This is a genomic window from Shewanella sp. AC34-MNA-CIBAN-0136, assembly GCF_040309945.1.
Classification (GTDB): domain Bacteria; phylum Pseudomonadota; class Gammaproteobacteria; order Enterobacterales; family Shewanellaceae; genus Shewanella.
Genome location: NZ_JBEOPJ010000001.1, coordinates 57672 through 173014 on the forward strand (window position 1 = coordinate 57672; position 115343 = coordinate 173014).

Here is a 115343-nt window from a genome sequence, read left to right on the forward strand (position 1 = left end):
AACTTGTTGCTGTTGCTGCTGCCAAACTAATGCTTGTTGATATAACACAATTCCAGCTTCAGTTAGCTCAAAGCTTTTTCCTATTCGAATCAGTAAATCAACGCCCACTTGCAGCTCAAGCTTTTTAATGTGTTGACTCACGCCAGGTTGCGTCATAAAAAGCTGCTCTGCCGTGTGAGTAAAATGCCCTACTTCGACAAGTTTAATAAATGTGGTTAACCATTGTTGATTTAACATGCTGCGCCTCTATTATGCACTGAACACTTCATTGCATCGACAATGAACATCTCTTATACGACATCGATTATGGGGATACTAACGTCACCGCCGATAATGCCATAATGATAACAAAAAGTTATTGTTTTATGTGTTTTTAATAACCTTACCCACTAACGTTAGCTAAAAGGACAATATAACCAGAAAGGTGTGATTCCAGCTCAAACCCGTGGTTAATACGATTTACTTTTTGCCATCCTCATACACTCCCGTAGAACGGCCAGGTTAACATGCCGCATTGTAGAGTGACTTGACTCTACCTGATTCCTTACCATGATTAAATTGTACAAAAAACGAACAAAATAATTAATTATTAAAAAGGATAATAAAATGAAAAAATTATTAATTACATTAGCTTGCGTTGTATTTAGCTCCGCATTATTTGCCAAAGATAGATTGGAGATTTACCAAGATTACGATCTCGGTACTGAAATAATGGTAATGACTACCGTTAAAGTAGATCCTAATATGGCGGATATATATTTGGCAGGTTTGAGTAATAGCTGGGTTAAAGCGGTTAAAATTGAAAAGGAACTTGGTTATATCAAAGACTGGAAAATCTATGCAAGTGATTTACCAGTGAGTGGTGATTTTAACATGTTATTAGTCGTTACTATGGCTAATGGCGCAGACATGGAGCCTAACAAAAAGAAGTATGAAGCGTTCATGAAAAAGTGGAGCGAGGCTGATAAAAAAATGTCTAATGAAATTTCAGCCAAATACCCTGAAGTAAGGACATTAACGGGTGAATATCGCATGCGTGAGGTCATGATAAAATAATCAATAAAGCGCTTTTTACACAAATACTAAGGGGCGCTGAATTTAAAGCTTATTTAAAAGTATATGACTAAATGAACCAATTTCTACATCGGTTAAATAACGCCATTCACCTATTGCTACATCCAGTTTAACCGCACCAATACTTTCTCGATGCAGCGACACCACTTTATTACCTACGGCAGCAAACATGCGTTTAACTTGATGGAACTTACCTTCAGTTAAGGTCAGTAATACTTCTTGTGGTGTGATAATTTGCAACTGTGCCGGTAATGTCAGCTCTTGCTCCCCTTGCAAAGCAATGCCTTGTAAAAAAGACTCTCCGGCATCTGCTGCTATCGGCTTAGCTAATTTAACCCGGTAAACTTTATGGCATTGTCCAGACGGGGACGTGATAGCAAATGTCCAACGACCATCATCGGTAATAAGCACTAATCCGGTTGTGTCGGCATCTAATCGTCCGGCAATATGCAACTCAGATGGTCGTTCGGCGTCAATTAATGAGAATAGCGACGGATAGACACCATCGACATTCGAACAAAGGGTATTGGCAGGTTTATTGATTAACATATAACGAAACGCTCGAGCAGCAAGATTTTGACCGTTTAAGCTGATGTCATTATTTTCATGAACTTGAACAGCTTCATCCCTGACAACTACACCATTAACGAGCACAGCCCCGTTATGGATATGTTGAATAACCTCATACTTTAATAATTCAGTACTTTTACAAACAAATCGATCAAGACGCATAAATAACCTTAACTTGGGATAATCATTTATTATTGGCTACTTAAGCGGATATTATGCTTTGTCTCGTCAGATATGCAGTCAATGGTGGGGGATATTATGCCACAGACGTAAAGTGCAGTTTGTATTATTAGAGAGAATAGCAAACACATTACTCAAGCAAAAAAGAGCAAAAAAACGTAGCACCGACACTTAATGCAAACCCCACAAACATCATCGCAATAAAAATCCATTTGTGAGAAAAATTGCTTCCTTTAAACATCAAGTACGATTTACTGATGGTGTTACCGAGTAAAATTAACAACAATAAATTTATTAAATCAATATCCTGTGGATTCATAGACCATTCGCTCATCACCGATACAAGAATGGCATGAGCTTCAAAAAATGATACCAGCAAAGTACTGATCCCTCGCGATAAACCAAGTTCACTGCCGATAAAATGCATGGCATATACAAGTCCGAGGATAAAAATAGATAGCTTAGCAACATTTTTCCAATTTATCGGGTGATCAATTAATAGCTCAATATCAACTGTTGGTTGCCCTGACTGGTTACTTAAAAAAAGTAAATTGGATTGCATCTGCACATATATTATCGCCGTAATAAAAAACAATAATTGCGTGACAAAGGGGATATAAAAAATAAAGGCTAATTGGTCTGCCAAAAAAAAGATAATAAATAGACATTCCAGTAACATAGAACATAAAGCAAACAACAATGTCAGTAGCAAGTCACGTTCACTTGTTGATGCAAATTTTTTATCATTTAATATTTGTAAAAAAACTGCCGTACTGGAAATAAATCCTCCCAGAAAGCCCTGTAACTGGAATCGACTCCGTTTTGCTAGTAAGTGAAAACTAAAAAAGCTGAATAACTCTAGACAGGCAACTAAAGGCACAATTTTTAATAGAGGAACGTAGGCTGCAACAACAAACAATGCTGCAAGCATGGTCATGTCAAACCATATATGTTTGTCTTTAAAATGATATGAGAGTGGTGTTTTATGCTCCATCGACAATATTTGCCTCTACAACTATGTATCCTGGTGGACTAAATCATAAATTATTCAGAACTAACACTTTTCATCACAACATTAACTACTATATTAACCATTACATTTATCGTGGTCGGCACCGAGCACTTTTTAATATAGCTTAATTATACAGCAAGCCAACTTAAAACGATTTAGTGATTAGACAAATGCTTGTCCAATCTCGTAATCGACAGCTAAGGTGGCTTGATAAATTTTATAGCACGACTTGGCAGGGGGAAATAATATTAAATGTACCGCACTCATCATTGGTAATGAGCACTCACCCTGTGGTGCCGGCATTTAACCGTCCGCCAATAGGATGATCAGATAATTGTTCAGCATCCACTAATGAAAAAAATATAGGCCAATAAAGCTTGTCTCTATATTTTAACGTATTCATCTGCCTTAAACACAAATCCTTAATACACTAATCTAAACGCTGATAACTAACGTATTAGAGCGCAAACCCAATAAACATTATCAAACTCAATGCTATCACCGCACGATACCTCAAGGATCATTGAAATGGCATGGGAAGACCGCACGCCATTTGAAGCTATTGAACATCTTTATGGCTTAAACGAATCAAATGTGATTAAACTCATGCGCTCATCACTCAAACCCAATAGCTTTAAGTCTTGGCGAGCCCGTGTTAGTGGCCGTAAAACCAAGCACCTTAAATTGCGACCTGAAGGTACTGATAGAGCGTATTGTCCAACCCAATATAAAATGCGTCAAAAGTAATCACATCAGTGATCAACTAAGGTAAAAAGGCAACATAAAAAAGGGAGATGACAATGCATCTCCCTTAATATTTGTAAGTACTTTAGCCCTCTTTTAACATGTCACTGCACGACTTATTGAGTAACTGACGACAACGCCAAATCCCTAAGATTGCCACAATTAGCGCGCCTGCGATTGGAGTGATGCCCCACCATGGCCAATGCATGTATACCACTAACTCAAACACTTGAGTTTTTAACATGTATAAAGCAAACTCAGCCACTATCACCGCTAATAAACCAGCAATTGCACCAAGCAAAGCAAACTCAATTCCAGTAGAAGCACGAAGTAACCAACCGGATGCGCCAAAAGTTCGCAACACTGCGAGTTCTCGTTGTCGAGTCGCCATGCCAGCCTCAGTTTGCGCAATCAACACCAAGGCACTGGCCAACAACACTAATGCCAACACTAGTGATAGTGATAATGACACTTGATCGATTATTTGCCGTAGCTGCTCAACCATCGCCCCAACATCAATAATCGATATCGTTGGAAATTGTTGGATCAGTTGTAATACCACTTGATTGGCGCTCAGCAAGCTACCATCAGCCGCTAATTGCGCATCATTAAGGTGAAAACTGGCCATCGAGGTATAGGCAAATGGCGCCAACGCTTCAGGGGTAAAAATCATGAAAAAATTAGGTTGTAGGGTTTCCCACTGAACCTGTCTAATACTGGCAACCTTCACCGAAAAGGATTGATTATCGATGCTATAAGTGAGCTTGTCGCCAAGTATAACGCCTAGTCTATCTGCGACACCGGACTCAACCGAAACATCATCCGCAGCTTGATTAAACTTGCCCTCAAGCAGCTTATTATTTGGCGGTAAAGTATCTCGATAGGTTAAGTTTAGTTCGCGAGAAATCCCCACTCGTCCTTCAACTCCGTTTTCAGCTTGTTTGCCCGAAATCAACTCCTCGTCGTTAATATGAGTGAGTCGGCCACGCACCACAGGATAAATATCGGTAGCGTTAATATGATTTAGGCTTAAAAAGTCATTTAATGGCTTAGCATCCTCAGGGGCAATATTCACTAGAAAGTAGTTAGGTGCATTTTCAGGTAACTGCTTTTGCCATTCATTGAGTAAATCTTGACGCAAGGCCAAGATGGTGAGCAATAATACCAATGCACTGCTAAATCCAACCAATTGCACAGCATTTTGACGAGCACGACGGCGAAGCCCAGCTAATGCTAGTTGGAAAGGATTGGTGGTTTTCATGCCAATGCCATGACCGAAACGGATCATCACAAAGCCCAGCACACTGAGTAAAAAACCTAACAACAGTACTGCAAGTACCACTGTCATCGTCAATGCTAAACTTCTTGAATACAAATACCCCAACAAGGCCATTGCGGCCAAGCTTAATAGTAAATGGAGCCACATGCCCAGCTGCAGGCCTTCTAATTGGCGCTGCAATACTCTTAACGGCGGAATGGCTAACAGCCGCATTAACGGATAAGCAGAAAACATAAATGCACTGATTAGCCCCGTGCTTACACCTAATAAAATAGGCCGTAAATACGGTGGAGAATAAGCAGCTATCTCTGGTGGTAAAAATGCCGTAATGCCAATGTCGAGCAATAACCCGCCCAATAAACCCAGTGCAATACCCAATAAGGTCACTAATGACAAATGCAGTCCGAATAACACCCGAATTTGCTTGCCTGAAGCGCCAAAGGTTTTCAGCATGGCCACAACATCATAGTGGCGTTGACAGTAACGCTGCGCTGCAATACCAATCGCGGCGCACGCTAATGCAATACCGAGTAAACTGGCTAGCAGCAAAAAGCGCTCCGCACGTTGCACAGCTGAAGCGATAGGGGAATCTCCCGATTGCACATCTACCCAACGCTGGCTGTTATTGAGCAAAGGTTTAGCTTGCAGTTCAAAGGCCGTTAGCTGCTCTGCATCGCCAGTAAATTGGTATAAATACGTCACCCGACTACCTGGTTGAATAATACCTGTCGCCGCCACATCATCTAAACGTATGAGTAATACTGGTGAGGACGCAAACGGATTAAACCCTGCATCCGGTAAACGACTAATCTCTTCGGTTAGCGATAACTCACTATTGCCCAATTCAATGCTTTTTGGGTAGCCAAGCAAACCACCTAAACGATTTTCAAACCATGCTTGCCCCTTGCTTGGTAATGCTCGAGTGACACCGTTACTCAGTTCTATATCGCCTTTTAACGGATAACCATCACCTACCGCTTTAACGGTCACTAATTGAAATTTATCGCCCGAATACACCATCGAGTTAAATTGCATGTTAGTGACGTGGGCAAGGCCTAGCTCATTGGCAACAGTAAGGACTTGTGCATCAAGTTCAACCGGTGAGTCGATAATACGGTCGGCGGCAATAAAGTTAGAGGCTTCGCCATTAATGGCCACTTGTAAACGCTCACTAACCCGCGCTAGCCCGGTCACGGATAACACCGCTAACGTAATAGCCAACACAATAAGAATTAATTGTCCTTGAGCGAGTTCACGTTTAAACAATCTCCACGCAATTTGCCACTCCATTAATTAACCTCCGCAACAGGTTCCGCGCTCACATGGGCAGCCTTAAGATTATCTGCGTATGGTTCTGATAAATGGCCATTTTCCATCACTAATTGGCGTGCGCAACGTTTTGCTAAATGTAAATCATGCGTCACTAACACTAACGTGGTGTCACTTTCTTGGTTTAACTCAAACAACATATCAGCAATTTTATCACCATTCACACTGTCTAAGTTGCCTGTTGGTTCATCTGCAAACAGCACTTTGGGTTCACAAATAAAAGCTCTGGCAATAGCCACACGTTGCTGTTCACCACCCGATAATTGTTTAGGCAAATGATTTAATCGATGAGATAAACCAACGCGATTGAGCATGGTTTGGGCTTTCTGCTTGGCATCTTTGACCCCTGCAAGCTCTGCGGGTAGCATAACGTTTTCAAGCGCTGTTAAGGTATCAACCAGCATAAATGACTGAAAGATAAAACTGACTTTTTGCTTACGAAGCGCTGCTTTTTGCTCTTCATTTAATCCGGATAATGCCACCCCATCCAACACTATCTCACCAGAGGTAGGTGTATCTAATGCGGCAAGTAAACCCAATAGTGTCGACTTACCTGAACCTGATGGTCCCAAAATGGCGATACTGTCTCCTTGCTTGACTTCTATATTAATGCCGTTGAGGATAGTCAACTCTCCCTCTTGGGTCACGACAGTTTTATTGAGGTTAGTTACAGTAATGGCACTGGTATTTCGATCGATATTATTAGACATACAATCCTTCTTATATTCGTCACTTAAACGCGTGCTTACCAGCGTGTTTATACTGATAGTTATGAGTGTACCAACCTATGCTGCCACGATTTTGATATTAGGTGATAGCTTAAGTGCAGGCTATGGCATGCCAGAAGATCAGGGATGGGTACAATTATTACGTAACCAGTTGCCTCAGCATCAGATAATTAATGGTTCTGTTAGTGGTGAAACAACGGCAGGAGGATTACGTAGACTCCCGAGTTTACTGGCTTCAAGCCAGCCAGACCTGATTGTCATTGAGCTAGGTGGTAATGATGGGTTGAGAGGTTTTCCACCTAATAAACTGAAATCAAATCTTACAAAAATCATTACCCTATCGCAGCAACAAGGCGCCAAGGTGTTATTAACTGAGATTATGGTACCACCGAATTACGGCCCGAGGTATGCCAAATCTTTTACTCAGATTTATCATCAGTTAGCCGAACAATATACTATTAAGTTAATCCCTTTTTTCATGCAAGATATTGCCACCGACAAAACGCTTATGCAGCGCGATGGCATTCATCCGAATGAACAAGCTCAAGACATTATTACGCAGTTAATGTTACCTTGGATCACACAAGTTTTATCCGAGTAAACACTTAAATTTGAACAAGTTTTGTTCGACATGTTAAAAACATTTTAATAAAGTGATCGAAAGTCATTTTAATTTAAGCATCAATGTTTAAAATGGACACTCAGCAAGCGCATTAAATAAGCATAAACATATAACGATAAACTTTAGACAACAACTAAGGCAATAAGGAAATAATATGTCCGTCAGTCGTCAAAAAAAAGTATACTTGCCAACAGCAACACGTAAAAATCAATATATTACCATTGGTTTTCCGTTAACTGATGAATATCTTAATGCATACAGTGATTTAGAAACTTGTTACGATGAATTTAGCAAACTCGTCTATCAACTAGCCGAAAAGCAAGAATTGTACAACGTGCACGTTGTCACTACCGATAAATTGCCTATGGTACGCTTCCACAGTGAAGCTTATTGCTTAACCACAGATGAGCAATTACGTTTTTTCTATAACCCAGCCCACCATGAGGCTAACCGTTTACACAGCGTTGCAGGCTTTAGAGCTAGAAAACTTAGAATTGTATTTTTAGCCACTGGTAATGACCTTCGCAGTAATTCGGCTGAGTTTCACTCTCATGTGCAAAAATTTATAGCTGAACTAAAACCATTATTACCCGTTAAAAATGTGCCAATTAAAGTCCGTGACCACCAGCATATTTCTTATGATTTCTTTGCTAAAGCAAAAGGACTAAAAGAAACCTACGGTTATAAATTACGCGCTGTTGATAGTCGCTATCACCGACGTCATTGCGAGCTACCAGAAAATGTCAGCACGCTCAATTATGTCACCATAAACATTCCAGTTGACCGCCGCATCAAAAAGCAGTTACTCGCAAATGATACCACCGACTTTACCAGTGTTTATCAAAAGGTATGTGACAAGTTTATCGAAGCGACTAAAAGCAAACAGCTTAATCGTGTTGCGGTGGTTGCCAACGGCAAAATACCACTTGTACGTAACAGTAAGTATGAGCAATTAACCAGTACTAACGAATTTCAGATGGTTGGGTTTGATCCTCATGCAGAATCACCAGAGCCAATTTGCCACTGGGATGCGAACAAGCTTGTAGACGTTTTCCGATTTGTGATTGTCGCAGGTAAAAGCGATGAAACAGACGAAGGCTATGGTCGTTTTATGAATCAAGTTGAAGAAGCTATACGTGTATTTACCAATGAGTTCGACATTGATAAAGAACACGCCGATGTCATTTTACGTTTCCATCAACACATCAGTTACAAAGCTTAGTCACTCATAAGCTTTACAGTATAAAAAACGACAGCCTAGGCTGTCGTTTTTGTTTTTAATCAATTGCGTTGTGGTGATGTTGCTGTACTACACCGATTGATTACGCTCCGCAAAACGATTCATCATAGTGGTCACTGATAGTGAAACGCCATGAGCAATTTTATCCGCTAGCTTTTTCTTCATTTGATATTGAATTTTAATCACTTGATGGGTGTTAACCAAGTCTAAAATTACATCATCGCTGGTAGAAACCGCATCGATAAGCCCTAAGTCAATTGCTTGCTGGCCATACCAATGTTCGCCAGTGGCAACTTTAGCAATGTCCATATTAGGACGATAACGGCCGACAAACTCTTTAAAAAGCACGTGAGTTTCTTCTAATTCCTGTTGGAACTTAGCTCTGCCTTCATCAGTGTTTTCACCAAAAACGGTTAAAGTACGTTTAAAGTTACCTGCGGTGTGCTGTTCATAATCAATATCATGATTTTTTAACAAACGATTAAAATTTGGTATTTGCGCAATCACCCCAATTGAGCCCACTATCGCAAACGGTGCGGCGTAAACCTTATTAGCCACACACGCCATCATATAGCCACCACTTGCAGCCACTTTATCCACGCAAATCGATAATGGGATATTAGCTTGACGCAAACGATCTAACTGACTTGACGCTAGGCCATACCCATGAACCATACCGCCACCACTTTCAACATTGACCAATACTTGGTCATCTTTATCTGCAATGGTTATAATAGCGGTCACTTCTTCGCGTAATGACGCGACTTCATTGGCATCTATACTGCCTTTAAAATCAATAACGAATACTTTGCCTTTGGTTAAGTTTTGTTTCTCAGCCGCTTTTTCGGCTGCTTTTACTTGCTTTTCATAGGCTTTAAATTGCTTTTTAGGCAGTAACTCTTCTTTCAACTGATGCTTTAACTGCATAAGCTCATCTGAAATATCAGTCAGTCTTAGCTCACCTTTATCAGATTTTTTTTTCATGCTTGCTGCCAGCACAAATATTACTACCGCTAAAATAGCGACAACAATGGTTACCGCTTTTGCTAAAAACAGGCCGTATTCATATAAAAATTCCAAAACTCGCTCCATACAGGGATGACAATCTTGCGGTATTTTAACAGTAATAACCGACAAGTAGACAATAAAAAACCCAGCTAATTGCTGGGTTTCTTAAGATATTGCGTACTAAATAGTAAACATTAGTTACAGCTTTGGATCACATCGCTGTTACTCACAACAATCGTAGCTTGTCCTAAACCTGCTGCTTTTGCAAAACCAGCAACTTGAGACTGCATTTCAACAGTCGCAGCAAGAGCCATTCCGTCTGTTACACCATCTACTTCACCTGGGCTAACAATCGAACTGTGATGGCCTTTAGAGAAGCGTACAGCACCAGAACCTGGCGTTGTAGTATCAACACATCCTAGCGCTAGCGAGGTAATTAACGGTTCAGTACCCGATAATGGGAAACCTTCAACGCTGTTAGGTAATGTTTGGTCACCTAAGTTGCCTGCCCCATCGCCAACCACTTCAATTAAATGCACTGGTAAACCAGTAGCCGCTAATTTTTCGCCATGGTTAATTGGGTCAGCAGAATCGACAGCTGTTTGCACTGCAAAAGCAAATGTTGGTATAAACTCAGCATACACTGCTTGAACTAAAGCAGCATACTCGGCACTACCTTCCTCATAACCTGCAGTATTTGCAGCAGTAACGAGAGCGGCAAACGTACTAGACGCGGTGACATTGGCGAATAACTGTGGACCAAATGCAGCAGAACCCGCAAATGCACCAGCTAAACCACCAGCAGGCGCCACTAACGATGTTGCATTAATAGCATAAGCGTTAGGTAAAGCATCACCCGTCATAGGATTAACTAATCCAGTACTAGCATAAGTAGAGAATGTAGTGCCAACAATGCCACCTAAACTCAAACCTTGTGCACTGATTTTAGACACATCAAATACTTGAGGTTGATTTGCCGCAGCGAGTTGTTGCGCCATTCCAGTCAATAATAATCTTAACCCTAATTGGTCTAAGGTTGCTTGACGGAAATTGTCACGCACTGTCAATGTGCTGGCGATGTTAACAAACACTAATGGGTTACCATTGGTGAACGCATTAGGCTTACCGACTACAGGACCAAAAGCTGGGGCTGTTGCAGATATCTCATAAGTGCCGTCTTTGTCTAAATCAAATGAACGAGCACCGTGCAATGGCATATCAATCGCAATAGTGGCAACACCAGCTGCAGCGTATGTACCCGCATAAGCTAGTGCCATTTCTTTACCACCACCTAAACCATGCATTGCGATTGTGGTTGGCCAACCACTTGTTGGAGGCACAAAAGTTCCACCTTGCGCAGCGGTAAATGCTGCAAGCTTAGCCGCATTCGGTAAGGTAATTTGAACTGAAACAGTTTCATAACCTTTGATAGCCGGAATAGGGTTAAACTTGGTTAAATGTTTCGTTTTATCTGCAGCAGTACCGTCATCAAGTTTCCATTGTTTACCTGCAAGCAATGCAGGATTACCCAACGCTGCTTGAGGATCTACACCGTTATCAGATGCTTGTGCAAAAAAGTTAGCTTGGCTTAATGTACCCGCCTGTAAAGCTAGCAATACCGACACAGGACTGTCACCTTGAGCAAACCAACGGCCATTAGGTGCTGTTGGAGCACCATCGACGATTGGGATCACACAGCCAGCTGATGAACAATCACCGTAGATTGGCAGTTTAATTTTGGCTGTATAAAGATCAGCCATATCGGCGACTACATAGGCTGCACCCGATGCTGGCGTTAACCCAGCAGCCTGAGCAACTGTCAATCCTGTTGGTGTAGGTGCTTGCACAAATGAAGGTGTGTAAGCAGGATTAGAAGCCATCAGTAATTTAGTGGTTTCATACACATCAGCGACTGACTGAGTGGTAAATAAACCTGAAAAACTAATCGATTCAGGATCAACACCGTGTGTTTCAGCAACACCTTTTTCATAACTGTTGACCAGATACTGCAGCATTTTTTGTTGTTCTGTTTCAAGCTGCTGTGTTTCAAAATCTAACTTTAACAGACCATAAGTTGTTGACGGAGCAATAGCACGGCCTAGGGAGTCTTGAATAAGATCGGTAGTCACATAGATATAAGACTGACCAGCTTTTAATGGTTTAATCGGTACTATGGCAACTTTATTGCCTGATGCTTTTGATACAAAATCAACACCAAATTGAAGCTCTTCACCTACTTTACAAGCTGAAACTGAAGGTGCTGATTTACACTCAGCATCACTTGATAATGCTCCGCCCACCGTCGCTTCAAACATACGCACCGCACCAGGTTGAAACACAGAGGCTGCATCTAACGTTAATGCATTGCCCTGTAAATCATTAGCAAGTTCGACAGTAATTGAAATTGGTGAACTAGTTGACCATCCATCTAATGCACCTAATGCAATTTGAGGATCAGTATAGTTACCGCTGGCTTCGCCAGGGATAGATAATGTGCCATCAGTGGTTCCACTGAAGAGTAAGTCGTTTGGTAATGGTACTTTGCTATTAGCAGGATCAAACTGCATATGTGAAACAGGCACTAACGGCTCAGCATTATCTACTGCTTCGTTAAAACTGTCACCACCACATGCTGTCAAGCCAAGAGCAGATGTTATTGCAACACCCAAAATGAGTCTTTTCATCTTTTTTCCCCAAATCTTGTTTTAATAATTTTGTTTTCCCCAAGAATTGGTCACAATAGTCCTATCATGCGACCATAAGGACTTATGTTAGTCCTTAACTATTCTCAAGTTAACGTAAAATTATTGAGTTAGCTACAAGTTTGTTACATGCAAATGACCTATTCTCATACAATTATTAATCATTTGTTTCAAACGGTCGTTTATTTTTTATCCGGTACTAGATTTGACGGGCGATTGCGCTAAGAGGAAATAATCAATCATGTTGGAATATCAAGCTGCAAAAGATTTACTCAATAACAAAACAATCTTGGTTACGGGCGCTGGAGACGGTATTGGTCGTGCAGCATCAATCGAATTTGCCAAACACGGCGCAACGGTAATTTTGCTCGGTAAGACCGTTAAAAAACTCGAAAACGTATACGATGAAATTGTTAATGCCGGTTATCCAAAGCCAGCCATTGTACCGTTAGATATGAAAGGCGCGACCGAACAGAATTATATTGATATGGCAGACACCATTGCCGAGCAGTTTGGTCATTTAGATGGTTTATTGCATAACGCATCTCAGTTGGGGGCATTAGGTCCATTTGAGCATATCGATTTAACCTCACTTGAAACCATTTTAAAGGTCAATGTCACGGCTCAAGCCATCATGACCAAGTCATTATTGCCTATTATGCGTAAAGCCGAGCATGCTTCAATTGTGTTTACTTCTAGCGGTGTTGGACGTAAAGGTCGTGCTTATTGGGGACCTTATGCATTTTCTAAATTTGCCACCGAAGGCATGATGCAAGTGTTAGCTGATGAATGTGACAATACCTCTGTAAGGGTTAATAGTATTAACCCAGGCGCGACTCGTACAGAAATGCGTGCAAAAGCTTATCCTGCTGAAGATCCACAAACACTAAAAACAGCTGAACAAATTATGCCGACTTATTTATTCTTAATGGGTAATGAATCTATCGACACCAATGGCCAGGCACTTAATGCACAATAGTTTACCTGTATTAGTTAAGCTGCATTAGTTAACCTGCATTTGGGCTCGCTGATATAAAAAACGGAAGCAATTGCTTCCGTTTTTGTATAAACAGGCGTCTCATTTAGAAACTCATATTCTCAGTATTCTGGCTGACTAACTTTTCACCAATTCCTGTCACCATGGTTAACTGTTTCAGATCGGTAAATTTGCCGTTTTTGGTTCGATAGTCAACAATCGCTTTTGCTTTGGCTTGCCCAATACCTTTCAGCGCTTGTAATTCTTCAGCGCTGGCTTTATTGATATTGACCTTTTGCATAGCCGTTGACTTTTTCTCCATCGATTTTGTGGCTTGTTTTGTGGGCTCTGCCATTGTCTTTACCGTTTCAGCGGCGTAAGAATGACTACTTAACAAACAACATAAACCCATTAATAATGCAGTTAATGACAATGATTTCATTAGATTCTCCTTTCCTTCCTTAGTTTGCTGGTATGCGTCCTTCTCCATTACCAAGCTCGAACGATTCAGAACGCTATACGTTTCCGAATCGGAGGCTAACTGTAGTCAACAAAACTGAATTGTACAAAAAAAACACTAATTTATTCGCTATTATCAGCTGACTGAGTTTGTTTCTGTTTATTTTTAGACATCATTGACGAAGTAAACTGCTTTAATTCACCGAGTAAATGTTGATGAACGTGGGATAATTTAGGCTTGTTGTGTTTGTTAAATGCAATCGGCCGGCACAAGCTCATGGCTTGATAACCTAACCTTGCGGTAAGTAAACCACCACCAAGTCCTTGTGCAATCCGAGCAGACACCTTGCCGGTCATTTCTACTGATAATAATTGGGTACCTAAATCGGTAATCACCTCGGTACTGCCAGCATAAATAATATTCGTCACAATACTACGAATCAGTTTTATGCGGCTCCAGTAACCCAGCTCCAGGGCATAAATGGCAGCGACTTCATTAATCATTTTTTGATTTCGCCACAAGATAATAGCCATATCCAGCGCAGCTAAAGGGCTTGCGGCTAATAATAATGCCGACTCAGCAGCAAAGCGGTTAACGCGTTTCTTGGCCAGTAAATCGCGGTCGGATAACACGATATCTTCGAATAACAACACGATTTCTGCATCATTATGTTCATGGCTACAGGCTTGTAAATATTCTTGTTTAGCCTGATTATTTGGGTATTTGGCTAATATTGGTGCCAAAAACGTTTTGGCTTCGCCCATTTGCATGCTTTGGGATAATCGTTCAGCTGTGCTTTGATGATCACTGACTTGTTTAAGATTAACCAACTTACGCCATTCTTTAATCGTAATGACCGTGGCCCATAAGCTAACAATGGATAACACAGAAGCATAAAAACCAAATAACCACGGACTTTGTTGAAAAGAGTCAAGTAACCCCATCACGGTTTGTACGATAACCAATAACACCAAACCAATTACCGATAATATAGCCAATAACGACCAACGCTTAGCCTTTGCAGGTTTAATGCTGTCTTCCATTGCTGCTGGCAATTCTGTTAGCGATTGCTCACAAATAAAGTCAACTTCTTCAAATGATTTAGTCGGCTTAATTGCTTCTTCAGCCGATTGAATCTCATCTGTCACAATAAGATCTGACTCGGTAAATATTTGCGATTTTTTTATCGGCGAATTACGTGTAGGTTCATTCATAACTAATGCTCACATTTATTCTCAAAATAAAACCATTAAGACAATTTATCGCCTAATAGAAACTCCAAGAGATGGTCGAGACGAATGTGTTCGAATTGCGGATTATTATCGTGGATATGGCTCAAATTGGGCGGTAGAAAAGCACTAAAGCTAAACCCTTGTTGTTGCCAAAACTCTGCATCGGGTAATGATGTGGGCACATCTCCTGGGTATACGGTGACTTGCTTACCATCAAGCCCAGTGCCTTTTACCACTTCTTGTTGAACACCCTCTATATTAACCATCCCGTGTTGAGTAGCCTTAATAGCACTTATCGCCATGGTTTCAACTTCACTGCCTTCAAAGTTGGCATAATGCTGGCTTTGTTGCAGCATTGCGGTTAACAAACTAAGCACATGGCTTTGCTGATCACGGGTCACTCTGTCTACTTGGCTGGCAGCAAATAACACTTTGTCTATCCGCGGTGAAAATAAACGTTTAATTAAGCTCGACTGGCCAAACTGAAAACTTTCCATAATGCTGTTTAATGCGCGCCCCATGTCATTAAACTGTGCCTGACCATGATTAAGTGCGTTTAAACAATCAACCAACACTAGTTGGCGATCAAATCGAGAAAAGTAGTCGCGGTAAAATGGCTTAACTACTTGTGATACGTACTGCTCATAACGGCGCTTAAGGACATGATAATTTGAATCGCTTGGGCTTGCTGATAATTCTGAGTGCTGAATTGGGCTTAAGGTAAGCAATGGGAAAAATGTCAATAACGGGGTATTTTCGTATTCGCCCGGTAACAACATACGCCCTGGTTGAGCATGATAAAATCCCTGTTGTCTAACCAAGTCGACCAATAAAGTTTGATACAAGTCAGCAATGTACTTAAGGTGCTGTTCATCAGCTAATTGGCTTAACTCTAACGTCTCTACAGCTTGATTGAATGCGCTAAATAAGGGCGAGTGACGTAAACATGTCACATTAACCTGTTGTGATAAACACCATTGAGTAAAATCTTGTTTCAGCATCGGTAAATCAAGTAACCACTCACCTGGATAATCAACAATATCTACGTACAAGGTTGCGGTATCTGTTAATTTAGCTAACAAACCTTGCTGAGGCTGATACTTAATGGCTAAACGTAATTCGGTAATGTTTTTGGTTGAAGCAGGCCAATAAGGAGGCGACGAACATAATGCATTCATTGCACCTTGATAATCAAAACTGGCAATGTCTAAATCGGGTTGCATAGCGCGATTGACAGCAATTAACCGACCTTCGCGTGCCACTTGCCATAATGGTAAAGGATTGTGCTTGGCGCCTTTTCCTGCATGCAATAACTGATTTACTAAGCCACTAATAAAAGCGGTTTTACCTGCACCGGATAACCCAGTGACGGCTAATCTGACATGACGATCGGTACTGCGGTTAACAATAGACTGAGCGGTTTGGCTGACTTTAAACAAGGAACGATCTAAAAATCTCATGATGGCTGATGGCTCCCCAAAAAACACGGGCGGATAACCGCCCATTAGAAGGATTAAAGACTATTGATTTGGCGTTTAAGATCAAAGTTGTCTGAGGTGACATGTTCTTCGAGTCGTCTTAAACGGAGTTCTAATCCGTTAAATTGACGATTAACATCAAACAATGCTTGCTTTGCAGGTTCACCTGCTTGCCAAATTTTCTTTTTAATTTCAATATCTTTGTGATTTTCTTTGTTGTCTAAGTTTTGTGGTTTGATGTCTAATATCATCCATAAGGCAATATAAACAACAAACACAATCCCTGTTCCACCGAGTAAGAATATCGACACAGCAATGACTCGCACTAGCCATGTTTCAAAGTTAAAGTAATCTGCAATACCTGAACACACCCCAGCCACTTTACCATTTTTTGGGTTGCGGTATAGAGTACGACCATTAGATGGGACCATGTTTTGCTCTCCATTCTGGTGATTCAGTATCTAAAATCGCTTCTAATGTTTCAATGCGACCGCTCATTTTTTCAGCTTTCGCAATGAGACCATTAAGCTGGTTAAATTCTTCCTCGGTGAGCCCCTGGCTCACTTGTCGCTTACTGCGATAATGAAGAACCAACCAGATAGGTGCCACAACAACCATAAAGATGATAATTGGTGCAATAAGAAGATCCATATCCATAACTCACCTCTGAATAAATTTACGCTTTAGATTTAGGTTGTGCTTTCGCACTCATTTTTGCTTTTAATGCTGCTAATTCATCATTCACAGAATCTTCTGCTTCTAATGCTGCAAACTCGTCAGCTAGAACGTTCTTTTTACCTAAATCATATGATTCTACTTGTGCCTCAAGTCCTTCAACTCGGCGCTCGTATTGTTCAAACTTCATCATTGCATCATCGATTTTGCTTGAATCAAGCTGCTTTTTGACTTCTAAACGTGAAGTGGCAGTTTGCTTACGCATAATGATGGTTTTTTGACGAGCACGAGCATCATTCAATTTTTCTTGAAGTTGAGCGATTTCATCTTTTAAACGAGCGACATGCTCTTCAACAACTTGCAGTTCCATCTCAAGTGTTTGCAATAAACCAACCGTTTTTTGCTTTTCACTCAACGCGGCTTTGGCTAAGTCTTCACGATCTTTGGATAACGCTAACTCAGCTTTATTCTGCCAATCTTGAACTTGCTCTTGAACACGAGCAATCCGGCGAAGTAATTCTTTTTTCTCTGCCAATACTTTAGCGGAGGTTGAACGTACTTCAACAAGTGTGTCTTCCATTTCTTGAATGATAAGACGGACCATTTTTTCTGGATCTTCGGCTTTATCAAGTATTGCGCTGATATTTGAATTAACGATATCTGCGAAGCGAGAGAAAATTCCCATAATGTGTTCCTCAAAATTAACGTGGATGTCGCAGTTGGTATTACACATTACGTGCCAACATTTATAAATGCAACAAAATCATATACTTAAACAAATATTTAACTTTTGCTTTCTTTTAACACTCAAGCCATTTATTATGATTTTCACCAATTATTAGTCTAATTCACTAACAATTTTGCGAGTAAGCTAACTGTGAGCAAACAATTCCAGCAAGACAATCTCATCGGCCAATCTAATGCACTGCTTGAAGTATTAGAACATGTGTCTAAAGTCGCGCCATTATCTAAGCCGGTGCTCATTATTGGTGAACGCGGTACGGGTAAAGAATTAATTGCCGAACGACTACATTACTTATCCCCTCGTTGGGATCAAAGCTTTATTAAACTCAATTGTTCTTCATTAAGTGAAAACTTACTCGAAAGTGAACTCTTTGGCCATGAATCTGGTGCATTTACGGGTGCGAAAGGACGACACGAAGGCCGTTTTGAACGCGCCGATGGCGGAACACTGTTTTTAGATGAATTAGCCAACACTTCTGGATTAATCCAAGAAAAGTTGTTACGTGTCATCGAATATGGTGAATTTGAACGAGTCGGTGGCAGTAAAACGGTTCAATCTGATGTGCGACTGATTTGTGCCGCCAATGAAGATTTACCTACCTTGGCTGACAATGGTGAATTCCGAGCGGACTTACTCGATCGTTTAGCCTTTGATGTGATCACCTTGCCACCATTAAGACATAGAACCGAAGACATTATGCCATTGGCCGAACATTTTGCTATTAGCATGGCAAGGCAACTATCACTGGAATATTTTAGTGGTTTTAGTCCGTTGGCGGTAGAACAATTAATGATGCACAGCTGGCCAGGAAATATCCGAGAATTAAAGAATGTCGTCGAGCGAAGTGTTTACCGTGAAGGCGCTGATGGCCAAGAGATTGATCATATTATTTTAGATCCTTTTGCATCTCCCTATCGTCCTGTAAATCGCGTCAAAACCCGCGAACGTCAATTAAATCAAATAGAACATGCACCAACACCAGTGACGGAATCGGCTGAGTTAAATATTAAAACGGAAACATCTGTGGTGCTTAATAGCATCGAATTCCCGATAGATTTTAAAGAATACACCGAAAACAGCGAAATAGAACTATTGCAACGAGCATTAGCTGAAGGCCAATATAATCAGAAAAAAACCGCCGATTTGTTGGGCTTAAGCTACCATCAGCTTCGAGGTATTTTGAAAAAGTACAATTTACTCGACAAGAGCTGAATCAAGCTTGGATATGCTCATTGCCCCAATGCAATGAACACTGTTAAAATACCCACTCAAAGTCGATAAAAAATGATCACACTATGCCTGTTATAGTAAAACGCTGGTATCAGCAGATGTCTTTATGTCTCTCCAGCATCATGCTGGCTGCATGCGGACAAGTGCAATTGCCTTCTGGCCTTGTGTATTGCAGTGAAGGTAACCCTGAAAGCTTTAACCCTCAGCTTGTTACATCAGGCACCACTATTGATGCAACTTCACATCAAATTTACAGTAGACTCGTCAATTACAGCCAAGAAAAAGCCGAAATCACACCTGGTTTGGCGACATCATGGCAGGTGTCCGATGATGGTTTAAATTATCTATTTACTTTACGTCAACATGTGAGTTTTCATAAGACCCGCCATTTTACTCCTGCAAGAGACTTTAATGCAGATGATGTGTTGTTTTCGTTTAATCGGATTATTGATCCACTGCATCCCTATCACTTAGTCAGTAGAACCGGTTATCCATTTTTTCAAAGCATTGGTTTTGCTGATTTAATTGGCTACATTGAAAAAGTAAACGACTACCAAGTTATGTTTCATTTAACTCGGAAAGACGCTTCTTTTTTATCTAATCTCGCCACTGACTTTGCCGTAGTGTTGTCGGCAGAATATGGTTATCAACTGTTAGCGCAAGGCACACCTGAAGATATCGATTATTACGCGGTAGGCACAGGACCTTTTCAGCTTAGCCAGTATGTGAAAAATGAATATATTCGCTACAAAAAGAATCCAGTTTATTGGGGCCCTAAGGTCGAGCTTGATCAATTAGTGTTTGATATCACCCCCAGAAGCACCGCACGTATTGCTAAATTAATTACCGGAGACTGCAGCGTTTCAGCATTACCTAAAGCTGGTGAACTGGCAGTGCTTGACCAACATAAAGATATTATTATCGATGCAAAACCTGGATTGAACGTCGCATTTTGGGCATTTAACACTCAAAAACCGCCATTAGATGATGTTCGTGTAAGACGCGCACTTGCGCATGCTATCGATAAAAATAATATTCTAGACGTGGTATATAACGATACTGCTGTGGAGGCGACAGGCGTTTTACCTCCGGCATCTTGGGCTTACAGCAAAAACTTATCTCCAAATGAATATAACCCTGAAAAAGCCAAAGTATTACTGCACCAAGCAGGTGTATCTAACTTATCCATTAATGTGTGGGCCATGCCAGTGGCGCGAATTTATAATCCGAGTGCATTGAAAACAGCGGAGCTCATTCAGGCCGATTTAGCCCGTATTGGCGTAAAACTGAATATCATTAGCTATGATTGGAGTGTATTCACTCAGAAGTTAGCCAGTTCCAATTATGATTCAGTGCTTATTGGTTGGAATGCGGATAATAGCGATCCTGATAACTTTTTCACTCCACTATTAAGCTGCGCCGCATTAGCTTCTAATAATAATCGCTCTCGTTGGTGCAACAAAGACTTTGAACATTTGTTAACCCAAGCTCAGAGCGTATCGACTCAACCTGAACGCAAAGCATTTTATCAATCAGCAGAAGCCATTATTAGCGATCAAGTTCCGCTAGTAACAATCGCACATGCCAAAAAAGTGGTGTTGAAAAAGAGCAATATTACCGCCATGCAAATTAGGCCTTATGGCGGTATTTCCTTCGCCAAAACAACTCAAGCAATAGAGGGAACTGAATAAATGTGGCGTTATCTTTTTAGTCGCATAACCCTGTTTATGGCCACGTCGCTAGTCATGGTGGCCGTACTCTTTATGGCATCAGGACAGTTTCCTGTCAGTAAAGCGTATTCTCTGTCTGGGGTTCAATATCCCACGCTTGAACAACAACAGCAAATAGAGCAAGACTATCAACTAAATGATAACCAATTACTGCAGTTTACCGCATACTTGCGCCAGCGCTTATCGGGTAACTTTGGTATTTCCAGTAACTCACAGCAAGAGGTATTGGAGGAGCTTGAAGCAGTACTACCTGCGTCTTTTGAATTATCATTATTTTCTGGTTTTATTGCCGTGTTTTTTGGCGTGCCCATTGGCGTGCTAGCCGCATTAGGTAATAACAAAGCACTGCAACGCAGTATTTTAGCCATCACCTTAACAGGCTATTCTATTCCGGTATTTTGGCTCGGCTTGACCTTATCTATGTGGTTTGGGGTTAATCTCGGCTGGCTGCCTATTTCAGGCCAAATCAATTTACTTTATGAAATTGAACCTGTGACAGGTTTTATGCTGGTCGACACTTTATTATCCGATTCTAGTTATCGCATTCCGGCGTTTCATGATGCTTTATTACACTTGATTTTACCGGCGGTCACTTTAGCGGTACTTCCTTTTACATTGGTAGTGAGGATCACCCGGCAAGCCATTTTAAATGTGATGAATCAAACCTATATCCGCGCCGCTGAAGCTCGCGGTTTACACACGGCTAAAATTCTACTCCGTCATGTTTTGCCCAATGCCTTAATTCCGGTAATAAAAAGTATTGGTTTAATGCTGGGATCATTTGCCAGCTATGGCATTGTGGTTGAAGTGATATTTTCGTGGCCTGGTGTTGGCAGTTGGTTAGTGTCGGGCATTTATCAGCGTGACTATACTGTTATTCAAGCGGGTATCTTATCTGTTTCATTATTAATTATTTTCTTAAGCATTTTGATTGATTTACTGCATACCGCAATCAATCCAATGAGCAGAAAGGAATTGTATGCCTCGAATTAAAATATACCAAGAAGACCATATAGCCTCGCCTATGTGGCGAATGTGGCAAACATTTTCTGCTAACCCATTTGCGGTGATCGGTCTATGGGCAGTGATTTTTTTATTAATATTAACTATTTTCGCCCCGTTTATAGCGCCTTATTCAGCAGAGATGCAAGACCAACAAGTATTACTTTTACCGCCATCATGGGATCCAGCAGGTACTGTAGAACACTTCCTTGGAACTGACGATCTAGGACGAGATATTTTTAGTCGAATCTTACACGGCGTACAATTAACCTTTGGCATGTCATTATTAATTGTTACTGCATCGCTGATATTTGGTTTTATTATTGGTTCTCTTTCAGGAATGATGCACGGCATAAAGTCGAGTGTGTTAAGCCACTTGCTCGATGCATTACTGTCTATCCCATCGTTATTAATGGCTATTCTAGTGGTTGCTGTCATGGGACCTGGGCTTAATAATGTGTTTTGGGGCGTTGGGATTGCGATGGTTCCACAATTTGTGCGTGCTATCCATCTAGCGGTTCATGAAGAGCTTCAAAAAGAGTATGTTACCGCAGCCAAATTAGACGGTGCCAACTCGTTACAAGTTTTTTGGTATGTCATCATGCCCAATGTATGGGATGTGGTGATTATTCAGGTCACTATGGCAATATCTGCCGCAATACTCGATATTGCCGCTCTCGGTTTTTTAAACCTTGGTGCACAAGCACCGAGTCCAGAATGGGGTGCAATGGTCGCACAAGGGCTTGATAATTTACTGCTTGCGCCTTGGACCGTTACTATCCCAGGTGTCGCGATTTTGTTTACTGTATTATCGGTCAACTTAGTCGGCGATGGTTTACGTTCTGCGCTTGCACCGATAAGAAATTAACCTATGCCTTTACTCGATATTCGTAATCTCACCATTGAATTAGATACACCTGAGGGCACTGTGAAAGTGCTCGAAAAAGTCAGTTTGACTATTAATCCAGGTGAAATCCATGGACTTGTTGGCGAATCTGGCTCTGGGCGCAGTTTATTGGCCAAAGCGATTCTAGGCGTACTAGGTCCTAATTGGCATATTATTGCTGACCGTATGATGTGGGATGGAAAAAACTTATTAGAAATGAGTTCCAAGCAACGACGCTGCCTGATGGGCAGTGAAATGGCGATGATTTTCCAAGACCCTTCTGGCAGTTTAGATCCGGTTAAAACCATTGGCAGTCAATTGATTGAAGCTATGGTACCCAACAAAAATATTCCTTTTTGGCGACGTGGAAAGGCGACCTATTTAAACGCGCAGAAATGGCTCCACAAAGTCGGTATAAAAAAACCAAAACAACTGATGAAGTGCTATCCATGGGAATTGTCTGAGGGCGAATGCCAAAAAGTGATGATTGCGATGGCTGTGGCGAATCATCCTAAATTGCTGATTGCCGATGAGCCAACCAACTCAATGGAGCTCAACACCCAAGCGCAAATTTTCAGACTATTGTCGCAACTCAATCAACTGCAAAACGTGTCTATTTTATTGGTTAGCCATGAGTTAGAAACCATGGTGCACTGGTGTGATAACTTAACGATTTTGTACAGTGGTCAAGTTATGGAATCAGGCCCTGTTAGCGAAATGGTAGCAATGCCTTATCATCCTTACACACGGGCATTATTAAAAAATCTACCTGACCATACTGAAAAAATGCGTCATAAAGCTAACTTACCCACACTGCAAGGCTCTTCGCCGTCGATGCAGCATTTACCAGCCGGTTGTCGGCTTGGTCCACGTTGCCCAGAAGCCCAACGCCAATGTGTAAAACAGCCTAATCTTGAACATATTAAAGACCGCTATTTTGCCTGCCATTTCCCTTATAAAAGTGAGCAAGAAGATGACGATGCCATTGCTTAAAGTAACCGACTTAAGTAAACAATACTTAACCGGTTATAAGCATTTTAAACCTCAATATTATCAGGCTCTCTCTCCGGTTTCATTTGAACTCGGTCGTGGTGAAACCTTGGCTATTGTGGGGTCGGTCGGCTCGGGTAAAAGTACCCTCGCCCGAATTCTAGTGGGTGCTGAACAACGCAGTGGCGGCGACATATTTTTTGAAGGTGAAGCTTTAGAAACACGTAATTTAAAACAACGGTGTCGGTTGATCCGGATGATTTTCCAAGATCCGACAACCTCGCTTAATCCACGTTTATCGATTGGTAACTTACTTAAAGAACCGTTACGGTTTAATACCCAATTAAGTTCAACTGAACGAAAAACATTGGTGATTGAAACCTTAAGAAAAGTCGGCTTATTACCTGAACACGCAGAGTTTTATCCACACATGATTTCCGAAGGCCAAAAACAGCGTGTCGCTGTTGCACGTGCCTTAATGCTTAACCCTAAAATTATTATTGCAGATGAAGCACTAACGGCTTTAGATTTATCGGTCCGGTCTCAGATTATTAATTTGCTATTAAAGCTGCAAAAAGAGATGGGATTATCGTATATTTTTGTATCACATAATCTGAATATTATTCGTCATGTTAGCGATAAAATTATGGTGTTGCAAAATGGTCATATGGTCGAGAAGTCTACTACTGAGGCCTTATTTACTTCACCACAACATGAATACACCCAACGACTCATTCAAGAACAAAGTCAATTTATGCAAAAGCGCTAAACTGCTCCAACCACTGTGGTTTTGAGGGCGTTTTAGAAAAAATCAGTGCCAATTGGCCGTCGAACTATTTATCCTAGAGCCAATGTTAAAGGAAGAAGCTTAAATATGATTATTAAACCTAAAATTCGTGGCTTTATTTGTACAACTACTCATCCAGTAGGTTGTGAAGCCAACGTTAAAGAACAAATCGAACTCATTAAGGCCAAAGGCAAAATTGCTAATGGGCCTAGAAAAGTATTAGTGGTCGGTTCTTCAAGTGGCTATGGCCTTTCGTCTCGTATCACCTCAGCATTTGGTTGCGACGCTGCCACTATTGGTGTGTTTTTCGAAAAACCAAGCTCTGAAACCAAACCCGGTACAGCAGGTTGGTACAACACTGCGGCATTTGATAAGTTTGCTAAAGTAGAAGGCTTGTATTCAAAAAGCATTAATTGCGATGCATTCAGCCATCAAGCAAAGCAACAAGTCATTGAGCTTATCAAGCAAGATTTAGGTCAAATCGACATGGTGGTTTACTCACTGGCTTCTCCAGTACGTAAAATGCCTGACACCGGTGAAGTTATCCGTTCATCACTTAAGCCAATTGGCCAAACGTATACTGCCACGGCTGTTGATACCAATAAAAATACCATTATCGACACTTCTGTAGAGCCAGCGACTGAGCAAGAAATTGCTGATACCGTCACGGTAATGGGCGGCCAAGATTGGGAATTATGGATGAGTGCGCTAAGCGACGCTGGCGTATTAGCTGACAATTGCAAAACGGTTGCTTATAGTTACATTGGTACCGAATTGACTTGGCCTATTTATTGGCATGGCGCTTTAGGCAAAGCCAAAATGGATTTAGATCGTGCAGCTCACGCCCTTGATAGCAAATTATCAGCTACTGGTGGCTCAGCTAACGTTGCAGTGTTAAAAAGTGTCGTGACTCAAGCGAGCTCAGCAATTCCAGTAATGCCACTTTACATCGCCATGGTATTTAAGAAAATGCGCCAAGAAGGCTTACATGAAGACTGTATTGAACAAATATACCGTTTATTCAGTGAACGCCTATACCGTGTTGATGGCCAAGCACCAGCTGTTGATGGCGAAAATCGCTTACGCCTTGATGACTGGGAACTTCGCGAAGAAATCCAGCAGCATTGTCGTGATTTATGGCCGTTAGTGACCACAGAAAATTTAAGCGAACTCACTGACTATGATGAATACAAACAAGAGTTTTTAAAGCTGTTCGGTTTTGGTATTGATGGTATCGATTATGAAGCAGACGTGAATCCTAATGTGACATTTGATGTAATTGAATTATAACAATTGAACCTGAGCTTAAACTTTAGAAAACAATAAGCTAAGTTACACAAGTAAAAGCCGTAATGCCCAGCATTACGGCTTTTTTATTGCGTTATTATCATAGCTAATGTTATTGCCATTATAGTGATTATAATTGCGATACTCACTGTCACTACTGGTACAAATTTGGCGTAAAAAAAGGGTTAAGCCATATGGCTTAACCCAAAAGTAACGCAAGGGATAAAAAGATGTAGTTAAACTATTTTGTCTCTAGAGCATGTTTGGCGGCGTTATCTCCTGCAATTCGACCAAATACCACAGTATCAGCTATCGCATTACCACCTAAACGGTTAAACCCATGTACACCACCAGTAACTTCACCTGCAGCAAACAAACCAACAATTGGCTTACTTTGAAGATCAAGCACTGAAGCATCAGTGTCAATAGCAACTCCGCCCATAGTGTGATGTATACCTGGAGCTACTTTTACAGCGTAATAAGGGCTTTGTGTCATATTTAATGGCATATCCTTACGACCAAACGCAGTGTCTTCACCTGTTTTGACATAACCATTGTAGTCAGATACTGTTTTCGCTAAATCAGCGACTTTCATACCTGTGCTCTTAGCTAACTGTTCAATAGTATCGCCTTTATAAAGCATTTCTAAATGGTCGTAGCCGCGTACCATTTTGGCTTTTTTGTATAACTGGTTATCAAAAATAATCCAAGCAAACTTACCTGGTTGTTTTAAGATGGCATCAGATGCTTTATCACGAGTTGTTAACTCGCTAACAAAACGGTTACCATCTTTGTTCACCATCACAGCGCCCACACCACGTACCGTTTCTGAAATCAGAATACGACTGTCTTTACCTATGGTTGGGTGAGCTTGAACCCAATCGATATCTGTCATGCTAGCGCCAATATCTTTTGCCATCAACACACCATCACCAGTGGCTGTAATGTTGTTTGAGCTGGTCATGTCTTTCATTGTTGGACGGTAATAAGCAATCATTTCTTTATTCATGCCGTAACCACCTGTTGCTAACACAACTGATTTAGCACCAATCATGTAATAGCCAGTATGTTTACCATGAACAACCGCACCGACAACATTGCGTTCATCATTGATAACAAGTTTCACAACCCGAGAGTTTAGGCGAGTATCAATGCCCTGATCTTTAGCCGCTTGGCGTAAAGTATCAATAATTTCTGGACCAGAGCTTTTACCACCATGTGGACGGTGGGTTCGGTCAACACGAGCACCACCGGAGCGTTTTAAGTCTTCTAAGTTCGCGCCTAAGTCTTCTAACCATTTAACGGCACTAGCTGACTCTTCAGCAAGAATTGTCACTAATTTAATATCATTTTTCTGACGCCCGCCTTTCATCGTATCTTCGATAAACCATTCAACTTTATCATCAACACCATGAGCGGCTTGTTGAGGAGTCCCAACAGCATTAATACCACCAGCTGAAATCATAGAATTACCACCACTGAATGGCGCTTTTTCTACCAAAATAACATTGGCACCCGCTTTTTTAGCAGATAAAGAAGCATTAAAACCTGCGCTACCCGCACCCACAACTAATACTTGTGTTGTTTCGCGTGGACCAGCAGCAATCGCTTTTTGGATTTTTTCTTGATTCCATCCGTTGTCCCAAGGTTTTTTCTTCTTGGCATCAGAAAATGGCATTGGCTTGATATCAAATGAATGACATTCATTACAGTAAAATTGAGGTGCTTCATGGCCTTTATGGCAACTAGTACAGTTAATATCACCTAAATGTGAAGCATGTGGATCAAATTGCAATTTGTCATTAGCCAGTTCAGCGTAATCTCCGTGACATGATTTACACTGAGCATTTTCATGAGTTTCACTATCACTCACTTTAATAGGATCGGTGTGACAAGACTGGCAACTACCCATGTCAGCATGGAATGAACCCATGTCAGGAGTTTTAGCCATTGCAGTACCAGAAGAGAGCAACACTAATGCCATCGCTGATACCAGATATTTTAGTTTCATTTGTTCATTCCTTTCTTATTTGAATATTGACTTACTTTTGTTAAGCGAAAGGTTACTCATAAAGAGATAGTAAAACTTAGACATATATCAAACTTGTCTTTTGGTTAAGTTATAGTGAAACCCTATTCAGACTTTCTTAAAACGCTCTAAAAACTTGAGTGCTGTGACCCACGTTAATATTCGTCTGTCAGTTAATCATTAACATTAATTTATGCTTTCACCCCAATACAGAAAGCAACTAATTTAGGTAATAATAATTAATGAGAAGAGATGATCATGAACACAAATAAAAACTTAGTTTCCATAGTATTACTTTCTGCATTATCGGTAACATCACTCAATGCATTAGCTGATTCACCCACTGCTTATGGCCGTTTAGATATCACATTAACTAATTCAGAGCACGGTTTCACCACCCAAAATAAAAAAGAAGGTACGGTACTTGAGAACAACTTTAGTCGAATTGGCGTTAAAGGGAGCGAGAAAATCAATGATGATTTTCAACTAGTTTATCAAATGGAAGTACAGGTAAATGGGGCAACAAACGAAGGTGACGATGAACTTTTTAGCGCAAGAAGTACCTATTTAGGGGTATCGTCCGATGCTGGTACTCTGTTAGTTGGTCGTAACGATACCGTCATGAAATCATCTAAAGGGGATGTTGAAGCGTTTGATCTTACCAACGCTGCTTATAACCGTATGATTGCCGGTCAAGACAGAAAAGCAGACGGTATTACATATTATTCACCCACCATTGCCGGTTTATTTACTGTTAATGGTACTTACCTAATGGATGACAACTATGAAGGTAATGATGAAACACAATATGCGTTGTCTGTTGTTGCCGGTGATAAGAAATTGAAAAACACTCGTTATTATATAGCAGGCGCATACAACACAATTGGTGGTGTTGATGCCTATCGTGGTGTTGGCCAAATCAAAATGGGCAAATTTGAAGTGGGTGGTCTTTATCAACATTCTGAAAGCCAAAGTTATGATGATAAAGAAGGAAATTCTTATTTTGTCGCCGTTAACTATGATTTAAATGGCGTAAACTTAAAAGTTGAATACGGTAAGGATGAAGCAGGCTTTGGTAAGTTCCTCAAATACAATTCAGCGGTAGCATCATCTGGTGATTACAATCAAGCCACTGACGTTGACATTACCTCACTTGTTTTCGGTGCTGATTACCAGTTATCAAAATCAACCATGCTTCAAGCACATTACGCTATGTATGACGGCGAATATCAAATCGCTAACTCAGGTGTCGTTATCGATCTTGAAGACGATAATATTGCAACTGTCGGCATAAGATTTAACTTCTAAAAATACTTTATACAAACAGTATAAAGCAACAACTGCCAAGCCAAGTTAGCTGTTATCAATACACTAACTTGGCTTTTGTCTGGTTAAACATATAGATAAAAGTTGCGCTTGTTAACGTTTTTAACATTTAGACTTACCCTTTTGTGCTGGCTTCCTTTTGGCACGATATACTCTATAAAACAGCCATCGTTGATCTACTTATGCGAATAACCTTAAAACAATTATCTATTTTTAAAGCGATTCATACCTGCGGCCAAATTTCAAAAGCAGCGATAGAACTACATATGTCAGTGCCAGCGGTGAGCATGGCCCTACGTGATTTAGAAGATTCGCTTGGCAGTCGCCTTTTTGAAAGAAGTAGCACAGGGCTTACCATTAATGATAATGGCGCTGTCATATTACCTTATGCCAATGAGATGCTGTCTAAAGGCATGGAATTAGAACATGTTTTTTCTCAAGGTAGCCCCATTAGAGGCAGTATAAAAGTGGGTTGCAGTAAAACAGCGGGCAACTATGTTTTATCTCGCAAAATTCCATTATTTAAACAACAACACCCTTCTGTTGATATCAAACTATTTATTAACAACAGCCTCAGCATTGAGAAAATGGTGGCTGAAAAAGAACTTGATCTCGGCTTTGTCGATGCAAAACCTGGACATAAGAATCTATTACATGAACCTTGGTTACAAGACCGATTGTGTATTATTACTGGCAAAGACAACCCACTAGTAACAGAAATGATTACTCCCGAGTTGTTATCTGAACAACTTTGGGTAATGGATGAAACGATTTCGGTATCGAGAATCCGCAATACTCAATTACTAAAAAGTGCACATGTAAATATTAAGCAAGAGTTATCCATGAACACTATGGGCGCAATTAAAAGAGCCGTTGGTACTGGAATAGGCATTAGTGTATTGCCTTTGTTAGCGGTAGAAGAGGAAGTGGCACGAGGAGAGTTAGTCGAATTATTACTAACAGACTGGGATTATTCACGTCGTTACTGGGCAATATACCGAAACGATAATCCACTCAGTTCGCTCGCGCGTGAGTTTTTAGAATTTAGCCGGCCGGCTACACTGCTAAATGAAAACGATTAACTCGTTTAGTTCTTCAAGCATTTTAGATCTTCAGCAATATTGATTTATGACATTAGGCAGCACATGAGAATAACCAGTTGATTGATCAAGATCCTGTTATTTTAGGATTATTAGCTCTTACCTTAGGGTTAATTTTCTATACGAGTGAATTACCAAGTAGACCATGGAAAATCCTATATCACTTTGTACCTGTTATGGTGATGTGCTATGTAGTGCCCTCTATATTTAACACTTTTCATATTATCGATATGGCAAATAGCCAGCTCAATGTCATTGCCTCTCGTTATATTATGCCAGCTTGTTTAACATTATTGATTATCAGTGTTGATATTAAATCAATGTTATTACTCGGCCCTAAGATCATCATTTTATTCTTCATCGGTACTTTGGGGATTATTTTAGGTGCACCACTGGCTTTATATCTCTTTTCAATCATTTCGCCCGAGCAGCTTAACTGGGATGGTAATGGCTCGACTTGGCGAGCAATGGCAACATTAGCAGGTAATTGGGTTGGCGGGACTGCAAACCAATTTGCCATGAAAGAAATCTACAATGTTGAAGATGATGTGTTCGCCATAATGATATCGGTTAATGTAGTGTTCTCAGCACTTTGGATGGCATTTTTGCTCATGTGTGCTCCCCATGCTGAAAAAATAGATAACAAAATAGGCGCTGATGTAAATGGTATCCGTTTATTGGTCGATGGGATCCATTTACGTAATACAAAACCAACATCATTACCCAGTCTTAAAGGTTATATCTTTATTTTTGCTGTTGCTTTTGGTGTGACAGGCTTAGCCCATTGGGGGGCTGACGAGTTAGTCCCTTTTTTCAGCCTGCATTATCCAGAGTCAGGGAAATGGAGTTGTACCTCGCATTTTTTTTGGATAGTGATAATAGTCACCAGCACCAGCATTGGTTTGTCATATACAAAAATAAGACATTTGGAACAACTGGGTGCTTCTAAAATATCTACGGTATTATTGTATTTCCTTATTGCTACCATGGGGTTAAAAATGGACTTAACCATGATTAATGATTTCCCTATATACTTTGCAATAGGGTTTGTTTGGTTAACAATACATGCACTATTGGTGATTATTGCTGGTGTGCTGATGAAAGCGCCAGTGGCTTACATGGCGATAAGCAGCCAATGCTGTATTGGTGGCGCTGCATCTTCGCCGGTTGTCGCTATGGCTTTTAATCGTCACTTAGCCCCAGTTGCAGTGATGTTTTCAGTTTTTGGATATGCTTGGGCAAATTATATGGTATGGATTTGTGCTGAAATGATGAAACACATAAGGCCATAACACTCAATATATAAGGGTTTAAAGCACTTACGTTTCATCTAGATGAATACCGCAGTAGCGTCTTATCACGATAAAAAATAACCGATTACTGTCCACATCCTAACTTTTCAGTTTGTCATTAAACAATCGGTAAACAAATTAATACCTGTTGCGCATCGAGTGGTGATCCGGATTGTTGTTCAACGGAGGCAGTTCTGCCAATATCGAGTCGTTCTAAATATACCGGGTAATTTCGTAGTGTAATATCATTAGCATTAACCCAATCGCGATACAGGTAATCTATTGCCGCTGTTAGACCATTGTCATCACCACTGTATTTAATCATCGCACATCGTCCCTGAGGGATTGATTTGAGCTTAATCTGGCTCGACTCAGACACTATAGCTTGTGTCTCGGCATTTAACGATACACCAATATCAATTCGATATTGCGTTTTAACAGATAACTCAAGGGTTGAGTAAAGCAGGTTAAAGGTTCTGCAACTTGTAGGAAATAAGCCAAACTGTCGACGCCATTCAATAAATCTCGCAATGGTTTGAGGTAATAAAGCCGGATCACCATGATGTTCCATCACCGCTAATGCCTGCGCATCAAACGATACAATATCAACAGAGTAAGATTGCTTATCTTGCTGATTAGCATCTACTCGAAATGATTTAAGCGGTTGTTGCTTCGCAAAAAAATTGCCCCAATCAGGTGCTTGCTGAAACGATTCAGGGCTTTGACCTATACTGCGAGTAAACGATTCGATAAAATGCTGTTCGTTACGATACGCTAATTTAGCCGCTATTGTGGCCAGAGAAACTTGCTTGCCAAAACCTAATAAGTGGGCAGCTTCTAGACTTTTTAGCAGTTCAACGTAAGCGTCAATAGACATATGATACAGCGCTGTAAACAATGGGTCGAAATGACATCGTGGGATGTGGGCAATATCGGCCAACACTTGTAGGTCAAAAGGCTCATTTAAGTGTTGATCTAAATAGGCTAATGCACGCTCAAATGCCTGATCAAGTCTGTGGCTCATGCCCTCTCCTTTGGATTAAATTGTTACTGTCGATTATTTATTATAACTAAACCAATGTAAATTAACGATTTGTACACATGCAATAAAACACACTTTTGTGCTAACAATGTGGCAATGTACACTAGTCGACTAATTGAATATCTAAACCTTCTAGTAAACTTAAGGCTTCGAACCGACTGAATTTGGCTTGCTTAACGTTATTAGCAGTAATATCAATTTGGTAATTCAACGCATCGGTAAAATTCGCCTTCGTTAAATTTGTATGACTAAATTGGCTTAAATTAAAATCGGTCAGACGCAAATCTGCTTTGTTTAAATTAGCTTCTCTAAAGTCGACATCATGAGCGCGGCAATCAACAAGTGAAAACTCGGGTAAATGCAGCGCATAAAAATTACTGCCATCGAGCAAACATCGTTCAAACTTAATTGTGGTTTGAGCCATAAACTGTGGCCACTGAGCTTTAGTCCAATCAATACCTATGGCTTTACTGTCGCTAAAAGTCACATCATCAAACTCTGTAGCAACAACTGACATTACGCTTAAATTACATTGACTAAAAACACACTCAATAAAATGGCAATGATAGAAATCACTTTGACTAAAATCACATTGGGTAAAATGACAGCGTTCAAAAGTAATATGTTTGAACTGTAAAGCAACGCCCTTGATCGATTCGAATAAGTCATCACTGTAATTTGATAACCCAAACAATTCACTAGGTTGTATATTTGAGATAGTTTTCATGCCTTAAGCACCTTATAAACAAAAAGACCTAGACGTGAGCCTAGGTCTTTTTGTATTTCATCTGTTGCGACGACTTAACTAGTCGGCAACTGGATACTCAATTTCAGCATCAGCTTTTAGTGAGGCAACCACTGCTCGATAATCAGCTTCGCTGTATTGAGGCGCAATACGTTGTTTAAGCGTATTGATGAGGTTGTCATTAATGCCTTCTGCTTTATTGACTTTATCAACCACAATAACCGCATAACCTGTCGCTAACGCTGCAGTATCAATTGTGACACTATTTTCAGCAGGAGCGGCAATTTTGAAGGCTTTATTGGTGATAGCTTGATCAATATCCTGATTAAAGCGACCTAGTTTAGCTAATGTCGTCAATGAAGCACCTGTTAGCGTGTTATTACCCGCTTTTAACTGTGCCATATATTCCGCAGCTTTGTCACGAGCACCGTCATTCGCTTTATCTTGCTGTAAACGTTCAACAATACCAGCTTTTACTTCAGCAAATCCCATAACGCCAGCTGTCTGATGTTTTTTCATGCGAATAACCACTACATGGTTTGGCGCAAGTTCAATCACATCGCTGTTTAAACCACTTGCTAACACTTGGTCAGAAAATGCGGCTTTGATAAATTCAGGATTGTTAAATTTAGCCGGTACGTCATCACGCGAGAATAACTGCGTTGATTGTACTTTTGCATTAACCGCTTGCGCAGTTTCAGCTAAAGTATCAGGGATTTCGTAACTGGTATCAGCCAACTTAGTTTGTAAGCTATAAAACACATCTAAGGCTTTCTTTTCTTGTAGCTGAGCAACAATTTTCGCTTTAACGTTTTCAAAAGCGGTTGCTTGGCTAGCTTGTAAATCAAGCAGCTTAATAATGTGGTAACCAAACTCACTTTTCACAATTGACGAGACTTGATCTTTTTGTAATCCAAAAAGTGCTTCATCAAATGCAGGGTCCATTACGCCTTGTTCAAACCAATCTAACTTACCGCCCTGTTGAGCACTAAGCTGATCGTCAGAATCAGTTTTTGCTAACTCAGCAAAATCTTCACCCGCGGTTAACTTGGCTTCAATAGCATCAGCTTTGGCTTTATCTGCGCTGTCATCGTCAGTTGCGGCGACAAAAATATGCGCAGCAAGACGTTTTTCAGCCGTTTGATATTGCTTTTGATTCTCTTCGTAATAAGTTTTCACTTCTTCATCAGAGGTTTCGCTGTTTTTAGCCATGTCGGCAACATTCAATTCAACATACTCAAGGCTGACTTTTTCAGGGCTCATGTATTGCGAAACATTAGCATCGTAATAAGTTTGAGCTTCTTCATCAGCGACAGAAACAGTTGATAAAAACGGTGTTGAGTCGACGACTAAGTAGCGAATATCACGGGTTTGGCCTTGAACTTCTGCAAGCTGTTTAGCTTCACCGTCCAGCACAAACTCACTACCAACAAGCGCATTTAATAACTGACGACGGGTCATATCTACACGCATCATGTTTCTAAAGCTTGTGGTTTGATAACCTAGTTGACGCAATACTGCTAGGTAGCGTTCGTTATCAAATTGACCGTCGGTTTGAAATGCAGGCTCTTCGATAATCGCTTTCTTGATTTGCTCATCTGATACACGTAAGCCCAACTTGTTGGCAGCTTGATCAATGAGCTTATCGGCAATTAAACGATCCAATACACCTTGCTTAATTCCGTTCATGTAGGAGTCGTCAGCCGCTAATGCAGTAAACATTTCGCCTAGCTGTTGCTCAATACGCGAGCGTTCATTTTGAAAAGCCTGTTCAAGTTCGTTGGCGCCAATTTCGTCACCATTAACAACTGCAGCAGGTACACCCGTGTTTGAGCCTAAATAACTGCTCACACCGGCAAAAGCAAAAGAAAGTATCACAAGTACTAGAATTGTTTTAGCAACAATCCCCTGTGATCCTTCACGAATTTTTTCTAACATCTGAATTCTCGCTTGTTGCGATTAATAAAATAAAAAGGCGCATCACCTTGTGGATGCGCCTTATTGTAAATTATATGGAGTTATCAGACGCTACCACGGGTATGACCCAATACTCCCAATATGTATTATGCTTTGCATAACAATATTGCTTTTCGTAAAAAGCACCGCCTAAGCAGTGCTTGTATTACGAATGCCTTACAAAGGCCACGTTATTAACTATTTAGTTAACAGCGTCTTTTAGCGCTTTGCCAGCTTTGAACGCTGGAATGTTCGCAGCAGCAATTTTAATTTCTTTACCCGTTTGTGGGTTACGGCCAGTACGTTCAGCACGTTGACGTACTTCAAATGTACCAAAACCAACTAGAGAAATCTTATCGCCATCTTTAAGACCTTCCGTTACCGCAGCGATAAAAGAATCTAGTGCGCGGCCAGCAGCAGCTTTAGAAATATCAGCACCAGATGCGATTTTCTCGATTAGTTCAGATTTGTTCATGTCATCCCCTTGAATGTTATTGTCGCGCCGCAACCAAATCTATGTTTAGAGCGGTCTGCGGAGGCTTTATTTTATAAGCTTGATAACACACCAAACTTAGTACGAAAACCAAAAAATGAAATTGGATACTGCTCAACGCCAGATGCCCCAAGGGCTTGGTGCGTCTGACTATCCACAAACCTAGGCTACCACAGGTCAGCGTTTTGTTAAGCCCCTTTTTTCATTTTTTTCATGCTCTACAGCAATTTTTTAACTAACAAGCTATTTTTTAACCACTTCAAAGCCTTCAACTGGTCGCTCAAGCGCCAATTTCAACACTTCATCTATCCAACGCACTGGATGAATGATTAAATCAGCAATCACATTTGCAGGAATTTCTTCCAGATCGCGTTCATTTTCTTGAGGAATTAATACATGCTTAATTCCACCGCGATGGGCTGCTAATAGCTTTTCTTTTAAACCACCAATAGGCAATACTTCGCCACGTAGAGTAATTTCACCTGTCATAGCTACATCACTACGTACAGGGTTACCGGTTAAACTAGACACTAACGCTGTACACATTGCCGCACCCGCAGATGGACCATCTTTTGGCGTCGCACCTTCTGGTACATGCACATGAATATCTCGTTTTTCATAAAAATCATTGTTAATGCCAAGATTTTCAGCACGAGCACGTACTACGGTCATTGCCGCTTGAATCGACTCTTTCATCACATCACCCAGCGAACCGGTATAGGTTAATTTACCTTTACCTGCTACTGAGGTGGCTTCGATTGTTAATAAATCGCCACCAACTTGAGTCCATGCAAGACCGGTTACTTGACCGATTTGGTTATTCGATTCAGCTTTACCGAAGTCAAAACGTTGCACACCAAGGAATGACTTTAAATTTTCCTGGTTAACTTCAACCATTTTGACCGTTTTATCAAGCAAGATATGCTTAACCACTTTGCGACAAATCTTCGACAATTCACGTTCTAATGAACGCACACCCGCTTCACGAGTGTAATAGCGAATAATGCCTAAAATAGCGCTGTCATCAACCTTGATTTCTTTTTCTTTAAGGCCGTTACGCTCAATTTGCTTAGTCAGTAAATGCTTCTTAGCAATATTGAGCTTTTCATCTTCGGTGTAACCCGATAAACGAATAACTTCCATACGGTCAAGTAAAGGGCCAGGAATATCCATTGAGTTTGACGTAGCAACGAACATCACATCTGATAAGTCATAATCAACTTCAAGATAGTGATCGTTAAAGGTCGCATTCTGTTCAGGATCGAGCACTTCTAATAACGCTGACGATGGGTCGCCACGCATATCAGAACTCATCTTATCGATTTCATCGAGTAAGAATAATGGGTTTTTAACCCCTACTTTAGCCATCTTTTGAATGACTTTACCTGGCATAGAACCAATGTAGGTACGACGATGACCACGAATTTCCGCTTCATCACGTACGCCGCCTAAAGCAACACGAACATACTTACGTCCGGTTGCTTTGGCAATCGACTGGCCCAATGAGGTTTTACCCACACCTGGAGGTCCGACTAAACACAAAATAGGCCCTTTAAGCTGCTTAACTCGGCTTTGAACCGCTAAATACTCAAGAATACGTTCTTTGACTTTTTCAAGCCCATGGTGATCGGTATCGAGTACTTCTTGCGCCTTGGCTAAGTCACGCTTTATTTTTGAGCGCTGCTTCCAAGGTACCGCAGTCATCCAGTCAACATAGCTGCGCACAACTGTGGCTTCAGCTGACATAGGTGACATCATTTTGAGTTTGTTTAACTCAGCAGTGGCTTTTTCTTTGGCTTCAACTGGCATGCCAGCTTCTTCAATCTTACGCGCCAATACTTCAAATTCGTCGTGGCTTTCGTCAATATCGCCTAACTCTTTTTGAATGGCTTTCATTTGCTCATTCAAATAGTATTCGCGTTGACTTTTTTCCATCTGTTTTTTAACACGAGTACGGATTCGTTTTTCGACATGAAGCAAGTCAATTTCCGATTCCATCATCGCCATTAAATATTCCAGACGCTCACCGACATTGATCATCTCAAGGACAGATTGTTTGTCTTCAAGCTTCAATGGCATATGTGCAGCCATGGTATCTGCTAAACGAGCGGCTTCATCAATCCCCGACAATGAAGTTAATACTTCAGGTGGGATTTTTTTATTTAACTTGATGTAGCCTTCAAATTGACCGATAGCACTGCGAACTAACACCTCTTCTTCTTTATCACTTAATTCTTCAGACTCGAGGTATTCAGCTGTTGCGGCAAAGAATTCTTCTTCTTGGGTGTATTGCTTGATTTTGGCACGCTGGCCACCTTCAACTAATACTTTTACCGTGCCATCTGGTAATTTAAGCAACTGTAAAATAGAGGCAACAGTACCAATATCGAAAATATCGTCTTTGGTAGGCTCATCAAGATCTGCATCTCGCTGAGCGACTAATAAAATTTGCTTGTCTTGTTCCATTGCCGATTCTAGGCAACGAATAGATTTTTCCCGTCCCACGAATAGCGGAATTACCATATGCGGGTAAACTACCACGTCTCTAAGTGGTAACACGGGGAGTTCGATATGCGCTTCACGCTCTTTAGTCATGGCTCGATTCCGTTTAATGAAATTGACTTATTACTGAGTATATTGGGGTGATGTTATCAGTTTCAATGGCTAATACGAAAAAAGGAGCCCAATGGACTCCTTATTTTTCAACTTCCTGACTATCAGTGCAATTATTGCTCGCCTGAAGCAGCCTGTGTCTCAGTGTTTTCGTAAATCAAAATAGGGGCTGACTCGCCTTTCACTACTGATTCATCAACAACGGCTTTAATCACGCCTTGTGTCGACGGAATATCATACATTGTATCGAGCAAGATGCTTTCAACAATAGAACGTAATCCACGTGCACCGGTTTTACGTGACATTGCTTTTTGAGCGATGGCTTGTAATGCATCATCACGGAATTCAAGTTCGACATTTTCCATCTCAAATAATGCACTATATTGTTTAGTTAATGCATTCTTTGGCTCAGACAGAATCTGTACTAATGCAGCTTCATCTAACTCAGTTAGCGTAGCAACAACAGGTAAACGACCAATAAACTCAGGAATTAAACCAAACTTCACTAAATCACCAGGCTCTACTTGGCTAAGGATTTGTGAAATAGTCGCTTTATCCGCTTCGCCTTTTACTTCGGCACCAAAGCCAATTCCGGTTCCGGTGTGTGCACGTTGCTCAATGACTTTTTCAAGTCCAGCAAACGCACCACCACAGATAAACAGAATTTTAGACGTATCCACTTGCAAGAATTCTTGTTGTGGATGCTTACGTCCGCCCTGTGGAGGAACAGAAGCAACGGTGCCTTCAATTAACTTAAGCAACGCTTGCTGAACACCTTCACCCGATACATCACGAGTAATTGAAGGATTGTCAGATTTACGACTGATTTTGTCAATTTCATCAATATAGACGATACCGCGTTCCGCTTTCTCAACGTCGTAATCACATTTTTGCAGTAGCTTCTGAATGATGTTTTCAACATCTTCACCCACATAACCAGCTTCGGTTAATGTGGTTGCATCTGCCATAGCAAAAGGGACATTAAGTGAGCGTGCTAACGTTTCAGCCAATAAAGTTTTACCGCTACCGGTTGGACCTAATAGTAAAATGTTACTTTTACCTAGTTCAACGCCATCTTTAATAGCGCCATTACGTAAACGCTTATAATGATTGTATACCGCTACGGCTAACACTTTCTTAGCCTGATCCTGACCGATTACGTAGTCATCAAGATGTTTGCGCAATTCATGCGGTGTCGGCAATTTGTCTTCATCACGTTTGGGTGAAATCTCTTTGATTTCTTCACGGATAATGTCATTACATAAATCAACACATTCGTCACATACATAAACTGATGGACCAGCAATGAGTTTTCTGACTTCATGCTGACTTTTTCCGCAAAAAGAGCAGTACAGCAGTTTGCCGCTGTCACCGTTATTTTTGTTATCGCCCATTATTCTACCTCTGTTTACAACTTAGGTTGAACCTAAGCTCTGCTTGTAGATACTTATCATAACCACATTGATGACTGAACGCCTTTCAATACAGAATACCTGAAAGTATCTAGAAAATCAGCTACCAGTTTTTAGCCGCGACTCGTGAGTAATGAATCGACAATACCATATTCAACAGCTTGAGTAGCACTCATGAAGTTATCACGGTCGGTATCACGTTCAACAACCTCTAACGGTTGACCAGTATGGTCCGCTAACATTTGGTTTAATTTATTCTTAATACCAAGAATTTCTTGTGCATGAATGGCGATGTCGGATGCTTGACCTTGGAAACCGCCTAATGGCTGATGGATCATCACTCGAGAGTTCGGTAAACAATGACGTTTACCTTTAGCGCCACCGGCTAACAAGAATGCGCCCATACTCGCGGCTTGGCCCATACATACGGTACTCACATTAGGCTTAATGAACTGCATAGTGTCATAAATAGCCATACCTGCTGTGACAGAGCCACCAGGAGAGTTAATGTACAAATAAATATCTTTATCTGGGCTTTCTGACTCAAGGAATAATAATTGAGCAACAATAAGGTTAGCCATGTGTTCTTCAACTTGACCAACTAGAAAGATGACTCGCTCTTTTAATAGACGAGAGTAGATATCATAAGAACGTTCACCTTTAGCTGTTTGTTCAACAACCATAGGTACAAGAGCATTGAGTACTGATTCTGGTGCTTTATGCATTATTCATTTCCCTAAAATAAAAATGGCCCGCATGAGAGGAACCTCATACGAGCCATTATAAATGGCGAACGGCTTGTTAAGTCAAGCTTAGCTTACGCTCGTCCGGTAGCCTTGTTCATAAATTCTTCAAAAGCGACGTCTTTAACTGTTACTTTTGATGATTTTAACAATGCTTCCACCGCTTGCTCTTCAAGCGCTACGTTGCGCATGTTTTGCATGAGTTCTTTGTTTGAGTTGTAGTATGAAACAACTTCAGATGGATCTTCATACGCTGAAGCCATAGATTCGATCAATGTATTAACACGATCATCTTCTGCTTTTAGTTCGTTTGTCTTGATCACTTCGCCTAATAGCAAACCGATTTTAACACGACGTTCAGCTTGTTCAGTGAAAAGTTCAGCCGGAAGTTCAGGCATATTTTCAGTTTGACCACCAAAACGCTGCATAGCTTGTTGACGAAGTACATTCACTTCACCCTCAATAAGCGCTTTAGGAATAGCGATGTCGTTTGCTGCAAGTAAACCAGTAATAACCTGTTCTTTCACATTCGCTTTTAACGCTTGCTCTAGTTCACGAGTCATGTTTTTACGGATTTCAGCTTTAAGTGCATCTAAGCCACCTTCAGCAATACCAAACAATGAAGCAAATTCATCATTCACTTCTGGCAGATTAGCCGCTTGAACTTCAGTCAAAGTAATAACGAACTTAGCCGCTTTACCTTTCAAGTTTTCAGCGTGGTAATCTTCAGGGAAAGTCACTTCGATTTCGAATTCATCACCTGTTTTATGGCCTACGATACCGGTTTCAAAACCAGGGATCATACGGTTGCTGCCTAATTGAAGTTCGAAATCATCAGCTTTTCCGCCTTCGAATTCTTCGCCGTCAATAGAACCGATAAAGTTCATTTTAACTTTATCGTCAGCAACTGCTGCACGTTCAACAGCGGCAAAAGTGGCATGTTGCTTACGTAATGTTTCAATCATAACATCAACGTCAGCATCATTAACTTCAGCTTTAGGCTGTTCAACTGCAATGCTATCTAAACCCGTTAGAACAACTTCTGGGTAGATTTCAAATGTTGCAACGAATTCAAAAGAATCACCTTCAGTTGAACCAGGAGTAAATACTGGTGCACCTGCAGGATTTAACTTTTCAGCTACGATTGCTTCAATAAAGTTGCGTTGCATCACTTCACCAGTGATGTCTTGACGAATGGCTTTGCCATAACGCTTGTTGATTTCGCCGATAGGCACTTTGCCTGGGCGGAAACCTGGAAGACGAGCACGCTTAGCTTCGCGCAATACATTGTCTTTAACCAATTTCTCGATTTGCTCAGCAGGTACAGAAATAGTTAGGCGACGCTCTAGGCCTTGAGTTGTTTCAACAGAAACTTGCATTGTTTTACCTCGAAATATGTCTGACGTTCTTTGTAATGGTCGACAACTCAACCATTAGATATTCGTTTCTTGACCATGGATTTAGCTCTGAAACCCAGCACAGCGATATTATTGATGCTGAAGACGCTGTTGGTACAGGTAGCTTATTTTTGATATTTATCAAGACGCGACATTATAGCTACCGTTTTTAACAGAGTCGAGCCTGAAAAGGTCGATTTACATGATAAAAACGCCGACTTATGTTCAATTTTGACGTGTTTGCACGTTTAATGTGCGAAATGAGTTTTTGACTTACGCTCAAAAGGACTAGGAGCAAAATAATTATCGTGACCAAATCAAACTTATCTGTACCCGTTAAAAGAGTTATACACGATAGTTTGATTTAATCAGAAAATGGGGTGACTGATGGGGCTCGAACCCACGACAACCGGAATCACAATCCGGGACTCTACCAACTGAGCTACAATCACCATTGAAATGGTACACCCGGCAGGATTCGAACCTGCGACCACCCGCTTAGAAGGCGGGTGCTCTATCCAACTGAGCTACGGGCGCATGGTTACAGTTAGATACTGCATCCTGTCTGGCTGAACAAGTTTACTTGTTCCGTTACTCACTGCAAGAGCAAATAACATTAATTTGGTCGGTGATAGAGGATTCGAACCTCTGACCCTCTCGTCCCAAACGAGATGCGCTACCGGGCTGCGCTAATCACCGAAAATATTGCTTTGTTTTCGAGGCAGAAATTATCTATAAACAATAACGATGTTGTCTCGAGAACGGAGCGCATATTAACGAGTCACCTAGCTATCGTCAACGATTTTTTTAACCCTTATTGCTATATGACGAATTTAGCAGCAAATATCGTGATTAGCATCATAGCGCGAATAGTTTATTCACTGTATTTTCCACGTCTAGCAAATGACACTCTTCAATACGCCTGCTAGAATAACGGCCGATCGACCATTGACTTCAACACCTGTGTCACTCAAAGGAAACTCTATAGCCATGACTGCTCAAATTATTGACGGTAAAGCCATTGCACAATCTATTCGCACCACACTAAAACAAAAAGTAACACAACGTAGACAAGCTGGATTTCGCGCGCCAGGACTTGCAGTTATTTTAGTGGGCAGTGATGCCGCATCTCAAGTCTATGTTGGCAGTAAACGCAAAGCTTGTGAGGAAGTCGGTTTTGAATCTCAATCTTTTGACCTTGACACCAATACAACTGAAGCAGAGCTTTTAGCGTTAATCGATGAATGTAATGCCAATCCAAGCATTGATGGGATTCTAGTGCAGCTGCCTTTGCCCGCCCATATTGATGACTCCAAAGTCATTGAACATATTCGCCCAGATAAAGATGTTGATGGATTTCATCCCTATAATGTCGGCCGTCTAGCTCAACGTATCCCAGTGCTTCGTTCTTGCACGCCGATGGGCATTATGACGTTAATAAAATCAACCGGTATAGATACCTATGGCCTGGATGCAACTGTGGTTGGTGCATCAAACATTGTTGGCCGACCAATGACACTAGAATTATTATTAGCAGGTTGCACAACGACAACCTGTCATCGTTTTACCAAAAACTTAGAACAAAAAGTGCGTCAAGCAGATTTATTAGTCGTTGCCGTTGGCAAACCTGGGTTTATTCCTGGTGACTGGATCAAGCCAGGCGCGATTGTTATTGATGTTGGTATCAATCGTTTGGAGAACGGCAGTTTAGTGGGTGATGTTGAATTTAATGTTGCCGCTGAAAAGGCTGCATTTATTACGCCGGTTCCTGGTGGAGTTGGCCCAATGACGATTGCAAGTTTATTAGAGAACACCCTATACGCATGCGAGCAATATCATAGTTAACTAAATCTCAGATAACTAAATCTCAGATAAGCAAATCTCAGATAAGCAAATCTCAGATAAGTAAATTATGCTGATTAATAACAAAAAAGCCTGCTATTGCAGGCTTTTGTTTTTATGCGCTAAATAAACTACTTTTTACGCCATGTGGTGCCGCTAGGGCCACCATCTTCTAACTCAACGCCTAACTCATTCAAGCGATCGCGAGCAACATCCGCAGCAGGCCAATCTTTTTCAGTACGGGCACGGTTACGTTCAACGATAAGCGCTTCAATCTCTGCCACTTCATCGTCACTGCCCTCCCCCTTAAAGAAAGCTTCTGGCGTCTGGCTGATAAGGCCAAGCACATCTGCTAATTGCTTCAAGCTGACACCTAATGCCGATGCTGCTGCCATATCGGTTGTTTTAAGACGATTGATTTCACGTACCATCTCAAATAACACGGAATAGGCTTCAGGAGTATTAAAGTCGTCATCCATTGCCGACTTAAACTTGGCTACAAACGGTTCAGCAGGCGCAGCATCAACAGTTAAGTCTAAACCTTTAAGTGCTGTATATAAACGCTCTAGTGCTGCACGAGCTTGCTTTAAATTGTCTTCAGAATAATTTAACTGACTACGATAATGACCGGATAATAAGAAGTAACGTACCGTTTCAGCATCATAATGCTTAAGCACATCTCGAATGGTAAAAAAGTTGTCTAATGATTTAGACATTTTTTCACGGTCAACCATCACCATTCCGGTGTGCATCCAGTAATTCACATACGGAGTATCGTGAGCACAGCAAGACTGCGCAATTTCATTTTCATGATGTGGAAACTGTAAATCAGAGCCGCCACCATGAATATCAAAATGTAAGCCTAAATGCTTACTGTTCATGGCAGAACATTCAATGTGCCAACCTGGACGACCAGGACCCCAAGGTGATTCCCAGGTTGGTTCACCCGGTTTTGACATTTTCCATAACACAAAGTCCATAGGATTGCGTTTAGCATTATCTATCTCAACGCGAGCACCGGCTTGAAGCTGGTCTAGGTTTTGACCTGACAACTGTCCATACTCAGGGAATGAGGCAACACTGAATAATACATCGCCATTGCTGGCTACATAGGCATGGTCGCGATCGAGTAAACGCTGAACCATATCGATAATTTCTTCAATATGTAACGTTGCTCGAGGCTCAAAATCTGGACGTTTCATGTTCAAGGCATCAAAGTCTTGGTGCATTTCGGCGATCAAACGCTCAGTAAGCGACTCACAAGATTCGTTGTTTTCAGCGGCCCGTTTGATAATTTTGTCATCAACATCGGTAATGTTACGCTGAAAATTCACCTCATAACCGATATAACGTAAATAACGCACTATCATGTCAAACGAAACAAAGGTACGCCCGTGACCAATATGACATAAATCGTAAATGGTCACGCCACAGACGTACATTCCGATTTTACCTGGATTTATTGGTTTAAATTCTTGTTTATCACGGCTAATACTATTGTAAATCTTTAACATCGATTGTTCTCTTTTACACTAATTTATAACGGGAAATGTTAATGCTGAGTTTAGCATGATGTCACCTGTTTTGAACACTGCACTTTATGCGGCAGTTAAGATAAGTTAGAATCGCGCAAATTATTATTTTCAAGTGAGACAACATGATTACTTTACATACCAATATGGGCGATATTACTTTACAGCTAAATGAAGAAAAAGCGCCAATTACCGCGGCTAACTTTATGCAGTATGTTGAAGATGGTTTTTTTGAAGGTACTATTTTTCACCGTGTTATTGACGGCTTTATGATCCAAGGTGGTGGTTTCACTGAAGATATGAGCCAAAAAAGTGTTAAAGCATCAATCAAAAATGAAGCCAACAATGGTTTATCTAACCGTAAAGGCACTGTTGCCATGGCACGTACTTCTGATCCGCATTCAGCGACAGCACAGTTTTTTGTTAACGTGAAAGACAATACTTTCCTTGATTTTAAATCAGAAACTTCACAGGGCTGGGGTTACTGTGTATTTGGTGAAGTGGTTGAAGGTTTAGACATTATTGAAACAATCAAAAATGTTGCCACTGGTAATAATGGTATGCATCAAGATGTACCATTAGAAGCCATTGTGATCAAAAGCGTTAGCGTTAAAGCGTAATTTTGAAGAAAACAATCTTCGTAGGCGATTTGCACTTAAGTGCAGATCGCCCAGATATTACACAAGCCTTCATCTATTTTCTAAACCATGGTTTAGACAATACTGAAGCGCTTTATATCATCGGTGATCTATTCGAAGTTTGGATGGGTGATGATATTGCAGAACCCTTTACCATTGCCATTGCTGAAGCAATCAAAACAGTATCGAACTCAATACCTGTATATTTTATTCATGGTAATCGTGATTTTATGGTTGGCAAACAATTTTGCCTACGAGCAGGCATGAAAATATTACCTGAAGTCTATTGTATCAACTTGTACGGTGTTAATACTGTGATTTTACACGGTGACAGCCTTTGTACCCTTGATATTGCTTACCAGCGATTCAGGCGCTTTAGAAGTCTTGATATAGTGCGTTGGGTCTACTCTCACCTACCTAAAAAAACACGCTTAAACATTGCCGCAAAAATTCGTCAAAAAAGTGTTCAAGGTAATCAGCAAAAACATTATGAAATCATGGATGTTGAGTCAAGTGCGGTAACCGCGCTACTGGCTCGTACTGATTGTCAAAGAATGATCCATGGTCATACTCATCGCCCTGCTATACATCAACTCACTGCACAAGAACAACGTGTTGTGGTCGGTGATTGGTATACTCAAGGCAGCGTGCTAAACGTCAGCGAGAAAGGTTGCGAGTTAGTAACATTACCCTTTTCCGAAACAAACTAGGCTCACTAAACAGTATCAACGTTGATATCATCAGTGAGTCTTGGTTTATATCTCGCAATTGTGGGCTATTGTGGCGGTAAACCACTGTGAAAACGAAACTCGCTATCTTCTGTCAAAATTAATTCCATTTCTTTTTCGCGAAAATAATCAATGCGTTCACTGATATCTTCACCGGCAATATCCTCAGCAAGAGCCAAATAATCTTGAAAATGTCGCGCTTCTGATCGAAGTAATGAAGTATAAAACTTAGCGAGTTCATCATCTAAATGCGGCGCAAGTTTGGCAAATCGTTCACATGACCGCGCTTCAATAAACGCGCCAATTATTAACTTATCAATTAACGTAAGTGGCTCATGAGTCCGCATATGAATAATTAACTGTTTGGCGTAACGACCGGCACGAATATTACTGTAATCAATACCACGCGCAGTCATAATCTGTAAAACTTGTTCGAAATGATGAAACTCTTCTTTAATCAAACGAACCATTTTACTCATTAAATCAGTGCTGTTAGTGAGGTTTTTATTGGCTATTAATTCACTAGTGATGTCGTTCTTTTTACTGTCGCGGGCTAAAAACTCGAGGGCATTACGGTCTTGTTGATAAACAAAATCTTCATAAGGCTTAGCCCAGGTCTTCAATAGATGTGAACTACTCTTGTCAATCGCATATTTGCGGATCATTAACATTGCAGTTTGCGCAGCTTTAAGCTCACAGTTGCAATGGTCAATCAGCAACGCGGTGAGTTGTTCAGGTTGTTTAGCTTGTTCGACCCAACGGTTTGGTGTCTCACAACCTAAAAAGTCGTAAATAGGGACAAGTAATTGCTGCATAAAATGGATAATCCTCTCAAAAATCTATGTTCATTTTACCTTTAGAGCGATCTTTTCTGAAACCAAAAACGTAATACAACTTGACGAAAGTCTATTTATGTTCAATAAATAAGCTGAGCATCTAATTTAACGATTTAATAACAGATGCCATCGATCACCTTAAATGATGATTCTAAATTGGGATAGAGTCATAACTTAACAACATAGATGTTGGCAATAGAACGATCTCAGTGTTATGCCAACACCATTCCCCTGTTGATAAGTAGATGTGGACTGATTAAGGCGATTGGTAAAAAGCTGTAGTCAGTTCGTCGTTGTTTGGCGAGCTAGGTCAAAAATGCTAAACAAGGATAACTATAATGGTATTGAATCACTTAATGGGACTTTACACTCATCCAAAAAAAGAGTGGCACACAATTGAAAAGAATCACGAAGCGCTAAAGAGCAGCTTGAGTCATGTATTGCTTATCGCACTGATCCCTGCAATTTGTGCTTATTTTGCAACCGCACACATTGGATGGCATCCCGGAGCTGGAGAACTTCTATTCCTAACCTCAAAAAGCGCACTATTCATGTCAGTTGGGATGTATTTCGGCTTAATTATTGGTGTTATGGCTCTCGCGTATTTAGCATATTGGATGGGCAAAACATTTGATGCGGATCCAACTTATACTCAAGCTCTCGAATTAGCGTCTTATACTGCAACCCCATTATTTATGGTTGGTTTGGCAGCACTCTACCCCGTGTTATGGTTCATTATGATCGTCGGCTTGATTGGCTTGTCTTATTCGGTTTACCTGCTGTATGCCGGTGTCCCTATTATTATGAATATCCCGGAAGAAAAGGGTTTCATTTACGCTAGCTCAGTGGTTACTGCGGGACTTGTGTTATTAGTTGCGCTGATGGCCAGTAGTGTTATTTTATGGAGCATTGGTTTTGGGCCAATGATGCAATAATTTATTGATTATTGATTATTGATTATTGAAAAAATAAAACAAAAAAGGCGCATTCAGCGCCTTTTTGTTATTCATAATGCTGATTACGCAAAGGTATCTCTTAACGGTACCGTTAAGTTAAACACTAAATGTTCAGCGCTTGAATCTTTACTGTCTGCACAGAAATAACCTTCTCGCTCAAATTGAAACGCTTTCTCAGCCGGCGAATTGACTAAGCCAGGTTCAACGAGTCCCTTCACTACTGTGAGTGAATTGGGATTTAGCACTTCATCAACAGTTTCAAAAGCTGCAGGATTTTCACTGGTAAATAAACGATCATACAAGCGAAACTCAGCAGGTTTCGCTGTTGATGCTTCAACCCAATGAATCACCCCTTTAACTTTACGTCCATCTGCAGGGTTTTTACCTAATGTATCAGCATCGTAAGTACAATAGACGGTGGTAATATAACCATCTGCATCTTTGTCACAACGTTCAGCTTTGATGATATAGGCATTACGTAAACGGACTTCTTTACCTAAAACAAGTCGTTTAAAGTGCTTATTAGCTTCTTCTTTAAAATCTTCAACATCAATGAATAACTCACGTCCAAATGTCAGCTCACGAGTGCCCATGGCTTCATTGTTTGGATGAGCTGCAGCAATAATGGTTTCGGTTTCAGTATCTGAATAGTTCTCAATGATAACTTTTATCGGTCTTAACACGGCCATCGCACGAGGTGCATGTTCGTTTAATTCTTCACGAATACACGCATCTAACATGCCGACTTCAATTAAGTTTTCTTGCTTGGTAACACCAATACGTAAGCAGAACTCGCGAATAGAAGCTGATGTGTAACCACGACGACGTAACCCAGCGATAGTTGGCATACGGGGATCGTCCCAGCCATCAACCAGTTTGCGTGTGACTAAATCGTTTAGTTTACGCTTAGACATCAAGGTGTATTCAAGATTTAAGCGTGAAAACTCATATTGACGAGTGCGATTTGGTGCTTGGAAATCATTTAAATGATCTAATACCCAGTCATATAAACGACGGTTATCTTGAAACTCTAAAGTACAAATCGAATGAGTGATATTCTCAATAGCATCAGAGATACAATGAGTAAAATCGTACATTGGGTAAATGCACCACTTGTCGCCTGTTTGATGATGATGAGCAAATCGAATACGATAAATAATAGGATCGCGCATACACATGAAAGGTGATGCCATATCAATTTTGGCACGCAGTGCACACTCACCTTCTTTGAACTCACCTTTACGCATTTTCTCAAATAACGCGAGGTTTTCCTCAACACTGGTGTCACGGTATGGGCTGTTTTTACCTGGCTCTTTTAATGAACCTCGGTACTCTCTGGTTTGTTCGCCATTTAAGAAACAAACGTACGCCAACCCTTTGGTAATGAGCTCAACTGCATATTGATGTAGTTGATCAAAATAGTTTGATGAATAACGGATATCGCCAGACCATTCAAAGCCTAACCAACGCACGTCTTCCTGAATAGACTTAACATAATTGATGTCTTCTTTTTCAGGGTTTGTATCATCAAAACGTAAGTTACATTGACCTTGATAATCTTTTGCAATACCAAAATTTAAGCAAATAGATTTAGCATGGCCAATATGTAAATACCCGTTAGGTTCTGGTGGAAAACGTGTATGTACTTGGCTGTGCTTACCGCTTTTTAGGTCTTCGTCTATGATATTACGAATGAAGTTACTTGGACGTACTTCGGTGTCCACATGACTCATGGAATTCCTCTTGGCGCACAATGGCAATATGAATAAAAATAGATGATCCTACAGATCTTAAGTAGTTACAACTGCTAGCACTGAAAAAGTTAGCTTGTTAAAGCAAATAAACCCAGCAAAGCCGGGTTTATTGTTTAAATCAATCATCAATACGGTTAACTATTCCGTGACAATACGTATTCCAGGAATAATTTGTTGTGCTTTGCGACCTTTCTTATTCAACCAGAAATAAAACACAACCAAGGCCGCGGCAAAGAAACAGATCCAACCAGCAGACTGCACCGGATGTTGAGTAAATGTAGCCCCCTGATAAACCACCGTTGCAGAACCATAGGCTAATGAAAATGTCCAGATAGCAGCAAAACGGGCCCACTTAGCACCAAACTCATGTACCAAAGCTCCCATTGCTGCCACACAAGGCGTATAAAGCAAGATGAACAACAAGTATGAGAATGCGGCGATCTGGCTTTTAAAGCCTGTTTGAAGCGCACTGAAGGTAGATGTATCAACAGATAACTCCATTGCTGCTTCATCTAAATCTGTGATACCTGCTATCGCAATTGATAATGGGTCACCAGGTTCAATACCTAATAAGTTTGTTGGAATTGTCGCTAAGCCGACTTTAACACTGTCCCAAATAGACAATAACTCTTCATCATCACCTGCTGAGGTGCTGTATAAACTGTTTAATGTACCGACTACGGCTTCTTTAGCAAAAATGCCGGTAATAATACCAACCGTTGCAGCCCAATTGTCTTGTTCTATTCCCATAGGAGAAAACAGCGGTGTGATTTGTTGGCTAGCAACACTGAGCAAAGACTCTTTACTGTCTTCATGACCGAAAGATCCATCTGTGCCAATAGCATTAACAAAGTTAAGCAGTGTCACCACAATAATGATGGTTTTACCGGCGCCCATAATAAAGCTTTTAGTTCGTTTAGTCGTACGAGACAACACAGCTTTAGACTTAGGCATTTCGTAGCTTGGTAATTCCATAACAACGGCACTGCTTGTGCCCGGCAATACCGTTTTGCGCAGTAGCAAACCGGTGCCAATAGCGGCAAAAATACCAATGATGTACAGTAAAAACACCAAATTCTGGCCTGATTGAGGGAAAAAGGCTGCTGCAAATAAGGCATAAACAGGCAATCGAGCACTACAAGACATGAAAGGCGCCATCATACCGGTAACGATACGTTCACGCTCACTGCCTAATGTTCTGGTTGCCATAATGGCAGGAACCGAACAACCAAAACCAACAATCATTGGCACAAAGGCTTTACCAGGTAAGCCAATACGGCGCATCAAGCCATCAACCACAAATGCTGCACGAGCCATGTATCCAGATGCTTCTAATACTGAAAGGGCCAGAAATAATGCAGCGACAACAGGAATAAACGTCGCGACAGTTTGGATGCCCTGTCCAACACCGCCAGCTAAAATAGTCACCAGCCAATCAGGCGCTCCAATTGATGACAACAAGGCGCCAAAATGGTCAACAAAAATAGCTCCTGCGGTAATATCGAAGAAATCGATAAAAGAATTACCCACGTTAATACTGAATAAAAACATTAGGTACATAACAAATAAGAAAATAGGAATACCCAACACCGGGTGTAACACTACTTTATCAAGCCTATCTGTGGCGCTTATGTGTTTACCTTGATTTACTGATGCTTCAAACACCTGTTGCACAAAATCGTATCGGGTTGTGGCGATCATAATATCGATGTCTTCGCCGGCTTGCTCTACTCGTAAAGTGCACTGTTTTACTGTGTCGTGTAATTGTACTTCACTTGTTCCACAGCCATCTCCATGGCTATTGGCTAAAATAGCAAGTGCCTGCCCACGGCTCAGCTCAGTAAGACCTTGGCTATCATTTTGCATCTGCAGTGCAGTTACACTTGCTTCAATATCAGTGTGGTACTGCAACATTAATGATTGTACAGAGTCACCTTTTTCCAACAGTGACATTAATTCAGCTTGTAGTTGTTCTACATCTGCTTGATTTCGTGAGCAAATTGCAACAACAGGACAACCTAAACGTACTGACATGTCATCAACATTAATGTTGATCCCCAGCTTTTTAGCTGCATCAATTTTATTAATAACAACAATAATCGGAATACCTAACTCACGTAATTGGGTGGTTAAATACAGATGACGTTCAACATTTGTGGCATCAACTAGGTTGATGATTGCATCGACTTGTTGATTAGAAAGATAAGCTTGAGCAATTTGTTCGTCTAATGAACAATCGCAGCTATTGCCTGCGGGAAGTAAATCGTAGATGCCAGGGAGATCGGTAAGAAAAATATCCGTCCCTGAATAATTTATCTTACCCGTTTTTTTTTCGACGGTAACACCCGACCAATTGCCAACCTGCTGGCTTGCACCAGTAAGTGCATTAAAAAGAGTCGATTTACCAGCATTGGGATTACCCACGGTGACACAATGAAATTGTTTAGTCATTTTTGAGCACTACCTCGATGATATCGGCTAAATCACAACGCATACATAATTTACTGCCACGTAAATCTAATTCAACACCCGAGCCCATAGGGGCTCTTCGTATAAAATGAAAACGAGTATTGGGTGTAATGCCCATGGATAACAATTTACGTTTAACAGTTTGCGGTAACGTTAATTGACCTATTTCAGAGATAATCGCCTGATCACCAGGCTTAAGTTCACTCAGCTTCATGTAACACTACCTTCAACAACATTAATAACGTTAAAAATTTTATCGGAACTAAACAAGTTAAACTCAAATCTAGATCAAAGTTTCACTTGTTAACGAGAATAGTTTTCAGTTGTATTACGTATTATGTGACAAATGCCCGTTAGAATATAGTGCGACAAAGATTTTATTTTGTTTTGAGGCTAAACGGACTAAAAATTGGTCACGTTCTCTGTGCGGTCAACAACCCCATGTAACAATCATCGGTCCATTTACCATCTATACAGTTATTCTGTTTTAGCACCCCTTCCAAAACAAACCCCACCTTCTCTAATACATTACGTGAAGCAATGTTTTCTTGAGCACAAAGGCCAATGTATTTATGCATACTGAATTGTAGAGCACCCCAATCAGTTACCGCGCGTAAGCTTTCACTAGCGAACCCTAATCCTTGCTGTTCTGGCGCAATGAGATAGCCTACTTCTGCCCGCCTTAGCTGTGCATCATCACATCTAAAACCAATAAGTCCCACGGCCTGACTATTATCAATTCGCTCAATAACAAGCGTTAACCAATCTCCTGACTCAAAAAGCCATACCGCTTTACGCTGCTCAAATTTAGCGACAATATCTGATTCAGATTCAATGTTTCTAATATGCTGATTAACACCTTTATCAAGATGTAAACGTAAAAAAAATGCCCAATCTCTACTGTGCAAATTTCGTAATTTCAGCCGATCACTATAAAGATTTATGTCCATATACCCTCTAGTTTTTTTCAATAAAAATGGCAGCCTAAGCTGCCATTATTTATCACGGACTCAATAATGACTAGCCGCGACTGGTCACTTCAAGTAAATGAAAACCAAATTGAGTTTTTACTGGGCCTTGAACAACATTTAATGGTGCACTAAATACCACTTCGTCAAATTCTTTAACCATCATGCCTGGTCCAAAAGAACCTAACTCGCCACCCTGCGCACCAGATGGGCAAGAAGAATTTGCCTTGGCTACGTCAGCAAAATCAGCACCAGCTTCGATCTGTTGCTTGAGTGATTCGCATTGTTCCTGAGTGCTTACGAGTAAGTGTCTAGCAGTTGCTTGTACCATAATTTGGCTCCTAAAATATAATATAAAATAAAAATGTAACACTAACATAATGACAGAACGATGACATACATAAGTCACCGTCCTTTTTACGGCATTTATTTGGCTAGTTCAGCTTTTATCCAATCAGCAATTTTGTTTTCCATCACCGCCATTGGTAATGATCCTGACGTGAGTAATTGATCATGAAAACCTTTTAAATCAAATTTTTCACCCAAGGCCTTTTCTGCATCCGCTCGTAAGCGCAAAATAGTTAACTGACCGACTTTGTAAGATAGTGCTTGGCCTGGTATGGCCATGTAACGCTCCACTTCTGCAACAATATCAGACTCCGCCATTGGAGAATTGTCTTTCATGTATTGAATAGCTTGTTCACGACTCCAGCCTTTCGCATGAAGTCCTGTATCTACGACTAAGCGCATTGCTCTTAACATTTCATCTGATAACTTGCCGAAATACTGATATGGGTCGTTAAATACGCCCATCTCAATCCCTAAGTACTCTGCATACAACGCCCAACCTTCTTCAAATGCAGTGTAACCCTGGAAGCGCTGAAACTGTGGAACATCAGTTAACTCTTGCTTAATCGCAATCTGAAAATGATGACCGGGAGCAGCTTCGTGCAATGACAAGGTTGTCATACCCCATTTGGGTTGTGCTTTTAAGTTGTAAGTATTGATATAAAAAACACCTGGGCGTGAACCGTCAACGGCTGGTGATTCATACGATGCGCCAGCGGCAGATTTCTCACGAAAACTCTCTACAGGCTTAACGATATAATCAGCTTTGGGCATCACATTAAAATACTGAGGCAATACTTGATTTATATGCTCTTTAATCGTCATATAGCCATCAATTAAATCTTGTCGGTCAGTAAAAAAGTACTGCTGCTCTGAAGATAAAGAAGCAAAAAATGCAGTTAAATCACCTTTAAAACCAACTCGTTCTCTGACCTTGTCCATCTCAGATAGAATGCGTGCAACCTCAGAAAGACCAATTTGATGAATTTCATCCACTGACAAAGTTGTTGTTGTATGGCTATTAGCTAAATGTTGATACCAATCTTTACCGTTTGGCAGTCCCCACCAACCATCTGAAGCACGAGAATTGGGTAAATAGACATCTTTTACATAGTCTCGTAATTGAGTCAATGCAGGTAATAGCTCAGAATCAATAAGTTGCGAGTATTCAGTGGTTAATTGTGTTTTTTGCTCAGCAGTAAAGCTTTCTGGCAGTAAATTAATTGGGGAATAAAACAAACTACTCTGTGCATCTGTAACAAGTTGAGCGTCTAACTGAGGAATAATCCGCTCGACAAGCACTCGAGGTAGTACAACTTTACTTGCTATACCTTCATCCATACGTTGCTGTGCAAGTTTAGTCCAGTTAATAAACCCACGTAAGCGGCCTAACCAATTTTGATAATCTTCAACAGTCTTAAATGGTTGAGCACTTTCACCACTGCCCAACTGGACCATAGTAAATACTGTGCTATAAAACTGATTAATAGGTAAGAAGTACTCTGGATAAGTTTCGCCAATAAGCTCCATATTACGATCATAAATAAACATGTCGTAACTCAACTTAAGTGATGCAGGAAGCTTATCAACATCAATCGTTTTAGCTTGACTAAAGTAACGGCTATTTAAATTATGACGAGCCTTTAAATACTCTTCAGTTAATGCTCCACCGAATTGGTCGTTATAGTCATTAACTCCCACAAAGGTGGCGTAAATCGGCTCAAGCTTTAATTGATCATTAAAAAAATTATCAACCATTGCCAAATACTGCTCTGAGGCAGATTGAGGCATAACGGCAGCACTAGGTTCGGCGGGGGTTTCAGGCGTAGATGAGACAGTAGTCGCTTCAGAACAACCTTGAGCGACCAATAATAAGGACACAGTCAATGCCAGCAATGTTTTATTCATTTTTATTATTCCTTAACACAATTTAACTCACGCCTTATTAGCGTGTCGATTTATCTCGATGTAACTCACCTTAGCTCAGGATAAAAACAGTTATCAAACGCTCCTTGTCTGGCTAACTGTTTTATATCGACTTGCAATAGGCTAGCTATTGACGCGTCAATACGCCTTGTTAGCAAAACAAATGACCAGTTTGATATGACATAGGACAAATGTTGTCATTTTGCCTTACTTATCCAATCTCTTAACCCGAGTAGAGGTTAACTATTTAATCTCGATAAAAATATGATTTAGTTATTACGCTTAAAAAAACCAGGGTATGGGGGTTTCATTACCACGTATGAGTATCCTAATTAGAAGTGAATTTATCTCACGCCCAATCACCACTACTCTACACCTGAGCATATTATTAGATAGCACAACATAAGCTCTCACTAACAATGCACGACCTTGTCTACTTAAGTGTATAAAATACACTTACAATCAGGCTTACTCGTTCTGGATAACGTATTTCTAATATGTAATATCGTTACTATATGCCATACATGACTAAGCAGACATCATCATTTCACTTATTGTATCTTTGCATGGCGGTACATGAAACTAAACTTCATCAAATACACACTATCTAACAATTTATTGATTTCGAATATCAGTCAATACGTTAATTGAACAAGATTCGAGCCATTAATACAGCAAAATTAATAACCTAAATACAATAAGAATGATGAGAGCATTTTCATGAGAAAATAAAAAAGCCCCTAAAAAGGGGCTTTTTAAATCAAGCTTAGATTAAAGCGTTACGTTGTGAATCCGAGCTTTTTCTTTGATATAAGAAATATAGCTCTTAGCACTGCGTTCAGTCTTTTTATCATTAGCGGCAAGAACTGCACGGTTATAAGCAGACTTGTACTTTTTAAGGCTCAAGTATGCTAAAGCTAGCTCAAATTGAGCTTCACCCGGGTTATCAATACCAGCATCAAGTGCTTTTTTAAGCACCGGAATAGCTTCATTGTATTTTTGTTCTAAAGCAAGAATACGACCTTGTTTTAAATACAGTTCACCCTTATTACTAACTGCAGCAGCTTTGCCATAATAGTAAGCAGCTTCTTTTAGCTCTTTAGCATTATGATAAAAACCAGCGAGTGTAGTTAAACTCTTCTCGCTTTCAACAACTAAACCAGACTTCATGTGCTTTTCAAAAATGGTAGCAGCTTTATAAGGCGAACCTTTTTGCGCTAACAATTGAGCCAAACGAGTAATATTACTGTCCGTCTCTAAAAAGCCATTTTTATATGCTAAATCATATGTTGCTAGTGATTTATCATAGTCTTCAGTCATCAAGTAAAACTGAGCTAACTGAACCCAGAGACGTTTATCGTCTTGGAACAAAGGCACCATAGTTTCTAACACTTTTACGGCTTCTTTGTACTTTTTCTGGTTGAAGAAAGCGGTTAACTTCATTTGATACAAGCCTTTATCAGGCGATTCAGCTAAAGTTAAACCTTTGTCAGCAACTTGCAGTACTTTATTCCAATCTTTTAACTCAGTGTAGGCAATACCAATTCGACGATACATTTGCGCATCAGCCTTACAGGTAAAATCCATCCACTTGTAATAATATGGAATCGCTTCTTTAAACTGTTTCTCTTGTAATAACAAATCAGCATACAAACGCATTGTTGCAGCATGATCTGTACCACCAAGAATGTCAGCATCAACAGCAGTCTTTAAATATTTGATTGCTGTCTTCATCTGACCTTTTTCAGCATAGAAGTTACCTAACATACGATCGACATACGCTTTGTCGAAATCGTTTTTAGCATTAGCCTCAAGCAAAATTGCAATCGCTTGGTCTAAATTCCCTTCGGTATATGCTTCAAAAGATTTTTGAACTTTTTTTGCAGCGCTTTCGCCAACAGCACGAGATTGACGTTTGTCAATCTCACACTTTTCCGCAGCAACTACAGAGCTAGACAATAATGCACTTCCGCAGACTGAAAGTAATAACGCTGTAGCGATACTAGTAACTTTACGCATTATCTACCTCCCTTCTCTAGTGTGAAGTCCAGTTGTACTGTCATACCACTTTGTCTTAATGGCTTGCCATCGACAATCTTTGGTTTGTATTTCCATTTTTTCAATGCGCGAATCGCTTCACGATCGAATAAACGCTTAGGTTCAGCTTTGATAACAGAAACGTCATCAACACCACCTAGTTCGTTAATTGTAAAGGTAAGTTGAACCCAACCCTCTTTACCATCACGAGCAGCAGCAATTGGATACTGGGGCTCAATACGAACGATAGGGGTAGCATCACCATCACGGGTCATCATGTTACCAAGCTTGAAACCAGTACTTGGTCCACCAGATTCGATTCCACCCATATTGAACGCCATATTAGTGTCAATATTAGATGATGAATCAGGCGGAGTAGTATCCGGCTTCGGTGGCTGCTCCGGTGGTGGAGGTGGCTTAGGTGTAACCCTTGGTTTTTTCTGTGCCTTCGAATCCTGTTTATCCATCGTAATTTCAATAACAGGGGATTCCACTGAGTCGCCGTTGCGTTGTGCGCCGCCGCCGACCAGGAAAGCCATGAAAGCAAACAGCCCAAAAGTCACTGCAGCACCAATGATTATTGATACGAGTGCTCTTAGCATATTACTCATTCCCCGCTGATACTGAAATTTTATCGATACCTGCAGCTTTAACGTTATCAAGCACTTTAACGACTAAACCATGTAAAGCGTCTTTGTCTGCTTGAATCAGTACGGCTGCTTCAGGTGCTTCCGCCAACATACGTTCTACGTTTGCAGTTACACGTTCGATATCAACCTGACGGTTTTCCATCATAATGACACCAGTTTTACTGATACCAATAAAGATGTTCGCCGAAGGTTTAGACGTAGCCTGTGACGCTTTAGGCTTGTTATAGTCTAAGCCTGATGGCTTAACAAACGATGTTGTTACAATAAAGAAGATCAGCATGATAAACACGATGTCTAGCATCGGGGTCATATCAATTTGCGCTTCCTCTTCCATAGTGGAATGCTTCTTACGTGCCATGTTCAATCTCTCTCTAGTGGTGAGGCATGCTGTCTTTTAGCTTTTCTAAACTGATTCTCATTTTTGAGTCTAAACGTGTGCTAAAGAAAACACCCGATAGAGCTGCAACCATTCCTGCCATTGTCGGCATTGTGGCCATAGAGATACCAGCGGCCATTAAACGAGCATTACTCGTCCCCTGAACTGCCATCACATCGAATACTGAAATCATACCGGTTACAGTACCTAATAGACCAATCATTGGACAAATTGCTACTAGGGTTTTGATTAACAGCATACGTGCATTCAAATCTTGCTTCGCTTGGGATACCCAAGCTTCACGGATACGGTGAGCATGCCAAGAAGTTGTTTCTTCTCTTGCTTCCCATGAGGCGATAACGGCTTGATGTTGTTTTGGAGATATCCAATTTAGATACCAATAACGTTCAAGCATTAACACCCACATTAGGAATAGCACTGCTGCAACCAGCCAGAGGACATCGCCTCCGGAGGCCATGAAGCCCCTGACGGAATCCCATACGTCCATCAGGATTAGCATCATTAGTCAGCCCTCTTCTCAGCATGTTCTGCAATGATACCGGCACTTTGTTCTTCAAGAACTTGAACAATAGACTTACTACGAGCAACTACGATTGCATGTAATAACATTAGAGGCAATGCAGCGATAAGACCTTGAACAGTCGTAATAAGCGCCATAGAAATACCACCAGCCATCAATTTAGGGTCACCAGTACCGAATAATTGAATAGATTGGAAGGTTGCGATCATACCGGTAACCGTACCCAGTAGACCCATCATAGGAGCGATAGCTGCAATAACTTTGATGATTGAAATACGAGCTTCTAAAGCTGGTGTTTCTTTTAAGATAGCTTCATCAAGTTTTAGCTCAAGCGTTTCAACATCAACATCTTTATTTGACTGGTATACTTTTAGAATACGACCTAAAGCGTTGTTACCAGGGTTTTCGATGTTTTTACGTTGGCTATTAACTTTAGTACCAATGATAGTCAGAGTCACTAAACGCTCAACCGCAATCAACATACCTAATGCTAACAATGCAAGAATGATGTAACCAATCGTTCCACCGGCTTCTAAACGATCTTCTAAACTAGCTTTGTTAGTAAAGATGTTTAGTAACACGCCACGAGCTGGATCGATATAGAAAGGAGCAACACCTGAAGTAGTATTTTCCCACGTATCAACGGCACTAACCTGGTAGCCTTCTGGTTGCTGTGATAATTGTTGAATTAAACCAAGTTCAGGTTTGTAAACAACATATTTACCTTCAGCAGTTAAGTTGAAAGGACCTACACGGTGAATTGCAGTATTTACTACATTGCCATCGATAGCAGTAACATCACCATCAAATTTAACAACTTTACCTGACTCAACCATTTCAAATAACTGTGCTTCCCAAAATTGTTCTAACTCTTCAATTTTAGGCAGTGATTTACGTGCACCCAATTCAGCAATAAAGGTGTCACGACCAGGAAACTGAGCACTGATGTTAGACGCAGCTAACTTACCAGCGAAATCACCGGCTTCACCTTTAACAACACCAAACATTTCACCCAAGTCACCTTGAGCAGTTTTTAAGTCTTCTTCTAACTGAGCAATTTTACGCTCGTTGTCCAAGAATGCTTGGTTCAAATCTTTGCCACGTTGCTTTTCAGCAGACAGGGCATTTTTTTCACGCTTAAGTAATTCAGCTTTATCGCCACGTTCCGCTTGAAACTCTCTTTCACGCTTAGCGTTTGTCTTACCTTCGTTAGCTCGGTCGGCTTTAACTTGCTGTAACAGTTGACCGATAGTTTTTGGTGCATCTGCAGCAGAAACCATACCAGCTGTTAAAGAGAAAGTTGCAGCTACTAGCACTGATGTAATTAACTTCTTCATTATTGTGCAGTCTCCGCAGCAGGGATTGGTAATGCGAATAGGTCTAGAGCGCCTTGCTTACGAGCAATGCGGATACCTTTAGTAATATCACGTAGGTAGCTATCGTCTAACTTATTCCAAGACTTCGCATCTGCGTCGTACATCCATGCTATTTTCTGATCCAAGCTCTGTGCATAAAGTGCAACGCGGCCTAAATTGAAGAAATCAACTAGCACTTCTTTACCGTCTAGATTTAACTTACCGGTATGAACTGCTACAAAGCTACCATACTCACGCTCAATGCTATAAGCATCAAGGATTAGACGGTATTTTTCTGCCAATGTAACTTCAGCAGTATCAAGGATATCTTTTAAATTCTTAACACGATTCTGACGAGTCTCAATGTTAAATGGTAAATCTAAATTTACGAACTGCTCTAAAGCGTCAACCATTTTAAACATTAATGGCACAACACCCTGACGAAGTTTATCCACGCCGTTGATATCAGTTTGAATTAAATCAAGTGAATTTTGTTGATCAGCTACCAAGCCTGCAACGTAATCATTATATGCTTTCAATGACTCACGCTCATCAGCTACGCTGCCATACTCAAAAAGCATGTCTTGTGCTTGGTCAAAATATTTGTCGACTTTCTGTTGTGACGCAGCTGAAGCAGCATTAAGGCTGCTATCTGCTTTTTGAACGTCAGCTAGAGGATCTGCAACAACGAAGTTGCTACCAGCTAAAGCCAGAGCGCCAACAAGTGCAGTAGCGATTTTTGTTCTATTGCTTACCTTGGACATAGTTCCCAACCAATTTGAAGTGAATTAAAAAGTTCAACTTTGCAAAATAACGATGATCTAAAATTGTTAATCAATGTTACTTCAACTAAGCACGTCTTTTTCTTGTGATTGTTAGTTTTTCTTCCCTTTTCTACACCTATTAAAGCGTAGACCCGTTGGCATCATTTCACAAAATGTTGACCTATGTCAACATTTGCAAAGTTTAAAAACTTGTGGAAAGAGCTGTTAGAGGCGTTAATGTTGTCGAAAGGTTAATAAATAAACGTCTTCAACATAAATGTGTCGTAATTTAATGCTAAGAGAAAAATATTACTTGTTTTTATTCAATTAGTTATAAAACGCTGTCAATTCAATAATACAATGTATTTAGCCTTTTCCTCATTACTAAATAAATTTTGAACCATGTAAATACCAGCCTAAGACTTCATTTTGTTCATTATTTAATACTTTGAGTTCATTTAATATCATATTATTTTGGTGAAATTTAGCTATAAATGTTGCCAATTTAGTTTCATCAAATGAAGCGTTCACTAACTCAGCTAACCGTAGTCTTAACGTATCCATTTGTATTGTAATAAATTCAATAAATTCTAACTTTTTTGCAACAGGCCAAAATAATCCAGCTTTAAAAAACTGAGCCACGAAACGCATTAAATCACAATCCTGAGCGGCCGACTCATCAAACATGACTAATAATTTAATCAAGTGATTGATTTCTGCTCTAATTTGCTCACATTGAAGGTCTTTCTTAATTCGCTCAACATCTTCTTGATTGCTGATATTGCCCATGGCATTTGCCATTTTAGCTAAACAATTAATTAATAAATTGACTTCTGCTTTATCAATTAACGTCAAAATCCTTCTATTACGGTTAAGGATCATTGAACGATTATGATGACAAACAATAACAAATTGGCCATCGTCCTTTAATACTCTAGCCGCTTCTTCAAGTGACTGCTCGACATTTGAATACTCAAAACCAAATTGAGATATATAAAGGTCAACGGAGTTGGGTTCAAAAGGAAGTTGTTCGCAGCGAGTATTAGACATTAAGGCTATGTCTATATTTTGATTGTTGTTACTTACTGAGTTGGCTAAAGTAACCTCTGCTAAATCAACACCAATAACCTTACCCGTTAGCTCACCTTTTGATAACCCATCTCGTAATAACAGCGGTAACGAACCATTACCCGTGCCAACATCAACTACCAAAAAGCCTTCTGTAAGAGCGCTAAATACCGGTTGCCAAATATTTTTCAATATACCCTGATAATTACCTGGTAACGCCTCACCGAATGAAGTTGTGTGTCCTTGCTGCCAATATTCACTCCAGTGACTATTCATTTACACTCCCCTCTTAACCACAACATATTGCTACATAATATACCAAGTAAAAAGGCTCCCGAGGGAGCCTTTCTTATATCTAATTAATAACTAATCAGAATTTAGAACTTAAGTGTATAACTTGCACGATATTCACGACCGTAGTTGTTATACAGGTCAGGATTATCGTATGTGCCTACAGAGCTCAATACTGGATCTTCATCTGTTAGGTTATTGATACCTAACAATACAGAACCATAATTACCTGCGTCATATACATAACTTAGGTTATGGATTAACCATGAATCTAAGTGACCAGTAGCATCATCTTCATATGTAGATGATGTATAGCTCATGTTCCAAGACAGTCTATGGTCGCCCATGCTGTAATTAGTAGTGAAGTTAGACTTGTAGTCAGGTGAACCATTCCAACCAGCGATATCAACCGCTGCAGAACCACCTTCAACTTCTTCGATATAATCTAGCACAAAACTGTTGTTCCAGTTGAAGCCGATATCACCGATTGCAGTTTCAAACTTAGCGTTTAACGCTACGTCAATACCAGTAATTTCTAGCTTGTCACCGTTACCATAACCAGTACCGACTTCTAAAGCACGACCTAATGAACCATCAGCGCCATTAGGTGCACGATTAACGTAGAAAGTTTCATTTTCTACTAGCGTACCAGCAGCAACACCACGCATAACGTTAGTAATTGTGCGGCTGTTAATAACATCATCGATGTTCAGGTTAAAGTAATCAACCTTGATCCCGATGTCATCAACGATATCCCAAGCAACGCCTAAGTTTATGTACTCAGATGTTTCAGGACCTAAGCCAGTGTTAGCACGAATATATGTGTCGTACTGTTTTGAACTACAATCTGCAGCAGAGATACCAGCAGATTCACAGAACGGGTAATCGGTACCTGTATCAGCACTGAATGTTGTTGCTGCGTATAACTGGTTTAGAGAAGGTGCGCGGAATGCTTCTGAGTAAGATGCACGTACTACTACGTTCTCAAGCGCTTGCCAGCGAATAGATGCTTTTGGCGCTACGTTGTCACCAAAATCACTGTAGTCATCGTAACGAGCTGCAAGGTTTAATTCAATGTCATCTGTTAACGGTAGAACCGCTTCATAGAACATTGCCCATACTTGACGATCGCCACCTGCAGAGTTACCCGCACTACCACCGACTAAGCCAGCTTCAGACTGTGCGTCATACACTTCGCTAAACTGTTGGTCGAAATATTCCATACCTACGTAATGTGCAACTGCACCACCTGGTAATTCGAATGCATCAAAACCAATACCACCACTGTACTGATCAAAAGTAGCACGGCCTTGTGTTAACGTCGTGGCTTTCATGTTATTGACGCCAGCTTCAGAGCCTAAATCAATACCATTAGCTTGGTTATAAGCAAGACCAGAATAGCTTAAGTAGTACTCACCGATAGATTTGTTATCGGCGATATTGTGATGGTAGTAAACTTCCCATTCAGCATCGTTTAGTGCACTAATAGTACCGCGTAAACCTGTTAGGTAATCTTGGTTGTAATCGTCTACGTTACCGTCACGAGTACCGATACCCACCCAACGGAAATAACCTGTTGTTTCTTCACCGTATGGGTTATTTGGGTTGTCTGCAGCCATGCTATTCCAAGCTGCAGCTGGAGGCGCGTAACGACCAAACGAGTTACCTTGAGTTACCATTACACGACCAAACCATTCTACGTCTTCTGCAACTTCATAGTTAGCATCAACATATACTGTATTACGCTCTGTAGATGCTTTGTTATAAGAAACGTTAGCAAACGCATACATACAGTAAGTAGAGCCAGCTCCACCCCAATCGTTGTCTGCTTTAACAGTTTGGAATACATTTGAACCGTATTCTGATTCTAAGTCATCACATAATAGTGATGCTTGAGCAGTAGAGAAATCAGGTGCGGCAACTGTTGCGCCATAGATACTCCAACCTGCAGTTTCTTCGTAAGCTTGGATTTCACCATCGCCATTGAAGTCTGTCATGCTCGCCGCAGTATATGGACGATCTGCGTCTGAAATACCTTTACGGTCTTGATGGTCGAATGAGAAAGTAATGTTACCTTTATCCATTTGATAACCAGCAACAACCGAGAATTCTTTACTTGTTAAACCACCGTCCTGGTCGCGTGAGCCACCACCAACGTTGAATTCAATACCCTGGTAATTCTTTTTCATGATGATGTTAACAACACCAGCAATTGCATCAGAACCATAAGTAGAAGATGCGCCGTCAGTAAGAATGTCGATACGTTCTACTGCAGCCATAGGAATAGCGTTCAAGTTAGCAGATGCACCACCTAGCGTTGGTGAACCTGGGAAACGCTTACCATCAATAAGTACTAAAGTACGGCTTGAGCCTGCACCACGTAAGTTGATAGTTGCTTGAGATTGTGCAGAACTACCTGAACGCTCAGAGAATGATCCGAAAGAGTTCAAGTTACTGTTACGAAGTGCATCAGCAACTGTAAAGTTACCTTCCATCTTCATATCTTCAGTTGTAATGGTCGTAATTGGCGAAGCGCCTTCAAGGTCAGAACGCTTAATGCGCGAACCAGTAACCTCAATACGTTCTACTTTTGCGCCATCTTCATCAGCAGCAAAAACTGCTGGCGAAGCAAATGCAGCTGCTGCTGCACCACTGATCAGTGCTAAACGCACCGACTTAGCTAATACGTTCTTATGCATTGTCTATCTCCCTGGACTTTTTTATGTCTTTCTTATAATGCTAACAACCTTTTTAGGTGTTAGTTCAATGAGGGGATGCAACAAAAAACAATCACAACCTCTCAACTACAGGTGCAATAAAATCACATTTGAAACAACTAATCAACATTTGAAGTGTCGTAAGCGCAAAAGTTAATCAAATGTAACAACTTTAACTGTTAAGAAATATGAACAGGTAATTTTTTTTAACTTTATAAACAATAAGTTAAAGTTGTTTAGTTATTGTCGAAATAACATACCAAGTCTAAAGTTAAAAAATTAACCTATTGTTTTAAATAACTATTAATTTGGAGAAGGTAGTTTTTTATTACTTCTGGTAAACATAAAAATGTTAAGTGTTAATAAATAAGGCTATGTAAGTAATTGCTTAACATTAATCGTCTAGATAAATCTTCGTAGATTGGGTTTGCGAGGTTTGTGCGTCATCAAATAATGCTTGATTGCCTTTACTGAATTAAGAACGTAAGGACACGAAGAAAAACAAGCAATGTTAATTAACATTGAAAACTTAAGATTGGGGTGTTGGTAAGTTAACTTATAGCAATAGAAGTTGATTATTCACCAGTGAGTCAAAGCTATGGCCACACAGTTGCAGAATGGGCTCCGCGATAGGTTGAATCTGTTTACAAATATAGTATTCATAATCAATATTTTGTGGTTTTACTTCTATGGCTTGTGCACCAGTGAGTGTCATTATATATCGAATCTGTTGTCCTTTTCGGGTAACACTTACGTCACCGAGTAGTTCGGCAAGCTGTTTTGCGGCTTTAACATGGGGTGACGACTTTGCAGTATAATCTTCAACATTGCGTCTTAATCGCTTTTTAAAAATAAGTTCATTATCTCGAGCACCGCACTTAATTGCTGCGATCTCATTACTCAAAAAATCAATAACATCCTCGCCCTTGAAAAACAATTCATATAAATGGTACTGCATCCTTCTTGCAATAGGGCTCCAGTCACTCCTCACCTGCTCCATACCTTTAAAGGTTAGAGTTAATTGTTGCTGATCATTTGACACCGCGCCGACATAACGCTTTTTACTGCCTTCATCCGAACCCCTTAAGGTAGGCATAATAAATTGTTCAAAGTGGGTTTCAAACTCCAGCTCAAGATAACTGTCTAATTGATATTCTTCTGCACACCATTGAAGCCAACGTTCGGTTATTGATACTGATAGGTGTTTACCAACCGCTTGAATATCTTTAATCCCATGATTATCTCCTAACCAGACAAAGGTAGAATCGGTGTCACCATAAATCACTTGATAACCGCACTCTTCTATCCATTGCTTAGTGAGTTTCATAATTTGATGACCGCGCATGGTAATCGAACTGGCTAACTTAGCATCATGAAATACACAACCTCGAGAGCCTAATACGCCATACAATGAGTTCATAATAATTTTTATCGCTTGCGATAACGGCGCATTTTTATCTCGTTTGGCCAGTTCTCTTTGCTCTGCAAGGCTGGCAACTAATGCAGGTAAAATAGGCGATTGCCGACTAAATTGAGCACCTAAATATCCAGCCACTGTCGTTGAATCACCTTTTACTTCACTCGCGTAGAGTCCTTCAACTAAGCCTTTAGGATCGATAAGAAATGTCCTAATAATCGACGGATATAGACTTTTAAAATCTAATACTAAAACATCTTTATAATAACCCGGTATAGAAGACATAACATATCCGCCTGGGCTTTCTAAACCTTGGCTCGCGGGTTGTGCGGGGGCGACAAAGCCACTTCGATGTAAGTGAGGTAAATACAAATGATAAAATGCCGCAATCGATGCACCCACGCGGCCGAACTCCAAGCCCGTTAACTTGGCGCGTTCAAGAGCAAAATCTAACAACTGTGTTTTTTCAAAAATATCCCACACTAGTCGGCAGTCGGTAATATTATAAAAAGCCAATGCATTTTTATCTTGTGCAAATAAATGAGTAATTTCTTGGCCACGATTTTCAACATGATCAATGGCTTTACCTTCGGCTAATAACTGCCTCGATACCGATTCTAACGAAAAACTATCAAACTGATAAAACGCCGCTTTAAGCCAATCAATACCATCCAAAACCACACGTCCAGGTAAAGATAATGTTTCCGGCCGATATTTGTCAGCCACTTTCCAGCTCAGTTCGCTATTACCTCTACCAATTAATAATGGAATTTGATGTAAAACACAGCGTTTGAACAACAAGGCTAAATCAAAGGTCACTACTGCCCAGCCAATAATAATATCGGGGTCATAGTCGCTAAACCACGCTATTAAATGATGTATCAGTTCAATCTCATTTTTTACCCAAACAATGAAGTCATGACATTCTGCTTGCGGTTCGCCCACCATATACACACATTGATAATCGGCACCATATAAACCAACCGAATAAAGTTCACCCGTAAAACTGCACTCAAAATCCAGTGAAACCATCTTCAAAGAGATATCAACAAGTTCGTTGGCGGGCATTTTTCTAGCCCGATTAATCGATAACAAAGGAATCGTTGAAGTTGAATTACGCTGTTGATAATGCCCTGAACACTCAATATCTAAGGCAATAAATCGTTCTATAAGGTAGCGTTGCTCAGACCTAATATCGGCTTCAAATAAAGTAATACCGATATCATTAGCTATGCGACTGAGTAATTTCAATTGGGTATTTGATTTAAGATACAAGGCACTGATAGGTTCATGTGCAAAGCTCATCAATGATATCGACTCAGCCTTAAGGGCAAAGCCGACTTTTTGACTTAATTGATTAACATCTTGCTGACGGCAGAAACAGATCACTTCACTGTGATACAGCTCTGCTAATACAGGTCCTTGAGCGGTTTTAATATAATATTGAAGCACTAATTGTCCATGCCGATAAATAGCATGACGAGTTAATACTCGTCCCTTCACATGATTATTGGTCGTTAGATTATCTGTCGGCGTCACAACGGGTTTGAATTCCGGCACAAGTTTACTCAATTTGATTTATTACTTCGTGGCATGCTAATTCACTGTTATTATGTACAGCATAATTCAGTCTATGTAGAAATCATACTTCCTATGCTACCGGATAACATAAAAAGTCAAATTCGCACCATTTATAAAGAAATTGCCGCATCTATGCCGCAATTTCGTTCTCGTCGCGAACAAAACTATATGGTAGCGGAAATATCAAAAACCTTAGCAGGCGAGTATGACAAAGACCGTCGTATCATTGTGGTTGAAGCGGGTACCGGCATTGGTAAATCTTTGTCTTATATCTTAGGGGCAATCCCTTTAGCCATCTCGAGTAAAAAGAAAGTCTGTATTGCCACCGCAACCGTGGCACTTCAAGAACAATTACTCCACAAAGATCTACCTCATTTTTTACAACAGTCTGGTATTGATTTTAAATTTGGTTTGGTAAAAGGTCGTCAGCGTTACGTATGTTTAGCCAAACTTGAAGCCATGATAGGGGCACAAGACAGCTCACAAATAGCCATATGGCAAACTAAACCCGACCAAAGTCAAATTAACGAATTACAAAAATTGCATCAAGATTTTCATCAAAAACGCTGGAATGGTGAAATTGATACTTTAAAACACCCTATTCCTGATTTCTTGTGGCAACAAATTTGCTGTGATAAACACAGCTGTCATCGTCAAGTATCGGCACACCATAATTGCCCGTTTCATAAAGCTCGTGAAGATGTGGACACTTGGGATGTACTCATTGTTAACCACAGTCTGTTATTTGCCGATTTAGAACTTGGCGGCGGCGTCATTTTACCAGAACCAGAAGACATGTTTTATGTTATCGACGAAGCTCATCACTTACCGATAGTTGCCAGAGATTTCTCCAGTGCTCAAGCCACACTTCGAGGAGCATGTGATTGGTTAGAAAAAGCATCGAAAACCTGTTCTAAGTTACAAAATCAACTCAAAACCACTCATATTATTGCCCCTGTACAGGCCATGCTTGACCACACCACAGAGTTAACCAATTTACTGACCCAGGTTGCTCACTTTTGTGATACCCAACCACAGTTATTCGCTAACCCTGAATCCAGGCTTCGTTTTGAACATGGCCAATTACCACAATCGTTATTAATACAGGCAGAAAATCTGGCCACTGCATCAGGTTCCGCGGTAAAGCAATTTAATAAAGTGGTATCAGTGTTAAATGAAGCAATAAAAGATGGTGAAGTGCCTAAACATCAGTCGGAAGGGTTGTTATCAGAAACAGGTTTTATTTTACAGCGGCTAGATAACTTACATAAGTTATGGAAGATGATGGCCAAAGAAGACAGTAAAAAAGGCGCACCAATGGCGCGTTGGGCTGAATTAATTACCGGTAAACAACAAGATTATTTATTTTGCTCATCGCCTATAGAAGTTGGCTTTATGCTTGAATCTATGTTGTGGCAAAAAGCCGCTGGCGTGGTGTTGTGCAGTGCAACGCTTCGAGCCTTAAACAGCTTCAACCATTTTGCTCATCAAGTAGGCCTGTCAATGAATGATGGCAGCCGATTTTTAGCATTATTATCCCCTTTCGATTACGAAAATAATGCGACTTTATTTATACCTCAAATGGTTTGCGAACCTACGGACGAAAATTACACCACCGAACTTGCACAACATATTGTGACACTTATCGATGGCGAAATGGCCACATTAGTGCTGTTTGCATCCTATTGGCAAATGGATAAAGTGGTTGAGCTCGTCGAAGGTAAAATCCCCAAAGACCAGCTTTTTGTTCAAGGCGCTATTCCACGTCAACAAATATTAGAACAGCACAAAAAACGCTGTGATGAAGGTCTACCCAGTGTCATTTTCGGTACTGGCAGCTTTTCTGAAGGCCTCGATTTACCGGGCGATTACTTAACAAACTTAATCATTACCAAACTTCCGTTTGCGGTCCCGACCTCACCAGTAGAACAAGCTCACGCGGAATACTTAAAAGTAAAAGGCGGTAATCCATTTTTACAGCTGACAATTCCTGATGCTTCACGTAAATTAGTCCAAAGTTGTGGCCGACTGTTACGAAAAGAGCAAGATTATGGCCGAGTGACCATTTTAGACCGTCGTTTGGTCACTAAACGTTATGGCAAATCATTAATTGATGCCCTTCCTCCTTTTAGACGTGTTATTGAATAGGTATTGAGTTGGATTTATTATTAGACCCTAGCCATTGGGCTATATTAGCGGTCATAGGTATATTTGCGGGTTTTATTGATGCCATAGTTGGCGGTGGTGGGCTTCTGTCTATTCCAGCATTACTCACCGTTGGTATTCCGCCACATTTAGCATTAGGAACCAATAAATTAGCCGCTTGTTTTGGTTCTCTTACTTCGAGTTACACCTTTTATAAACAGCATTTATTTAACCCTGCATTATGGAAAACGTGTTTTTTTGCCACGTTGGTTGGGTCGATTGCAGGTTGTGGTTTAGTATTTCTGATAGACCCACAATGGTTAGACAAAATATTACCACTACTCATAATTAGTATCGCTGTTTATACCTTATTTAGCCCCAAAGCGATGGGTGACAAAAATATAATGGCCCCAAAATATCGTTCACCAAAATACAAACAAATTAGCCAAGGATTTGTTTTAGGTGGATACGATGGTTTTGCAGGACCAGGTATTGGTGCTTTTTGGACGGTATCGTCTATCTCGCTGTATAAACTCCCTCTGTTGCACAGCTGTGGATTAGCGAGAGTCATGACCGCGGTGAGTAACATCACAGCACTCATTATCTTTGCATCCATGGGGCAAGTACAATGGATGCTCGGCTTGTGGATGGGGGTATGCATGATGGCAGGTTCATTTATCGGCGCCAGAAGTGCGATTCGATTTGGGATACCTTTTATTAAACCAATATTCATTATTATGGTATTGTCGATTGCAGTCCATCTTACGTGGAGTGCATGGGTATGAACACCCAACAATTGCTATCAATGTTAAAACAACAGCTCGCTAAACTTGAGCAAGACGCATTAATACACGACCAGAATTTGGCGCCTTCGCAACGACAGTCTTTACAAGAAATTGAACGATTTAACAGTCAGCTATTTGCCCAACAAGGAGCCCAACTAAGCCCTTGTATCACTCAGTTACGTCAAGATATTAAACAACTCGAAAAACAACTTTACCTTAAGTTGGGCAGTAATGTTATCCAACTCAGTTGCGATCGTATTCAAGACCGATTTAGTGCATTACGCAGAGCATTGCTAACCACTCACATCAACCTTAAATCCGAACAACAGCGCAAAGCCAGTAATCGAGCCCGATATGCAAAAAAACAACAACAAGCAATACAAGACAGCGGATTTGGTTGGATAGCCAGTAATGTGATGCAAAATAGCCATCAACTCTACGCTGAACTCAATAAACATTTAAATTGGGCAAAAAAAATAGAGCAAAAAATACAACAAATGGAAGCAACTCTTGAATTCTGTCATAGTGATGACAAAATAAAACTGCAAAATGATATTCTGTCTATGCATCGCCGTTTAGGAAAGTGCAAACAAGCAACCAGTTATATTGAAGAGCGTATTCAACTTTTTGAAAGACCTCGCCAAAGTTACCCACGTTAAGGAGCAACAATGAAATCTTTATTTACCACAAGTGCGCTTTTGGCATTTTTAACATCATCATCCGTCTTAGCAGCGAATTTAACCATTCCAATGTCTTTTGAGTACCTAGCGCTTGATGGTGCAGAAGTTGAAACCAGTATGTTCAATCATCAATCGGATTTAGCGTTAACCAATGGCACCCATAAAATTGCAGTCCGTTATCATGATGTGGTTGATGATTCCTTTAGTGACAGTCAATCTTTTGTAAAATCGACACCTTTAATTGTGACGTTAACGGTTGATGGCGATCATCAATATCTATTACAACCCGCTGACGGTGACGTTATCAAGAATCCAAAAGCATTTGCTAAAAAACCACAAATCAACATTAAACGCCAAGATAATGCAGCGGTAACTTACAGTGTAGAACAAACTAATTTTACTGAAGAGTCATTTATTACTAGCCTGTTTAACAATAAAAACCAACATGATATTGAAACCTTATCGGCTTCAGCTACAGGTAACGGCAGTCAACCAATACAAGCATTAGCAGTCAAATCAGATATTGAATCTGCTACGATGAGTGCACCAGTTATTGCAACTGTACCAGTAACGGTGCCAGCAACAACGGCGCAAAAACCGACTCCAGCACAAGCAGAACAAATGCTGCAATATTGGTGGTTACAAGCCGATGACAAAACGCGTAAAGAATTTATGGGTTGGGCAATCAAGCAACTTTAATGTCCGTGTCGATCCCTTTTGTTTACCACGCCAGCTATTCACTGCTGGCGTTACCTAGCACCCATCGTTTTCCAACCACTAAATATCACAACTTATACCAGCACGCGCTCAAACAACAATTGTTGTTTGAGCAATATCGCCATTCGCCTACGCCAATATCGAAAGATTCGCTCTATACAGTGCATTGCCCGCAGTATGTCGAGCAATTTATCAATGGCACCTTAGACCATAAAGCCCAAAGACGTATTGGTTTCCCATGGAGCACAGCACTAGTCACCCGCACCTTACACGCCGTAAATGGTACCTGTTTATGTGCTGAATTAGCGCTTAAACATGGAATTGCAGTTCACTTAACCGGTGGTTATCATCATGCGCACTATGATTTTGGCAGTGGTTTTTGCATTTTCAATGATTTAGTTATCGCGGCGAGATCAGCCATTGACTCAGGTAAAGCGGATAAGGTACTCATTTTTGATTGTGATGTTCATCAAGGTGATGGAACCGCGACACTCACTCAAGGCAGCCCAGATATTATTAGTTGCTCGATCCACTGTGCACAGAATTTCCCGTCCAGAAAGCAACAATCTGATCACGATATCGCTCTGGATAAAGGGTGTACCGATAAACAATATCTTGAACACATACAACAAATATTACCTTACTTGATACGCATCCATCAGCCAGATCTGATCATCTATGATGCTGGGGTCGATATTCATCAAGATGATGACCTTGGATATTTCGCCATTTCGAATCAAGGTATTCTCGCTAGAGATAAACAGGTAATATCGATAGCACAAATGCATAGCATCCCACTTGCAGCAGTAATAGGGGGAGGCTATAGTCGTAATGAAGCAGAATTAACCATTCGACATAGCCAATTGTTAATTGCTGCCAATGAAATCTGGTCACCACAGTGTCAGGCAATGCAAAACCAATAACACTGCGTCACTAAATTAAACAAACATCTCGACATTGAAGCATATGTCGATAAAACAAACTGTCTCAATGGAGCGTAATAATGCAATTAGAGATCCGAAACTATTATGAAGTTCTATTAATGGAAATGCTGCGAGATGAAGGTCTAATGGAAGAGTTGCCAGAAGAATACTTAGCGGATTTATGCTGCGTCACGCTGAATCAGTTACCCGTCAGGTACATTCGCCATTTAGTTGATACGTATTTCTTCGAAAATTATCAAGAATTAAAACAGATGAAAACAGAGATAAGCGAAGCACTAGAACGTTCGAGACAATTCCTCAAAGCAAATTTGCAAAAACGCTTAAAAGAAGAAGCTGAAATCGCAGCAGAACAACAACAGTAATTTCACCGGCATTAGCTGATGCTTGCCATTAACTGATGTTTTGCCGGATATTGAATGAATATATTCTAGTAAGCACTGGTTATGGTAATTCCATGAATAATTTATTCATACAATACGGCTGTTTTTTGATTGGAATTTTTTGGTTAGAATCTTTTGGTTGCAATACTTTGTTGGAATTAATGCGGTGAAAATCATACGGGGAATATTGGAGGTTCCCCTAGAGCCACACCCCGGCACACGAGTCACTTGCTGCGGTTGCTCCCTTCCAGGCCTGGCCGAGTTCACAAGTTATCGTTGCGGGGGGACCCTAGGGTCACCATTGACTTCTGAACCATATAATACAAAGCTTATGTCTCAGAACGGGGCGATTATCCCCTAACCCATTGGCTGGATCAAGCCTTTATCCTAATAAGTTTTCAATCCTCTACCTAACTGCGCAATACTTAACCTTAACAGGGAATACTAGATGGGATAAGGGATGGGTCAACCGACATAAATCGATCTATTCACAAGCCAAGTATGCCAAACACACTATTTATGTTGCCCATAATACGAATTCAGACGTGAATCATTAATCTATTGAACATAAATACATAGCCAGATGAAATAGAAAAACAGTGGTGAGATAATCGTTTATGACGTCGAGCACAAGTCACTGATGCAGGTTCACATCACTTAGCGTATTCAAGAATATGCTAATAACGGTATTAACACTTTGGAACTATCCTATTTATGTCAGTAATACCGGCAAATCTTCATCAAACAACGTTACCCATAAAGGAATAGTCAGATCTCAGTCACAACTCTAGACATAATTCAATGAGTAAGTGGCCAAGGTTAGCTAACATTAGATTTGAATAAAATCCGCACACTTATAACCAGTAGTGAATGCGAGATAACAAAAAATGCAGGGAATACATGATGAAGACAATAACAGTTAGTCCCGCTGCAAAAGCGGTATTGAGTGCAGGGCTTATTGCTCTAGCGCTATCGGGTTGTGGAGGCAGTGATGGTACTAATGGCGAAGATGGGCCAGATGGTATTATTGGTGTAAACATAGATGCGACATCAACCCTAAAAGCGACCTTTACCGATGCAACCGTAGTCGATGGAAAAGTCAGTGTTGACTTTATTCTTAAAAATGCCAATGGTGTTGCGGTATTGGGACTAACAAAAGATCATGACCTTCGTTTTGGTATCGCTCAATTAACCCCGGTTACTGAAATGGTCGGTGCTGATGGCGCTAAAGTTGAAGTCGACCGTGGTTATCAATGGCAGTCTTATATCAATACAACCAAGCAACCTAATGCAAGTTGGATCCCTGCTGATGAAACCAATATTGCTCCTTCTGCGCAATTTCAAGCTGAAGTGGAGGCTGCTTCAAAATGTGCCGATTGCTTAGTTGATAATCTAGATGGCTCATACTCATACACCTTTCAAACCAATATTGCTCAAGTAACAGAGCCGTTAAGCATCACTTACCAAGCTGATGACACTCAGCGCATTACATTGGAATTAAAACAACCATTAATCACAGCCAATGCTCATTACGATTTTCAACCTTCGACTGGCTTAACCGAAGATATTGCATCACGCGATGTTGTCTCGATTAATGCTTGTTATACCTGCCATCAACCAGAAAGCTTAGCATTGCACGGCGGTCGTCGAATCGATCTTGAAAACTGTGCATCATGTCATACCGCAACATCTGGTGATCCTGAAACCGGTAACAGTGTTGATTTCACTTACATGATCCATGCCATCCATAAAGGCCAAGACCGCGTAACCAGCACTGTTGATGGCGATGTAGCCTCACCTTATAAAGTGATTGGCTATGGCGGTGGAATACACAATTACGGTAACGTGATGTATCCACAAAAACCTGCTGCCGATTGCAGTGCATGTCACGTAGAAGGCACAAACGCTCCCAAAGATGCCGCGCTGTTTAATGCCAATAAAAGTGATACCGCTTGTATTGCGTGTCACACAGAGTTAGCGTCTCAACAACATGTTGGTGTCGGCACAAATTGTACGTCATGCCATGTTGAAGAAGGCTATGGTCGCAGTGCAAAAGAAGCGCATGGCGATGTGATGAAAGCCTATAACGAAACCCAAGCGATGAACGCTGTATTCAGCGACGTAATAGTTACTGCTGATGGGAAATTCAGTACTACGATTAAATTTACTGATGCTTCAGCTAATGTTATTGCAGCAGAATTTATCGACCAAGGTAGCCGTATCGTTATGGCATGGGACAGCGACAAAAACTACCCAACGTATCAAGATGCCAGTTACAGTAATCGTCGTCTTAGATTAAGTGAAGGTACCGCCAACGCAGATAATAGCTGGACCTTAGTTTGGGATAAGATCACCTTACCAACAGATTATGTGGGTAAAACATTTGAACTATGGTCAGCAGTCACAGCCTGTTTTAATCATGGTGGCTACGGCAGACCGGAAGTTAAACTAACGGCTTGTAGTACTGATGATGTTCAGAAAGTGGAAATTAAAAGTAGTCCATACCATTTTGTTATGGCTGCAAGTGCAATAGACACTAGCCAAACCACTGCTACACGTAGAAACATTATCAACACAGAAAGCTGTCAAGGTTGCCATAACCAAGAAGTGTATCACTATGACAATGGTGTCAATTGCCAAACCTGTCATACCGCTGATAAGACGCTTAAAAATGACGATACTTACCCTGGTGGCAAAAAATCGACCAGCTTTGCCTTTAAAGCACACAGCGCTGAAGGTCATTACCTCAAATATGCCGGTGTTGAATCTGGAACCGTGTTGAAAACCGATTGTAAAACCTGTCATACCGCTGATGGGATCCAACTTGGTAGAGCCACTGACAGAGTATGGCGTTATGGCGATATCGATACTGGAGCCGATGTATGGATGTCATCAGATACTGGAGCATGTTTAAGCTGTCATCAAAAGTATCGTACTGATGCCACCGTGTCGCATATTGAATCTAATGGCGGTATTGTTGATGGGATCAGTGAGGACGATGCTCGTAATCGTGCATCAGAAATATGTTCTACCTGTCATACCGTAGACCGCGTCACTAAAACACATGGTTTTTAAACAGTAAAAAGAAACAACCTTGGCGTTTTATCCATCAAAGACCTTAGTTTATAACTAAGGTCTTTTTGTTATCCGAACAATCCTCCCCCGTTAAACTGCGCATTTTACATACCTCTTTATTAATAGGCTGATCATCATCACACAATTACGTTCGTTTTAAAGACGAGTTGCTGTTTGTAACGTAATCTTAGTGTTGGGAAAATTAATTCCAACATCAACTTAACTGAATAAGATAATTGCAGAACATACTGCCAGTGAGTTAGATGGATGACCTTTGCAGGGAAAATATGATGAATAAAAAATACACAAAAATGGCATTGTTACTTGCTATGTCAGCATCAATGACACTGGTCGGTTGTGGCGGAGGCGATGATGGTGAAGCTGGTAATCCAGGAAACCCTGGTGGCGAGCCTGCTGAAGCAATTAAAACGCTAAACTTAGATATCACTAAAGTCACTTATCAAGATAGCAAACCGACTATTGAAGTATTTGCGACCAATGAAAAAGATCTCCCTGTAGCGGGTCTTAAAGACTTTGAAATTAAAAAAGTCGTCCAACTCATTCCAGCTGGCGCAAGTGGTGCAGGTAATTCAGCCCAATGGCAATTTATTGGTTCCGAAAAAGCTTTTACCGACCATGGTAACGGTAATTACAGTTTTACCGTCAATGTTGAAGGCTTTAACCCAGAGCTAACCCAACGTTATAATGTGATTGCAAGTGCATCAACCTTGCAAGACGGCGTTACCGGAGTGCCGCGTACTGAAATCACCGAAGATTTTGACGGCGAAGGATTTGAAGCTAAATACACTAAAAACATCGTCAGTGGCGCTACTTGTAATACCTGCCATGCAAAGGGTGAAAGTATTTATCATAGCTACACTGATTTAGAAACCTGTACATCTTGCCATACCAACGAAATGGCCATTGAAAAAGACAAGGTTCAAGTTGAGTTCAGTCACTTAATTCATAATGTTCATAACAATGCCAAAATGTATGGCCGCAACTTGGACAAGAGTGCAGAAGCAGCGCATGCGATAGTGCAAGATAATTGCACCACTTGTCATGTTGATTCTGAACAACTGAGCGAATCGAACAACTGGTCTCGAATTCCAACCATGGAAGCCTGTTCAAGTTGCCATACCGATATTGACTTTAAAACGGGTCAAGGTCATCCGCAACAAGTGGATAATTCAAATTGTATAGCTTGTCATAATGCAAGTTGGACAGAAGAATTACACACAACTTCGTATACTCAGAAAAAAGCATTTATCGATTTATACGGCATGACAGCAACACTAACGGCTAATAAATCAAGCACCGAAGACAAGTCAGCTACCCTATCGGTAACGATTTTAGATGCTAATGGTACGGCCATTGATGCTGCAAGCTTAGTCAGCAAAATTCAACGAATTGAAACCATCACTAACGTCGGACCTAACTTTCCAATTATGGGATATAACCCTAGCCCAGGAAGCGGTTTAGCCAAAATCAGTAAAGACTTTATCAAAGCGGGTCTGTTACAAGCCGATGTAGTCATTGAATCAGGTAACTTAGTCTATAACATTGCATCACTGCCATTTGGCGCAGGCGACACAGATACCGCCTTTAGTTTTATTGGTCTTGAAATGTGTAACGATGGTATTCAAGCCATTGATTGTGCCGACGGCGTAGCAACTACCAGTATGAAAGCCGAGCTCACAGTAGGCACTTTCTCTGGTAATGCGCCTAGCTATCGTCACACTGACTCGGTCAATTTTGGTTCATGTGATAATTGCCATGGAGATACTTTTGAGTTACATAAAGGCCACCATGCTGGTTTTGTGATGTCAGAACAGTTAGCCCGTGAACTTAATGGCGAAGTCACCATAGGTTTGGATGGTTGTGTGGCTTGTCATACGCCAGATGGCACTTATGCTTCTGGTGCTAATCAAGGTGCCATTGAAATGAAATTGCACAGTGTTCATGGTGAGCAAGGCATTATCAAAGACTGCACTCAGTGTCACAACGACTTTAATCTTGATGCATTCAAAGTTAAAGGTGCACTTGCTACGTCGCAAGGCCTTTATACAACACCTATCACTGCAACGTGCGCATCTTGTCATGGCTTTGACACGATTTCGCAGCATGCACAAAGTCAAGGTGCGGTTGTTAATGGTAGCTATCAAGAAGCCAATGATGCTGCGCAGTTAGAAACCTGTTTCTTCTGCCACGCACCCACCATTGAAAACCACACACAAGTGAAGCTTTAATTTGTCCATTGAGAGAGAAGCCCTGCTTCTCTCTCATGCTATGGCTTACGTAATCAACTTGTTGATCATCAAAATGGACAAATTAGGAAGTCTACTTATGAAGACCACACATTCAATAAATACCTTATTTTTAGCCCTGCTCTGCCTTATTGCATCGACGCTGTTTATGTCGAGTCATGTACAGGCGGCAAAGTGGGATGCCAGCATGACACCGGCAGAAGTTGAAGCAACACTCGATAAAAAATTCGCCGAAGGAAAATACTCACCAAAGGGTGCCGACACTTGTTTAATGTGTCATAAAAAATCAAAAAAGGTCATGGATTTATTCAAAGGTGCTCATGGCGCAATTGATTCATCAAAAAGTCCAATGGCTGGATTACAGTGCGAAGCGTGTCACGGCCCACTAGGTTCACATAATCGTGGTGGTAAAGAGCCAATGATTACCTTTGGCCCAACTTCAACACTCGCTGCAGACAAGCAAAACAGTGTGTGCATGAGCTGTCATCTCGACGACAAACGCGTGGCATGGGACAGTAGTCATCACGCCAATGCCGATGTGGCATGTGCATCTTGTCATAGCATACATGCTGAACATGACCCAGTACTGTCAAAACAAACAGAAGTCGAAGTATGTACCACTTGTCACACCAGACAAAAAGCTGACATGAACAAGCGCACCAGTCATCCAATGAAATGGAATCAAATGACCTGTAGCGACTGTCATAATCCACATGGCAGTTTGAGCGATTCAGATCTTGTTCAGCCAACAGTCAATGAAACGTGTTATTCATGTCACGCTGAGAAACGCGGCCCAAAGCTGTGGGAGCATGCACCCGTAACCGAAAATTGCGTCAATTGCCATAATCCACACGGTTCTGTGAACGATGCAATGCTCAAAACTCGTGCGCCACAACTGTGTCAGCAATGTCATGCGAGTGACAATCACACAAGCAACGCTTATCTAGGTAACACTGATATGGGTTCAACAGTAAATGGTAATGCCTTTACTGGTGGTCGCAGCTGCTTAAATTGTCATAGTCAGGTGCATGGTTCAAACCATCCGTCTGGTAAGTTACTGCAGCGCTAAGGAGATTATATTATGAATACCAAATTGAACCTCATTACCTTAGCGTTACTCACTAGTACCAGCTTTAGCCTGATGGCTGATGGTTATGGCCTAGCAAATGCTAAAACCGACAATATTAAATATGATGCTTGGAATTGTAAGGCTTGTGCTGTCGAAACTGGTACCACTGGAAATGTCGGTGTCGGTATTGGTTACAACAGCGAAGACGATATTAACTCAGCCAACGCCTTTAATAGCAGTAATCAAACAGCGGGCAAAGTGGATGCCGATATAAAGTATCGCGGTGACAATGGCTACCAAGCAAAAGTTGTCGCAAATAACATGGGCATGGACAATGGCCGTATGGAAATAGATGTCGGTAAACTTGGATTGTATCGCCTCAATCTAGGTTATCGCTCCATCGCTACGTATCAGAGCAATAATGCCTTAAGTCCTTACCAGAATATCGGCAGCGATAATCTTACTTTAGCGGATAATTGGGTAACGGCAGGTTCAAGCTCAGACATGCCAATGCTTTATAGCAGTTTAACCCCATTTGAATTGTCGCTTAAACGTGAACGTGCCGGTCTAGGATTTGAATATCAAACAGAATCACTGTTCACAACCTACGTTAATTTTCAGCGTGAAGAGAAAACCGGAACCAAAGTTGCCTCTGGCAGTTTTTTCAACCAGTCAATGATGTTAGCGGAGCCGGTTGATTACACCACCGACATCTTAAACGCTGGGATTAAACTCCGTGGTGATCACTGGTTTACCAGCATAAACTACAATGGTTCAGTGTTTTGCAATAACCACCAGCAGCTTGGTTTTGACAGCGCCTTTAACCCTACGTTTGGGGCGCAAAGTCGTGGTTATATGGCGCTAGACCCAGATAACGAGGCCCATACTATTTCGCTAATGGGCCAATATAACGATTCCATTACCAGCTTAAGTGGCCGTTTACTCATGGGCCAAATGACCCAAGATCAGCAATTAACTAGCATAGGTTATGGCTATTCATTACCGGCAGATTCTATTGATGCAAAAGTTGATATCACCGGCATGACACTTAAAGCGGTGACTAAGCTCAGCCGAGCATGGCGTCTCACTGGCAGTTATGATTATAACGACAGAGAAAACAACACCCAAATCGAACAATGGACTCAAATTAGCATTAACGATGTTACCGGCAAAGTGCGGTATAACACGCCATACGATCTCACTACCCATAGCGCTAAATTATCCACTGACTATCGTATCAACCATGGTTTAAAACTCGATGCGGGTTATGATTTCAAACGAGATGAACGCAGTAATCAAGGCAGAGAAACCACTGACGATAATAACGTCTGGGCACGTTTACGCGTCAATAGTTTTGACATGTGGGATATGTGGCTTAAAGGTAGTTTGAGCAAGAGAGATGGTTCAGAATATAAAGCATCAGAATCGTCATCTGCAGAACAAAATCCGTTGCTACGTCGATACTATTTGGCCGACCGTGACCGCACTCAAATAGAGGCGCGTATTAATCATAGCCCTATTGATAACTTGAACGTCGATTTTGGGGTTCGCTATGCATATGATGACTATACAAATACGCAAATAGGTTTAACTGAATCAAAAGACACAAACTACGATATTAATCTGAGCTACATGATTAATGACGATATGAATGTTAATACATTTTATAACCATCAAATCATCAAATCGGCTCAATCTGGCAGCGCCAATTTAAGTATAGCGACTTGGCAAGCCGATATTGAAGACACTGTCGATGTTGTTGGAGCAGGCTTAAGTTACAATAATTTAATGGACAGTCGTTTACGCTTAGGCTTAGATTATACCTACTCAGACTCAGACAGTACTACCCAAGTAAGACAGGGAATTAGTGGCGATTACGGTGACTATTTTGCAAAAGTACATAACATTAATGTGTACGCACAATATCAAGCCACCGAAAAAATGGCCTTGCGTATAGACTACAAAATGGAAAAATACCTTGATAATGATGACGCCAATGATATTGAGCCAGATACCATTTGGAATGTCATGAGTTTAGGTAATTTACAGCATGACTACACTGCACACATGATCATGCTCAACGTGAGTTATAGTCTGTAAGTGATATCACGGTAATATAACCAAGTCGATCACATTAAAAATGACGCCAACCTTATCTAGGTTGGCGTTTTTATATCATTTGATTTAATGACCTTTAGACACAAAAACGGTCGCTAGCATCCTATTGTATAAAAAACTTGCAATTACACCAGATTTAACATTATATTAACAAGGTGAATAGCTTGTGATTGAAGTTTGGGCAAATGGATGTGCCCCCCATTTTATGTTGCTCATCTTTCCTCCCCTATTGCTTGTTAAAGACCATTGCTTGTTTTTTAAATTTCCAATGCATTTAAGCACCAACCTCCTCCCAATACTTAGCGAACATCAGGTATCATTCAGTACCGATATTGATTGCCCAGAGAAATTCATGTTTCAAATTGATACACTAATTGCCACTAAAATTGTCGACCGAACCATGAAAATTATTGGTCATAATATCAATGTTATGAATGCTCAAGCAGTGATATTAGGTTCAGGCGATATCGATCGGATTGGCACTGTACATGAGGGGGCACTATTAGCTATCAGCCAAAATCGCAATGTTGAAATAAGCCAAGCCATCGCTTCAAACTTACATGGCGTCAAACCTGGGCTAAATTTGCCATTGCATTACCAAGGTCAAGTGGTTGGCGTTATCGGTATCACTGGCGAGCCAGACACATTAAGCCACTATGGTGAACTGCTTAAGATGACAGCAGAGATGATTGTCGAGCAAGCAAATTTGCAAGAGCAATTAGAGTGGAAGAATCGTCAAAAAGAGGAGTTTATTTCGCAACTCATTCATGCCAATGAGCAAGACTTGCCTTCTTTACAACAATGGGCATTGCAATTAGGTGTCGATTTAAGCGTACCGCGAGTGGCCGCCATTATCGAACTTGATAACAAAAACCCATTATATCAACAAGACAATCAAGCATTAAAACAAGTACTGTATTTATTACAAAATCCTGTACGCGATAACTTAATTGCGATGACATCACTCACTCAATTAGTTATTTTAAAGCCGGCTTTTTTAGATGGTAAGCAATTTGACCCTGAGCTTGAAAACCAACGCATCAACAAATTACTCAAACGCTTACCCGCCAATATGCAACTTAGCCTGCATATTTCATTGGGGCATTATTTCAGTGGTGAATTAGGCATTAGTTACTCCTATCGCACCGCCAAAGAAACGTTAGATATTGGAAAAAGATTACATCCAACAAAAACCAAATATTTATACCAAGACTACAGCTTACAAGTACTGTTATCAGGGTTACGGCACCACTGGCGAGGTAATGCGCTTGCTGGGCCTTATATGAAACTCATTGCAGTTGACAATAACCAACAATTGCAAAAAACACTTGCCGCTTATCTAGAACACATGGGAGACATCCAAGCCTGTGCTAACAGTTTGTTTATCCATCGAAACACACTGCGTTACCGATTAGATAAAATTCAAACTATCACCAATATTGATTTACACAGTTTTAATGGATTACTGAGTTTATATTTAGGTCAGTTAATCCACCAACCTAGCACTTAATTGTGCGTCAGCACAAAAATAGTATTAACTCGTAGATTTATTAGTGCAAGCGCACAAAGTAATTTATAGGTAATGGTTTACTATGATGAATACTAAACCACCCCCTACAATAATAAATAACGAGTACTCTATGGGACTAATATTGATCTTAATCGGCGTGATAGCCTTTATCGTCATCGCCACCTCTAAATTTAAACTGCACCCTTTTTTAACCCTCATTTTAGCCTCATTTCTCACCGCATTTGCCTATGGTTTACCCAGCAATGAAATTGCCAAAACCATCACTGGCGGTTTCGGTGGTATTTTAGGTTACATCGGCTTAGTCATTGTGCTCGGTACGATTATTGGCACCATTCTCGAAAAAAGTGGTGCAGCCATAACTATGGCAGATGTGGTCATTAAACTGTTTGGCCAACGATTCCCAACGTTAACTATGTCAATGATTGGCTACTTAGTGTCGATCCCTGTTTTTTGTGATTCAGGTTTTGTGATTTTAAATTCATTAAAACAGTCAATGGCAAACCGGATGAAAGTGTCTCAAGTTGCCATGAGCGTTGCGCTGGCAACAGGGTTATACGCTACTCATACCTTTGTGCCGCCAACCCCAGGTCCTATAGCTGCAGCGGGTAATCTTGGTCTTGAATCACAACTTGGACTCGTTATTGCTGTCGGTGTGTTTGTTGCTGCCATTGCCGCTTTTGCCGGTATGTTGTGGGCCAATCGTTTTGCCAATGAGCAGCCAGACGGAGAAGGCGCCGAAGAACTGAATCTGCAGCAAGAAGATTTTGATGATCTAAAGAAAACCTATGGCGAATTACCTAGCCCTACCAAAGCATTTGCGCCTATTTTTGTACCTATCATTTTAATCTGCTTAGGCTCGGTGGCTAACTTCCCTTCAAAACCATTAGGTGAACAAGGCTTATTCGATTTATTAGTGTTCTTGGGCCAACCTGTTAACGCCTTAATGATCGGCCTATTTCTGTCGTTATCGCTGTTAAAAAGCAACCAAAAAATCAAAGAGTTTAGCGATCGTATCAGCCAAGGTTTAGTGGTATCAGCGCCAATTTTATTGATCACCGGTGCTGGCGGTGCATTTGGCGCGGTATTAAAAGCCACTGAGATTGGTGCATTTCTGGGTAGCAGCTTGTCCGCTTTAGGTGTGGGTATTTTTATGCCGTTTATCGTGGCCGCGGCACTCAAATCAGCACAAGGTTCATCTACGGTGGCATTAGTCGCTACCTCAGCATTAGTGGCACCATTACTAGGCGATATTGGTTTAGCCTCAGAAATGGGCCGAGTGTTAACCGTAATGGCAATTGGTGCGGGTGCGATGACCGTCTCACATGCAAACGATAGCTTCTTCTGGGTGGTGACTCAATTTAGCCGCATGAGTGTCAAACAAGCGTATCGGGCCCAAACAATGGCCACCTTAATCCAGGGAATCACGGCGATGATTACCGTTTATCTACTAAGCTTATTTTTACTGTAAATTATTAATCAGAGTCTTATATGAAAATTGTTATTGCACCAGATTCATTTAAAGAAAGCCTAAGCGCCCTAGAAGTGGCTAATGCCATTGAGAATGGATTTAAACAGGTATTCCCAAACGCGCAATATTGTAAGGTGCCAATGGCCGACGGCGGTGAAGGTACAGTACAAGCTATGGTCGATGCCACCCAAGGACAGATTATTAATCTCACTGTCACAGGGCCTTTAGGTTTACCTGTTAACGCATTTTATGGCGTGCTTGGACAACTTGATGAGGATGGAAACCAAACTGCAATAATCGAAATGGCTGCCGCATCAGGTTTACATCTGGTGCCATCCACTCAACGTAATCCATTATTAACCACCAGTTTTGGTACTGGTGAGTTGATTGCCGACGCATTAGACAGAGGCATAAGACACATCATTTTAGGCCTAGGTGGCAGTGCGACTAACGATGCAGGCGCAGGCATGATGCAGGCCTTAGGAGTCCAACTCAGTGATATAAGCAATACTCCATTACCTTTTGGTGGAGCTGCCCTCGCCGAATTACATTACATCGACATGCAATCATGCCATCCAGCCATTAAGGAGTGCGTAATTGAAGTTGCGTGCGATGTCGATAATCCATTATGCGGGCCACGAGGCGCCAGTGCTATTTTTGGTCCACAAAAAGGGGCTACTACTGAGATGGTTGAGCAACTTGATCTCACTTTGGGGCATTTTGCTCATATCATTAACCAACACCTTAACCAGTCAATTGATGGACACTGTCAATTACACCCTGGTGCTGGGGCTGCTGGCGGTATGGGATTTGGCGTAATGACAATGTTAAATGCAACCTTAAAACCTGGGGTCGATATTGTCACTAAAAGCGTTAAGTTGGCACAACATTGTCTCAATGCTGATCTGGTTATTACCGGTGAAGGTCGAATAGACGGTCAAACCGTGTTTGGTAAAACCCCTATGGGAGTATTGAATGTGGCCAAACAACTTAATATTCCGGTTATCGGTATTTCAGGATGCCTTGGTGAAAATGCAGATGCTATTTTAGCCGAAGGCATGCATGCTATTTTTCCTATCATTCCTGCGTTGCAGCCCTTAGAGCAAGTATTGTCTGAAGCCCAGGTTAATCTAACCAATACCGCGCGCAACATTGCGGCAATGATGTCACTTTCATTTGCAGACAAGTAATCTAATCCAGCACAAATGCCTTATCGCATTTGTGCTGGATTATTCATATCAACATCATTCATATTCTGAATTAACGCAGCTAATCCGCAGTAATAACACGATAAATACTTGAAGCGAAACCAGCCATACAGTAAAGTTAGCACCCTCATTTCATCCTGAAGGTGTAGCGTTAATCGTAAAGCACCCGTCAATGCTATCAGGATGAAGTTTTCATCATTACGGCAAGCAAAATGACCTCGAAAATCACCCGTCAAGCAAACGCTTCAGAAGACAGCTTACTGCGAATTTTTACCGCCCCTGAAGATTCAACCTCGACGTTGAGCATTATTGAGCAAAAGCTGTCTCAAGACCTCGCAGGTTTTTTAGGTAACAGCATCGCCGCACTGGAAAAACCGCTGTCAGAAATAGAAACTGACTTTAGCGCCTATCAGATACCGACCGATCCCAAGTTCGTTTCTGATTATGCCGACGAAATCATGCAAAACCTAGTCGCTCATTCAGTCCATACTTCAGCACCCAGTTTTATTGGACACATGACCTCGGCATTGCCTTATTTCGTGTTACCACTGTCAAAAATGATGGTGGGTCTAAATCAAAATTTAGTCAAAATTGAAACATCGAAAGCCTTTACCCCATTAGAGCGCCAAGTGTTAGGCATGATGCATCATTTGGTGTATCAACAATCTGATGATTTCTATCACCAATGGATGCACAGTGCTAACCACTCACTCGGGGCATTTTGCTCAGGTGGCACCGTTGCCAATATCACCGCACTGTGGATTGCCCGAAACCGGCTGTTACAACCACGCGGCGAATTTAAAGGCGTCACCCGCGAAGGAATGACGAAAGCATTGCGTTTTTATGGCTATGATGACCTTGCTATTTTAGTGTCCGATCGCGGTCATTACTCTTTGGGCAAAACTGCCGACTTATTGGGTATTGGCCGAGATAACATCATTAGCATCCCAACAGATGAGCATCATAAAGTCGATGTTGCTGCCATGCGTGATGCAGCAGAAAAGCTGGCACAACAAAATATAAAAGTCATGGCCATTGTTGGTATCGCGGGTACAACTGAAACAGGCAATGTGGATCCCTTAACTGAATTAGCAGTGTTAGCCAGCGAGCTAAATTGTCATTTCCATGTAGATGCGGCATGGGGCGGCGCAAGTTTATTGTCCAAAAAATATAGCCATTTACTAAAAGGCATCGAGTTAGCTGACTCCGTTACTATCGATGCCCATAAGCAAATGTATGTTCCAATGGGCGCCGGTATGGTGTTATTTAAAGACCCTGAACTGGCGCAAGCCATAGTGCATCATGCTGAATATATTCTACGGGTGGGTTCAAAAGACCTAGGCAGTCAAACGCTGGAAGGTTCGCGACCTGGAATGGCAATGCTCGTACATGCTTGTCTTCAAATTATTGGCCGCGATGGCTATGAAATCCTCATTAATAACAGCCTAGAAAAAGCCCGTTACTTTGCCTCAATCATCGACCAACACCCTGATTTTGAGTTAGTCACTGAGCCTGAGTTATGTTTGCTGACCTATCGTTATGTACCAAAATCGGTGCAAGCCATACTTACTACAGCTCTAGCCAACCAAGATAGCGTTTTAGTTGCATCAATCAATGAACTACTCGATGGACTGACGCAATTTATTCAAAAGCATCAACGCGAACAAGGCAAATCGTTTGTGTCACGCACACGTATTAAGCCAGCAAAATACTTACGTCAACAAACGACAGTATTTCGCGTGGTACTCGCCAATCCGTTGACCAGTCATCAAATATTGCATGATGTGCTCACCGAACAAATCGATATTGCAGCTTTAGACAGTGAGTATTTACCACAGCTGTTGGCGTTGTAGAGCACAGGCTCATCAATAACTTCGATGTTTATAGCTTGTTAGCTACCTTCTCGTCATCCCGGCAGTGTTTTTAAGCCGGGATCCAGGTGTTTTCTTTGTACTTTTGTACTCATGGCCGTAGGACATATCCACAAAAATGCCACGTCTGATGTTCAACAACAGCGTCAGGGATTTCATCTTTATTCTTTATCATTAAATTTCAGATATAAAAAAGCCCCAACTAATGTTGAGGCTTTTTTACACCATACTTACGTATGTAAATGATGGTACCCGAGGCCGGACTTGAACCGGCACGCTTATTCAGCGAGGGATTTTAAATCCCTTGTGTCTACCGATTCCACCACTCGGGCAAAGTGTTGTTTTAACCGTTACTTAAAGTAACCATTAAACGCAATTTTGTGGAGGCGCGACCCGGAGTCGAACCGAGATAGACGGATTTGCAATCCGTAGCATAGCCATTCTGCCATCGCGCCATCTTTAACCAAATTCAAATCCATCGGATAAGATAAGAAATTGGAGCGACATATCGGGTTCGAACCGATGACCTATACCTTGGCAAGGTATCGCTCTACCAACTGAGCTAATGTCGCTTATTCAATCGTTTCAACACGTTATTAAATCTGCGAGAAAGGTATCGTCTTTCAACCTATCCAACTGAGCTAATGTCGCGTATTCAATCATTTTAATGCTTTATTATATCAGCAAGAAAGGTATCGTCTTTCAACCTATCAAACTAAACTAATGTCGCATTAATCGTGTTAGTTAACATAAAACCCTAAGGCTTGTTGTTGACTCATCACTTGTCTACGGGGAGGCATTCTACCGAATTAACCTCGTGTGTCAATTATTGATTTACGCAATTATGACTGTTTGCGCACTAAATAATCTTATTGAACTATTATTACGCTATTCTGCCGTTAAATCTTTCCAAGCTGCTGAAATGTAACTCATCATCGACCAGAACGTCAGTGCTGCGGCAATATAAAACAAGCCGTAAGCGACATCAGTTAGCCAAGGTGTGGGTTTCCAAATCAATCCAATAATCGCGATCATTTGCGTGGCAGTTTTATATTTACCAATCCAAGACACGGCAACTACGCCACGTTTGCCTATTTCGGCCATCCATTCACGCAAGGCTGAAATAACAATTTCGCGACCAATCATAAATAACGCTGCTAAGGTTAAGTACACATTGTCATTTTGTTGAACCAACAGCACTAATGCGGTCGACACCATGACTTTATCTGCAACTGGATCCAAAAAAGCGCCAAATCGGGTTAGTTGACCAAGTTTACGCGCAGCATAACCGTCTAACCAATCGGTCAAAGCGGCCAACCAGAAAATAAATGCCGAAACAAATGGTGCCCATGGATATGGTAAATAAAATACCGCTATAAATACGGGTAACAAAGCAATACGGAATAATGTCAGTGCAATAGGTAAGTTAAACGGCATAAAAAGACCAATTTGTCAGAAGCAGCGCCAATCTTGCCTTAATTTTAGCCCCCTCGCAATGCATCATGAATTGTTTGTGCCATTTCTAAGCTAATTCCGGGTACTTTTGTCAATTCAGCCACGCTAGCGCCCTTCACTTCTTGAATTCCGCCTAAATGTTGCAACAAAGCTTTACGCCTTTTAGGGCCCACACCTGCGATGGATTCTAAGGTAGAAGTATTGCGAGTTTTCTGACGTTTATTACGGTGTCCGGTAATCGCAAAGCGATGTGACTCATCGCGAATGTGCAACATTAAGTGAAATGCAGGCGAATCACTGGGAATATCGAAAGCTTGTTCACTGCCACCAACAATAAAGGTTTCAAGGCCTGCTTTGCGACCCTCACCTTTAGTCACGCAAATGAGTAATGGTGGATTATCAATATTGACACACTTTTCATCGACAATCGTTTGCGCCACTCTTAACTGGCCAATACCACCATCAATGAAGACTAAATCGGGTACTTTGCCATTGTTGTCGATTTTATCAAATCGACGGCTTATTGCCTGTTCCATCGCGGCATAATCATCACCACCGGTAATACCGGTAATATTGTAACGGCGATAATCGGCTTTATGCGGCCCTTCTCGATTAAACACCACACACGATGCCACAGTGCTTTCGCCCATAGTATGACTGATATCAAAACATTCCATCCGCTTAATCGGTTCATTAAGTTCAAGTGCTTCTTCAAGTAATTGAAAACGTTGTTCAACAGTATTCTTATGTGACAGTCTGGTCGCGACGGCATTACTGGCGTTAGTCATGGCAAGACGTAAAAAATTAGCTCTGTCGCCTCTTACTTGCGTTTTTAACTCAAACTTTTTATCTAATGCGTGTTCTATCGACGCTTCTAATTCTTTTATACCGTCAAAGTGATGGCTGAGAATGACTTCTTTTGGAATAGTGCGCTGAATATCGGCATTAAGGTAAAACTGGCCCAAGAATGATGACAACACTTCTTCAATTTCAGTTTCTGCGGGTACTGAAGGATAATAGCTGCGACTACCAAAAATTTTACCATCGCGAATAAACAATAGATGAAAACAGGCAATACCTGAGGCGTAATCGACGCCGATGACATCCATATCGCCTTTATGATTTGACACTTCCTGCTGCTCTGCTACGCGCCTTAATGCGGTAATTTGGTCGCGATACTGTGCCGCACGCTCGTATTCCATATCAATTGCAGCGGTCTCCATTTTGGCCACCAGCTGTGATATGACTTGTTTGTCTTTGCCGCGTAAAAATAAACCGGCTAATTTGACCTGTTCGCTGTATTCCTCATCACTGACAATCCCCACACAAGGCGCACTACAACGATCTAATTGATACTGTAAACAAGGCCGAGATCTGGATTTATAATATAAGTCATCGCATTGACGGATTGGAAACAGCTTTTGCATTAAATGCAAACTCTCACGGACTGCACCACCATTAGGGTATGGGCCAAAATAATGACCTTTTTCACGTTTTGGACCACGATGATAAGCAAGTCGAGGGTGCTTATGGCCGCTCAAAAGAATATACGGATAAGATTTATCATCACGCAACAGCACGTTGTATTTGGGCATGTACTGTTTGATGTAATCGTTTTCGAGCAATAACGCATCAGTTTCGCTGTGCGTAACGGTCACATCAATATGATCGATATGCGAAACCAGCGCCTGAGTTTTAACATTGGCGATATTGACTCTAAAATACGAGCTTAAGCGTTTTTTGAGATCTTTGGCTTTACCAACATAAATAACCTGTTGGTGTTTATCGTACATTCGATAAACACCAGGCGCTGAGGTGACATGTTTTAAAAAAGATTTGGCGTTAAAACCACTTGGCATGATTAAAGCTACTTAATGCGTTGCGAGGAATACATTATTCCTGACTAGAATGAACCTGTATCGAGCATTTTGTAACGGATAGCTAAACGGGTCAACTCAACGTCACCGCCGATCCCCAGTTTGGCAAATAGTCGATAACGATAGCTATTGACAGTTTTAGGGCTTAAATTTAATTTTTCAGAAATATCATTAACCTTTTCACCATTGGTTATCATCATCATAATTTGCAATTCTCGCTCAGACAAACTGCTAAATGGATTCTCGTCAGAGTGGTTGAATTGGCTTAGCGCCATCTGTTGCGCAATTTCTGGCGACAAATAACGTTGACCACGAGCCACTTGAGTAATGGCACGCAATACTTCTGGCGATGTGGAACCTTTGGTTAAGTAACCAGAAGCACCAGCCTGCATCACTTTGGTCGGAAAAGGGTCTTCTGTTTGTACGGTTAACACAATAATTTTAGCGTCTGGCTGATAGCGTAAAATCTTACGGGTGGCTTCTAATCCCCCCATACCAGGCATATTCATGTCCATTAAAATGACATCCGCTTCATTTTGTCGAGACCACTGTACGGCTGTTTCTCCATCAGGTGCTTCACCGATGACTTTAATACCGCGTTCATCTTCCAAAATGCGACGAATACCCGTTCTCACGAGTTCATGGTCGTCAACCAAATATACAGATATCACGTAAACCCACCTATTATTATGCGTAATTCATTTTTGAATTTTAGGGCCGTTTTTATATATAAAACATTTATATGTAAAATCTTATCGTAAAAAAACACCAGTAACATTGCATATTTTACACATCTCATTTATCTGCTTGAATTTAGCATCTTTACATTTACTGACACAAGCAAAGTCAATTATTAACGTGAGAAATGAATGTAAAATAGGCAATTTTGTTACCTTAGTATTGCAATTTAACCTTTTTAAATCATTCACCCTGCAAGGTGATAATAATTGTGCGCGCCGAAGCATGGTCCCGATGCTCACATAAATATAAACCTTGCCAAATACCCAAGTTCAAACGCCCATGGGTAATCGGAATTGACTGACTAGCCCCAATCAGGGTCGACTTGATATGCGCAGGCATATCATCGGCACCTTCATAAGTATGCTGGAAGTATGGCGCACCTTCTGGTGCGAGTACATTAAAATGCCGTTCCAAATCGCCACGAACAGTAGGATCAGCATTTTCGTTTATCGCCAGCGATGCTGAAGTATGCTGAATAAACACATGCAATAAGCCAACATTGATACCTCCTAGCTCTGGCAGCCGTGCTATCACTTCATCAGTAATTAAATGAAATCCTCGTCTTTTAGAGTTAAGTGTCATCTCTCGTTGTAACCACATCAAATAAATCCCTCTTCAAGCGACACGCACAGATGAATAAACCATTAAGCAACAACATGCAGAACGAAATACAAAGCATACATCAGAGCAGTGTTAAGACTGAAAAAATGAGGCTATTGTCACACAATTTACTCACTATTTACCGAACAATTAACCGATTAATATCAATTTCACTGTTCATAGAGTAGTTACATCCTTAGCAATATAAGAACATCTAAAAGAATATCCAAAAGAACATCATTAGATTTAACAATTATTACTTTACAAACAATAATATAGGGAAATTTATTTTTGTATACTTTTGGATTGATTATGAAATGTAGATAATAAAGGCTAGGTTTGCAAAGATTTAAACGGTCTATATATATTCACCATTAATGCTAACTAAACAGAAAAATGATCATAAATTGGCATCTGCATAACTTTAAGCACTGTGCTTTAAGGGTAACGAAGCATACATCATCGTAACCAATACATTATTCTAAGGCTGGATAATTTCCGCCAGAAAGCAAAAAGGCACAACCTTAAGTTATAAGGTTGTGCCCGTTAACACTTTTGTCAGCAATCCGGCTGAAATTTGCTCCCTGCACCATCCATGTAAACATGCTTCCTGCAGTCCTTTTCCCTGTTCTCATTTCCTTGTCTATTTGTGTAACACAAACAAACGCATGAGTTTCATTCCTTTGAACAGCCTATCCGTTGGCTGAGCGGTAAATCTATTCAATCCGTTGAATTATCCCAGCTGCATCCTGCAGCCCTATCCTTTTTTTCCTTGTGTCGACTATTTACTGTCTTCACCCATCCTTGATTCGGCTATCCATTTGCCGAGCTTATGCCCTAATCCGTGAGCGTGTCCTAGTATCATCCTTAATATTCTTAAGCATCATTAGTCTTATTTCTCATCCTAAGAAAACCAACTGATGACCCGCTTTCGATAACTACATTCTAGCCAAAATAAACGCCGATAAAAGTCACTCAACTCCATTTAAATACACATCCCACATGTCAGTAAATCGTTAGAAAAATGTAATTACCTGATTTTAAAAGATTAACAATAATTTATAACGTTAAACACTGACAACTTTAGATAAGATCCCTTACACACTTGTAGGATATTGCTTACAAAAGCGTGAGCAAGTTAATACTTCCAGGGTTATTTGCGCCATAAACGCCTTATCATTTGACCAAACATGACCCAATCTGCCCATAAGCTGTATAGCGGATAAGTGAATGTTGCGGGGCGATTTTTTTCAAATATAAAATGCCCTAACCATGCAAAACCATAACCGACTACCGGCAACCACAATAACTGCCACCAATGTTGGTTAATCAAAGTGTTAATAATGATCACTAAAATAATGCTACTGCCAATGTAATGCAGTCTTCGACAAACGGGATCTTGATGTTGCGACAGATAAAATGGATAAAACTCTGCAAATGAAGAATAACGCTTAGGTTCCATTACTCACTCCTTATTAACAACTCGCTAATGGTATGCTCTGTTAGTATTAGATTATTTTCATTTTAGACACTATGCCTTACTGTAAAACAATATTTCACCTTCAATATTGCCAATACTCACAGTGGCAATGCTGACAAATTCTTGTTTCACGAATGCTTGATGGTGCGAAGAGTTACTCACAAATACCCCAATGCCATCAAGCCCAGGTTGCTCATCACACCAACTCAATACCGCTTGAATTAACTTGGCACCATAACCTTTTTGCTGCTCATTGGGGGATAAGGCAATAAATTGCAAAACCCCGCATTTTTGCGAAGGAAGATGTTCTAAAATGCAGGTCTCTTTTTGCATTAACCCTTGAGTTGATTTCCATCCTGTACCCAACATCATTTTAAAACGCCAATGCCAATAACGCCCCTCACCCAAAGGTACTTGTTGCGTAATCACACAGGCAACCCCAATTAAACGGTCACCGTCAAATAGGCCAATTAAAGGTTGTTCTTGTTGCCACAGTTCATTTAACTCTTCACGAATCGCCGCTCGAAGTTTCTGTTCGTATTGTTGATTGTCATCTTGCCCAAGTACCTCGATAAAATAGGGATCATCATGATAAGCATTATAAAGAATAGAAGCTGCGACTCGTAAGTCTTCTGCCGTCAAATAGACTGCACGTAAAGTTTCCAAGGTGTTATTGTCCATTATTATTCCTTGTTGGTTAACTCGCTAAACTTAACTTAACAAGTTTGAAACATTGTACAAGTTTTGTTTACCCATTTTACCTGTTAGCGGTTGTGAGTGTCAGTTGTTTGCAATTTATCTCATCAAGACGGATACTAAAATTGTTTATCTAACCATCATAAGGAATGCGCCAAATGGACACTACATCAAATGATTTAAGTCACTTATTTAAGCAATTAGGTTTGCCTCACGATCAAGAGGGAATCGACGACTTTGTTATCCAAAACAAACTGGATAAACACACATTAATTACTGATGCCGATTGCTGGAATTCAGGTCAAAAAGCATTTTTAAAAGAGGCATTATTACAAGACGCCCAATGGTCAGAAGTGATTGACCAATTGGACGTGATGATGCGAGCTAAATTGTAATTAACACTTAATGTCGGATAACCTCACTCGGCAATTAGTGCTGTCTATAGGCGGTATCACCCCAGCCCACTAAAACGTCATCTTTGAACACAATTGGCGTGCATTCATCTTTGGTTGTTTTACCATCGCCTTCTGCCCATTGGGTACGATAAAACAACACTTTGATGGATTGCTCTGCATTATTTTGAGCCGACTTGGTATAAGCTTCACTAAAATCAGCCGTTCCCATTAAGGTTGCGACTTGATCACTGCTCATTCCCATAGACAATTTGCTCAACAGATCACGATTTTTATCTTGTTGCACTTGCCAATAATCAGCACTTTTACCCGATTCATGGTCTCCGACACTAATAACACAACCACTTAATGCTAGTGATGTAGCGCCAATTAATGCCGCTGCGATAAGTTTTAATTTCATGTTGCATCCTTTTTGTTAAAATAAAATCCGCATTGTATTTACAGATCCTTTAAGCCAAAATCGTGCCATAAAATAATATACTGATTTATATAGCTTTATGTTTTAACTCAACAAGAATTAGTTAATCTCACTATATGGAATTAAGGAATTAAACCAACAATGAGTCCAATTGAACAAGTACTTGCCGCAGCAAAATCAATTGCTAACAATGGGCATACGCCCAGCTTGGCCCTGATAAAAAGTCGTTTAGGCAATAGCATTCCGATGCCTACCCTTATCCAAGGTTTACAACAATTTAAGGCGCTGCCTAAATCTGAGTGGCAACATTTACCGGAATTAGCAGACATTCCATCAATAGCCGATGTCTCATCACATGATCAACCCGATCTTACTCAAGTGATCCAACAGGTTATGACCCTACAACAACACATTAGTCAGCTAACCCAACGAGTTACTGAGTTAGAAAACCAATTACAAAATAATATGACTCAAAGCTACATAATCAATAATAAGGCTGAGCAGTAGATGTTTGTCACCGAACTACGCTTTGAATGTTTTGCCGATACGACAATTGATACGGTAGAGAAAGCCATTAACGCTTTTCTTGAAGCCTTACGAGCTAATGGACAAATTTTAGGACGTGAATTTGCGGTCGCCTTTAATGACGGTGAATTTAGAGTTCGTTTGCTGTTACCTGAAAAAACCAGCTTAGCTAACCGCCACAGTAGCCCATGGGTAAAAGTGGCCTTAGCAGGCCTAACTGCAGCTAAGCTATTGGCCCCTAGAGAGAAATTCATCGGCCAAGACATTAACTCCGAAGCCAGCAATACCGATACGCCTTCATGGCAACTGCTGTATACCAGTTATGTGCACATGTGTTCGCCACTGCGTAATGGCGATAACCTGTTACCAATACCTCTTTATCAGCTGCCTGCTACTTTTAATGGCGATCACAAACGCATCATAAAATGGCAAACAGAGTGGCAAGCATGCGATGAACTGCAAATGGCCGCAGCCACTAAAGCAGAGTTTGCAGCTTTGGATGAGATCACTCGAGCGGACAGTGACTTATTTAGACGCGGTTGGGATTTACGTGGCCGGATAGAATATTTAACTAATATCCCCACCTATTATTACTTATACCGTGTGGGCGGCGAATCATTGCAAGCAGAGCTAGCTCGCCCCTGCCCACGCTGTGGATCTAAAGATTGGAAGCTAGATGAGCCACTTTTAGACATGTTTCATTTTCGCTGCGAGCCTTGCCGTATTGTGTCTAATTTGTCTTGGGATCATCAATAAATGGAATTGTGCCATTGAGTTATCAGCAGATTATTTCCTACTACAAAGATTGTTATAAGGAAGATAGCGCCTCCATCAATCTTTGGAATGTGAACAAGTTTAAACAAGAAGATCGTCTCATTCTTGAAGGGCAAGATGAGCTAGGGACAGGTTTTTTACCTCGTTTGCCTATCCCGCAAGAATTTGCTGAGCCAATGCTTAAGCGAGTGGCAATGTACCAAAGAGAAAGAATACTGCTGTACGCACGATTTCTATTTGTCGGTAAAGTCACTATAAAAGGTGAGCTCAAAACGGTTGTCTCACCGCTGCTGTTTAATGAAGCCACCATTGAACAACAAAACAATAATTTCTATTTTTCAGCCCAAACAGAAGACACTGAAATCAATGAAGCCCTGCTGCAACAATTGCTACCAGAAGATAATGAGCTTTCAGAAGATCTCATCAATGAAGATATACATTCACCATCTTTTTGGACCTCATATTTTAGCAGTAATCAAATTGACATAAACTCACTAGAGTTATTGCAATATCCCAGGCTTGCTGGGCACCAAGACATTAAAAAAGCATTAACCCAAGACACTCCCCGCTTATTACCTATTTCGATGCTACTTTTTGTCGAGAGGTCATCGAGCAGTCGCGGTGTACTTCACGAATTAGAAAGTATCATTAGCGCTAACGAGCAATCAGCTCCTATTTGTAAACTGTTTAACCAAACGTTTGAAAAACGTGCTGTAAGACTCAGAGCCCCAACACTTAAATATGACTTTTTACCGGGGTTATTATCTACGCCACAAAAGAAAGTTATTCATATCGCTGCCAATGCCGATTTAGGCTGCGTATCTGGTCCGCCAGGAACGGGAAAGAGCTACACCATATCTGCTGTTGCTGCCGAACATATGGCGCGCGGTGAGTCGGTGCTTATTGTGGCCAATAATGACGTAGCCCTTGATGTGATTGCAGATAAATTGGCGAGTAATTTTAACTTGGGCGACGTGTCTATTCGCGCAGGACAAAAAGCATTTTTAAAACAATTAAAAGACTATACCGCGGACTTACTCGCAGGATACTTTAGCGATGACTTAAGCCAAAACCCGCAAGCATGTGAAGACGAACTGAATAAGCTGCAACGATTACTGATAAAACTTGAAAAACGTTTCCTGGCGTTCAGTCGCAGGTCTATTCGCCGTGGTTTGTACCTACATAAACTTCAAGCACAACAATCAACATGGCTAAAACGGGTTTATTTGTTTTTTACCCAAGGGTCAATAAACCAATGGCATCATCAATGGGATGCGTTAAACACCATTAATAAACACACTGTTACGCGGGAAACACTGGCAGCTGAATATCTCAATGCACTAAAAAAGAATAACTTAAACACATTAGTTAATCAGCACCGTAAATCGCTACAGGCTTTTAACCAAGCGATTCGCAGTAGAACGTCCAGTAAACAACTCGCGCTATTTGAAAAAATAGAATACGCCACATTATTTGCCGCATTTCCCATCTGGCTAGCAAGCTTAAACAGCCTACACAGGGTATTGCCACTTAATCGTGAAATGTTTGATTTAGTGATTATTGACGAGGCAACACAATGTAACATTAGCAGTTGCTTACCTGCGCTATACCGTGCAAAACGTGTATTGATTGTTGGCGACACAAAGCAATTAAAACATTATTCCTTTTTAGCCAGAAGCAAACAAACTCAATTGCTTGCCAAAAATAATGTGCCCGAAAGCAGCCCAGGAGCCATCAGTTATCGAGATAACTCCATCTTAGATTTAGCGTTAAAAACATTAGCTAGCGCGCAAGAGTTGGCCTTTTTAGATGAACACTTTAGAAGTAAGCCTGAGCTGATTCATTTTAGTAACCAGTCTTTTTATCAATCTAAATTAAAAATCATGCAACATCGCCCCTGCACCAGTTCAGGCCATTTGCACCTTCATCGTATCGCCGGTACTCGTGATGCATCGGGCGTTAATCCACAAGAAGCACAGAGTTTATTAGCAGAGATCCAACATCAAATAACACAAGATGCCCAAACTGGCATCACTCATAGTATTGGAGTTATCTCGCCTTTTAGCGCGCAGGCTGAATATATTGCCACATTGATTGAGCAGAAGATCCCTCAAACAGATGTCATTAAACACAGGATACGTGTAGCCACGCCGTTTGGGTTTCAAGGCGAAGAGCGGGATATCATGCTGATTTCGTTTGCGATTGATAACGACAGTAAACGTGCGGCTGCTTATTTAAATAAAGCGGATGTGTTTAACGTCACCATTACCAGGGCACGTCAAAAGCAGTTGATATATTTGTCTATGGACGACTCGTTATTACCAGAACACAACCTGTTACGCCAATATATTACTTCTATAACAACCTTTAATGCCAAACACAGCGTGACCTCAGAGATAGACACATTTCAGCAAGAGCTTATTGAGGCGTTAACACAGTACAATATTGATACTTGGCCTGGGTATACCATTGCCGGTACCGAAATAGACCTATTGTGTCGTTATGCAGACAAATACCTTGCTGTTGATCTTATTGGTTTTCCTGGGCCTTGGGCTAACTTTTTTGAGCTAACAACCTACAAATTATTTAAACGGGCTGGCGTTGAAGTATTGCCCATAAGCTACGGATTGTGGATTGTTGATAAACAAGCGTGCATAGACAAAATAACTCAGACACTAAAGTGTGGAGAAAATAACCTAAGCGAAGCATAAAGGAGGATATTACGAGGAAGATGAGTGTTTGAATGCTCGAGTTTGAATGCTCGAGTTTGAATGCTCGAGTTTGAATGCTCGTGTTTGAATGCTCGTGTTTGAATGCTCGTGTTTGCATGCAATGAACGCATTAAAGCACCATAAAATGGCACTTCAATGCTTGATGCGGTTACTTTTTGCGTAACAAATAATCCCACATGGTTTTAATGCGTTGCCAAATACCTGGATGATCTACCGTATGAGGTAATTCCTCGACGGGTTTTGATGGCGGTTTGATCATCGGCGATATTTGCTCTAAAAACGCCGTTAATGATTCGGCTAATTTAGTGCGCTGTTTTTCACCTGGAATTTCAATCCACACGCTGCCATCATCATTGTTTACCGTTAGCATTTCGTCGTCATCATCTAGCACACCGATAAACCAAGTTGCTGGTTGTTTGAGCTTTTTCTTCATGATCAAATGACCAATTACATTTTGTTGCAAATTTTCGAAGTCATCTTGATTCCATGCTTGGAGTAATTCACCGTCGCCAAATGATGCAGTAAACGGTAATGGCGCGGAAAAATACTGGCCATAAAATGCATGAATATCTTGGTGTAATTGAATATTTAATGCATGCTCCACGTTACTAAAGTCAGCAACATTGTCACGTTTAATGGGCTGCCAGAACACAGTATCATCAGTGTCCGCATTAAAGGTGCCTTGAATACATATTGAGTCTTCGCCCAAAGGATAATAGCGCGGAAATTCAGATAGCGTATCTTGATAAGATTTAAGATAGTTTTTTATAAAGCAATCTAATGCAGATGAACAAGACACTTAAGCCACTCGTAGTTTATAATAAAACCATATTTTGACACGGAAACCGATTAGATGACACACAATCACGACCCTTATAGTGATGCAGCAGCATTAAAAGGCCTAACATTAGGCCAAGCAACTGCTTATCAAGCTGAGTATGACGCGTCACTGCTGCAAGGGGTTCCACGTAAACTTAACCGAGATGCTATTGAATTAAGTGGTCAACTCCCTTTTCACGGTACCGATATTTGGACCGGATATGAATTGTCTTGGCTTAATGCTAAAGGCAAGCCTGTTGTTGCCATTTTGGAAGTTCAGTTAGATATCAACAGTGTCAATTTGATTGAATCTAAATCTTTTAAACTGTACTTAAATAGTTTTAACCAAACTAAGTTTGACAGTGTCGAAGCCGTACAAGAAACGTTAAGCCGCGATTTAATCGCTTGTGCCCAAGGTGACCTGACCGTCAAAGTCATCGAACCAAAGCATTTTAATCTTGAACGTATTATTGATTTACCGGGTACTTGTATTGATGACTTGGATATTGAAGTCGACGAATACGCATTTAATCCCGATCATTTAATCGGTGGTACAGATCCTGACAAAAACGTGGCTGAAACACTGAATTCAAATTTATTGAAGTCTAATTGTTTAATCACCTCTCAGCCAGACTGGGGCAGCGTGATGATCCGTTATCAAGGCCCTAAAATTGATCGTGAAAAACTGCTGCGCTATTTAATCTCATTCCGCCAGCATAACGAGTTTCACGAACAGTGCGTTGAGCGTATTTTTGTCGACTTAAAAAAATACTGCCAGTGCACTAAGTTAACCGTTTACGCACGTTATACGCGTCGTGGTGGCTTAGACATCAACCCGTACCGCAGCGACTTTGAAAACCCACCTGAATCAAATCGCCTCGCGAGACAATAATCGCCATCACATATAGCGATATTAACAAAAAGCCAATCTCTCTAAGATTGGCTTTTTGATTAATGCTGTCTGCATTATGAAGAGCCATATGCATCATGCATCAGTTTTTCAATTATTTCCCTTAACCAAATACATGACTTATCTAATGCATGTTTTGTCGGCCAAATGCTGTATAAATTTATTGGCCGAGTCTTAAAAGGTAATTCAAGCAAGGTTAGTTTAAACAGTTGCGCATAGCTTTGGGTAAAAGTATATGGCGCTATGCCTATGGCATTCGACTTACTGATTAACGACAACATACTCAAAATAGACGACTGCTCACTGTATAAAGTGCGCTGCGGTAATGGATCATTAGAAATGATATCTGCAACACGCATATTATCGCGATGTAGACGATACATAACGTGCTCGGCGGCAAAAAAATCATCGCTGCTGACATGGTTTTTTATCACTGGATGATGTTGACGTACCACACAAATAATCCGCTCTTGGGCGACCTTTTTAAAACTAAACATTTTTAGTTTTGGCGGCATAATATCCACTACCAAATCTACTTTTTGCATTTGTAAGTCTTGAAACTGTTCCGCCTCTAATACTGGTGAATTACGTAGCACCACCCTGACAGACAAATTAGCTAATGCTCTATCTAATTGCGGTTGTAATAAATCGATAACAGCTTCATTGGCATAAATGGTAAAAACTCTTCTAGAGGTACTGGGATCGAACGCTTTAACTCCCATCAAAGTTTGTTCAATGGTATCTAGCATTGGCTGAACAGTATTAAATATATGTAACCCTGTTGCTGTAGGTTCGATACCACGACCAACACGAATAAATAATTCACAACCCAGTGTGTTTTTAAGACGGCTAATCGCATTGCTCACAGACGACTGCGTCAACCCTAACTGTTCTGCTGCGCGGGTGATTGATGATTGCTGGCATACAGTACAAAAAACTCGCAGTAAATTTAAATCCAATGCTGGCAATTTATTGGCAAACGCATCGCTCATACTCATTCCTTTTTAGGCCAAATACATTCATATAAAAAATGTTTTATCACCATTTCACTATAGTTATTTTTTGGTATTTAACCACTAAGATAGTTTCATCAACGTTAAAACATTTATCTTTAACTATATGAGGACTTACCATGAAAAAATCTATCATCGCACTATCAATGATTTCGACCCTGTCACTCAATGCTTTAGCCGCTCAGCATGAACACGACCACTTAAGTGTCGATTACCAGGGAAAAGAAGCTACTCCAGCAACGGCAGCCCACAATACCGAGGTAGCCAAAACGCTTAACTTTAATGACAAAAATGCGTTCACCCGTTTCAACCAAAATAGAATAGCCGAGTTTGATCAAGCCACCGCAGATATTCTGCGTGCAGAATTTAGCTTTATCAGTGATAAATATCCTGACTCAGTTAACCCGTCACTATATCGCCAAGCACAGCTTAATATGGTCTCGAACGGATTATATAAAGTCACCGATGGCATATATCAAATTCGTGGTACTGACTTGTCAAATATGACCTTAATTCGCGGTAAAACCGGTTGGATTGTTTATGATGTGTTATTAACCAAAGAAGCGGCGCAACAATCTATCAAATTTGCTTTTGAACACCTTCCAGAAGGGAATACATTACCGATTGTTGCAATGATTTATTCACATAGCCATGCTGACCACTTTGGCGGAGCCCGGGGGATTCAAGAGCTATATCCTGATGTAAAAGTGTACGGGTCAAACAATATTACAACCGAAGTGGTTGCCGAAAACGTACTCGCAGGCAACGCTATGAGCCGTCGAGCCAGCTACCAATATGGAGCAACTTTGGGCAAACATGATCATGGTATTGTTGACGCTGCGCTTGCTAAAGGTTTATCCAAAGGTGAAATTACCTACGTAAAACCCGACTACGAACTTAATCAAAAAGATAAATGGGAAACCTTAACTATCGATGGACTTGAAATGGTGTTTATGGATGCCTCAGGAACAGAAGCAGCCAGCGAAATGGTCACTTATATTCCTTCAATGAAAGCCTTATGGAGCGGGGAATTAACCTACGATGGTATGCACAATATCTATACTTTACGCGGCGCAAAAGTACGCGATGCATTAAAATGGTCAAAAGACATTAACCAGATGATCAATTCATTTGGTCAAGATGTTGAAGTGCTATTCGCATCGCATTCAGCACCAGTATGGGGTAACAATGAAGTAAATCAATACCTTAAAATGCAACGCGACAATTATGGTTTAGTTCATAACCAATCACTGCGATTAGCTAATCAAGGCGTAGTATTACAAGATATTGGTGATGCCATCATGGACACCATTCCACAGCAGGTAAAAGATCAATGGTACACCAATGGCTATCATGGCACTTACAGTCATAATGCTAAAGCTGTTTACAACATGTATTTAGGCTACTTTGACATGAACCCAGCTAACTTAAACCCATTGCCATCGCAACAAGAAGCGACAAAATTTGTCGAGTACATGGGCGGCGCCAACAACGTTGTCGCAAAGGCCAAAGCAGATTTTAGCCAAGGTGAATACCGTTTTGTAGCTACAGCGCTTAACAAAGTGGTCATGGCAGATCCAAGTAACCAAAGTGCTCGAGATCTACTAGCCGACACCTACGAGCAACTAGGTTATCAAGCTGAAGGGGCTGGTTGGAGAAACATCTATTTAACCGGTACTCAAGAGTTAAGAATAGGAATTCAGCCAGGCACACCTAAATCAGCCTCTGCAGATGTATTGAGCGAAATGGATATGCCGACTTTATTTGACTTTTTAGCCGTAAAAATAGATAGCATTGCCGCAGATAAACTGGGCGATATTAGTTTAAATGTGGTGACTAAAGCCGATAAGACGGAAGTTGAAAGCACCATATTTGTAGAGCTTAGTCATGGTAATTTGAACAATATTGTTGTTAATAAACTTCAAAAAGCTGATGCAACGTTAACCATTGCCAAAGCAGATGTTGTCAGTATTTTATTAGGTCAAACCACGTTAACGCAATTAATTGAACAAGGTGATGCCAGTATGACTGGCGACAAACAAGCCTTTGGGAAAATTGCCTCGACCTTAGTACAATTCAATGACAAATTTGAAATTGTACCGTTAAAATAATTACCAGATCGTACCATCTTCTTGGTCTTGATCTTGGCTTTAGTCTTAGCCGAAGCATTGCTTCGGCTAAGTCATCAACGGTTCCATCAACCCAACAAATCATCAAAGCTTAATTGGGCACACGATAAGGTGTTGTAAATAGAGTAAGGTTCAATTACCACGTTAGAAACCGCTGAGTTAGCCAACCCCAAAGTCACCGAAAAACGGTATTCATTATCGAGTCGTCCCATCACCGTTTGCCAACTAAAATCGCTTGCGGCAGGCTGTTTGCTATCGGTAAAATTCAGTTTTACCGGCTTAAGTAACTCAATTGACTGACTGTGATTATCAGCCCGTTGCAACGGGGTATTGCACTGCTCTGCCAGGCTAAAATCAACACTAAATGACTTAAGTGATAACGCTAATCCCAGTCCGCGTGCTTTTATGTAGGATTCTTTTACGGCCCATAAATCAAAAAATCGTTGTCGTTGTAATGCCTCGGACAATTGCAATAAGGTGTTGGTTTCTGTTTGAGTAAAATAGTGATTCAAAATGGGCACTATGTCGGTACTGCTACGCTGTCGTTCAATATCGACACCAAAGCAAATATCTTGTTCAGGATTGTATACCCACTCGTTACTCGCTCCATCAATCGTTGGCTCAGTTTTTTCTTCAGCATTGGGTGCAATCAATACTCCAATCATTAGCCATTGACCACTGTGGCTTAAATTGAAATGCAGCCCAGTTTGCGCCAACAAATCTTGTGTCAGTGCAGGCTTACCTTTAGCGCCGTAACTAAAACGCCATTGTTGAGGCGTTAATGCACTGTGCAGCGATAATACAGCCCGAAGCGCAATACGAACTTGCAACGCATTATGACGCGCCGACACGCTTTTATAACGACCAACCTTGGCCAGTTCATCATCACTTAACCAACCTAAGGCTAAACCCACTTCATAATCAGCAGGTGATAACGCCCCATTAAGTGGCACAAAATAAACATAAGGCTGAGAAAGCCCAGTTGATCGAGTGTCTGGTCGAGTAGCTGCTCGAGTGGCTGGTCGAGTAGCTGAATGATTAGTGAGTTGAGTTATTGAAGACATGACCGACATAAAAAACACATAACACTCTGTTAAACGATAATACGGCTAAACTACCTCAATAAGCTCGATGCCGCGAGAATTTTGTCAAATATCACCCATGTAGCGAGTGATGCAAATAAGCATTTTCAGCATCAAAAAAGTTATTTTCGCTTTTACTGTTGATGATTGGCACTAATTCATCAACAATCACCGCTATCACCACAACATAGAAAGCTTATACATTCATGCGCACAGTCAGCCTAGTCATCATATTATTGTTATCGGTACTCAGTTCAAATGCTGCGTTTGCTCAATGGCACCAAAAGAGTTTTGATGTCATGGGAACGCTGGCACATGTTGAGTTTTGGCTACCTGACAATGCCGAAGCATCAACGGCAGATGGCTTAATTGCCGCGGTAGAGCAAGAAATGCAGCGCATTGATCAAACAATGAGTCCTTATATCGCCACCAGCGAACTCAGTATCATTAATCGTGATGCCGCCACAAAAGCTGTGACCATAAACGCTGAGCTGTTTGATTTACTCACCGACGCGCAAGACATTGCCAAATTAACCAATGGCATGTTTGATATCACCTACGCCTCAGTAGGTTACCAATACGATTATCGTAAGCATCAAAAGCCCGACCAAGCAGCCATTAACACCGCATTAAAAGCAATAAACTACCAAGCAGTAATACTCGATAAGTCCACCTCTTCAGTTCGTTTTGCTAATGCTGATGTCAAAATTGATTTAGGCGGCATAGCCAAAGGGCATGCGGTTAAAAATTGTATTTCGATATTAAAAGACGCAGGCATAGAACATGCTCTTATCAGCGCTGGCGGCGACACCACATTACTCGGCGATCGCATCGGACGCCCTTGGTTTGTTGGTATAAAACACCCTAGGGCAGACGACAAAACCGCGGTGCAATTACCATTAAGTGACGAGTCGATTTCAACCTCGGGCGATTACGAGCGTTACTTTATCGAAGACGGCGTGCGCTATCATCACATTATTAATCCCAAAACCGGCGACTCAGCACGCAATGTTGTCAGCGTGTCGATTATCGGTAAAAATCCAACTTTTGTGGATGCCCTGTCCACCGCCATCTTTGTCATGGGATTACAACAAGGCATGGCGCTGATTAATCAATTACCAGAATACGAAGCAATCATTATCGACAATCAACAAACGTTACATGTATCGACGGGATTACAACAAGATTAATCATTAACAATCTTCTCGTCGTCCCGGTAATGCTTTTGAGCCGGGATCCAGGTGGTTATTTTGATTTGTACTTATGTACTTATGTACTTATGTACTTATGGCCTGCGGCCACTAACGTCGTGGCGCTTCGCCCACACCAGACCAAGAGGAAACCAACGGTTGTTCCCTCTTTCTATTCATAAAAGAATTGGCCCAGCCGCCAATCACCGGAAGGTCCATATATGGCTATGTTAATTTTTCGGGGTTTAGTCGTTTGTTAATGTTCCGATAGCCACTTGATAGATTCTTCTTGCATTAGGGCTCCTATTTCAACAACACCATAATTGTCATTTACTTCCAAATCATCTCTAGCGTAATACAACCCATATAGATGCTCGATGCCTACATTATCACCAACATATTTAGTCACATTTTCATGTAGATCAAAATTATCAATATCATTGAGCAGCTGCCTAAATTGAATGAATGGGTCGATTTTTTCACTAGCAATTAACTTTAAGTGATGTTTGATTATTAAATGAATTGAATCATCAAATGAAGGAAGTTGAGCAATCAGTTTTTCAAAAAGAGGTGAAACGATATCCCAACATTTAGGTTCTGCATCAATGATACCCAGTAACCCGTCAGAATAGATGCCACTGTTTAACTTATAATTTGCATAATTGACCAAATCATCAGTATCACAAGCACCAGCCACATACTTTGCTATAAAGTAATTTTCGTTCTCTTCATTCATCTTAAATTTGAAAACTCAATCTTAAGTAACACTAACGCCAGCCTAACACGCAATGTGTTGGCGTGGTTTTTTGCGTTGTTTTGCCAATACCATGGCAACTAATCATTGTCGGAGTTTAGGCGTTTGTTATATGAAAACTACTTCTTTTTAAAGAGTTTTTCGACTAAATACCTTACATTATCAGATGCAATAAAAATAGCCTGAAATAATTGCACTGAGAATATACCGTAAATGCCTGCTACCCCAGCGGTATAAACAAGCCCATACTTAAAACCATAAAATGCACATAAGAATAAACTTGAAACGAATATAGCTGGCAGTGTATATAAATGAGGCTTGTTGTCGATAGTCATTACCGTCACTAAACCTAAAACGATGCATGAACACAACGAAATCATAAGTCCGATGTTTGATGAATCTATTTTAGATACTCCAATTACAATCCCGAGAATTGAACCAATGATAAGTGATTTGATTAGGTTACCGCGCATAAGCCCCTTTGCATATAACGAGACTGTAAAATAAATCTCGCAGCCAAATTTAATTGAGATTAATCAGATTAATCATGCCACCCATTTTTATGGCATGTGGTGTTGGGATAAAAGTGCCACTCATTGCCCGAGGTTATTTAGCTACATCCATGCGACCGAATATCAATAATAACTTGCAGTTATCAACCCCCTAGCAAAGAAGAGATTGAACCTCGAGTGCAAGCGCGGCCATGACGTCCATGACATGGACGTCATGGCCGAGCTTACAAGGATGTACTAGCAGCGTGTCATAGAAGTGTTTGCACTTGAGGTGATTTAGCCGTATCCATGCGAGCGCAATATAAACAATATCCTTTGTTCCTCCTCCACAAAGGGTATAACTACACTATTGGTTGAAACGCGGTTAATGAATCAAGCATGGTTGCATTGCCTAATCCTTGTCCTGGGGCAACTGAGGTAAATTGGCTTTGTTCGCCATGTAGAGCCATATAATTTAGCAATACGGTTTCTACCAACAAGTTAACGTTATTGGCCGACGGGGCTGACGCGGTATCAACGGATGCATCGCTGCGCATAAAACCAATTTGTTGTTTCCTGGCCATTTGGTCGGCGCTGCCACCCATTAGCTGTGGTTTGCCAGACGGATTGTAAACCAAAAAGAAAGACGCACCTGTTGATGAATTATCGCCAGTCCATTCGCCTTTACCGCGCCCTTCCATTGAGTCATCGATGCGACCATTACTGGCAACTGAGCCATCACTGAACACGTATAGCATTAACGGCATATTACGACGTGAAGCATATTCTAAACACGCGCCCATGCAGCGACCGGCTCGTAAGTCTCTTAACTCACCTGTGGCGCGCTCGCCAGTGTGATAGTCAAACCCCCCCATGGTGACCGTGCCCGCACCAGAAAAGCCATTAACCACTAACTTCATGATTGACGCGGTTTTTTGGAACTCAGACTCAGAGTCAAATTCATTAATCCCAAAAATGCCACCAGGACCGACAATATCAGGGTCTAACAATGGGTTTAATGTTGATGGGTCGCCAAAACGGTCGGCAAGGTCAGCACTTTTAACATAACCACAATTAACCAAATCTTTAATCACATCACCGCGGGTAACTTGCGTGTTCACTGCCGCCATTTTTTGCGCGCTAATACGTTGAATACTTTCCATCACGGCCACAGCATCACGTTGCGACAATAAACTGAATAAATCACCTACATCCACTAAACCCGTTACGTCTGAAGGGCGATCAATTTTAGTGGGACGTTTGCTTAAATCGATAAAGTTGGTGGGCGCCATTGAATTGCCGCCGGAATCTGAATTACGCGACCCCACTAACGGCATTAACGAACCGTTCGCCCCTGCTGCCGCGATGGCATACATAGGATTGTGTGGATTATTACCCGTGTCATTATCTGAGCGATTGGGGATCACAGCACCGTTGATACGTGATGCGGTATCAGATGATACTTTCTCTAAAATTCCGCGTAAAAAAGCCGAGTCAGAGTGAAACGCCAGCCCTAAATCAGTATTAATAAAATCAGACATTCCCGCATTGGGATTAGCAATTGACGGAGCCATATCACCAGGTAAACCCAGTTTGTTATAACCTGCCGTGGATAAGAAATCTTGCTGGCCACCTGCGCCGCCAACCAACACATTAGAACCCGCTATATTGGCACCACCGGCTAAATCGAAACTAATAAACGGAATTTTGCCCGCCCCTTGTACGCTTATGCCGCAAGAGTCTCTTAGTGCTTCAAGATCGGGTGATAGCGCCGCATGAGCATTGTTAGGGTTAGCAAACAGGCTAAATAACGATAAACCAGCAACTGCGGCGCCGCCTTTGTACAAGCCTGTCGAAATAAAATCTCGCCTAGTCATCGGCTTACTATGGTCAGCAAACAACAATGGACTGTCTGGATGAAGGTGCTTAGGTCTAGTCATTGTTGAATCCCTTTTGTGCCCGTATTACGGCTATATTCAGTTGCATGGGTTAATCGTGAAAACGTCAATCCAGCAACCGTTTGCCTTGACTGCTGTACGGTTGATGCTATCAATCGCTGTAAATATCGTTTCATACTGTCGCCCCTATTGCACTAGCATCACGGCACTGGCCAATACGGCAGCACAACTAGACTTAGCGATAGTACGGGTGCGCTCTGCAGTACAGGTGCCACTACAAACCGACAGACCGCTCACTAAGCTATCAAGTTCATTGTAAACCGAACTTTGACTTGGCTGACTGGCTAACGATAACGGCATAAGTTGGTTAATTAACGGGTTCAATAAATTGGCGCGCTCAGTGGTATTTAACGCCACACTAGGTACGGCAGTAAAGTCCACATCTGGGAACCAATTACTGCGAATCGTGTTGTCTTCAATCGCAGTATCACAATAGGCAATGGCAAGCTGGGTGATGCCCATTTGCTGCGCAGAGATAAAGGTTTCGATATTTTCAAGACTCGGTAATTGACGTTTAACTAACTGATAGGTGTTAAATACTTTAGTCGATTGTTGGTCAACGCCCGTGAGCATACTCATACTGTGATTGATTTCAGCAAAGTTACGCACACCGACTTGAGCCGATTGAGTGGTTGCTGGCACCTCGGCAGGGGTAACAAATACCCCAGGTAACACTACATTGGTGTGTTCGCCTAATTGTTCAAAGGTTAAGAAAAACTCATCCAGATTAGCCCCTTTTTCAAGGGCGATAATAGTACCCAATGCTGAGATAGAAAACGGCTCTGCAATCGTTTGCCCTGCCGATACTGATAAATCGAGATTCGCGTATGACTGGCCTTGAGCACTTTCTTTACCGTTAATACCGATACGTAAGCCTTTTAACGCAAAGCTGTCTGCTACTGGCGTACCGTCAATGTTCACAATGGCAGCATTACTAAACAAATAGCTGTAGTTATCAAACTGACTGACTTCAAACATGACGTAGGTATTGGGAAGATCAATTAAATGGCTAATCGAGAAAAGTAAAAAGAACTTTTCACCCACTCCAACATTATAATTTTGCTGTACTTGCTCAGGTGCGAGTACCCGATTATAAATGGCTAATAAGCGAATATCGCCTTGCCATACATGCTGGTTTGACGCTTCTCTACCCAAAATAAGCGCGAAGCTGTCGTCCCAATTGGCAAGTGGCGCAATGTCTTCATCGACCACATCAATCAATTGACCATTAACGTAAATACTGCGCCCAGTGGTGGCATTGTAAGTTATCACTACATGCTGCAATGTGGCTTGTAATACCTCTTCCGCGTCTGGTGTACTTAATGCTGGCTCGCCATTGGTACTAGATGCTTGAGTGCGCAGCATAAAGTCATAGTTATATTGAGTTTGGCCTAAGGTAAAATTACGTGCGCTGTCTCCCGCAGAATAGGTCACTATTCTGGCTGGACCTTCTTGAGTTACATTATTAGGTGTCACCCAAGCCTCAACAGAAAACTCACCTGTTGCGGTAATTAAATCATGCAGTTTTTTGCTGTTAGCGGTACTCGCTTGCGCTTTACCGTTAGTAAACGACAAGCCCCAACTGCCCAACCAATCTACATCACCGGTTAAGGTCAAATTAGCGGCTGGAGATATGCCTGAGGTGTCATAAGCAATGCTGCCCTCACCTGTTTTAAATTGATATAAAGCGATTACGTCAGTTTCAAAACGGCCACCACTTGAGGCGGTAATGCCATCGGTTAAACGTAATGACTTTGACACCACCATGTCTGGTGAAATCTCATCAAGTTCAATGCCATCACTGAGCGCCATAATGGCATCGCGCATTTCAATGCTATCGTCTACACAATTGCTCCAGCAGTTATGAAACTCCGAACCTAAACGCACCACAAGCCTTGATTGCGCTGGGTCGTCTAAGTTAATGACTCCTTTGGCGGCTTCATAAGCTTGGCTCACATCGGTGCTGGCAAAAAATGGCGACTGGGGAGATTGTGCTGCTTCATTATGGCAAGACACACAATATTGATTCACGATGGGATAAACGTGCTGACTGAATAAACTGCTGTCATCAGGGAAGTTTTTACTTGAACCTGGATCACGAATAACCGGTGCAGTCAGCTCAATAGTATTGACCGTACTAACACGCTCATCGGCCCATAACTTGATCCATTGGGTCATGGTTTCACCACAAGCTGAATCACTTGCGAGCCAACAATTGTGTCCACCAGCGACTTTACTGACTAAACGTGAAGCTTTAGGGTCGGTTAAGTCAACCAATGGATTCGTGGCAGCATAAGCATCGTTAACGTTATTTCGACTGGCAAAATAAGGCGCTTGATTACCTTCTGTATGGCACGCACCGCATTTGTCTTGGGTTGAGATGTTATCCCACAACGATGCTTTGTATTTTTGAATATCAGCCGTTGCTGCTGCAGGGCCGGTATACACGTCAGATTGTGGCGTTTGTTGCGCAGGCGGATTCTTTTCAACATCCCCGCCACCACAAGCAGAAAGCCCGATGAGTAATGAGGCAATAACAAGGCCTTTAGCCATTAAATATTTCACGGTTATTCTCCTATACAGTAGTTGCCAACTTCAGCAAAAACGCGCTTAAGTTGGTAAGAGTTCTGTTTAAAAGAAGCCGTAGTAGCACTAATTTGTGCAATATCAGCTTGGCTTTCTGCGTCTCGTAAACACACAGTTTTAAACACCTTTTTAACTTGGCATTGGGCAAAGGCATTACTGTTTGCCAGCTCTTGCCCTAATGATTTAGCCCCACTACCTTGACCAGACAAACTGTTATCCCAACCCAATTTTTGATTAGGGCCTTCGCGCCAGTAATTGTTCCATCTATCGTTTGGTGTGGCATAGCCAAAAGGAAAACTGGTTGAATTGATATGATACTTACCTTGCACTCGTGTGCCGGTGGCGGGGTCGGTTTGACCGCTGGTGTTGTAAGCTATTGCTCCAGCTTCACCCGTTGGATCTTGGTCACGGTTAAACTCATATTCATAAAAAGCAAACGCTTGCGCCAGTGGATCCATACCACTGTGACAACTTGAGCAGTTATTGATAAATAAACGGCTATCACCACCAGGACTGCGGCTGACATCTTGTCGAATACGATCGGTTGGGCGGGTGTTGTCTTTTAATGGCTCTAAATCGGTACACAAATGATTCATTAAGGTAAAACGAAACATCGCGCGGTTAGTGCCTAAATAGAAAAACTCTTTCGCAGCGGCGCGGCTAGTTAATACCCCTGCCGTTGCATCAGCAGGTAATCCATTCACACTCGATTGAGTGGTGCGCTCTAAACCATCTTTTAAATCAATAAATTGGTCTTCTAATGCCTGATAATGGTCATTATTGCTGCGATTGTAGCCGGGTAAATTTAAACTATTCTTACCCACATATACCATGTCGGCTTGCAGAATATCTCTAAAATCAACATCGTCTCTAACCGCACCAATCACAGTGGCTGAATAGTCATTTAACGGCGCAAAAATGTCTTGATCAATATTGGTCCACGGTGTGGCGAATAATTTCAACGTCGTAGAATAAAATGCCGGTGTTTCCATTGCGAGGTAGGCGGCTTCGATGGGTTTGCCGTCATCAAGTAATGCTGCCATATTTTGCAATGTGGTTTCGGAAGCTGGAACCCCAGCTATGCGGTCATGCAATTGTTTTGCTTGCTCTAAGCTGGCAGCAACCACATTGGCCGACAAAAGGCTCAATACACCAAGTGCTAATACACTCATAAACGGCTTAAAATGCATCGTTTTTCCATAATAAGATAATAAGCTGAAGCTTTTTACCGTACGAAGTCGTTGCTTCATACTGTCTCCTTGTTAGCACTTGACTGCCTGGTATTGAACTGAAATTGATATTTGGACATGATAAAAATCGAATGGTGCTGATTAAATCATTCAACAGCTCACATTAAAAGTTTTTATTTTGTTAATTTTTTTGACACTTGCAGCCAATAACTTGGCGCCAAAAAAGCGTCTTGCCGTGTCAAAATAAAGTATTCAAATATTTAATAAAAAATGTTGAAACACTGGGCCTAGAAAGCAATAATGTCAGCCGCAATAGGGTTTTGCTATGATACTCACAAAAATAA

General features: G+C 41.0%; 95 protein-coding genes, 6 tRNA genes and 1 other RNA gene (1 of these 102 only partly in view). 40 read left to right on the forward strand and 62 right to left on the reverse strand.

What is annotated here, in order from left to right; genetic code table 11:
* On the reverse strand, positions 1–237 hold the start of the coding sequence (locus AAEY94_RS00250) for a LysR family transcriptional regulator (RefSeq protein ID WP_101087901.1). Its footprint begins 663 nt before the window's first position; only the first 237 of its 900 coding nucleotides appear in the window; its start codon is at positions 235–237; the stop codon falls past the left edge of the window.
* Positions 238–606: 369 nt separating this feature from the next.
* Between AAEY94_RS00250 and AAEY94_RS00255 the strand changes: the two genes are divergently transcribed.
* Positions 607–1056 carry a hypothetical protein gene (locus AAEY94_RS00255; RefSeq protein WP_101087898.1) on the forward strand — a complete coding sequence of 150 codons (450 nt, stop codon included), beginning with the start codon at positions 607–609 and terminating at the stop codon, positions 1054–1056.
* Positions 1057–1098: 42 nt separating this feature from the next.
* Here the strand turns inward: AAEY94_RS00255 and AAEY94_RS00260 are convergent, their stop codons facing one another.
* A complete protein-coding gene (locus AAEY94_RS00260) occupies positions 1099–1806 on the reverse strand; it encodes a pseudouridine synthase (RefSeq protein ID WP_162022737.1) in 708 nt (235 codons plus the stop codon).
* A gap of 148 nt (positions 1807–1954) precedes the next feature.
* Entirely contained in the window at positions 1955–2818 is an 864-nt protein-coding gene (locus tag AAEY94_RS00265) for a DUF4010 domain-containing protein (RefSeq protein WP_162022736.1), read from the reverse strand.
* Between the two features lie 510 nt (positions 2819–3328).
* Between AAEY94_RS00265 and AAEY94_RS00270 the strand changes: the two genes are divergently transcribed.
* Positions 3329–3583: a TIGR03643 family protein gene (locus AAEY94_RS00270; protein ID WP_350976401.1), complete on the forward strand. Its 255-nt coding sequence runs from the start codon at positions 3329–3331 to the stop codon at positions 3581–3583.
* Positions 3584–3665: 82 nt separating this feature from the next.
* On the opposite strand, the gene AAEY94_RS00275 is transcribed toward AAEY94_RS00270, so the two are convergent.
* Together AAEY94_RS00275 and AAEY94_RS00280 are read right to left on the reverse strand one after the other, a co-directional pair.
* Complete coding sequence (locus tag AAEY94_RS00275) at positions 3666–6149, reverse strand: ABC transporter permease (RefSeq protein WP_350976403.1); 2484 nt, start codon at positions 6147–6149, stop codon at positions 3666–3668.
* Positions 6149–6898, reverse strand: coding sequence for an ABC transporter ATP-binding protein (locus tag AAEY94_RS00280; protein WP_162022734.1), 750 nt, complete (start codon positions 6896–6898; stop codon positions 6149–6151). Before AAEY94_RS00280 ends, AAEY94_RS00275 begins: the two co-directional genes overlap by 1 nt.
* A 61-nt stretch (positions 6899–6959) precedes the next feature.
* Between AAEY94_RS00280 and AAEY94_RS00285 the strand changes: the two genes are divergently transcribed.
* On the forward strand, positions 6960–7517 hold the full coding sequence (locus tag AAEY94_RS00285) for an arylesterase (RefSeq protein ID WP_350976405.1): 558 nt from the start codon (positions 6960–6962) through the stop codon (positions 7515–7517).
* Between the two features lie 175 nt (positions 7518–7692).
* Positions 7693–8760, forward strand: coding sequence for a DUF3083 family protein (locus AAEY94_RS00290; RefSeq protein ID WP_101087882.1), 1068 nt, complete (start codon positions 7693–7695; stop codon positions 8758–8760).
* An 87-nt stretch (positions 8761–8847) separates the two neighbouring features.
* Here AAEY94_RS00290 and sohB read toward each other — a convergent pair whose 3' ends face one another.
* Positions 8848–9858, reverse strand: coding sequence for a protease SohB (sohB, locus tag AAEY94_RS00295; protein ID WP_350976409.1), 1011 nt, complete (start codon positions 9856–9858; stop codon positions 8848–8850).
* Positions 9859–9980: 122 nt separating this feature from the next.
* Positions 9981–12470, reverse strand: a complete 2490-nt coding sequence (locus AAEY94_RS00300) for a VolA/Pla-1 family phospholipase (RefSeq protein WP_350976410.1) — start codon at positions 12468–12470, stop codon at positions 9981–9983.
* Positions 12471–12729: 259 nt separating this feature from the next.
* Here AAEY94_RS00300 and AAEY94_RS00305 point away from each other — a divergent pair, with 259 nt between their 5' ends.
* Entirely contained in the window at positions 12730–13467 is a 738-nt protein-coding gene (locus AAEY94_RS00305; protein WP_011638022.1) for a YciK family oxidoreductase, read from the forward strand.
* Positions 13468–13570: 103 nt separating this feature from the next.
* Here AAEY94_RS00305 and AAEY94_RS00310 read toward each other — a convergent pair whose 3' ends face one another.
* The 6 genes from AAEY94_RS00310 to pspA form a co-directional block, all read right to left on the reverse strand.
* Positions 13571–13906, reverse strand: coding sequence for a ComEA family DNA-binding protein (locus AAEY94_RS00310; RefSeq protein ID WP_101087875.1), 336 nt, complete (start codon positions 13904–13906; stop codon positions 13571–13573).
* Between the two features lie 140 nt (positions 13907–14046).
* Positions 14047–15138 (reverse strand): TIGR01620 family protein, encoded by a 1092-nt coding sequence (locus tag AAEY94_RS00315; protein ID WP_350976415.1) that lies wholly within the window; start codon positions 15136–15138, stop codon positions 14047–14049.
* 35 nt (positions 15139–15173) lie between these two features.
* Positions 15174–16616 carry a YcjX family GTP-binding protein gene (locus AAEY94_RS00320; RefSeq protein WP_192115994.1) on the reverse strand — a complete coding sequence of 481 codons (1443 nt, stop codon included), beginning with the start codon at positions 16614–16616 and terminating at the stop codon, positions 15174–15176.
* Between the two features lie 53 nt (positions 16617–16669).
* Positions 16670–17065 (reverse strand): envelope stress response membrane protein PspC, encoded by a 396-nt coding sequence (pspC, locus tag AAEY94_RS00325; RefSeq protein WP_101087871.1) that lies wholly within the window; start codon positions 17063–17065, stop codon positions 16670–16672.
* Positions 17052–17291, reverse strand: coding sequence for an envelope stress response membrane protein PspB (gene pspB, locus AAEY94_RS00330; protein ID WP_086019761.1), 240 nt, complete (start codon positions 17289–17291; stop codon positions 17052–17054). The genes pspC and pspB overlap by 14 nt, the downstream gene beginning before the upstream one ends.
* Positions 17292–17310: 19 nt before the next feature.
* Positions 17311–17994 (reverse strand): phage shock protein PspA, encoded by a 684-nt coding sequence (gene pspA / locus AAEY94_RS00335; protein WP_011638028.1) that lies wholly within the window; start codon positions 17992–17994, stop codon positions 17311–17313.
* 192 nt (positions 17995–18186) lie between these two features.
* On the opposite strand from pspA, the gene pspF reads away from it, so the two are divergent.
* The 7 genes from pspF (at position 18187) to fabV (ending at position 25969) form a co-directional block, all read left to right on the forward strand.
* Positions 18187–19266 (forward strand): phage shock protein operon transcriptional activator, encoded by a 1080-nt coding sequence (pspF, locus tag AAEY94_RS00340; RefSeq protein ID WP_101087869.1) that lies wholly within the window; start codon positions 18187–18189, stop codon positions 19264–19266.
* A gap of 83 nt (positions 19267–19349) precedes the next feature.
* Complete coding sequence (locus AAEY94_RS00345) at positions 19350–20975, forward strand: ABC transporter substrate-binding protein (RefSeq protein WP_101087867.1); 1626 nt, start codon at positions 19350–19352, stop codon at positions 20973–20975.
* The gene (locus AAEY94_RS00350; protein WP_101087865.1) at positions 20976–22007 is read left to right on the forward strand and encodes an ABC transporter permease subunit; all 1032 of its coding nucleotides are present in this window, start codon (positions 20976–20978) and stop codon (positions 22005–22007) included.
* Complete coding sequence (locus tag AAEY94_RS00355; protein WP_101087863.1) at positions 21994–22884, forward strand: ABC transporter permease subunit; 891 nt, start codon at positions 21994–21996, stop codon at positions 22882–22884. Before AAEY94_RS00350 ends, AAEY94_RS00355 begins: the two co-directional genes overlap by 14 nt.
* Positions 22885–22887: 3 nt before the next feature.
* A complete protein-coding gene (locus AAEY94_RS00360) occupies positions 22888–23895 on the forward strand; it encodes an oligopeptide/dipeptide ABC transporter ATP-binding protein (RefSeq protein WP_101087861.1) in 1008 nt (335 codons plus the stop codon).
* On the forward strand, positions 23876–24661 hold the full coding sequence (locus AAEY94_RS00365) for a peptide ABC transporter ATP-binding protein (protein ID WP_011638034.1): 786 nt from the start codon (positions 23876–23878) through the stop codon (positions 24659–24661). The genes AAEY94_RS00360 and AAEY94_RS00365 overlap by 20 nt, the downstream gene beginning before the upstream one ends.
* 105 nt (positions 24662–24766) lie before the next feature.
* Positions 24767–25969: an enoyl-ACP reductase FabV gene (fabV, locus tag AAEY94_RS00370; RefSeq protein ID WP_101087859.1), complete on the forward strand. Its 1203-nt coding sequence runs from the start codon at positions 24767–24769 to the stop codon at positions 25967–25969.
* A 238-nt stretch (positions 25970–26207) separates the two neighbouring features.
* On the opposite strand, the gene AAEY94_RS00375 is transcribed toward fabV, so the two are convergent.
* Positions 26208–27977 (reverse strand): flavocytochrome c, encoded by a 1770-nt coding sequence (locus tag AAEY94_RS00375; protein WP_101087857.1) that lies wholly within the window; start codon positions 27975–27977, stop codon positions 26208–26210.
* A gap of 270 nt (positions 27978–28247) precedes the next feature.
* On the opposite strand from AAEY94_RS00375, the gene AAEY94_RS00380 reads away from it, so the two are divergent.
* From AAEY94_RS00380 to AAEY94_RS00390, 3 genes are all read left to right on the forward strand, one after another.
* Positions 28248–29303: a porin gene (locus tag AAEY94_RS00380; protein WP_101087854.1), complete on the forward strand. Its 1056-nt coding sequence runs from the start codon at positions 28248–28250 to the stop codon at positions 29301–29303.
* Positions 29304–29503: 200 nt separating this feature from the next.
* Complete coding sequence (locus AAEY94_RS00385) at positions 29504–30403, forward strand: LysR family transcriptional regulator (RefSeq protein ID WP_101087852.1); 900 nt, start codon at positions 29504–29506, stop codon at positions 30401–30403.
* Between the two features lie 77 nt (positions 30404–30480).
* A complete protein-coding gene (locus AAEY94_RS00390) occupies positions 30481–31713 on the forward strand; it encodes a DUF819 family protein (RefSeq protein WP_101087850.1) in 1233 nt (410 codons plus the stop codon).
* A 118-nt stretch (positions 31714–31831) separates the two neighbouring features.
* Here AAEY94_RS00390 and AAEY94_RS00395 read toward each other — a convergent pair whose 3' ends face one another.
* The 11 genes from AAEY94_RS00395 to AAEY94_RS00445 form a co-directional block, all read right to left on the reverse strand.
* Entirely contained in the window at positions 31832–32737 is a 906-nt protein-coding gene (locus AAEY94_RS00395; protein ID WP_350976428.1) for an AraC family transcriptional regulator, read from the reverse strand.
* Positions 32738–32858: 121 nt separating this feature from the next.
* On the reverse strand, positions 32859–33482 hold the full coding sequence (locus tag AAEY94_RS00400; RefSeq protein WP_101087846.1) for a pentapeptide repeat-containing protein: 624 nt from the start codon (positions 33480–33482) through the stop codon (positions 32859–32861).
* Positions 33483–33560: 78 nt separating this feature from the next.
* Entirely contained in the window at positions 33561–35438 is a 1878-nt protein-coding gene (locus AAEY94_RS00405) for a SurA N-terminal domain-containing protein (protein ID WP_123777858.1), read from the reverse strand.
* A gap of 220 nt (positions 35439–35658) precedes the next feature.
* Complete coding sequence (gene hupB, locus AAEY94_RS00410; RefSeq protein WP_059745462.1) at positions 35659–35931, reverse strand: nucleoid-associated protein HU-beta; 273 nt, start codon at positions 35929–35931, stop codon at positions 35659–35661.
* A 261-nt stretch (positions 35932–36192) separates the two neighbouring features.
* Positions 36193–38544 (reverse strand): endopeptidase La, encoded by a 2352-nt coding sequence (gene lon / locus AAEY94_RS00415; RefSeq protein ID WP_101087842.1) that lies wholly within the window; start codon positions 38542–38544, stop codon positions 36193–36195.
* A 131-nt stretch (positions 38545–38675) separates the two neighbouring features.
* Complete coding sequence (clpX, locus tag AAEY94_RS00420; RefSeq protein WP_101087840.1) at positions 38676–39956, reverse strand: ATP-dependent protease ATP-binding subunit ClpX; 1281 nt, start codon at positions 39954–39956, stop codon at positions 38676–38678.
* A 131-nt stretch (positions 39957–40087) separates the two neighbouring features.
* Positions 40088–40699 (reverse strand): ATP-dependent Clp endopeptidase proteolytic subunit ClpP, encoded by a 612-nt coding sequence (clpP, locus tag AAEY94_RS00425; RefSeq protein ID WP_101087838.1) that lies wholly within the window; start codon positions 40697–40699, stop codon positions 40088–40090.
* A gap of 92 nt (positions 40700–40791) precedes the next feature.
* A complete protein-coding gene (gene tig / locus AAEY94_RS00430) occupies positions 40792–42096 on the reverse strand; it encodes a trigger factor (protein ID WP_101087836.1) in 1305 nt (434 codons plus the stop codon).
* Positions 42097–42490: 394 nt separating this feature from the next.
* A tRNA-His gene (locus AAEY94_RS00435) sits at positions 42491–42566 on the reverse strand.
* Between the two features lie 8 nt (positions 42567–42574).
* Positions 42575–42651, reverse strand: a tRNA-Arg gene (locus AAEY94_RS00440).
* A gap of 85 nt (positions 42652–42736) precedes the next feature.
* Positions 42737–42813: transfer RNA gene (locus AAEY94_RS00445), tRNA-Pro, on the reverse strand.
* A 291-nt stretch (positions 42814–43104) separates the two neighbouring features.
* On the opposite strand from AAEY94_RS00445, the gene folD reads away from it, so the two are divergent.
* Positions 43105–43959 (forward strand): bifunctional methylenetetrahydrofolate dehydrogenase/methenyltetrahydrofolate cyclohydrolase FolD, encoded by an 855-nt coding sequence (gene folD / locus AAEY94_RS00450; RefSeq protein ID WP_101087834.1) that lies wholly within the window; start codon positions 43105–43107, stop codon positions 43957–43959.
* A 128-nt stretch (positions 43960–44087) separates the two neighbouring features.
* Here folD and cysS read toward each other — a convergent pair whose 3' ends face one another.
* Positions 44088–45470: a cysteine--tRNA ligase gene (gene cysS / locus AAEY94_RS00455; protein WP_101087832.1), complete on the reverse strand. Its 1383-nt coding sequence runs from the start codon at positions 45468–45470 to the stop codon at positions 44088–44090.
* A gap of 143 nt (positions 45471–45613) precedes the next feature.
* On the opposite strand from cysS, the gene AAEY94_RS00460 reads away from it, so the two are divergent.
* Together AAEY94_RS00460 and AAEY94_RS00465 are read left to right on the forward strand one after the other, a co-directional pair.
* A complete protein-coding gene (locus AAEY94_RS00460) occupies positions 45614–46108 on the forward strand; it encodes a peptidylprolyl isomerase (RefSeq protein ID WP_011638050.1) in 495 nt (164 codons plus the stop codon).
* Positions 46109–46110: 2 nt separating this feature from the next.
* Complete coding sequence (locus AAEY94_RS00465; RefSeq protein WP_101087830.1) at positions 46111–46836, forward strand: UDP-2,3-diacylglucosamine diphosphatase; 726 nt, start codon at positions 46111–46113, stop codon at positions 46834–46836.
* Between the two features lie 65 nt (positions 46837–46901).
* On the opposite strand, the gene miaE is transcribed toward AAEY94_RS00465, so the two are convergent.
* Positions 46902–47669, reverse strand: coding sequence for a tRNA isopentenyl-2-thiomethyl-A-37 hydroxylase MiaE (gene miaE / locus AAEY94_RS00470; RefSeq protein ID WP_182743729.1), 768 nt, complete (start codon positions 47667–47669; stop codon positions 46902–46904).
* A gap of 359 nt (positions 47670–48028) precedes the next feature.
* On the opposite strand from miaE, the gene AAEY94_RS00475 reads away from it, so the two are divergent.
* Positions 48029–48625 carry a Yip1 family protein gene (locus AAEY94_RS00475; protein ID WP_011638064.1) on the forward strand — a complete coding sequence of 199 codons (597 nt, stop codon included), beginning with the start codon at positions 48029–48031 and terminating at the stop codon, positions 48623–48625.
* 83 nt (positions 48626–48708) lie between these two features.
* Here the strand turns inward: AAEY94_RS00475 and glnS are convergent, their stop codons facing one another.
* From glnS to AAEY94_RS00550, 15 genes are all read right to left on the reverse strand, one after another.
* The gene (gene glnS / locus AAEY94_RS00480; protein WP_350976439.1) at positions 48709–50379 is read right to left on the reverse strand and encodes a glutamine--tRNA ligase; all 1671 of its coding nucleotides are present in this window, start codon (positions 50377–50379) and stop codon (positions 48709–48711) included.
* A gap of 159 nt (positions 50380–50538) precedes the next feature.
* On the reverse strand, positions 50539–52851 hold the full coding sequence (gene feoB / locus AAEY94_RS00485; protein WP_101087824.1) for a Fe(2+) transporter permease subunit FeoB: 2313 nt from the start codon (positions 52849–52851) through the stop codon (positions 50539–50541).
* Positions 52844–53083 (reverse strand): FeoA family protein, encoded by a 240-nt coding sequence (locus AAEY94_RS00490; protein WP_011638067.1) that lies wholly within the window; start codon positions 53081–53083, stop codon positions 52844–52846. Before AAEY94_RS00490 ends, feoB begins: the two co-directional genes overlap by 8 nt.
* Positions 53084–53282: 199 nt before the next feature.
* The gene (locus tag AAEY94_RS00495; RefSeq protein ID WP_162022717.1) at positions 53283–53819 is read right to left on the reverse strand and encodes a GNAT family N-acetyltransferase; all 537 of its coding nucleotides are present in this window, start codon (positions 53817–53819) and stop codon (positions 53283–53285) included.
* A gap of 70 nt (positions 53820–53889) precedes the next feature.
* A complete protein-coding gene (locus tag AAEY94_RS00500) occupies positions 53890–54168 on the reverse strand; it encodes a peptidylprolyl isomerase (RefSeq protein WP_101087820.1) in 279 nt (92 codons plus the stop codon).
* Between the two features lie 95 nt (positions 54169–54263).
* Positions 54264–56093: a DUF885 domain-containing protein gene (locus AAEY94_RS00505; protein ID WP_350976444.1), complete on the reverse strand. Its 1830-nt coding sequence runs from the start codon at positions 56091–56093 to the stop codon at positions 54264–54266.
* Between the two features lie 789 nt (positions 56094–56882).
* Positions 56883–58130, reverse strand: coding sequence for a tetratricopeptide repeat protein (locus tag AAEY94_RS00510; RefSeq protein WP_162022715.1), 1248 nt, complete (start codon positions 58128–58130; stop codon positions 56883–56885).
* Positions 58130–58750, reverse strand: a complete 621-nt coding sequence (locus AAEY94_RS00515; RefSeq protein ID WP_101087814.1) for an energy transducer TonB — start codon at positions 58748–58750, stop codon at positions 58130–58132. The genes AAEY94_RS00510 and AAEY94_RS00515 overlap by 1 nt, the downstream gene beginning before the upstream one ends.
* A gap of 1 nt (position 58751) precedes the next feature.
* Positions 58752–59156, reverse strand: a complete 405-nt coding sequence (locus tag AAEY94_RS00520; protein ID WP_011638073.1) for an ExbD/TolR family protein — start codon at positions 59154–59156, stop codon at positions 58752–58754.
* A 13-nt stretch (positions 59157–59169) separates the two neighbouring features.
* Positions 59170–59697 (reverse strand): MotA/TolQ/ExbB proton channel family protein, encoded by a 528-nt coding sequence (locus AAEY94_RS00525; protein WP_011638074.1) that lies wholly within the window; start codon positions 59695–59697, stop codon positions 59170–59172.
* Positions 59697–61052: a MotA/TolQ/ExbB proton channel family protein gene (locus AAEY94_RS00530; protein WP_101087812.1), complete on the reverse strand. Its 1356-nt coding sequence runs from the start codon at positions 61050–61052 to the stop codon at positions 59697–59699. The genes AAEY94_RS00525 and AAEY94_RS00530 overlap by 1 nt, the downstream gene beginning before the upstream one ends.
* Positions 61052–61834 carry a DUF3450 domain-containing protein gene (locus AAEY94_RS00535; RefSeq protein ID WP_162022714.1) on the reverse strand — a complete coding sequence of 261 codons (783 nt, stop codon included), beginning with the start codon at positions 61832–61834 and terminating at the stop codon, positions 61052–61054. The genes AAEY94_RS00530 and AAEY94_RS00535 overlap by 1 nt, the downstream gene beginning before the upstream one ends.
* A 384-nt stretch (positions 61835–62218) precedes the next feature.
* The gene (locus tag AAEY94_RS00540) at positions 62219–63178 is read right to left on the reverse strand and encodes a class I SAM-dependent methyltransferase (protein ID WP_350976450.1); all 960 of its coding nucleotides are present in this window, start codon (positions 63176–63178) and stop codon (positions 62219–62221) included.
* A 101-nt stretch (positions 63179–63279) separates the two neighbouring features.
* Positions 63280–65892, reverse strand: coding sequence for a TonB-dependent receptor domain-containing protein (locus AAEY94_RS00545; RefSeq protein ID WP_101087806.1), 2613 nt, complete (start codon positions 65890–65892; stop codon positions 63280–63282).
* A 574-nt stretch (positions 65893–66466) separates the two neighbouring features.
* The gene (locus tag AAEY94_RS00550) at positions 66467–68866 is read right to left on the reverse strand and encodes a DNA polymerase II (protein WP_502959373.1); all 2400 of its coding nucleotides are present in this window, start codon (positions 68864–68866) and stop codon (positions 66467–66469) included.
* Between the two features lie 114 nt (positions 68867–68980).
* Between AAEY94_RS00550 and dinG the strand changes: the two genes are divergently transcribed.
* The 6 genes from dinG to AAEY94_RS00580 all read left to right on the forward strand — a co-directional run bounded on the left by dinG (position 68981) and on the right by AAEY94_RS00580 (position 74541).
* Positions 68981–71056, forward strand: coding sequence for an ATP-dependent DNA helicase DinG (gene dinG, locus AAEY94_RS00555; RefSeq protein WP_101087805.1), 2076 nt, complete (start codon positions 68981–68983; stop codon positions 71054–71056).
* An 8-nt stretch (positions 71057–71064) separates the two neighbouring features.
* Positions 71065–71838, forward strand: coding sequence for a TSUP family transporter (locus tag AAEY94_RS00560; RefSeq protein ID WP_162022710.1), 774 nt, complete (start codon positions 71065–71067; stop codon positions 71836–71838).
* Entirely contained in the window at positions 71835–72497 is a 663-nt protein-coding gene (locus tag AAEY94_RS00565) for a primosomal replication protein (protein ID WP_101087800.1), read from the forward strand. The genes AAEY94_RS00560 and AAEY94_RS00565 overlap by 4 nt, the downstream gene beginning before the upstream one ends.
* Positions 72498–72506: 9 nt before the next feature.
* Positions 72507–73217, forward strand: coding sequence for a DUF2057 domain-containing protein (locus AAEY94_RS00570; protein WP_101087798.1), 711 nt, complete (start codon positions 72507–72509; stop codon positions 73215–73217).
* Positions 73217–74158, forward strand: a complete 942-nt coding sequence (locus AAEY94_RS00575; protein ID WP_350976460.1) for a histone deacetylase family protein — start codon at positions 73217–73219, stop codon at positions 74156–74158. Before AAEY94_RS00570 ends, AAEY94_RS00575 begins: the two co-directional genes overlap by 1 nt.
* Before the next feature lie 80 nt (positions 74159–74238).
* Positions 74239–74541, forward strand: coding sequence for a late competence development ComFB family protein (locus tag AAEY94_RS00580; RefSeq protein WP_101087795.1), 303 nt, complete (start codon positions 74239–74241; stop codon positions 74539–74541).
* Positions 74542–74755: 214 nt separating this feature from the next.
* On the opposite strand, the gene ffs is transcribed toward AAEY94_RS00580, so the two are convergent.
* Positions 74756–74852: signal recognition particle sRNA small type (gene ffs / locus AAEY94_RS00585), an RNA gene on the reverse strand.
* A 607-nt stretch (positions 74853–75459) separates the two neighbouring features.
* Between ffs and AAEY94_RS00590 the strand changes: the two genes are divergently transcribed.
* The 8 genes from AAEY94_RS00590 to panP all read left to right on the forward strand — a co-directional run bounded on the left by AAEY94_RS00590 (position 75460) and on the right by panP (position 89148).
* Positions 75460–77634, forward strand: a complete 2175-nt coding sequence (locus AAEY94_RS00590; protein WP_101087793.1) for an OmcA/MtrC family decaheme c-type cytochrome — start codon at positions 75460–75462, stop codon at positions 77632–77634.
* 287 nt (positions 77635–77921) lie between these two features.
* On the forward strand, positions 77922–79883 hold the full coding sequence (locus AAEY94_RS00595; protein WP_350976464.1) for an OmcA/MtrC family decaheme c-type cytochrome: 1962 nt from the start codon (positions 77922–77924) through the stop codon (positions 79881–79883).
* Positions 79884–79980: 97 nt separating this feature from the next.
* Positions 79981–80970 carry a DmsE family decaheme c-type cytochrome gene (locus AAEY94_RS00600; protein WP_502959370.1) on the forward strand — a complete coding sequence of 330 codons (990 nt, stop codon included), beginning with the start codon at positions 79981–79983 and terminating at the stop codon, positions 80968–80970.
* A 12-nt stretch (positions 80971–80982) separates the two neighbouring features.
* Entirely contained in the window at positions 80983–83070 is a 2088-nt protein-coding gene (locus AAEY94_RS00605; protein WP_350976467.1) for an MtrB/PioB family decaheme-associated outer membrane protein, read from the forward strand.
* Between the two features lie 370 nt (positions 83071–83440).
* Positions 83441–84598, forward strand: a complete 1158-nt coding sequence (locus AAEY94_RS00610) for a sugar diacid recognition domain-containing protein (RefSeq protein ID WP_182743723.1) — start codon at positions 83441–83443, stop codon at positions 84596–84598.
* A 130-nt stretch (positions 84599–84728) separates the two neighbouring features.
* Positions 84729–86087: a GntP family permease gene (locus AAEY94_RS00615; protein WP_182743722.1), complete on the forward strand. Its 1359-nt coding sequence runs from the start codon at positions 84729–84731 to the stop codon at positions 86085–86087.
* A 20-nt stretch (positions 86088–86107) separates the two neighbouring features.
* Positions 86108–87277: a glycerate kinase gene (locus tag AAEY94_RS00620; RefSeq protein WP_350976472.1), complete on the forward strand. Its 1170-nt coding sequence runs from the start codon at positions 86108–86110 to the stop codon at positions 87275–87277.
* Between the two features lie 230 nt (positions 87278–87507).
* Entirely contained in the window at positions 87508–89148 is a 1641-nt protein-coding gene (panP, locus tag AAEY94_RS00625; protein ID WP_101087780.1) for a pyridoxal-dependent aspartate 1-decarboxylase PanP, read from the forward strand.
* A gap of 264 nt (positions 89149–89412) precedes the next feature.
* On the opposite strand, the gene AAEY94_RS00630 is transcribed toward panP, so the two are convergent.
* The 9 genes from AAEY94_RS00630 to AAEY94_RS00670 all read right to left on the reverse strand — a co-directional run bounded on the left by AAEY94_RS00630 (position 89413) and on the right by AAEY94_RS00670 (position 96000).
* Positions 89413–89498: transfer RNA gene (locus tag AAEY94_RS00630), tRNA-Leu, on the reverse strand.
* Positions 89499–89547: 49 nt separating this feature from the next.
* Positions 89548–89621 (reverse strand) — tRNA-Cys (locus AAEY94_RS00635).
* A gap of 41 nt (positions 89622–89662) precedes the next feature.
* Positions 89663–89738 (reverse strand) — tRNA-Gly (locus AAEY94_RS00640).
* Between the two features lie 316 nt (positions 89739–90054).
* Positions 90055–90603 carry a CDP-diacylglycerol--glycerol-3-phosphate 3-phosphatidyltransferase gene (pgsA, locus tag AAEY94_RS00645; protein WP_011638096.1) on the reverse strand — a complete coding sequence of 183 codons (549 nt, stop codon included), beginning with the start codon at positions 90601–90603 and terminating at the stop codon, positions 90055–90057.
* Between the two features lie 44 nt (positions 90604–90647).
* A complete protein-coding gene (gene uvrC, locus AAEY94_RS00650; protein WP_101087778.1) occupies positions 90648–92480 on the reverse strand; it encodes an excinuclease ABC subunit UvrC in 1833 nt (610 codons plus the stop codon).
* Positions 92481–92524: 44 nt separating this feature from the next.
* Positions 92525–93169: a UvrY/SirA/GacA family response regulator transcription factor gene (gene uvrY / locus AAEY94_RS00655; protein ID WP_011638098.1), complete on the reverse strand. Its 645-nt coding sequence runs from the start codon at positions 93167–93169 to the stop codon at positions 92525–92527.
* Positions 93170–93419: 250 nt separating this feature from the next.
* Complete coding sequence (locus AAEY94_RS00660; protein WP_101087777.1) at positions 93420–93839, reverse strand: secondary thiamine-phosphate synthase enzyme YjbQ; 420 nt, start codon at positions 93837–93839, stop codon at positions 93420–93422.
* Positions 93840–94992: 1153 nt separating this feature from the next.
* Positions 94993–95301, reverse strand: a complete 309-nt coding sequence (locus tag AAEY94_RS00665) for an Mpo1-like protein (RefSeq protein WP_059747951.1) — start codon at positions 95299–95301, stop codon at positions 94993–94995.
* A 69-nt stretch (positions 95302–95370) separates the two neighbouring features.
* Positions 95371–96000, reverse strand: coding sequence for a GNAT family N-acetyltransferase (locus AAEY94_RS00670; protein WP_101087773.1), 630 nt, complete (start codon positions 95998–96000; stop codon positions 95371–95373).
* Between the two features lie 173 nt (positions 96001–96173).
* Between AAEY94_RS00670 and AAEY94_RS00675 the strand changes: the two genes are divergently transcribed.
* Positions 96174–96410: a DUF2789 domain-containing protein gene (locus AAEY94_RS00675; protein WP_101087772.1), complete on the forward strand. Its 237-nt coding sequence runs from the start codon at positions 96174–96176 to the stop codon at positions 96408–96410.
* A gap of 34 nt (positions 96411–96444) precedes the next feature.
* Here the strand turns inward: AAEY94_RS00675 and AAEY94_RS00680 are convergent, their stop codons facing one another.
* Entirely contained in the window at positions 96445–96828 is a 384-nt protein-coding gene (locus AAEY94_RS00680) for a DUF3192 domain-containing protein (RefSeq protein ID WP_350976480.1), read from the reverse strand.
* 159 nt (positions 96829–96987) lie between these two features.
* On the opposite strand from AAEY94_RS00680, the gene AAEY94_RS00685 reads away from it, so the two are divergent.
* The 3 genes from AAEY94_RS00685 to AAEY94_RS00695 all read left to right on the forward strand — a co-directional run bounded on the left by AAEY94_RS00685 (position 96988) and on the right by AAEY94_RS00695 (position 100856).
* Complete coding sequence (locus AAEY94_RS00685) at positions 96988–97353, forward strand: hypothetical protein (protein WP_350976482.1); 366 nt, start codon at positions 96988–96990, stop codon at positions 97351–97353.
* Positions 97354–98127 carry a Zn-ribbon-containing protein gene (locus tag AAEY94_RS00690; protein WP_101087769.1) on the forward strand — a complete coding sequence of 258 codons (774 nt, stop codon included), beginning with the start codon at positions 97354–97356 and terminating at the stop codon, positions 98125–98127. It abuts the gene before it with no gap.
* Between the two features lie 89 nt (positions 98128–98216).
* Positions 98217–100856: a DEAD/DEAH box helicase gene (locus AAEY94_RS00695; protein ID WP_350976486.1), complete on the forward strand. Its 2640-nt coding sequence runs from the start codon at positions 98217–98219 to the stop codon at positions 100854–100856.
* 169 nt (positions 100857–101025) lie between these two features.
* On the opposite strand, the gene syd is transcribed toward AAEY94_RS00695, so the two are convergent.
* A complete protein-coding gene (syd, locus tag AAEY94_RS00700) occupies positions 101026–101676 on the reverse strand; it encodes a SecY-interacting protein (protein ID WP_350976488.1) in 651 nt (216 codons plus the stop codon).
* A 54-nt stretch (positions 101677–101730) separates the two neighbouring features.
* Here syd and queF point away from each other — a divergent pair, with 54 nt between their 5' ends.
* Positions 101731–102588, forward strand: a complete 858-nt coding sequence (queF, locus tag AAEY94_RS00705) for an NADPH-dependent 7-cyano-7-deazaguanine reductase QueF (RefSeq protein WP_162022696.1) — start codon at positions 101731–101733, stop codon at positions 102586–102588.
* Between the two features lie 74 nt (positions 102589–102662).
* On the opposite strand, the gene AAEY94_RS00710 is transcribed toward queF, so the two are convergent.
* Positions 102663–103598 carry a LysR family transcriptional regulator gene (locus AAEY94_RS00710; RefSeq protein WP_182743716.1) on the reverse strand — a complete coding sequence of 312 codons (936 nt, stop codon included), beginning with the start codon at positions 103596–103598 and terminating at the stop codon, positions 102663–102665.
* A 140-nt stretch (positions 103599–103738) separates the two neighbouring features.
* On the opposite strand from AAEY94_RS00710, the gene AAEY94_RS00715 reads away from it, so the two are divergent.
* Positions 103739–105730, forward strand: coding sequence for an alkyl/aryl-sulfatase (locus AAEY94_RS00715; protein WP_350976493.1), 1992 nt, complete (start codon positions 103739–103741; stop codon positions 105728–105730).
* 86 nt (positions 105731–105816) lie between these two features.
* Here the strand turns inward: AAEY94_RS00715 and AAEY94_RS00720 are convergent, their stop codons facing one another.
* Positions 105817–106812 (reverse strand): 4'-phosphopantetheinyl transferase family protein, encoded by a 996-nt coding sequence (locus AAEY94_RS00720; RefSeq protein ID WP_350976495.1) that lies wholly within the window; start codon positions 106810–106812, stop codon positions 105817–105819.
* A gap of 224 nt (positions 106813–107036) precedes the next feature.
* Between AAEY94_RS00720 and AAEY94_RS00725 the strand changes: the two genes are divergently transcribed.
* A complete protein-coding gene (locus tag AAEY94_RS00725) occupies positions 107037–108020 on the forward strand; it encodes an FAD:protein FMN transferase (protein WP_350976497.1) in 984 nt (327 codons plus the stop codon).
* Between the two features lie 256 nt (positions 108021–108276).
* Here AAEY94_RS00725 and AAEY94_RS00730 read toward each other — a convergent pair whose 3' ends face one another.
* The 6 genes from AAEY94_RS00730 to AAEY94_RS00755 all read right to left on the reverse strand — a co-directional run bounded on the left by AAEY94_RS00730 (position 108277) and on the right by AAEY94_RS00755 (position 115059).
* Complete coding sequence (locus AAEY94_RS00730; RefSeq protein WP_123777028.1) at positions 108277–108756, reverse strand: hypothetical protein; 480 nt, start codon at positions 108754–108756, stop codon at positions 108277–108279.
* A gap of 137 nt (positions 108757–108893) precedes the next feature.
* Positions 108894–109247: a hypothetical protein gene (locus AAEY94_RS00735; protein ID WP_123777029.1), complete on the reverse strand. Its 354-nt coding sequence runs from the start codon at positions 109245–109247 to the stop codon at positions 108894–108896.
* A 380-nt stretch (positions 109248–109627) separates the two neighbouring features.
* The gene (locus AAEY94_RS00740; protein WP_182743844.1) at positions 109628–111205 is read right to left on the reverse strand and encodes a general secretion pathway protein GspF; all 1578 of its coding nucleotides are present in this window, start codon (positions 111203–111205) and stop codon (positions 109628–109630) included.
* Positions 111202–111339, reverse strand: coding sequence for a hypothetical protein (locus tag AAEY94_RS00745; RefSeq protein WP_350976501.1), 138 nt, complete (start codon positions 111337–111339; stop codon positions 111202–111204). Before AAEY94_RS00745 ends, AAEY94_RS00740 begins: the two co-directional genes overlap by 4 nt.
* A 10-nt stretch (positions 111340–111349) precedes the next feature.
* Positions 111350–113788, reverse strand: coding sequence for a LamG domain-containing protein (locus AAEY94_RS00750; RefSeq protein ID WP_350976504.1), 2439 nt, complete (start codon positions 113786–113788; stop codon positions 111350–111352).
* A 2-nt stretch (positions 113789–113790) separates the two neighbouring features.
* Entirely contained in the window at positions 113791–115059 is a 1269-nt protein-coding gene (locus AAEY94_RS00755; RefSeq protein ID WP_350976506.1) for a hypothetical protein, read from the reverse strand.
* Positions 115060–115343: the final 284 nt, after the last annotated feature.

Bases quoted from the DNA above. Each gene is read 5' to 3' on its own strand.
- AAEY94_RS00255 (WP_101087898.1), top strand. From the start codon at position 607: ATGAAAAAATTATTAATTACATTAGCTTGCGTTGTATTTAGCTCCGCA.
- AAEY94_RS00260 (WP_162022737.1), bottom strand. From the start codon at position 1,806: ATGCGTCTTGATCGATTTGTTTGTAAAAGTACTGAATTATTAAAGTAT.
- AAEY94_RS00265 (WP_162022736.1), bottom strand. From the start codon at position 2,818: ATGGAGCATAAAACACCACTCTCATATCATTTTAAAGACAAACATATA.
- AAEY94_RS00270 (WP_350976401.1), top strand. From the start codon at position 3,329: ATGCTATCACCGCACGATACCTCAAGGATCATTGAAATGGCATGGGAA.
- AAEY94_RS00275 (WP_350976403.1), bottom strand. From the start codon at position 6,149: ATGGAGTGGCAAATTGCGTGGAGATTGTTTAAACGTGAACTCGCTCAA.
- AAEY94_RS00280 (WP_162022734.1), bottom strand. From the start codon at position 6,898: ATGTCTAATAATATCGATCGAAATACCAGTGCCATTACTGTAACTAAC.
- AAEY94_RS00285 (WP_350976405.1), top strand. From the start codon at position 6,960: ATGAGTGTACCAACCTATGCTGCCACGATTTTGATATTAGGTGATAGC.
- AAEY94_RS00290 (WP_101087882.1), top strand. From the start codon at position 7,693: ATGTCCGTCAGTCGTCAAAAAAAAGTATACTTGCCAACAGCAACACGT.
- AAEY94_RS00300 (WP_350976410.1), bottom strand. From the start codon at position 12,470: ATGAAAAGACTCATTTTGGGTGTTGCAATAACATCTGCTCTTGGCTTG.
- AAEY94_RS00305 (WP_011638022.1), top strand. From the start codon at position 12,730: ATGTTGGAATATCAAGCTGCAAAAGATTTACTCAATAACAAAACAATC.
- AAEY94_RS00310 (WP_101087875.1), bottom strand. From the start codon at position 13,906: ATGAAATCATTGTCATTAACTGCATTATTAATGGGTTTATGTTGTTTG.
- AAEY94_RS00315 (WP_350976415.1), bottom strand. From the start codon at position 15,138: ATGAATGAACCTACACGTAATTCGCCGATAAAAAAATCGCAAATATTT.
- AAEY94_RS00320 (WP_192115994.1), bottom strand. From the start codon at position 16,616: ATGAGATTTTTAGATCGTTCCTTGTTTAAAGTCAGCCAAACCGCTCAG.
- pspC (WP_101087871.1), bottom strand. From the start codon at position 17,065: ATGGTCCCATCTAATGGTCGTACTCTATACCGCAACCCAAAAAATGGT.
- pspB (WP_086019761.1), bottom strand. From the start codon at position 17,291: ATGGATATGGATCTTCTTATTGCACCAATTATCATCTTTATGGTTGTT.
- pspA (WP_011638028.1), bottom strand. From the start codon at position 17,994: ATGGGAATTTTCTCTCGCTTCGCAGATATCGTTAATTCAAATATCAGC.
- AAEY94_RS00345 (WP_101087867.1), top strand. From the start codon at position 19,350: ATGCCTGTTATAGTAAAACGCTGGTATCAGCAGATGTCTTTATGTCTC.
- AAEY94_RS00350 (WP_101087865.1), top strand. From the start codon at position 20,976: ATGTGGCGTTATCTTTTTAGTCGCATAACCCTGTTTATGGCCACGTCG.
- AAEY94_RS00355 (WP_101087863.1), top strand. From the start codon at position 21,994: ATGCCTCGAATTAAAATATACCAAGAAGACCATATAGCCTCGCCTATG.
- AAEY94_RS00360 (WP_101087861.1), top strand. From the start codon at position 22,888: ATGCCTTTACTCGATATTCGTAATCTCACCATTGAATTAGATACACCT.
- AAEY94_RS00365 (WP_011638034.1), top strand. From the start codon at position 23,876: ATGACGATGCCATTGCTTAAAGTAACCGACTTAAGTAAACAATACTTA.
- fabV (WP_101087859.1), top strand. From the start codon at position 24,767: ATGATTATTAAACCTAAAATTCGTGGCTTTATTTGTACAACTACTCAT.
- AAEY94_RS00375 (WP_101087857.1), bottom strand. From the start codon at position 27,977: ATGAAACTAAAATATCTGGTATCAGCGATGGCATTAGTGTTGCTCTCT.
- AAEY94_RS00380 (WP_101087854.1), top strand. From the start codon at position 28,248: ATGATCATGAACACAAATAAAAACTTAGTTTCCATAGTATTACTTTCT.
- AAEY94_RS00385 (WP_101087852.1), top strand. From the start codon at position 29,504: ATGCGAATAACCTTAAAACAATTATCTATTTTTAAAGCGATTCATACC.
- AAEY94_RS00395 (WP_350976428.1), bottom strand. From the start codon at position 32,737: ATGAGCCACAGACTTGATCAGGCATTTGAGCGTGCATTAGCCTATTTA.
- AAEY94_RS00400 (WP_101087846.1), bottom strand. From the start codon at position 33,482: ATGAAAACTATCTCAAATATACAACCTAGTGAATTGTTTGGGTTATCA.
- AAEY94_RS00405 (WP_123777858.1), bottom strand. From the start codon at position 35,438: ATGTTAGAAAAAATTCGTGAAGGATCACAGGGGATTGTTGCTAAAACA.
- hupB (WP_059745462.1), bottom strand. From the start codon at position 35,931: ATGAACAAATCTGAACTAATCGAGAAAATCGCATCTGGTGCTGATATT.
- lon (WP_101087842.1), bottom strand. From the start codon at position 38,544: ATGACTAAAGAGCGTGAAGCGCATATCGAACTCCCCGTGTTACCACTT.
- clpX (WP_101087840.1), bottom strand. From the start codon at position 39,956: ATGGGCGATAACAAAAATAACGGTGACAGCGGCAAACTGCTGTACTGC.
- clpP (WP_101087838.1), bottom strand. From the start codon at position 40,699: ATGCATAAAGCACCAGAATCAGTACTCAATGCTCTTGTACCTATGGTT.
- tig (WP_101087836.1), bottom strand. From the start codon at position 42,096: ATGCAAGTTTCTGTTGAAACAACTCAAGGCCTAGAGCGTCGCCTAACT.
- folD (WP_101087834.1), top strand. From the start codon at position 43,105: ATGACTGCTCAAATTATTGACGGTAAAGCCATTGCACAATCTATTCGC.
- cysS (WP_101087832.1), bottom strand. From the start codon at position 45,470: ATGTTAAAGATTTACAATAGTATTAGCCGTGATAAACAAGAATTTAAA.
- AAEY94_RS00460 (WP_011638050.1), top strand. From the start codon at position 45,614: ATGATTACTTTACATACCAATATGGGCGATATTACTTTACAGCTAAAT.
- miaE (WP_182743729.1), bottom strand. From the start codon at position 47,669: ATGCAGCAATTACTTGTCCCTATTTACGACTTTTTAGGTTGTGAGACA.
- AAEY94_RS00475 (WP_011638064.1), top strand. From the start codon at position 48,029: ATGGTATTGAATCACTTAATGGGACTTTACACTCATCCAAAAAAAGAG.
- glnS (WP_350976439.1), bottom strand. From the start codon at position 50,379: ATGAGTCATGTGGACACCGAAGTACGTCCAAGTAACTTCATTCGTAAT.
- feoB (WP_101087824.1), bottom strand. From the start codon at position 52,851: ATGACTAAACAATTTCATTGTGTCACCGTGGGTAATCCCAATGCTGGT.
- AAEY94_RS00490 (WP_011638067.1), bottom strand. From the start codon at position 53,083: ATGAAGCTGAGTGAACTTAAGCCTGGTGATCAGGCGATTATCTCTGAA.
- AAEY94_RS00495 (WP_162022717.1), bottom strand. From the start codon at position 53,819: ATGGACATAAATCTTTATAGTGATCGGCTGAAATTACGAAATTTGCAC.
- AAEY94_RS00500 (WP_101087820.1), bottom strand. From the start codon at position 54,168: ATGGTACAAGCAACTGCTAGACACTTACTCGTAAGCACTCAGGAACAA.
- AAEY94_RS00505 (WP_350976444.1), bottom strand. From the start codon at position 56,093: ATGAATAAAACATTGCTGGCATTGACTGTGTCCTTATTATTGGTCGCT.
- AAEY94_RS00510 (WP_162022715.1), bottom strand. From the start codon at position 58,130: ATGCGTAAAGTTACTAGTATCGCTACAGCGTTATTACTTTCAGTCTGC.
- AAEY94_RS00515 (WP_101087814.1), bottom strand. From the start codon at position 58,750: ATGCTAAGAGCACTCGTATCAATAATCATTGGTGCTGCAGTGACTTTT.
- AAEY94_RS00520 (WP_011638073.1), bottom strand. From the start codon at position 59,156: ATGGCACGTAAGAAGCATTCCACTATGGAAGAGGAAGCGCAAATTGAT.
- AAEY94_RS00525 (WP_011638074.1), bottom strand. From the start codon at position 59,697: ATGATGCTAATCCTGATGGACGTATGGGATTCCGTCAGGGGCTTCATG.
- AAEY94_RS00530 (WP_101087812.1), bottom strand. From the start codon at position 61,052: ATGAAGAAGTTAATTACATCAGTGCTAGTAGCTGCAACTTTCTCTTTA.
- AAEY94_RS00535 (WP_162022714.1), bottom strand. From the start codon at position 61,834: ATGTCCAAGGTAAGCAATAGAACAAAAATCGCTACTGCACTTGTTGGC.
- AAEY94_RS00540 (WP_350976450.1), bottom strand. From the start codon at position 63,178: ATGAATAGTCACTGGAGTGAATATTGGCAGCAAGGACACACAACTTCA.
- AAEY94_RS00545 (WP_101087806.1), bottom strand. From the start codon at position 65,892: ATGCATAAGAACGTATTAGCTAAGTCGGTGCGTTTAGCACTGATCAGT.
- dinG (WP_101087805.1), top strand. From the start codon at position 68,981: ATGCTACCGGATAACATAAAAAGTCAAATTCGCACCATTTATAAAGAA.
- AAEY94_RS00565 (WP_101087800.1), top strand. From the start codon at position 71,835: ATGAACACCCAACAATTGCTATCAATGTTAAAACAACAGCTCGCTAAA.
- AAEY94_RS00570 (WP_101087798.1), top strand. From the start codon at position 72,507: ATGAAATCTTTATTTACCACAAGTGCGCTTTTGGCATTTTTAACATCA.
- AAEY94_RS00575 (WP_350976460.1), top strand. From the start codon at position 73,217: ATGTCCGTGTCGATCCCTTTTGTTTACCACGCCAGCTATTCACTGCTG.
- AAEY94_RS00580 (WP_101087795.1), top strand. From the start codon at position 74,239: ATGCAATTAGAGATCCGAAACTATTATGAAGTTCTATTAATGGAAATG.
- AAEY94_RS00590 (WP_101087793.1), top strand. From the start codon at position 75,460: ATGATGAAGACAATAACAGTTAGTCCCGCTGCAAAAGCGGTATTGAGT.
- AAEY94_RS00595 (WP_350976464.1), top strand. From the start codon at position 77,922: ATGATGAATAAAAAATACACAAAAATGGCATTGTTACTTGCTATGTCA.
- AAEY94_RS00600 (WP_502959370.1), top strand. From the start codon at position 79,981: ATGAAGACCACACATTCAATAAATACCTTATTTTTAGCCCTGCTCTGC.
- AAEY94_RS00605 (WP_350976467.1), top strand. From the start codon at position 80,983: ATGAATACCAAATTGAACCTCATTACCTTAGCGTTACTCACTAGTACC.
- AAEY94_RS00610 (WP_182743723.1), top strand. From the start codon at position 83,441: ATGTTTCAAATTGATACACTAATTGCCACTAAAATTGTCGACCGAACC.
- AAEY94_RS00615 (WP_182743722.1), top strand. From the start codon at position 84,729: ATGGGACTAATATTGATCTTAATCGGCGTGATAGCCTTTATCGTCATC.
- AAEY94_RS00620 (WP_350976472.1), top strand. From the start codon at position 86,108: ATGAAAATTGTTATTGCACCAGATTCATTTAAAGAAAGCCTAAGCGCC.
- panP (WP_101087780.1), top strand. From the start codon at position 87,508: ATGACCTCGAAAATCACCCGTCAAGCAAACGCTTCAGAAGACAGCTTA.
- pgsA (WP_011638096.1), bottom strand. From the start codon at position 90,603: ATGCCGTTTAACTTACCTATTGCACTGACATTATTCCGTATTGCTTTG.
- uvrC (WP_101087778.1), bottom strand. From the start codon at position 92,480: ATGCCAAGTGGTTTTAACGCCAAATCTTTTTTAAAACATGTCACCTCA.
- AAEY94_RS00660 (WP_101087777.1), bottom strand. From the start codon at position 93,839: ATGTGGTTACAACGAGAGATGACACTTAACTCTAAAAGACGAGGATTT.
- AAEY94_RS00665 (WP_059747951.1), bottom strand. From the start codon at position 95,301: ATGGAACCTAAGCGTTATTCTTCATTTGCAGAGTTTTATCCATTTTAT.
- AAEY94_RS00670 (WP_101087773.1), bottom strand. From the start codon at position 96,000: ATGGACAATAACACCTTGGAAACTTTACGTGCAGTCTATTTGACGGCA.
- AAEY94_RS00675 (WP_101087772.1), top strand. From the start codon at position 96,174: ATGGACACTACATCAAATGATTTAAGTCACTTATTTAAGCAATTAGGT.
- AAEY94_RS00680 (WP_350976480.1), bottom strand. From the start codon at position 96,828: ATGAAATTAAAACTTATCGCAGCGGCATTAATTGGCGCTACATCACTA.
- AAEY94_RS00685 (WP_350976482.1), top strand. From the start codon at position 96,988: ATGAGTCCAATTGAACAAGTACTTGCCGCAGCAAAATCAATTGCTAAC.
- AAEY94_RS00690 (WP_101087769.1), top strand. From the start codon at position 97,354: ATGTTTGTCACCGAACTACGCTTTGAATGTTTTGCCGATACGACAATT.
- queF (WP_162022696.1), top strand. From the start codon at position 101,731: ATGACACACAATCACGACCCTTATAGTGATGCAGCAGCATTAAAAGGC.
- AAEY94_RS00710 (WP_182743716.1), bottom strand. From the start codon at position 103,598: ATGAGCGATGCGTTTGCCAATAAATTGCCAGCATTGGATTTAAATTTA.
- AAEY94_RS00715 (WP_350976493.1), top strand. From the start codon at position 103,739: ATGAAAAAATCTATCATCGCACTATCAATGATTTCGACCCTGTCACTC.
- AAEY94_RS00720 (WP_350976495.1), bottom strand. From the start codon at position 106,812: ATGTCTTCAATAACTCAACTCACTAATCATTCAGCTACTCGACCAGCC.
- AAEY94_RS00725 (WP_350976497.1), top strand. From the start codon at position 107,037: ATGCGCACAGTCAGCCTAGTCATCATATTATTGTTATCGGTACTCAGT.
- AAEY94_RS00730 (WP_123777028.1), bottom strand. From the start codon at position 108,756: ATGAATGAAGAGAACGAAAATTACTTTATAGCAAAGTATGTGGCTGGT.
- AAEY94_RS00735 (WP_123777029.1), bottom strand. From the start codon at position 109,247: ATGCGCGGTAACCTAATCAAATCACTTATCATTGGTTCAATTCTCGGG.
- AAEY94_RS00740 (WP_182743844.1), bottom strand. From the start codon at position 111,205: ATGACTAGACCTAAGCACCTTCATCCAGACAGTCCATTGTTGTTTGCT.
- AAEY94_RS00745 (WP_350976501.1), bottom strand. From the start codon at position 111,339: ATGAAACGATATTTACAGCGATTGATAGCATCAACCGTACAGCAGTCA.
- AAEY94_RS00755 (WP_350976506.1), bottom strand. From the start codon at position 115,059: ATGAAGCAACGACTTCGTACGGTAAAAAGCTTCAGCTTATTATCTTAT.